The organism is Mesobacillus foraminis (assembly GCF_004340465.1).
In the GTDB taxonomy this organism is placed as follows: domain Bacteria; phylum Bacillota; class Bacilli; order Bacillales; family Cytobacillaceae; genus Mesobacillus_B; species Mesobacillus_B foraminis.
The window spans coordinates 395,010-495,042 of record NZ_SLVV01000003.1 but is presented as its reverse complement, the minus strand read 5'-3'; the positions used below and the strand labels follow the sequence as shown (position 1 = coordinate 495,042).

Annotated in this window: 95 protein-coding genes, 1 other RNA gene, 1 pseudogene and 2 riboswitches (1 of these 99 running past the window's edge); of the genes and pseudogenes, 23 read left to right on the top strand and 74 right to left on the bottom strand. The window is 44.9% G+C overall.

Features of this window, described 5'->3' with window-relative positions; genetic code table 11:
* Positions 1–99 precede the first annotated feature (99 nt).
* Both EV146_RS06855 and EV146_RS06850 read right to left on the bottom strand, forming a co-directional pair.
* Positions 100–864, bottom strand: coding sequence for a TIGR01457 family HAD-type hydrolase (locus tag EV146_RS06855; protein ID WP_132003692.1), 765 nt, complete (start codon positions 862–864; stop codon positions 100–102).
* Between the two features lie 92 nt (positions 865–956).
* The gene (locus EV146_RS06850; protein WP_121611159.1) at positions 957–1,394 is read right to left on the bottom strand and encodes a DUF86 domain-containing protein; all 438 of its coding nucleotides are present in this window, start codon (positions 1,392–1,394) and stop codon (positions 957–959) included.
* A 195-nt stretch (positions 1,395–1,589) separates the two neighbouring features.
* Here EV146_RS06850 and EV146_RS06845 point away from each other — a divergent pair, with 195 nt between their 5' ends.
* Both EV146_RS06845 and EV146_RS06840 read left to right on the top strand, forming a co-directional pair.
* On the top strand, positions 1,590–1,856 hold the full coding sequence (locus tag EV146_RS06845; protein ID WP_121611158.1) for a DUF3055 domain-containing protein: 267 nt from the start codon (positions 1,590–1,592) through the stop codon (positions 1,854–1,856).
* 107 nt (positions 1,857–1,963) lie between these two features.
* Entirely contained in the window at positions 1,964–2,251 is a 288-nt protein-coding gene (locus EV146_RS06840) for a cytosolic protein (protein ID WP_132003689.1), read from the top strand.
* 30 nt (positions 2,252–2,281) lie between these two features.
* On the opposite strand, the gene EV146_RS06835 is transcribed toward EV146_RS06840, so the two are convergent.
* Positions 2,282–2,557: a YutD family protein gene (locus EV146_RS06835; RefSeq protein WP_121611156.1), complete on the bottom strand. Its 276-nt coding sequence runs from the start codon at positions 2,555–2,557 to the stop codon at positions 2,282–2,284.
* A gap of 152 nt (positions 2,558–2,709) precedes the next feature.
* Between EV146_RS06835 and EV146_RS06830 the strand changes: the two genes are divergently transcribed.
* Positions 2,710–3,333, top strand: coding sequence for a YhcN/YlaJ family sporulation lipoprotein (locus tag EV146_RS06830; RefSeq protein WP_132003686.1), 624 nt, complete (start codon positions 2,710–2,712; stop codon positions 3,331–3,333).
* 51 nt (positions 3,334–3,384) lie between these two features.
* Here EV146_RS06830 and lipA read toward each other — a convergent pair whose 3' ends face one another.
* Positions 3,385–4,302 (bottom strand): lipoyl synthase, encoded by a 918-nt coding sequence (lipA, locus tag EV146_RS06825; RefSeq protein ID WP_121611154.1) that lies wholly within the window; start codon positions 4,300–4,302, stop codon positions 3,385–3,387.
* 204 nt (positions 4,303–4,506) lie between these two features.
* Between lipA and EV146_RS06820 the strand changes: the two genes are divergently transcribed.
* The gene (locus EV146_RS06820) at positions 4,507–5,478 is read left to right on the top strand and encodes a M23 family metallopeptidase (RefSeq protein WP_132003800.1); all 972 of its coding nucleotides are present in this window, start codon (positions 4,507–4,509) and stop codon (positions 5,476–5,478) included.
* Between the two features lie 41 nt (positions 5,479–5,519).
* On the opposite strand, the gene EV146_RS06815 is transcribed toward EV146_RS06820, so the two are convergent.
* The 25 genes from EV146_RS06815 to EV146_RS06700 form a co-directional block, all read right to left on the bottom strand.
* On the bottom strand, positions 5,520–5,621 hold the full coding sequence (locus EV146_RS06815; RefSeq protein ID WP_121611153.1) for a methionine/alanine import family NSS transporter small subunit: 102 nt from the start codon (positions 5,619–5,621) through the stop codon (positions 5,520–5,522).
* Positions 5,621–7,132 (bottom strand): sodium-dependent transporter, encoded by a 1,512-nt coding sequence (locus EV146_RS06810; RefSeq protein WP_132003683.1) that lies wholly within the window; start codon positions 7,130–7,132, stop codon positions 5,621–5,623. Before EV146_RS06810 ends, EV146_RS06815 begins: the two co-directional genes overlap by 1 nt.
* 274 nt (positions 7,133–7,406) lie before the next feature.
* Positions 7,407–8,174 carry a sporulation protein YunB gene (yunB, locus tag EV146_RS06805; RefSeq protein ID WP_121611151.1) on the bottom strand — a complete coding sequence of 256 codons (768 nt, stop codon included), beginning with the start codon at positions 8,172–8,174 and terminating at the stop codon, positions 7,407–7,409.
* 143 nt (positions 8,175–8,317) lie between these two features.
* Positions 8,318–8,620 (bottom strand): YunC family protein, encoded by a 303-nt coding sequence (locus EV146_RS06800; protein ID WP_132003680.1) that lies wholly within the window; start codon positions 8,618–8,620, stop codon positions 8,318–8,320.
* Positions 8,621–8,685: 65 nt separating this feature from the next.
* The gene (locus EV146_RS06795; RefSeq protein ID WP_132003677.1) at positions 8,686–10,071 is read right to left on the bottom strand and encodes a bifunctional metallophosphatase/5'-nucleotidase; all 1,386 of its coding nucleotides are present in this window, start codon (positions 10,069–10,071) and stop codon (positions 8,686–8,688) included.
* A gap of 7 nt (positions 10,072–10,078) precedes the next feature.
* The gene (locus tag EV146_RS06790) at positions 10,079–10,924 is read right to left on the bottom strand and encodes a DUF72 domain-containing protein (protein ID WP_132003674.1); all 846 of its coding nucleotides are present in this window, start codon (positions 10,922–10,924) and stop codon (positions 10,079–10,081) included.
* 740 nt (positions 10,925–11,664) lie between these two features.
* Positions 11,665–13,062 carry a Fe-S cluster assembly protein SufB gene (gene sufB / locus EV146_RS06785; RefSeq protein WP_121611147.1) on the bottom strand — a complete coding sequence of 466 codons (1,398 nt, stop codon included), beginning with the start codon at positions 13,060–13,062 and terminating at the stop codon, positions 11,665–11,667.
* Positions 13,063–13,148: 86 nt separating this feature from the next.
* The gene (sufU, locus tag EV146_RS06780) at positions 13,149–13,586 is read right to left on the bottom strand and encodes a Fe-S cluster assembly sulfur transfer protein SufU (protein ID WP_121611146.1); all 438 of its coding nucleotides are present in this window, start codon (positions 13,584–13,586) and stop codon (positions 13,149–13,151) included.
* Entirely contained in the window at positions 13,576–14,805 is a 1,230-nt protein-coding gene (locus EV146_RS06775; RefSeq protein WP_132003671.1) for a cysteine desulfurase, read from the bottom strand. The genes sufU and EV146_RS06775 overlap by 11 nt, the downstream gene beginning before the upstream one ends.
* Entirely contained in the window at positions 14,805–16,112 is a 1,308-nt protein-coding gene (sufD, locus tag EV146_RS06770) for a Fe-S cluster assembly protein SufD (RefSeq protein WP_132003668.1), read from the bottom strand. The genes EV146_RS06775 and sufD overlap by 1 nt, the downstream gene beginning before the upstream one ends.
* Positions 16,113–16,131: 19 nt before the next feature.
* On the bottom strand, positions 16,132–16,917 hold the full coding sequence (sufC, locus tag EV146_RS06765; RefSeq protein WP_121611143.1) for a Fe-S cluster assembly ATPase SufC: 786 nt from the start codon (positions 16,915–16,917) through the stop codon (positions 16,132–16,134).
* 318 nt (positions 16,918–17,235) lie between these two features.
* Complete coding sequence (locus EV146_RS27455) at positions 17,236–17,388, bottom strand: YuzK family famiily protein (RefSeq protein ID WP_162990203.1); 153 nt, start codon at positions 17,386–17,388, stop codon at positions 17,236–17,238.
* Between the two features lie 427 nt (positions 17,389–17,815).
* Positions 17,816–18,652 carry a MetQ/NlpA family ABC transporter substrate-binding protein gene (locus EV146_RS06760; protein WP_132003665.1) on the bottom strand — a complete coding sequence of 279 codons (837 nt, stop codon included), beginning with the start codon at positions 18,650–18,652 and terminating at the stop codon, positions 17,816–17,818.
* Between the two features lie 15 nt (positions 18,653–18,667).
* Positions 18,668–19,333 carry a methionine ABC transporter permease gene (locus tag EV146_RS06755; RefSeq protein WP_132003662.1) on the bottom strand — a complete coding sequence of 222 codons (666 nt, stop codon included), beginning with the start codon at positions 19,331–19,333 and terminating at the stop codon, positions 18,668–18,670.
* On the bottom strand, positions 19,326–20,351 hold the full coding sequence (locus tag EV146_RS06750; protein ID WP_132003797.1) for a methionine ABC transporter ATP-binding protein: 1,026 nt from the start codon (positions 20,349–20,351) through the stop codon (positions 19,326–19,328). The genes EV146_RS06755 and EV146_RS06750 overlap by 8 nt, the downstream gene beginning before the upstream one ends.
* Positions 20,352–20,505: 154 nt before the next feature.
* Positions 20,506–20,618, bottom strand: a riboswitch (SAM riboswitch).
* 126 nt (positions 20,619–20,744) lie between these two features.
* Positions 20,745–22,055, bottom strand: a complete 1,311-nt coding sequence (locus EV146_RS06745) for an O-acetylhomoserine aminocarboxypropyltransferase/cysteine synthase family protein (RefSeq protein ID WP_132003659.1) — start codon at positions 22,053–22,055, stop codon at positions 20,745–20,747.
* 218 nt (positions 22,056–22,273) lie between these two features.
* Positions 22,274–22,375: riboswitch (SAM riboswitch) on the bottom strand.
* A 279-nt stretch (positions 22,376–22,654) separates the two neighbouring features.
* On the bottom strand, positions 22,655–22,855 hold the full coding sequence (locus EV146_RS06740; protein WP_132003656.1) for a hypothetical protein: 201 nt from the start codon (positions 22,853–22,855) through the stop codon (positions 22,655–22,657).
* 162 nt (positions 22,856–23,017) lie between these two features.
* Positions 23,018–23,329, bottom strand: coding sequence for a thioredoxin family protein (locus EV146_RS06735; protein WP_121611139.1), 312 nt, complete (start codon positions 23,327–23,329; stop codon positions 23,018–23,020).
* Positions 23,330–23,338: 9 nt separating this feature from the next.
* Entirely contained in the window at positions 23,339–23,689 is a 351-nt protein-coding gene (locus EV146_RS06730; RefSeq protein WP_121611138.1) for a toprim domain-containing protein, read from the bottom strand.
* Positions 23,690–23,882: 193 nt separating this feature from the next.
* Complete coding sequence (locus tag EV146_RS06725) at positions 23,883–24,122, bottom strand: YusG family protein (protein WP_121611137.1); 240 nt, start codon at positions 24,120–24,122, stop codon at positions 23,883–23,885.
* 128 nt (positions 24,123–24,250) lie between these two features.
* Positions 24,251–24,631, bottom strand: a complete 381-nt coding sequence (gcvH, locus tag EV146_RS06720; protein ID WP_132003653.1) for a glycine cleavage system protein GcvH — start codon at positions 24,629–24,631, stop codon at positions 24,251–24,253.
* Between the two features lie 54 nt (positions 24,632–24,685).
* Positions 24,686–25,042, bottom strand: coding sequence for an arsenate reductase family protein (locus EV146_RS06715; protein ID WP_132003650.1), 357 nt, complete (start codon positions 25,040–25,042; stop codon positions 24,686–24,688).
* Positions 25,043–25,258: 216 nt separating this feature from the next.
* Positions 25,259–27,043, bottom strand: a complete 1,785-nt coding sequence (locus EV146_RS06710; RefSeq protein WP_132003647.1) for an acyl-CoA dehydrogenase family protein — start codon at positions 27,041–27,043, stop codon at positions 25,259–25,261.
* A gap of 32 nt (positions 27,044–27,075) precedes the next feature.
* Positions 27,076–28,251, bottom strand: a complete 1,176-nt coding sequence (locus EV146_RS06705; protein ID WP_132003644.1) for an acetyl-CoA C-acetyltransferase — start codon at positions 28,249–28,251, stop codon at positions 27,076–27,078.
* 106 nt (positions 28,252–28,357) lie between these two features.
* Complete coding sequence (locus EV146_RS06700) at positions 28,358–30,739, bottom strand: 3-hydroxyacyl-CoA dehydrogenase/enoyl-CoA hydratase family protein (RefSeq protein ID WP_132003641.1); 2,382 nt, start codon at positions 30,737–30,739, stop codon at positions 28,358–28,360.
* A gap of 211 nt (positions 30,740–30,950) precedes the next feature.
* On the opposite strand from EV146_RS06700, the gene EV146_RS06695 reads away from it, so the two are divergent.
* Positions 30,951–31,082: a YuzL family protein gene (locus EV146_RS06695; protein WP_132003638.1), complete on the top strand. Its 132-nt coding sequence runs from the start codon at positions 30,951–30,953 to the stop codon at positions 31,080–31,082.
* A 574-nt stretch (positions 31,083–31,656) separates the two neighbouring features.
* On the opposite strand, the gene EV146_RS06690 is transcribed toward EV146_RS06695, so the two are convergent.
* The 6 genes from EV146_RS06690 to EV146_RS06665 all read right to left on the bottom strand — a co-directional run bounded on the left by EV146_RS06690 (position 31,657) and on the right by EV146_RS06665 (position 36,711).
* Positions 31,657–32,574, bottom strand: a complete 918-nt coding sequence (locus EV146_RS06690; RefSeq protein ID WP_132003635.1) for a proline dehydrogenase family protein — start codon at positions 32,572–32,574, stop codon at positions 31,657–31,659.
* A gap of 222 nt (positions 32,575–32,796) precedes the next feature.
* The gene (locus EV146_RS06685) at positions 32,797–33,045 is read right to left on the bottom strand and encodes a DUF2573 family protein (RefSeq protein WP_132003632.1); all 249 of its coding nucleotides are present in this window, start codon (positions 33,043–33,045) and stop codon (positions 32,797–32,799) included.
* Positions 33,042–33,806, bottom strand: a complete 765-nt coding sequence (locus EV146_RS06680; RefSeq protein WP_132003629.1) for an IucA/IucC family C-terminal-domain containing protein — start codon at positions 33,804–33,806, stop codon at positions 33,042–33,044. The genes EV146_RS06685 and EV146_RS06680 overlap by 4 nt, the downstream gene beginning before the upstream one ends.
* Positions 33,796–34,620 (bottom strand): ABC transporter ATP-binding protein, encoded by an 825-nt coding sequence (locus EV146_RS06675; RefSeq protein ID WP_132003626.1) that lies wholly within the window; start codon positions 34,618–34,620, stop codon positions 33,796–33,798. Before EV146_RS06675 ends, EV146_RS06680 begins: the two co-directional genes overlap by 11 nt.
* Positions 34,621–34,654: 34 nt before the next feature.
* Positions 34,655–35,710 (bottom strand): FecCD family ABC transporter permease, encoded by a 1,056-nt coding sequence (locus EV146_RS06670; RefSeq protein ID WP_132003623.1) that lies wholly within the window; start codon positions 35,708–35,710, stop codon positions 34,655–34,657.
* Complete coding sequence (locus tag EV146_RS06665; RefSeq protein ID WP_132003620.1) at positions 35,707–36,711, bottom strand: FecCD family ABC transporter permease; 1,005 nt, start codon at positions 36,709–36,711, stop codon at positions 35,707–35,709. The genes EV146_RS06670 and EV146_RS06665 overlap by 4 nt, the downstream gene beginning before the upstream one ends.
* Before the next feature lie 244 nt (positions 36,712–36,955).
* Between EV146_RS06665 and EV146_RS06660 the strand changes: the two genes are divergently transcribed.
* The 4 genes from EV146_RS06660 to EV146_RS06645 all read left to right on the top strand — a co-directional run bounded on the left by EV146_RS06660 (position 36,956) and on the right by EV146_RS06645 (position 41,793).
* Positions 36,956–37,951, top strand: coding sequence for an ABC transporter substrate-binding protein (locus tag EV146_RS06660; protein WP_132003617.1), 996 nt, complete (start codon positions 36,956–36,958; stop codon positions 37,949–37,951).
* Between the two features lie 145 nt (positions 37,952–38,096).
* A complete protein-coding gene (locus EV146_RS06655; RefSeq protein ID WP_132003794.1) occupies positions 38,097–39,620 on the top strand; it encodes a spore germination protein in 1,524 nt (507 codons plus the stop codon).
* The gene (locus tag EV146_RS06650; RefSeq protein ID WP_219916248.1) at positions 39,617–40,732 is read left to right on the top strand and encodes a GerAB/ArcD/ProY family transporter; all 1,116 of its coding nucleotides are present in this window, start codon (positions 39,617–39,619) and stop codon (positions 40,730–40,732) included. Before EV146_RS06655 ends, EV146_RS06650 begins: the two co-directional genes overlap by 4 nt.
* Positions 40,729–41,793 carry a Ger(x)C family spore germination protein gene (locus EV146_RS06645; RefSeq protein WP_241993833.1) on the top strand — a complete coding sequence of 355 codons (1,065 nt, stop codon included), beginning with the start codon at positions 40,729–40,731 and terminating at the stop codon, positions 41,791–41,793. The genes EV146_RS06650 and EV146_RS06645 overlap by 4 nt, the downstream gene beginning before the upstream one ends.
* 30 nt (positions 41,794–41,823) lie before the next feature.
* Here the strand turns inward: EV146_RS06645 and rodA are convergent, their stop codons facing one another.
* A complete protein-coding gene (gene rodA / locus EV146_RS06640) occupies positions 41,824–42,996 on the bottom strand; it encodes a rod shape-determining protein RodA (RefSeq protein WP_132003786.1) in 1,173 nt (390 codons plus the stop codon).
* Positions 42,997–43,966: 970 nt separating this feature from the next.
* On the opposite strand from rodA, the gene EV146_RS06635 reads away from it, so the two are divergent.
* From EV146_RS06635 to EV146_RS06615, 5 genes are all read left to right on the top strand, one after another.
* Positions 43,967–44,890 (top strand): substrate-binding domain-containing protein, encoded by a 924-nt coding sequence (locus EV146_RS06635; protein WP_241993840.1) that lies wholly within the window; start codon positions 43,967–43,969, stop codon positions 44,888–44,890.
* A gap of 14 nt (positions 44,891–44,904) precedes the next feature.
* Entirely contained in the window at positions 44,905–45,774 is an 870-nt protein-coding gene (locus EV146_RS06630; RefSeq protein WP_132003611.1) for an ABC transporter substrate-binding protein, read from the top strand.
* Between the two features lie 48 nt (positions 45,775–45,822).
* The gene (locus EV146_RS06625; protein ID WP_309136088.1) at positions 45,823–46,524 is read left to right on the top strand and encodes an ABC transporter permease; all 702 of its coding nucleotides are present in this window, start codon (positions 45,823–45,825) and stop codon (positions 46,522–46,524) included.
* A complete protein-coding gene (locus EV146_RS06620) occupies positions 46,521–47,255 on the top strand; it encodes an ABC transporter ATP-binding protein (RefSeq protein WP_132003608.1) in 735 nt (244 codons plus the stop codon). The genes EV146_RS06625 and EV146_RS06620 overlap by 4 nt, the downstream gene beginning before the upstream one ends.
* A gap of 78 nt (positions 47,256–47,333) precedes the next feature.
* The gene (locus tag EV146_RS06615) at positions 47,334–48,089 is read left to right on the top strand and encodes a (S)-benzoin forming benzil reductase (protein WP_132003605.1); all 756 of its coding nucleotides are present in this window, start codon (positions 47,334–47,336) and stop codon (positions 48,087–48,089) included.
* A 117-nt stretch (positions 48,090–48,206) separates the two neighbouring features.
* Here EV146_RS06615 and EV146_RS06610 read toward each other — a convergent pair whose 3' ends face one another.
* Positions 48,207–48,404, bottom strand: a complete 198-nt coding sequence (locus EV146_RS06610) for a hypothetical protein (RefSeq protein ID WP_132003602.1) — start codon at positions 48,402–48,404, stop codon at positions 48,207–48,209.
* 186 nt (positions 48,405–48,590) lie between these two features.
* On the opposite strand from EV146_RS06610, the gene EV146_RS06605 reads away from it, so the two are divergent.
* The 3 genes from EV146_RS06605 to EV146_RS27450 all read left to right on the top strand — a co-directional run bounded on the left by EV146_RS06605 (position 48,591) and on the right by EV146_RS27450 (position 50,704).
* Complete coding sequence (locus EV146_RS06605) at positions 48,591–49,775, top strand: processed acidic surface protein (RefSeq protein ID WP_132003599.1); 1,185 nt, start codon at positions 48,591–48,593, stop codon at positions 49,773–49,775.
* Positions 49,772–50,401, top strand: coding sequence for a class D sortase (locus tag EV146_RS06600; protein WP_181215826.1), 630 nt, complete (start codon positions 49,772–49,774; stop codon positions 50,399–50,401). Before EV146_RS06605 ends, EV146_RS06600 begins: the two co-directional genes overlap by 4 nt.
* A 150-nt stretch (positions 50,402–50,551) precedes the next feature.
* A complete protein-coding gene (locus tag EV146_RS27450; RefSeq protein WP_162990202.1) occupies positions 50,552–50,704 on the top strand; it encodes a hypothetical protein in 153 nt (50 codons plus the stop codon).
* A gap of 30 nt (positions 50,705–50,734) precedes the next feature.
* Here EV146_RS27450 and EV146_RS06595 read toward each other — a convergent pair whose 3' ends face one another.
* Together EV146_RS06595 and EV146_RS06590 are read right to left on the bottom strand one after the other, a co-directional pair.
* Positions 50,735–50,956: a hypothetical protein gene (locus tag EV146_RS06595; protein WP_132003596.1), complete on the bottom strand. Its 222-nt coding sequence runs from the start codon at positions 50,954–50,956 to the stop codon at positions 50,735–50,737.
* 295 nt (positions 50,957–51,251) lie between these two features.
* A complete protein-coding gene (locus EV146_RS06590) occupies positions 51,252–52,280 on the bottom strand; it encodes a ThiF family adenylyltransferase (RefSeq protein WP_132003593.1) in 1,029 nt (342 codons plus the stop codon).
* Positions 52,281–52,427: 147 nt separating this feature from the next.
* Here EV146_RS06590 and EV146_RS06585 point away from each other — a divergent pair, with 147 nt between their 5' ends.
* Entirely contained in the window at positions 52,428–54,269 is a 1,842-nt protein-coding gene (locus tag EV146_RS06585) for an aldehyde ferredoxin oxidoreductase family protein (protein WP_132003590.1), read from the top strand.
* A gap of 68 nt (positions 54,270–54,337) precedes the next feature.
* Here the strand turns inward: EV146_RS06585 and EV146_RS06580 are convergent, their stop codons facing one another.
* Both EV146_RS06580 and EV146_RS06575 read right to left on the bottom strand, forming a co-directional pair.
* On the bottom strand, positions 54,338–54,619 hold the full coding sequence (locus tag EV146_RS06580) for a MoaD-like domain-containing protein (RefSeq protein WP_241993832.1): 282 nt from the start codon (positions 54,617–54,619) through the stop codon (positions 54,338–54,340).
* Positions 54,612–54,884 (bottom strand): ubiquitin-like small modifier protein 1, encoded by a 273-nt coding sequence (locus tag EV146_RS06575; protein WP_132003584.1) that lies wholly within the window; start codon positions 54,882–54,884, stop codon positions 54,612–54,614. The genes EV146_RS06580 and EV146_RS06575 overlap by 8 nt, the downstream gene beginning before the upstream one ends.
* A gap of 145 nt (positions 54,885–55,029) precedes the next feature.
* On the opposite strand from EV146_RS06575, the gene brnQ reads away from it, so the two are divergent.
* Positions 55,030–56,343, top strand: a complete 1,314-nt coding sequence (gene brnQ, locus EV146_RS06570) for a branched-chain amino acid transport system II carrier protein (RefSeq protein ID WP_132003581.1) — start codon at positions 55,030–55,032, stop codon at positions 56,341–56,343.
* Between the two features lie 63 nt (positions 56,344–56,406).
* On the opposite strand, the gene EV146_RS27445 is transcribed toward brnQ, so the two are convergent.
* Positions 56,407–56,577, bottom strand: coding sequence for a hypothetical protein (locus EV146_RS27445; protein ID WP_181215827.1), 171 nt, complete (start codon positions 56,575–56,577; stop codon positions 56,407–56,409).
* Positions 56,578–56,708: 131 nt separating this feature from the next.
* On the opposite strand from EV146_RS27445, the gene EV146_RS06565 reads away from it, so the two are divergent.
* Positions 56,709–57,851, top strand: a complete 1,143-nt coding sequence (locus EV146_RS06565; protein ID WP_132003578.1) for a zinc-dependent alcohol dehydrogenase — start codon at positions 56,709–56,711, stop codon at positions 57,849–57,851.
* Between the two features lie 42 nt (positions 57,852–57,893).
* On the opposite strand, the gene EV146_RS06560 is transcribed toward EV146_RS06565, so the two are convergent.
* From EV146_RS06560 to EV146_RS06515, 10 genes are all read right to left on the bottom strand, one after another.
* The gene (locus EV146_RS06560; protein WP_132003575.1) at positions 57,894–58,883 is read right to left on the bottom strand and encodes a Gfo/Idh/MocA family protein; all 990 of its coding nucleotides are present in this window, start codon (positions 58,881–58,883) and stop codon (positions 57,894–57,896) included.
* 11 nt (positions 58,884–58,894) lie between these two features.
* Positions 58,895–59,212, bottom strand: coding sequence for an iron-sulfur cluster biosynthesis family protein (locus EV146_RS06555; RefSeq protein WP_181215828.1), 318 nt, complete (start codon positions 59,210–59,212; stop codon positions 58,895–58,897).
* 109 nt (positions 59,213–59,321) lie between these two features.
* Entirely contained in the window at positions 59,322–59,747 is a 426-nt protein-coding gene (locus tag EV146_RS06550; protein WP_132003777.1) for an organic hydroperoxide resistance protein, read from the bottom strand.
* 125 nt (positions 59,748–59,872) lie between these two features.
* Entirely contained in the window at positions 59,873–60,427 is a 555-nt protein-coding gene (locus EV146_RS06545; RefSeq protein ID WP_132003569.1) for a PepSY domain-containing protein, read from the bottom strand.
* A gap of 109 nt (positions 60,428–60,536) precedes the next feature.
* On the bottom strand, positions 60,537–61,145 hold the full coding sequence (locus EV146_RS06540) for a PepSY domain-containing protein (RefSeq protein WP_219916250.1): 609 nt from the start codon (positions 61,143–61,145) through the stop codon (positions 60,537–60,539).
* Between the two features lie 291 nt (positions 61,146–61,436).
* The gene (locus EV146_RS06535) at positions 61,437–62,825 is read right to left on the bottom strand and encodes a sensor histidine kinase (RefSeq protein WP_132003566.1); all 1,389 of its coding nucleotides are present in this window, start codon (positions 62,823–62,825) and stop codon (positions 61,437–61,439) included.
* Entirely contained in the window at positions 62,822–63,550 is a 729-nt protein-coding gene (locus tag EV146_RS06530) for a response regulator transcription factor (RefSeq protein WP_132003563.1), read from the bottom strand. Before EV146_RS06530 ends, EV146_RS06535 begins: the two co-directional genes overlap by 4 nt.
* 1,037 nt (positions 63,551–64,587) lie before the next feature.
* Positions 64,588–65,346: a hypothetical protein gene (locus EV146_RS06525; protein WP_132003560.1), complete on the bottom strand. Its 759-nt coding sequence runs from the start codon at positions 65,344–65,346 to the stop codon at positions 64,588–64,590.
* An 81-nt stretch (positions 65,347–65,427) separates the two neighbouring features.
* Complete coding sequence (locus tag EV146_RS06520) at positions 65,428–66,822, bottom strand: alkaline phosphatase family protein (protein ID WP_132003557.1); 1,395 nt, start codon at positions 66,820–66,822, stop codon at positions 65,428–65,430.
* Positions 66,823–67,000: 178 nt separating this feature from the next.
* Entirely contained in the window at positions 67,001–68,242 is a 1,242-nt protein-coding gene (locus tag EV146_RS06515; RefSeq protein ID WP_132003771.1) for a YeeE/YedE family protein, read from the bottom strand.
* Between the two features lie 239 nt (positions 68,243–68,481).
* On the opposite strand from EV146_RS06515, the gene EV146_RS06510 reads away from it, so the two are divergent.
* The gene (locus EV146_RS06510) at positions 68,482–70,122 is read left to right on the top strand and encodes an alkaline phosphatase (protein WP_258235859.1); all 1,641 of its coding nucleotides are present in this window, start codon (positions 68,482–68,484) and stop codon (positions 70,120–70,122) included.
* Between the two features lie 47 nt (positions 70,123–70,169).
* Here EV146_RS06510 and EV146_RS06505 read toward each other — a convergent pair whose 3' ends face one another.
* From EV146_RS06505 to EV146_RS27440, 5 genes are all read right to left on the bottom strand, one after another.
* Positions 70,170–71,729, bottom strand: a complete 1,560-nt coding sequence (locus tag EV146_RS06505; protein ID WP_132003550.1) for an SLC13 family permease — start codon at positions 71,727–71,729, stop codon at positions 70,170–70,172.
* On the bottom strand, positions 71,639–72,817 hold the full coding sequence (locus EV146_RS06500) for a glycerate kinase family protein (protein ID WP_132003547.1): 1,179 nt from the start codon (positions 72,815–72,817) through the stop codon (positions 71,639–71,641). Before EV146_RS06500 ends, EV146_RS06505 begins: the two co-directional genes overlap by 91 nt.
* A gap of 328 nt (positions 72,818–73,145) precedes the next feature.
* Entirely contained in the window at positions 73,146–76,277 is a 3,132-nt protein-coding gene (locus tag EV146_RS06495; RefSeq protein WP_132003544.1) for an MMPL family transporter, read from the bottom strand.
* A 15-nt stretch (positions 76,278–76,292) separates the two neighbouring features.
* On the bottom strand, positions 76,293–76,745 hold the full coding sequence (locus EV146_RS06490) for a MarR family winged helix-turn-helix transcriptional regulator (RefSeq protein WP_132003541.1): 453 nt from the start codon (positions 76,743–76,745) through the stop codon (positions 76,293–76,295).
* A 158-nt stretch (positions 76,746–76,903) separates the two neighbouring features.
* Positions 76,904–77,047, bottom strand: a complete 144-nt coding sequence (locus EV146_RS27440; RefSeq protein WP_181215829.1) for a hypothetical protein — start codon at positions 77,045–77,047, stop codon at positions 76,904–76,906.
* A gap of 348 nt (positions 77,048–77,395) precedes the next feature.
* On the opposite strand from EV146_RS27440, the gene EV146_RS06485 reads away from it, so the two are divergent.
* Positions 77,396–77,806, top strand: a complete 411-nt coding sequence (locus EV146_RS06485; RefSeq protein WP_121611098.1) for a VOC family protein — start codon at positions 77,396–77,398, stop codon at positions 77,804–77,806.
* A 52-nt stretch (positions 77,807–77,858) separates the two neighbouring features.
* On the opposite strand, the gene EV146_RS06480 is transcribed toward EV146_RS06485, so the two are convergent.
* The gene (locus EV146_RS06480) at positions 77,859–78,857 is read right to left on the bottom strand and encodes a DUF418 domain-containing protein (protein ID WP_132003538.1); all 999 of its coding nucleotides are present in this window, start codon (positions 78,855–78,857) and stop codon (positions 77,859–77,861) included.
* A 90-nt stretch (positions 78,858–78,947) separates the two neighbouring features.
* On the opposite strand from EV146_RS06480, the gene EV146_RS06475 reads away from it, so the two are divergent.
* Positions 78,948–79,517 carry a hypothetical protein gene (locus EV146_RS06475; RefSeq protein WP_132003535.1) on the top strand — a complete coding sequence of 190 codons (570 nt, stop codon included), beginning with the start codon at positions 78,948–78,950 and terminating at the stop codon, positions 79,515–79,517.
* Between the two features lie 361 nt (positions 79,518–79,878).
* Here the strand turns inward: EV146_RS06475 and EV146_RS06470 are convergent, their stop codons facing one another.
* From EV146_RS06470 to gpmI, 16 genes and pseudogenes are all read right to left on the bottom strand, one after another.
* Positions 79,879–81,213, bottom strand: coding sequence for an allantoinase (locus EV146_RS06470; RefSeq protein WP_132003532.1), 1,335 nt, complete (start codon positions 81,211–81,213; stop codon positions 79,879–79,881).
* Positions 81,214–81,393: 180 nt separating this feature from the next.
* Complete coding sequence (locus tag EV146_RS06465; RefSeq protein ID WP_132003529.1) at positions 81,394–81,585, bottom strand: YbxH family protein; 192 nt, start codon at positions 81,583–81,585, stop codon at positions 81,394–81,396.
* A 107-nt stretch (positions 81,586–81,692) separates the two neighbouring features.
* Entirely contained in the window at positions 81,693–83,171 is a 1,479-nt protein-coding gene (gene xylB, locus EV146_RS06460; protein ID WP_132003526.1) for a xylulokinase, read from the bottom strand.
* A 155-nt stretch (positions 83,172–83,326) separates the two neighbouring features.
* Positions 83,327–85,891: a glycoside hydrolase family 32 protein gene (locus EV146_RS06455; RefSeq protein WP_373566054.1), complete on the bottom strand. Its 2,565-nt coding sequence runs from the start codon at positions 85,889–85,891 to the stop codon at positions 83,327–83,329.
* Positions 85,892–85,894: 3 nt separating this feature from the next.
* Positions 85,895–86,899: pseudogene (locus tag EV146_RS28360) on the bottom strand (glycoside hydrolase family 32 protein); the annotation flags it as partial.
* 102 nt (positions 86,900–87,001) lie between these two features.
* A complete protein-coding gene (locus EV146_RS06450; RefSeq protein WP_241993838.1) occupies positions 87,002–87,904 on the bottom strand; it encodes an ABC transporter permease in 903 nt (300 codons plus the stop codon).
* 89 nt (positions 87,905–87,993) lie between these two features.
* Positions 87,994–89,553: a sugar ABC transporter ATP-binding protein gene (locus EV146_RS06445; protein ID WP_132003523.1), complete on the bottom strand. Its 1,560-nt coding sequence runs from the start codon at positions 89,551–89,553 to the stop codon at positions 87,994–87,996.
* Positions 89,554–89,633: 80 nt separating this feature from the next.
* A complete protein-coding gene (locus EV146_RS06440; RefSeq protein ID WP_132003520.1) occupies positions 89,634–90,614 on the bottom strand; it encodes an ABC transporter substrate-binding protein in 981 nt (326 codons plus the stop codon).
* A 727-nt stretch (positions 90,615–91,341) separates the two neighbouring features.
* A complete protein-coding gene (locus EV146_RS06435; protein WP_132003517.1) occupies positions 91,342–92,112 on the bottom strand; it encodes a DeoR/GlpR family DNA-binding transcription regulator in 771 nt (256 codons plus the stop codon).
* A gap of 282 nt (positions 92,113–92,394) precedes the next feature.
* Positions 92,395–92,754, bottom strand: a transfer-messenger RNA (tmRNA) gene (gene ssrA / locus EV146_RS06430).
* A 137-nt stretch (positions 92,755–92,891) separates the two neighbouring features.
* Positions 92,892–93,359, bottom strand: coding sequence for an SsrA-binding protein SmpB (smpB, locus tag EV146_RS06425; protein ID WP_121611090.1), 468 nt, complete (start codon positions 93,357–93,359; stop codon positions 92,892–92,894).
* A 112-nt stretch (positions 93,360–93,471) separates the two neighbouring features.
* Positions 93,472–95,790 carry a ribonuclease R gene (gene rnr, locus EV146_RS06420; protein ID WP_373566055.1) on the bottom strand — a complete coding sequence of 773 codons (2,319 nt, stop codon included), beginning with the start codon at positions 95,788–95,790 and terminating at the stop codon, positions 93,472–93,474.
* A gap of 233 nt (positions 95,791–96,023) precedes the next feature.
* Positions 96,024–96,770, bottom strand: coding sequence for an alpha/beta hydrolase (locus tag EV146_RS06415; protein WP_132003511.1), 747 nt, complete (start codon positions 96,768–96,770; stop codon positions 96,024–96,026).
* A 486-nt stretch (positions 96,771–97,256) separates the two neighbouring features.
* A complete protein-coding gene (gene secG / locus EV146_RS06410; RefSeq protein ID WP_121611087.1) occupies positions 97,257–97,490 on the bottom strand; it encodes a preprotein translocase subunit SecG in 234 nt (77 codons plus the stop codon).
* Between the two features lie 130 nt (positions 97,491–97,620).
* Positions 97,621–98,919, bottom strand: coding sequence for a phosphopyruvate hydratase (gene eno / locus EV146_RS06405; RefSeq protein ID WP_121611086.1), 1,299 nt, complete (start codon positions 98,917–98,919; stop codon positions 97,621–97,623).
* Between the two features lie 12 nt (positions 98,920–98,931).
* A protein-coding gene (gpmI, locus tag EV146_RS06400; RefSeq protein ID WP_132003508.1) for a 2,3-bisphosphoglycerate-independent phosphoglycerate mutase crosses the window boundary here: on the bottom strand, positions 98,932–100,033 show its 3' portion. It continues 437 nt past the right edge of the window; 1,102 of the gene's 1,539 nt are visible here — the last part of the coding sequence; its start codon lies beyond the right edge, outside the window; it ends in the stop codon at positions 98,932–98,934.

The window sequence follows — 100,033 nt, the reverse complement described above, 5'->3', positions numbered from 1 at the left end:
TTTATTGTAAAAATAATCAAAGCCGGTGAAATTTACTCGTCGTAAATTTCACCGGCTTTTTCATTATCAGAGCAGGGTTTTGTCCCAGCCTCTTTTTTCTTATACTTCCCACTCATCAAGAGTATCTACTGAATAAGTAGGTTTTATATCATAACCTTCCAGAAGCTCCCTCGTCGTTACCCCTGTATGGACTAGAAGTGTATCCATGCCGGCATTGATGCCGGCCAGAATGTCGGTATCATAGTAGTCTCCCACCATTAAGGTCTCTTCTTTATTTGTTCCAAGAACCTTCAAAGCCTGATCCATAATTATGGACTCAGGTTTCCCAATGAAGATGGGCTTTGTCTGGGTTGAGACACTGACGACAGATGTCAGTGAACCATTGCCCGGCATAAGTCCCCGCTCTGTCGGGATGGCTATATCTCCATTTGTAGAAATAAAAGTCGCTCCATTACGGACCGCCAGGCAGGCGACGGACAATTTTTCATACGAAATGTCCCGGTCAATTCCCATGGCAACAAATTCCGCATTTTCCCCGGATTCTTTCAGACCTTTTTCCAAAATCGCAGACTTCAATCCTTCCTCTCCAATAACGTAAACGGTGGCATCCTGCTTTTTTTCAAAGATATAATTCGCGGTAGCCTGGCTAGTGGTAAAAACCTGCTCCTCCGCGGCCGGAATATCAAAGGCGCGCAATTTTGCGGCCACCTGGGAAGGTGTGCGGGAAGAATTATTTGTGACAAATAAATATGAAATCTGTTTATCCGCCAGCCTTTTTACGAAGTCGGAGGCCGCTTCAATCCTTTCGGTTCCCCGATACATGGTTCCATCCAGATCAATTAAATAGCCCTTATACTTCCTCATTTTATTCATTCCTCCTTCTTCTATGTAAACCGAAAACCTTTTTAATCAGCAGTAAAGAGACCTCACAATGAAGGTCTCTATTTGATTTCTAATCATTTTCTAAAAGCCGAAACTGCGCCCAGCTCATTGGTTAAATAATCCCGAATGTTGCCTGAATACTTCTGTAGTTGCGGGAGTTCCTTTTTAAATTCGTCATTAAGGCGTTCGTGGTCCACCTGGGTGTATTGCTGAACGGTCATTTTACGATATGGTATGATTCTCGCCAGGCTCTCCTGCATATCGCCGGCAATCACTTTTTCATCAGCCAGGATATCGATTATATCCTCATAGCTCCCGGGATCACGCATGATGAATCCGTCTATCATCATGTTTCCAACATCCAGGATTGCTTCAATCATTGTATGTGTCAGCCGCTCCAATGCAGATTTTTCTATTAACGTTTCCCAATGGCCATGATTTTTAAAAAGAGTTAATTGCCTGTCCAGAAAATCCAATGTTTCTTCAATCTTTTCCCTGTCAACAAAATACATTTCCATACCTCCATTGTACCAACTGGTTTCATTCCCCAGGGAGTTTCCTTCTCATTTACATTCTACCACAAAGCAGGAAATCAAAGTTTTTTTGATTTGCCTCCTTAGAGCGATACAGACAGCGAAGATTTTCTGATAAGATTGGAATTAGAAAACAGTTTTCACTGTGCTTTGAACTTAGGGGAGGAATTGTGAATGACGGACCGATTTTACTTATATGATGATCTAGTGCCAACGAAAACACGCTTTGTGAGCTTTATGGGGGAAAACCAGCGCTTCGATCTCGCTATCATTCAATCTGACCGTTATTATGGCAAACAGCTTGTCCTGGATATTCAGGGAAATCGCTTTGCCATTATTGGACATGATGATCTGGACGAAGAAGGCTACCTGGAATATGCCTTTAAATTATCCGAAGAGGATGCGGAAGAATTGAGAAGTTTTCTGAGAGAAGCAGTCTAAAATAAAATGGAATGAGCTGACCGGCTAATTTCCTTTCAATCCCTTTTTGGTATTACGGGGAATCACCCATACTAAGACAAACAGGGTAAAAGGAAGGATGAAAGAACATGCCAAATAAAGACTCCAAAATCTACTCTGATTTATCCAATGTTGAAAAAAGCCGGAACTACCTGACTGCCGAGGAGTTTCCTGACGGTCCCTATGGTTCACCAATCAGGGCCGACCAGCCTGTTGAAAATAAGAGTACTGAATGGAAAAAAGGACAGAGGTATTACAGCAATTTCAATTTTGAAAATAAATCCCTGCACCAGGATATTCCCAGGCAGATGGAAGGGGCCCATCCACCACATGATGATCCCAAAAAAGGCGTGCAGGAACCTTATATCCCCAGCTAAAAAGGCCGGAATCTTCCCGGCCTTTTTCTGTTATTTCTTCACTTTCCGGACAACAAAATAGGCACAGCCAAAATTACAGTACTCATATAAATACTCACTGACCGTACTAATTTTTGTATCGAATGTCGCCTTCTGGCTCTGATCCTCAAAGAAACCCTTCAGCCTCAGCTGTCCGTAGCCCCAATCCCCTACAATATAATCGTACTTGGTCAATATATCACTGTACCTGGCACGGAATGCTTCTTCATTAAAGCCCTCCCTATGCTCATCGACTACCTCATAGCACATATTATTAATGCAAATCATGCTTTCACCTCTTTTAGCTGCCGTTTCTGCTCGTCTAATGAACGGCCAAGATCATTAAGCTGCTTCCTTGTTTAAATTATAACTGATTCTCCATCTATTACTAAGAAAAAAAAGTAAAACTAAGGTCATTCTATGGATAGGAGGTGTTTTGGATGCAAAAGGGTTTTGCGATTTTAGGCATTTGCGGATTTGTCCTTGCAGGCTGTGCCGGAAATATGGCGGGCGAAAATGAAGGCAGAAGCAATCAGCTTCATGTGAATAACCATGAACCGGAGCTGTATAATTCTGAAGCGGGAAATGATGATAAACGCTTCGGATATGTACGCCATAAGCGGGCTGGAGTATTTGGGGCAGAGCAGCGGGAACAGAGAAATTATACGATCAACAGGGAACAGGTTGCCGATATGATTTCCAAGCTTTCCGCCCAGGTTCCAAATGTCGATGATGTCTCTACCTTGGTGACTGACGAAGAAGTACTGGTTATTTACCATACAGATTCTGATAACCGGGATGAAACGGCAGACCAGGTCAAGAAAACAGCTATTTCTGTAGTTCCCCGCTGGTTTCATGTTTATGTTTCGGATAACACCCAATTAAGACAGAACGTTGAAAATTTTTCCACTTTGAGCACACAAAGCAGGGATATTGACACGCTTGTTGACGACGTAATTGATGAAATGCGCAAATCGCCACAAGGCCGTTACACGTCCGAAGACGAAAATGAGAATGGCGAATCCGAAGGTGACATCATGGAACGAATGAACACGCAACAGTAAAAAAATCAGAGTCCAGCATCATTTGCTGAACTCTTTTTTTGGGCATTATTTTCAGGCTTGCTGTGCTTCCTGCTCACCCAGCAGCTGCTTATGCTTCGCTGCCTCGTTTACCTGCTCATCTGCATGATAGGAAGAACGGACAAGCGGACCGGCTTCACAGTGGCTAAAGCCTTTTTGCAGAGCGATTTCTTTAAGCTCGCTGAATTCATCAGGATGATAATACTTTACAACCTTCAAATGTTTCTTGGTCGGCTGCAGATATTGGCCGATTGTGAGGATATCTACCTGGTTTGCACGAAGATCGTCCATAGCCTCGATAATTTCTTCTTTCGTTTCCCCAAGCCCTATCATGATGCTTGACTTCGTAGGGACATCCGGCTGTACTTCCTTCGACCTGCGCAAAAACTCAAGGGAACGTTCATACGTTGCCCGGGCCCTGATCCGGGGGGTAAGACGCTTGACTGTTTCAATATTGTGGTTTAGGATATCCGGCTTTGCTTCCATTAGCGTCTGAAGATTTTCATAAACTCCTCCCATATCGGAAGGCAGAACTTCAATCGTCGTAAATGGATTCTTCCTGCGGATGGCCCTGACTGTTTCAGCAAAAACAGCAGCACCCCCATCTTTTAAATCATCGCGCGCTACCGCTGTGACAACCACATGCTTTAAATTCATTGTCACCACCGAATCGGCAACCCGTTCTGGCTCTTTCAGGTCAAGTTCTGTTGGCAGGCCTGTCTTGACTGCGCAGAAACGGCAAGCCCTGGTACAAACGTCTCCAAGTATCATGAAAGTGGCTGTTCGTCTGACAGCCCAGCATTCATGGATATTTGGACAGCGGGCTTCTTCACATACGGTATGAAGGTTTTGCTCTCTCATCATTTTTTTTAGGCCAGTATAGTTTTCATTCGTATTTAATTTTATTTTTAGCCAATCCGGCTTTCTAAGGACTTCATCTTTATTGCTCATACTGTCACTCCATTCGATTCCTTGCATGCCCAATATAAGGCGCAGATACCTTCTGTTGTCACTTTAACATAATGAAATTGGATGGACAAGCCGAAGATATTTCATTTTCCATTATTTGCTCATTATGATATTCTTCCTTTCCCATAAACTAACGGAGAACAAAAAGCGGAAGGGAGGATTCCTGTGAGGTATCTTCTGGCCATCATGATTTTTTCCCTTTTACTCCCTGTTTGCCTGGATAACAATGTCCATGCGGAGGAGCAGGAGGATGTGTACGGAAAGAGAATGATGCTCTATCAAAAAGTTGAAGCAGTGACCAATTTGCCCTGGTATTATTTAGCGGCTATTGACCAATATGAACGGAGTGTCCGTCTTGCAAGGAAGGATCTTCCTAAAGCTGAAGGTCTGTCAGGCATCTATTATAAGCCTGAGGAGTGGGCCGGTCTGCTGAATCCGAATATTCATGACACCAATCCTGTTTCGATTCAGTTTTTTAACGGAATGGGCTTTGATGGAAATGGGGACGGCAAAGCGAACATAACTGACGATGAAGATGTCCTGCATGCATTTGCCCAATATCTGTTATCATATGGGACTGACCACGATAATATTAAAATTGGGCTATGGAATTATTATAAAAGGGACAAAACGGTGGGAATCATCATTGGGAAAGCCACAATATATAAGCAATTTGGAAAACTGGACCTTGACCAGCACGCTTTTCCCGTCCCGTTAAGAAGCAACCACAGCTACAAGAACACATGGGGTGATGCACGCGGCTGGGGAGGAAGACGGATTCACGAGGGAACCGATATTTTTGCAAATTATGGGGTCCCTGTCCGTGCCACGGGCTACGGGATTGTGGAGATGAAGGGGTGGAATCGCTACGGCGGCTGGAGAGTCGGTGTCCGCGATATCAATAATACCTACCATTATTTTGCCCATTTAAGCGGGTTTGCAAAGGATTTAAAGGTTGGCCAGGTAGTGGAGCCAGGCCAAATCATTGGCGGTGTAGGAAGCTCCGGCTATGGTCCTCCGGGCACCTCCGGGAAATTCCCCCCGCATCTGCATTATGGCATGTACAAGGACAATGGCTACACGGAGTGGTCATTTGATCCATATCCACATTTAAGAATGTGGGCAAGGCAGGAGCGAGCAAGCTTAAAGAAAAAATAAGATAAAGGGCCGCCCTTTAAAAGAGCGGCCCTGCCTCATTTTTAGGATTTTGCCTTTTTCACCGCATGCAGCACACTCGCTGCCAGACCGCCCCAAATGACCACAATCCCTATAACCATCATCGTTAACGCACTAGCCTCCATTATTTAGATACCCCCTTGTCTTTTGGAGCTTCGTATAAGCCTGGGTCCCATTTCCTCACTTTTGCGAATAGGATGCCGACTACGATTGCGCCAATGGCCACCAGCCAGCCAAAATAGAAGTTAAAGCTTTCAGGATATCCGCCGTAGCTTGTAGTCAAGTCTGTGCGGATATTCATGAACATCATGACCCCCAGAACAACAGGAGTAATGTACTTCAGACAGATATTCCACCAGCTGCCAAGCTGAATATCGGAGATCGCATTTGCATGGTTTCGCAGATTGCCTAACTCTTTCGCAATCCAGGCAACAATTACGATTTCTACAAGACCTGCAACGGCCACTCCATAATTATTAATAAAGGCATCGACAGTATCAAGGAAGTTAAGTCCGCCCTGAGTGGCAAACAGGATGGAGATTAAGGCTGATACACCACCGCCGATTGCAACTGCTTTATTGCGGGAAACCTTGAATTTATCCTGAAAACCTGCGACATAGGTTTCAACGATTGACATTAATGAAGTCAAGCCCGCAAGTGTCAGGCAGACGAAGAACAGTACTCCAAATGCCCCATTGAAAGCAGGCAGTTCGTTAATAATTTGAGGGAAGACTGCAAATGCCAGGATAACCCCTTTACTTACCACTTCATCGATTGGCACTCCTTGCTGGTTCGCCATAAAGCCCAGTGCGGCAAAGACACCGATACCTGCCAGCAATTCAAATGAAGAGTTCGCAAAGCCTGTAATGAATGCATTATTGGTAATATCTGATTTCTTTGGCAGGTAGCTGGAATACGTGACCATGATTGCAAATGCAATTGAAAGGCTGAAGAAAATCTGGCCGTATGCCGCTACCCAGACCTTTCCATTTAAAATCTGGCTCCAATCAGGGTTAAAGAAAGCATTGATTCCCTCTGCAGCACCTTCTAGGGTTAAAGCACGAACAACAATCACTAAAAATAGAACGACAAGTGCAGGAATAAAAATTTTGTTCGCTGCTTCGATTCCTTTCTTGACCCCTTTGAACAAGATGCCCAGTGTGATGACCCAGACAATGATTAACGGAATGAATACACCTGGTACCAGGCTTCCCACCTGCCCGGCATCTGTAACTTTCAAATAATCGCCTACAAGGAAGTTAAGAGGATCCTTTCCCCACTTCTGGCTGAAAGAAAAATATGCGTAAGACATGGCCCATGCAATAATAACCGCGTAATAAGTGGAGATGACAAATGAAATGGCAAGCTGCCACCAGCCCAGCCATTCTGCGCCTTTCTTTAATCGGAAAAAGCTGAGCGGGGCGGAACCGCGATATTTATGTCCAATGGTAAATTCCATAATTAGAAGCGGAATACCTGCAGTTAATAGTGCAAATAGATAAGGCAGGAAAAAGGCTCCTCCTCCATTTTCATAGGCAACTCCCGGGAAGCGCCAAATATTTCCTAATCCGATTGCAGAGCCGACGGCAGCAAGGATAAACCCTGCCCTTGTGCCCCATTGCGGACGATTTTCCATAATCATATACCCCCTGTTTTTTCTGAGTCTGATTGAACAATTTAAACTTTTTATATTTTCAGACTTCTTTATCTGTGAATAGTATAGCTTGGTTTTTTTCTTTTGTCAAAATAATATTTCAACAATAGTGGATATTTTTTAAAAATTTTATAAAATCGTTAATAACAGCGGTAAGCATGCGTTTATGCATAGAAATTCTCATTATGGCTAAAGCTGTCCGGAAATTCGGACAGCCATTTTTTATTATTCTACATTGCTTTCTGCAGCTAGTATTTTATTGTCCTTTGGAGGCCGGTACTTCGATGGACGGAGCTGAACCTCCCCCATTATTGAAAAACTGCGGGACTTCCCCTTCATGCAGGAAGTTGCCGATTGGGATATCTTCCTGAATCGTAGCAATTTCCGTTGCAAACGGTATAACAATCTGGACATTCACAATAATTCTTATAGAAGCCTCAATCCAAGTATTATTGATTCCAAGTGGTTTTTGATCCCAGACTACATCTGAAACTACATCCCCAATTGCCGTAAATTTGACAGGAATCTTAGGCCCCAGGTTTCCAAGCAATGCATTGTTGGTCGCCTGCCCAAGCGGGACGTAATACACCATTCCATCCCCGCTTTCGGCCTGCTCGGTGTCAAATTCCACATCTGCCAATGACTCCAGCGCAGACAGGTTACCCTTTTCAGCTTCATTGATATTCATCTGTACAAGACTGACGGTTTCAGCTTTTATTTTATTTAGCACTTCAGTATTATATTGAATGACTGTCCTTGAACCACCACCTATTGGGACATGTTCAATCAGGTCCGTTGTATCCATGCCGCTGACAACTTTTTCATTGATTGCTTTGTTAATGACAAGCGTTGCGATTTTCCTCGTCTGCGACTCTGCGTAGCTCATCAAAGTCGGCTCTATTCCTTTGTCGATGATCCAAAGTCCGCCTGCAGTTGACAGAGAAAAGAAAAGTATTGTCAGCAAAAGCACATGCCTGAATGGCAGGGGCCCTTTTCGTCGTAATCTGAGGCCCGGTTTTGCCAAAATAAATCCCCCCTTTACAAGCTATTTGTATGCTCGTAAAAGGGGAAGTAGCCTAAAAAACATTTACTGCCTGTATTCTTTTTAAAAGGAAGCTTGTCTTTATTTGTTCAAAATGAAAGCAGCCCCTTATCGGACTGCTCCCGTTAAACCATTTTAAGCAATGCGTCCTTCCCGGACATTCCTGCCATTATTCCAAGATTTTCTGCCTCATGCGTGACAGACTCCAGCGGGGCATGGAGCAAATCGTCAATCGTTCGGACTCCAACTGCTCTTCCCGCTATCACCTTGCGATCCTTCAGCTTTTCATTCAGTAATGCGACATCAAGTGCTCCGCACATAATATATCCTTTATCGCTTGTCACGACAAGCAGGTTTGTTTTAGGGAGTTTGACCGTAATGCTTAAAAAGGTATGGCCGTTAAGTTCAAGCGGCAGCATTTCTATCATTTAGCAGCTCTCCTTTCCTTGTACTACATGTTATGTAGACAAACGGAAAAGGTGATATTTTGCCACTATTTGTAAAGCTGCATGAGCTTTTGTTTTAGCAGGTCGCGCAAAAATTCAGGCACAAAGAAACGTTTCGTTTCGGAACGGAAGATGGCAGGAAAGAACCTGCCAAACGTATACATATCCGGTATTCCCAATGTATAGGTTCTTTTCATGTCCAATGGTTCATTTCCAATATGAATCTCCGCACCGGATGATCCTAATGGGGAGAACCTTATTCCCTGGTAGGTAAAAATCCCCATCACTGTCCCTCTGAATCCGAGCCCTTTTATCTGCATGTGTGGCCACTTCTCATCCAAGGATTGAAGAAGAACTTCCTTTAGTTCCGCCCCATTCAATTCTACGGTACATGGATTAATGGGATGCGGACATATGGACAGCAGATCAAAGTCCGTTACTTCTCCTTTTTGCAGTCCATCAAGCAGCAAGCCGGCATTTAAAAAAGCGCAGTCTGCCCCTGTCCATTCCAATAACGTTTCACATAGCAGAGTGACAAGGGGAGAATCCTCAAAGTGTTTCGCTGCCAGGGGTTCTTTTAGATAAGCAACGGGGCGCTGGAGCAGCTCTTTGCCGGACCGATAGAGAGTTTCTGTTTCTACCTGCTCGTTTTCAGCTGGATCCCATTTGTTCATATCGTACAGCAGAGCCTTTTTTGAAATAATTTGCTTTGTAGAAGGATCCACTTCCAGGATGGCATGTCCTGTGTATAAGCCATGCTTGCCTGCTGCCCCCAGCAGGCAGTTATTCACAAGTTTTCCTTCGTGAAGGATATGATGTGTATGACCTCCCAGAATCAAGTCGATTTCAGGAAAGCTGGCTGCTATGCGTTCGTCCTCATTGATGCCCAAATGGGAAAGAAGGATGATGATATCTGTCTGGTCTTTTAACATTCTAAGGCAATGCTTTAATTCTTCAAACGGATCGGTTGCTTTCCAGCCAAGCAAATCATAAAAGTGGACATAATTGATCGTTAGTCCGATTACACCAATCCTTGTCCCGCTTTTGGTTATGTAGGTTTCATACGGTACTGCCCAATCTGGCCTAGAGCCGTCCTCCCGGTAGAGGTTGGCGACCAGCACCTTGAACTGCCTGCTGTCATACAGGCTGTCCAATTCGTCATAGGAAAGCGTAATTCCTTCATTGTTCCCGATGGTGACTGCATCATAGCCTGATTCATTTAAAAGCCTGCAGTTGCCTTTTCCCCTGGTTCCATCGGAAAAGGGGTGCCAGCGGTCCATATGATCGCCAATATCAAACAGGAAGAATTCATCTCCCTCCTGTTCATGCCACTTCCTTCGTTCGGTTACAAGCTGATGGATCCTTGGCCAGTGCTCGAAATGACTGTGAACGTCATTTGTATGGTAAATATGCAGAACTTCCACTCGTCTCATTCCTTTATTAAAACAGATCAAGCTGCCTCGGATTCAGGCCGCTGTATTCAATATCAAGCATTTTCATCATTTGCAATGCATTATCAGCTGCGTCCCCTCCGGAATTATTGTTGAACACAGCGATGACGTTATCTGTCTGTTTTTCTAGTTCTTTTAGATTATTTGCCCAGTCCGCCAGTTCCTTCTCATTATAACGGTACAGGTAGCGCACGTCCCGCCAGTTCTGTCCCGATTTATAATTCCAGCCATGCACATTCCTGCCATGAAAACGAACCAGTATCTTGTCAGGAGTCGTAGCTTCCAGGATGGTCGGAACCGAACCTTCTCCGGCTTGAGGTTCATCACAGACGCTATGGATCCAATTTTCATTTCTCATGAAATCCAGTGTCTTTGTCTTCATGTCATCCTTAAACCATGACTGATGGCGAAATTCCAGGGCACAAGGGATATCCCCCATTTTATCACGGCACCATCTCAACAGCTCTACGTTTTCCCTTTGACAATCAAACCACGGAGGAAACTGGAATAAAACCATTGATAGTTTGGAAGCTTCTTTGTATGGCTGCAGGGAATCCAGAAAGGCCTGAAACATTTCACTTTTGCTTGTAAAAGGAATTTCTCCCCGCTGATGCCCGGTCATTCCCTGATATGCCTTTACAATGAACTGAAACGTATCAGGAGTTTCCCGAACCCATCTCTCCGCATTTTTAGCAGGCTGAACAGCATAAAAGGATGCATCCACTTCCACAACAGGAAAATAAGCCGAATACTCTTTTAATTTGTCACGCGGGGCAACCTTTCCATTGTACAAGCTGTCATGATCCCCCCAGCCAGTCAATCCGATGGTAATCAATGAACGCACCTCCATCTATATGATAGCATACACCCTCCGGGAGCTGTTTCCAATACTCTTAGATACCCTTTTGCCTATGTTTAAAAACGATGCTGGTATCCTCTGCAGGACTGATGTTTATTTAGCTTCCCGGCTGCCTATAGGCATCTTTGACTCAGCCTTAAGGGAGTAGATTACTGTTTTTTATTGCTTTAATCATACCTTTTGCCAATCCGATTGGACTAAAAGCTATAAAATTTGTTGAAATCACTTTTATGTATAACATATTGATAAAAAAGGGCCAAATTACTTCAGATTCATCCTCCATAAATTTACCCTTTACCATTTTATTCATCAATTAAATCAAGTTATTGTTCATTCCTTGCCATTTATGCATTGATCGTTTGAGTTTATGCATCGATTATTTTCATTTATTGAAAAAGCGGTGTCCAATTAGTGACATTCCCCTAAAAAGACCAGCGCAAGAGGCCTTTTAGACACTTTCCAATTTTCAACAATCAACTCCGCCAGAAGAAATGCTGCGGCAATAAATTTAACATGTCCATTCCAGCGTCGTTCTCTTAATAGGAGGATTTTAGCTAAAATAAAAAAGCCGCTTACTTTTCAGCAAGCGGCTTTTTACTTATAAAACACAAGTTGCATAAAGGTGGCGCCAGCTTAAACGCCTAAGCGATCGAAACCCGTCACCCTCAGAACCGTCTTATATTCCTCAGCCTCTTCAAGGCGTTTCTGCTGCTTGATTAACCGATGGAACCTTCCATTTCGAACTTGATCAGGCGGTTCATCTCAACGGCATATTCCATTGGCAACTCTTTTGTGAATGGCTCAATGAAGCCCATAACAATCATTTCAGTCGCTTCTTCTTCAGAAATCCCGCGGCTCATAAGATAGAAGAGCTGCTCTTCTGAAACCTTAGATACCTTCGCTTCATGTTCAAGCGAGATGTTATCATTAAGGATTTCATTGTAAGGGATTGTATCGGATGTTGAGCTGTTATCCATAATCAGCGTATCACACTCAATATTGGCACGGGCACCATCTGCTTTGCGTCCAAAATGGACGATTCCGCGGTAGGTAACCTTTCCGCCTTGTTTGGAAATTGACTTGGATACGATCGTAGAAGAAGTATTTGGTGCAAGGTGAATCATTTTCGCCCCTGCATCCTGATGCTGACCTTTACCGGCTAGCGCAATGGATAATGTCATCCCTCTTGCACCTTCGCCTTTTAAAATGACGGCAGGATACTTCATTGTAAGCTTTGAGCCGATGTTTCCGTCAATCCACTCCATTGTAGCATTGGCTTCACAGACAGCACGCTTGGTTACAAGGTTATACACATTGTTTGCCCAGTTCTGGATAGTCGTATAACGGCAGTAAGCGTCCTTCTTAATGATGATTTCAACCACCGCACTGTGAAGGGAGTTGGTTGTATAAACAGGGGCTGTACAGCCTTCAACATAGTGTACATGCGCACCCTCATCCACAATGATCAGCGTACGTTCAAATTGTCCCATGTTTTCCGAATTGATACGGAAGTATGCCTGGAGAGGAGTCTCCACTTTTATACCCTTTGGCACATAGATGAAAGATCCGCCGGACCATACGGCCGAGTTAAGGGCAGCAAACTTATTGTCAGTTGGCGGAATGACCTTCGCCCAGTGTTCACGGAAAATATCTTCATTTTCCTTAAGGGCAGAATCAGTGTCCTTAAAGACAATTCCTAATTCTTCAAGATCTTCCTTCATATTGTGGTAAACCACTTCAGACTCGTATTGGGCAGAAACACCTGCAAGGTATTTTTGCTCCGCTTCCGGAATACCAAGCTTGTCAAACGTGCGCTTGATTTCTTCAGGGACTTCATCCCATGATTTCTCGGATTTTTCGGAAGGCTTGACATAATAAGTAATCTCATCAAAATTAAGGCTCATTAAGTCTCCGCCCCATTGAGGCATTGGCATATTGTAGAAATGCTCAAGTGATTTCAGGCGGAAGTCAAGCATCCATTGCGGTTCTTCCTTCATCCTGGAAATCTCTTCAACGATTTCACGTGTCAAGCCGCGTTTAGACCGGAAAATCGAAACGTCCTTATCGGAAAATCCATATTTATAATCACCGATCTCTGGCATCTTTTTAGCCATCGTCGAGTTCCTCCATTTCTATTGGAGAGACAGCACGCTGCCTCTCCATGTATTTACCGTGGATATTGCCGCGGCTTAAGTTTCAATCACTGGTTATTCTCGTTCAAGCCTTTTTCCATGGCTTTCCAGGCCAGTGTGGCGCACTTGATCCTGGCAGGGAATTGGGAAACTCCCTGGAGGGCTTCAATATCGCCTAAATCTATATTATCATCATATTCTTTGCCTAGCATCATGTCTGAGAAAATCTTGGACAATTTTAAGGCGTCATCAATATTCTTCCCTTTGATGGCCTGTGTCATCATGGAGGCAGAAGACATGGAAATCGAGCAGCCTTCTCCTTCAAACTTGGAATCGGTCACCTTGCCGTCTTCAACTTTCATTGTCAGCTGAATCCTGTCACCGCATGTCGGGTTGTTCATATTGATGGTCAGACTGCCGTCTTCAAGAATTCCCTTATTGCGAGGATTCTTATAATGATCCATAATGACCTGGCGGTAAAGGGTATCTAAGTTTTTAGAAGACATCGCTGAAATACTCCTTTGTTTTAACAAGCCCCTGAACAAGCTTGTCAATCTCGTCTTCGGTGTTGTACAGATAAAAGCTTGCCCGTGCTGTTGCCGATACCTTCAGCCATTTCATTAGCGGCTGGGCACAATGATGGCCCGCCCTGACTGCAATTCCTTCAGCATCAAGCACTGTAGCAACATCATGAGGATGGACGTCACTCAAATTGAAAGTAACTACTCCAGCCCGTTTTGCCGAATCCATTGGGCCGTAAATGGTCATACCCTCAATAGCAGACATCTTTTCCAGGGCATAAGCTGCCAGCTTATGTTCATGGGCTTCAATATTCTCAAGCCCGATTTCCTGTAAAAAGTCGATCGCTGCTCCAAGGCCGATTGCGCCTGCAATGATTGGTGTTCCGCCTTCAAATTTCCACGGAAGCTCCTTCCATGTAGACTCATACAAGCCGACAAAGTCAATCATTTCGCCGCCAAACTCAATTGGCTCCATGTTTTCAAGCAGCTGTTTCTTCCCATATAAAACACCGATCCCTGTCGGCCCGCACATTTTATGTCCCGAAAAAGCGAAGAAATCACAATCGAGATCCTGCACGTCAACTTTTACATGGGGAGCGCTCTGGGCGCCGTCGACTACCATGATTGCACCATGTTGGTGGGCAATCTGGGCAATCTCCTTAATAGGATTGATGACACCCAGCACGTTGGAAACCTGCATGATGGATACAATCTTCGTATTGGATGTTATCGTCTGTCTGGCATCTTCAATTGAGATGGTGCCATCTTCCTGAAGCGGCAAATACTTCAAGGTCGCACCGGTCGCTTTGGCGACCTGCTGCCATGGAATGATATTGCTGTGATGCTCCATATAGGAGATCACAATTTCATCCCCTTCACTTAAATTTGCCCGGCCATAGCTGGCCGCAACCGTATTTAGTGAAGTCGTAGTCCCTCTGGTGAAAATAACCTCTTCAATCGATTTGGCATTGATAAACTTCCTGACCTTTTCCCGAGCACCTTCATATCCATCCGTAGCCCTTGTCCCGAGGGTATGGACGCCGCGATGAACATTTGAATTGTATTCTCGGTAGTAGCGGTCCAATGCTTCGATTACCTGAACTGGTTTCTGTGAAGTTGCTGCGCTGTCCAGATAGACAAGCGGATTTCCGTTGACTTCCTGGTTCAAGATCGGGAACAACTCACGAATTTCCCGCGAATTCATTACTTGACTTTCCTTTCAATCACTTCAACCAGCTGCTTTTTCACGCCTTCAATTGGAAGCTCGTTTACAACCGGAGCAAGGAATCCATGGATAACCAGCCTTTCCGCTTCTGTCTGCGGAATTCCCCGGCTCATTAGATAGTAAAGCTGGATCGGATCTACACGGCCGACTGATGCAGCATGTCCGGCAGTTACATCATCTTCATCAATCAGGAGGATTGGATTGGCATCTCCGCGCGCCTTCTCGCTGAGCATAAGCACACGTGATTCCTGCTCCGCATTTGCTTTGGTCGCACCGTGTTCAATCTTGCCGATTCCGTTGAAAATGGAAGTTGCGCTATCTTTCACAACACCATGCTTTAAGATATACCCTTCGGAATTTTTCCCGAAATGGATTGTATTAGTTGTAAAGTTTTGAATCTGATCACCGCGTCCAACAACAACGGTCTTTGTATCGCCGTAGGAACCATCCCCAACCAGGTTGGTAACCGTTTCGGAAATTGTATTCCCGTCATTCATTAGGCCAAGTGCCCACTCAATTTTTGCATCCCTGTCAGCAACACCCCGGCGGTTTACGTAGGTCGTAACTCCCTTTGCAAGAGTATCCACTGCACCAAACTGGATGCGTGAGTTTGCATTTGCAACCACTTCAGTCACAATATTGAAAAGGCTGTTAGCGGACTCAACCGTAGAGATGTAGTTTTCAACATAAACCACACTGCTGTTGTCTTCAGCCACAACCAGTACATGATTGAAGACATTTGCATCGGCATTGTCATGAACAAAGATGGAATGGATTGGTTCGCTGATTTGGACATTCTTTGGTACATACAAAAATGCCCCGCCATTCATAAACGCTGCATGGAGTGCAGTCAGACGGTGTTCATCCGCTTTTACAGCACTCATGAAATATTTTTTAAGCAGGTCGCTGTATTCGCGTGCCGCTGTGAAGATATCCGTGAAAACCACGCCTTTTTCCTGAAGTCCTTTGGAGACCGACAGATAGGCAGGTTTATTGTTACGCTGAATATAAAGGTTCTTGTCCGAACCATCGACGTCTACCAGAGCTTTAACTTCTTCAGGAAGCTCATTCAAGCTTGCAAATGCATCACTTTTTACGAGCAGGTTTTCGAATTGTGAAAAATTCCATTTGTCGATTTTTGTTTTATCCGGTCTTGGCATTGGAAGCGAGTCAGCAGAAGCAAGTGCCTGGACACGATGTGCTGTCAGCCATTCCGGTTCATTCATTTCTTTTGAAAAGGAAGTAATATATTCCTGATCAAATGGCAGCTTTGTTTCCGTAGTCATATTGATCCTCCCCTAGTGCTTACGCTTCTTGCCCAACTGTTTCGTCTTCGATTCCCAATTCTTGCTTAATCCAGTCATACCCTTCTGCTTCCAGTCGCTGGGCTAGCTCAGGTCCGCCTGATTTAACAATCCGGCCTTGCATCATAACATGGACAAAGTCAGGAGTGATATAATTCAGCAGGCGCTGATAGTGGGTAATGATCAGGCAGCCAAATTCTGAACTGCGCATTTCATTGATGCCTTTAGAAACAACCTTCAGTGCATCAATATCAAGACCAGAATCTATTTCATCAAGGATGGCAATCTTAGGCTCGATCATCATCATTTGAAGGATTTCATTGCGCTTCTTTTCGCCGCCGGAGAAACCTTCATTTAAATAACGCTGTGCCATGTTAGGATCCATCTCAAGGAATTCCATTTTGGAATCCATTGTACGGATAAACTTCATTAAAGAGATTTCCTGGCCTTCTTCACGGCGTGCATTGATGGAAGAACGCAAAAAGTCTGCATTTGTTACACCGCTGATTTCACTTGGATACTGCATGGCAAGGAACAATCCTGCACGAGCTCGTTCATCCACTTCCATTTCAAGAACATCTTCATTATCCAATGTAACGCTTCCGCCTGTCACCTGATACTTGGGATGACCCATGATTGCTGATGATAAGGTTGACTTACCAGTACCGTTTGGACCCATGATGGCATGGATTTCGCCGCCCTTAATTTCAAGGTTTACACCTTTTAAGATTTCTTTGCCTTCGATTTCAACGTGAAGGTCTTTAATTGTTAATACAGATCCACCCATAATTGCTACCTCCGTTAATAAAAAAAGATTCATCCGATTAAGACGGATGCCCTTGTTATTCTCACTTTATTCTCATTACAATCTTATAACAAATTAAATCTATTCGCAACTGTTTAAGACTGCGGCTGCCCAAAGCGAATAAGGCATTTTATCTGTTTATTTTTATCCTAAGGTTACTATTTCATGTATGATAACACAACCGGAGCATACGGACGATGAATTTTCATTAAACGTGTATCCTACCCTTCTCTCCGCATCCCGCATAAGCAGAAGAAACCAGTGCTATTCACACTGGTCTCTGTCTAAGATCTATTCATGCTAGGAATGTGCTTTTCGTTCAATATCAGAAAGGATTCTCTGGCTTTTCAAGTAATCCTTCTCCCGCTCTCTTTCAACTGCCATTCTTACATCATGGTTGGAACAGTACTCCTCATAACAAACTCCGTGGGCTGCATGCATCGCCTTTTCCATTTCATTCGTATAGTTTAGCTGAAGAAAACTAATAACGAATCATCCCTTCGTTTTATACGCGTTTTGCGCGAATTTTTTTAACATCTTTATGCTAACACTTTTTTATTACCCTCCTCAAAGGCAGTAAAAACACGAATTTTGCGGTCAGCCATGGTTTCAGGCCTTCAGGGTCCCTCAGCCCTCCCATTCTTAAAATTCAGCCAAATTAAAGCCAGTATGTATATTTTATAAAGCAGTCTGTTTCCCTTTCTGATCATTTCCGGTCATGCGCCCGCTTTTCCAGACGGTCCATGAGCTTTTACCGTAGTAGCTATCCGCTGCCCCCCGATTTACTTGGCTGAAGCCCGCGCGTACGTTCCGCGATACATTCCAGATCAAAACTCTGCATAAAAAAAGCAGGCCCGAGAGCCTGCTTTTTTCTATGATATTACTCTGCCAAAAGAACGGCACCTTGATATTTGTCTTCGATAAATTGCTTGATTTCGTCAGATTTAAGAACTTCTACAAGAGTTTTGATTTCTTCTCGGTCTTTATCCTCGGAACGGACAACAATCAGGTTTGCCGGCACAACATCGCTGCCTTCAAAAGCAATTCCATCCTCTTTGATGTTCAGGTTGCCTTCAAGGGCATAGTTCGTATTAATGGCAACAGCATCTCCTTCTCCGCTTTCAAAAGAAGAAGCCAGTAGCTTTGCTTCAATTAACGTAGAGAAATCAAGATTTTTTGGATTTTCAACAATATCCTCAACGCGGGCGTTTGCCCCAACGCCTTCTTTAAGTTTAATGACCCCTTCTTTTTCAAAGATCGGCAAAATACGGCCGTGGTCGCTCAAAGAATCACTCATGATGATTTTAGCTCCCTCCGGAAGATCCTTCAGGCTGTCATATTTCTTTGAATAAATACCAATTGGCTCCTGGTGGATTTCACCAACACTTACAAAATCGAAATCCTTATTTTCCTCCATTTGAAGTTCAAGGTATCCCGGAGTCTGGAAATAGTTTGCGTCAAGCTCTTTATCTCTTAAAGCAACATTCGGCAGGATATAATCCTGGAAAACCTGCACTTTAAGGTCAATTCCCTTTTCTTTCATTAAAGGAACAGCTTCGTCCAGCACTTCAGCATGAGGAACAGCCGAGGCACCAACAACCAGTTCCTTATTTTTTTCTTTCCCTTCATTCTGTGCATTTTCGTTTTCCCCGCCTCCACATGCAGCAAGTGCAAGTGTTAAAATGGCGATAAAGACCAGGCTTAATACTTTTTTCAATGTGTTTCCCTCCTGTTAACGCTTGTCAGTTTTATTTGTAAAATAGTCTCCAATTAATTGGATAATAAATACCAGGATCAAAATGGCTACAGTTGCAACCAGGGTTACAAACGGCCGGTTTCTCTGAAAGCCTTCAAGATAAGCAAAATGCCCCAGGCCTCCTGCTCCAATAACGCCCGCCATCGCTGTAAAGCTGACCAATGAGATGGCGGTGACGGTTAGCCCTGAAATCAATGCCGGCAGGGACTCCGGAATCAATACTTTAAAGATAATTTGCCCGTGGCTGGCACCCATGGACTGGGCCGCCTCAATGACTCCCTTGTCAATTTCCCTTAGAGCGATTTCTACCATTCTCGCGTAAAAAGGCGCTGCCCCAATAATAAGGGCTGGCAATGCCGCATTGGCCCCAAGCATAGAACCTACCAACAGCTTGGTGAATGGAATCAATAATACAATCAGGATAATAAAGGGGATGGATCTGAAAATATTAACAAAGGCAGCGATTACTACATTAACTGCTTTGTTTTCCCATAGGCTCCCTTTTCCCGTCAAAAATAACAGCAAACCAAGGATGACACCAAGAATAAAGGTAACAAGAACAGAAATCGCAGTCATATAAAGGGTCTCCTGTGATGCTAGCCAGAGCTTGTCCCATTTAACTGTTTCCATTAATTCAGCCATTGCTGATCACCTCCACTCCAACTTCCTGGGAGGAAATGAACTGCACTGCCCTTTCAACTTCCGCTTCCTCCCCGTCAAGGTGGACGAACAAGGTCCCATATGAACCGTTTTGAGTCTGGGAAATCTTTCCTTGAAGAATGTTGACCGTTAATGAAAACTGCCGGATTAAGTCCGTAATTAAAGGCTGTTCTGCTCCTTCACCGACAAACGTCAGCTGAATGACTTTTCCGCGAGGATAGCGGGATAGAAGGTGCTCAATGGTTTCCTTTGTTTCTTCGGGCTCAGTTACCTGCTGGACGAATCTCCTCGTAATCTGCTCCTGAGGATTTTTAAAGACATGAAGGACCGGTCCAGTCTCTACTATCCTTCCGCTTTCCATGACCGCAACTCGGTGGCAAATTTTCCTGATTACGTGCATTTCATGCGTAATCAGGACGATCGTAAGACCGAGACGCTTATTGATATCGACCAAAAGCTCAAGAATTGAATCTGTGGTTTGCGGGTCCAATGCGGAGGTAGCCTCATCACACAAAAGTACCTTCGGATTATTTGCAAGAGCCCTTGCAATTCCGACCCTTTGTTTCTGTCCGCCGCTCAGCTGGGAAGGGTATGCATCTTCCCGGCCCGAAAGGCCTACGAGCGCAATCAGTTCTTTCACTCGTTTCTCCCGTTCCTGACGCGGCACTCCGGCAATTTCAAGGGGGAAGGCTATATTATCGACTACTGTCCTTGACCATAGCAGGTTGAAGTGCTGGAAGATCATTGAAATCTCCTGCCGGGCTTTGCGGAGTTCGCGTCCTTTTATCCTGGACACCTCTCTTCCTGCTACGACGATCGAGCCATTTGTCGGGATTTCAAGGCCATTAAGCATCCGGATCAGTGTGCTTTTTCCGGCTCCGCTATATCCGATGACACCGAAGATTTCTCCCTCTTTTATCTCAAGGTTAACATCGTTAACCGCATTTACTTCGCCTTTTCTCGAAGCATAGGTTTTTATGACATTCTTTACAGAGATCAATTGATTCTTCACCCTCTCCATTCCAACTCGCACTCTTAAAAATGAATGATTATTCTAGGTTTTCTTTACCCTGATAAAAAAATTCAAAAATGATATTTGAAAATAATAAAAGCCTTTCCGCACGAGCAGAAAGGCACATCAATCTATAACCTTTCTCTCATCTTCCAAAGCAGCCGCTTTGTGTGAATTGGCACCATTTCAATAAGCATGCTTACTGACGGTTGCCGGGCTTCATCGGGCACTTCCCTCCACCTCTCTTGATAAGAGCAACAGATATTCACTTGAAATCAAAGCATTTTTAAACTACGAGTGTGATTCTATCATGGAATAAAAAAGAGTGTCAATAAAAAAATCTTTCTCTATTTTAAGTATTTTTTTACAATATTTATCGTTTTAAACCCTTGCCCCTTCAGGGATTCCTGTCGCTTTTTGAATAGCCTGTTCCAGGTCTTCAAGGAGATCCTCGACATTCTCGATTCCCACGGACAGACGGATCAGGTCTTCCGGTACACCTGCGGCCTTAAGACCGTCTGCATCGAGCTGCTGGTGGGTTGTGCTGGCTGGGTGGATAATCAGGCTTTTTGCATCACCGACATTGGCAAGGTGCGACCAGAGCCGGATGGAATTGATCAGCTTCGCACCTGCTTCTCTTCCACCTTCAATCCCAAAGATTACGATGGATCCTGCCCCTTTTGGAAGGTACTTTTCTGCCAGCTTTTTATCTGGATGACGGTCATGTCCAGGATAGGAAACCCAGGTTACGGCTGGATGAGCCTCTAAATAGTCTACTACCTTCCTTGTGTTGGCAATATGCTCTTTCATACGAACATGGAGCGTTTCAAGGCCCAGCGTGAACTGGAAAGCATGCTGAGGGCTTAAAGCAGGGCCAATATCCCGAAGCAGCTGGACTCTAGCCTTAACGATGAAGGCCGCCGCTCCAATTGCCTCACTGTATACGAGGTCATGGTAGCTCGGGTCAGGTGTTGTAAATCCAGGGAACTTTGGTGAATTCCAGTCAAATTTCCCTCCATCAACAATAATGCCGCCCAGTGTTGTTCCATTGCCAAGCAGCCATTTGGTAGCCGAGTGGATCACAATGTCGGCTCCATGTTCAATCGGACGGCAAAGGTAAGGTGTGGCAAACGTATTGTCGATAATCAATGGAATTCCTGCTGCATGGGCAATTTCCGCTGTCTTTTCTATATCAAGGACTCTCAGACTTGGGTTTCCGATTGTCTCGGCGAATATTGCTTTTGTACGTTCATTAATGGCCTCCCGGAAATGATCAGGGTCGGTCGAATCCACAAATTTCACTTTAATCCCGTATTTAGGCAGCGTAACGGCAAATAGATTATAAGTCCCGCCATAAAGGTTTGAAGCAGCAACAATTTCATCCCCGGCATGGGCGATGTTCAGGATTGCCATCGTAATCGCGGCCATCCCGCTGGCTACTGCAAGTGCTCCCACCCCGCCCTCAAGAAGTGCAACCCTTTCCTCAAAGACCGTTACAGTAGGGTTATGTATGCGCGAATAGATGTACCCAGGTTCCTTTAAAGCAAATAAATCGGCTGCATGTTCCGTATTTTTAAACTGATAGGCGTTGCTGAAATAAATGGGCAATGCCCTGGCACCTGTTACCGGATCCGGTGATAATCCCCCATGGACACCTAAGGTTTCTAAACGGTAATTCTGTTTCTCTGCCACTGTTCATCTCTCCTTTTCCTTATCCAGTTTTTTTCGCTTTTCTGCTGGCTCTTCCCCAAAGGGACCGACTCCTGGAACCTCCCCCTGCCGCTAAGCCTTTTGCGTGTCCCTTAACCGCTCCCCCCTGAGGAATCTCACTCATTGTCAAAATAACAACATCCTGCTAAAAGAGTCTCTAACTAAAAAACCTCTCCAAAAGAAGAGGTTTTCCCCGACCCTTCTTATCTTTCAGAGCATACACCCTGCAGGACTTGGCACCGTGTTGATTAACCGGTTGCCGGGCTTCATCGGGCCATTCCCTCCGCCTCTCTTGATAAGATCTGCTATGAATTTATCCAAATAATAGCACGCAGCAACCAGGACCGTCAAACATTTGAAAGAAATTTCCGAATTCTCTTTATATGCATGAACGGGTGTAACCTTCTCCCCATTACATCTAAACTATTGTGAGGGTTGGTCCCTTCAAACTAGATAATGTGGCATTAAATCCAGCTAATCCCTGCTTGTTCTTTTATGGATAGACGATTGACTGGGAACCTTCGACAAGCAGGCCCTGTTACGTTACCCGCAGTCAACAATTATTGCTCGGGATGTTTCCGTCAGACAGCTGTTTTACGATGACTGTTTCCAGTTTCCAGGAGGCATTCAATTTCTGTCCGGTATGAGACTGGTGAAGGATTTTTATCGGGCGTTCCCAACCAATTCACTATCTGAAAGCTTCCTGCTGCCGCCTCACTGGATAGATCTGAATTGAAGATACTATGGAACGAAGAGTGATGTGTTTCCCCATGTTCAGCCATTTTGTTCTTCCATACCTGTTTCTGACTAAGATTGACCTTCTCCTATGTCTCATCATTCAATCTCAATTTTGGGACAAAAAAAGACAATACCAGCCAATCTTCGGTATTGTCTCTTTCATTTCCCGAGAAATATGTCAAAATCCATAAAACCTCCACATATTTTCACTGAAGTGTCTGTTTGATCGTTTCATGCAAATATGGCACGGAATGAAAGGCATAGAGCTTATCCTTAACTGTTCCATCCTTGACCAACAGGAGGCACGGGACACTCTCCACTTTAAATTCGTCTGCTGTCTCCGGCAAAAAATTCAGATTTACCTTCCCCATGCTTAAATCAGGGTGCAGCTGCTCGACTACGTTCAGCATCTTCCCGGCCATCTGGCAGGTTCCACAGAGAGGTGTATAAAAATAGACAAGCCCTGTCCCGCTTTCGTTAAAGAATTTCTCCATTTTTTCTCGCGGCCAATCAATCATTGCTTACATTCATCCTTTTTCTAGATATTCTGCGTGTACGTCAATATTTGCCCCTAAAAGTACGGTTGCAAGGTGCTTTTCAGGCGCTGTTGCAACCTCGCGATACATTTTATCAATGTACAGGTGACTTGCTTCCGGAAATTCCCGCTTAAATTGTTTTCTGAGCTTTTCTCCGGAATCATCTGCATCTACGAGAATATAAACGTCCTTATGAAATAAACTTTCAATTATTTCATCAAGACGGGACAAGCTGATGGTACCATTTGTACATATAATCTCAACCGGTTCATTCAGGATGCTTTGGACCTTTCGTTTATCTGATGAACCTTCCACAATAATTACTTTGCTAAACTCATCCATCCAATAACCACCGCCAGAATTGACATTACTTTACAGTATTATAATCGATGCAAAAAAGTTTGTGCTGTAACCCAGCTTGTATATCTATTGTTACTTTTTTATGCCGATTATGCAAAAATATTGCCTTTTTTTTCACTTGCCTTTCTATGGTGAGCCGTTGTATAAAAAAACAGCGGAACGGGTCCGCTGTTTTTTAGCACCAGCCGCCCTCATCACAATCTGTATACCTGGGTTCTTCGTCCCCAGGCACATAGACGTGCTGATAGATTTTTTGCTGGTCGCTTTCAAAATGATGTTCTAATTGGAACTGACTTCCCTCAGGCAAAGTGATCGTCCCAACTTGTTCTTTATCTAAAAACAGCTGTATCTGCCCATTATTAAGTTTTCCGACAATCCTGTCGGTCACATCCAGTTTTTTTGGCTCCAAAGTCATAAGCTCACCTCATCTCTAACGCTTTAAATGATATTCTTCCCGATTTGTTCTTTGTGACTAATGGTAATTACCGGAGTCTGTTCCTACAAAGCAAAACAGCACCCTGATCAGGATGCTGTCGGTAATATCTATTCATTAATCATTTCTTCATATTGATCAGCAGTCATCAGGCTGTCCATTTCACCAGCATCAGATGGCTCAATCACAATCATCCAGGCTTTTTCGTATGGAGATTCATTAACGAATTCGGGATTATCGTTTAATTCTTCATTTACCTCAACGACCTTGCCGCTCAATGGCGCATAAAGTTCTGAAACGGTTTTTACAGACTCAACGCTGCCAAACGGCTCGTCCGCTGTAACAGTATCGCCAACCTCGGGAAGTTCAACGAAAACAATATCACCAAGCTCGGACTGTGCAAAATGCGTAATTCCGACCCTAATTTTTTCTCCCTCTGTCTTTACCCATTCATGCTCTTCTGAATAACGCAATTCTTTTGGTATGCTCATTACAATCCCTCCATTTTATATGTATCGATTCTAAATCGATTATACCCTATAAAATTAAAGCCACATATTTTTATACTCGTCTTCTTTAAACCCGACGGTCACCTTATCCCCATCTGTCAGCAAAGGACGTTTAATGAGCATTCCATCGGATGCGAGCAGCTCCAGAAGTTCGTCTTCCCCTGCTGTTTTGATTTTATCCTTCAGACCAAGTTCCCTGTATTTCTGGCCGGAGGTATTAAAGAACTTTTTAAGCTCCAGGCGGCTTTTCTTATACAGGGATTCAAGCTCCTCCTTTGAGGGAGGATTTTCAACAATATGTATTTCCTTGTATTCAAGTCCGTTTGCATCCAGCCACTTTTTTGCATTGCGGCATGTCCCGCATTTCGGATACCAATAAAAAGTTAAAGCCATTTTTCCACCACCTTTTTTATCATATCCTCTTTAGAACCCTCTAAACGAGATATTAACATAACCCGGCATACAAATTCTAATAATGAGGGCACTCTTTTTCATATTTTGTTTTAATGCCCCAGTATGCCAGTCAAACCGGCATAGTAACAAGAAGGACCTTTCACTCCAGCCTAAATAAAAAAGCGGGCTCCCTGTGCTGGCGGGAGCCCAACATTTTTAGACGATAAAACGTTCTGCCTCAATCAGTTTATCAGCTGCTTCACGTTTCTTCGGAATCACATTGACTGGTGTATACCTGGTGACCTTTCGGAATGCTGACAGCAGCATGCGAAGGGTATCTCCCTCTTCGGCAGCTACAAGCGTTTCCTTTGCATCCTGCTCAACTTTAATAAATGCTTCCTGGCAGAAAATCTGGGTATACAGAAGCTTTTGCCTGCATTTATCCAGCCCCTGTTTTTGAATGGCCTTTTCTGTCCTTAATACTACCGATTCCATGGCGTAGGTATTTGAAATGATATCAGCGATATTCACCAGGACTTCCTGTTCTTTCTCAAGTCCCTTGCCGAATTTCTGTGCGGCCAGCCCCAGAGCTAAAAGACCGATTTTTTTCGCATTGCGAACCAAATGCTTTTCTTGTGCAAGCGGCTCGTCTCCTGGCTCTTCCGGCATCATCATCATAAGCTCTTCCTGAAGTGCCTGGGCTTTCTGGAATAATGGAAGCTCGCCTTTTAGGGCTTTCCGCATGTATGTTCCTGGAACCAGCAGCCGATTAATTTCATTTGTCCCTTCGAAAATCCGGTTGATGCGTGAATCACGGTAGGCTCTTTCAATTTCATATTCCTGCATGAATCCATATCCTCCGTGAATCTGAACCCCTTCATCCACAACATGGTCAAGTGTCTCGGAGGCAAATACCTTATTCAGTGAACATTCAATTGCGTACTCAGCGACGGCCTTTGCAACAGCCTTGCCATCGTTCAGCTCTTCTTCCGTCATCTTGCCCATGCTGTCCTCATACAGCCCCACAGTGCGGTAGACGGAGCTTTCTGTCGCATAGATTTCCGACGCAAGAGTTGCAAGTTTTTCTTTTGTAAGATTGAACTGGGAAATTGGCGTTTTAAACTGCTGGCGCTGATTTGCATACTTAACCGTCAGTTCAAAGGCTTTCTTGGAACCGCCGATACCGCCGACGCCTAATTTATAGCGGCCAATATTAAGAATATTAAAAGCAATCAAATGGCCTTTTCCTGGTTCAAACAGCAGATTTTCGACCGGCACTGGAACATCCTCTAGGATAAGGGTTCTGGTAGAAGAACTCTTGATTCCCATTTTCTTTTCCTCTGCGCCAGTGGAGACCCCGGGATATTCACGTTCGACAATGAATGCAGAGAAGTGCTCCCCATCGATTTTTGCATACACAACAAATACATCCGCAAAGCCTGCATTGGTAATCCACTGTTTTTCACCGTTAAGAATGTAATGCGTTCCTTCTGCATTAAGTTTGGCTGTCGCCCTTGCCCCAAGAGCATCAGATCCGGACCCGGGCTCCGTCAGTGCATAGGCAGCCAGTTTCTCCCCGGTTGCAAGTGCAGGCAAATACTTTTCCTTCTGGTCTTTATTGCCGAACAGGACAATCGGAAGGGATCCGATTCCAACATGGGCCCCATGTGACAGGGAAAACCCTCCTGCACCTGACATTTTCTCGGTAATTAAGGCCGAACTGATTTTATCAAGGTTTAGGCCGCCGTATTCTTCCGGGATGTCAGCTCCAAGCAGTCCGAGTTCGCCTGCTTCTTTTAAAAGCTTGACGGTACGGTCAAACTCATGGTTTTCTAAATGCTCGATTTGAGGACGAACCTCGTTATTTACAAAATCTTCCGTTGTCTTCGCAATCATAATTTGTTCATCCGTAAAGTCTTCTGGAGTGAAAATTTGTTCTGGGGCTGCATCCTCGATCAGAAAACTTCCACCTTTAAAGAGCTTATCTGTCTGATTGGCCATTCTTAATTCCTCCATTCTATACTTTCAGGCTTTTAAAGCAGTTCGAAAACGCCAGCTGCTCCCATGCCGCCGCCGATGCACATAGTGACTACACCAAATTGCTGATTGCGCCGCTTCATTTCATGAATAAGGGATAAAGTAAGTTTGGCCCCTGTGCATCCCAGCGGGTGCCCCAGCGCGATGGCACCTCCATTTACGTTTACAATATCTTCATTGAGCCCGAGTTCACGAATAACCTGGATCGATTGGGAAGCAAAGGCCTCGTTCAGTTCAAATAATCCAATATCAGAAAGCTCCAGCCCCGCTAATCTCAGTGCTTTAGGTATGGCAACGATTGGCCCGATTCCCATGACTTCCGGAGGCACCCCGCCTAACGCAAACGAGCGGAATTTTGCCATTGGTTTTAGGCCCTGTGCGTCGGCTTTCTCTTTATCCATCAGCATGACAGCAGCTGCCCCATCACTTGTTTGCGAGGAGTTCCCCGCAGTAACAGATCCGGTCACGGAAAAGGCGGGGCGCAGCTTTCCCAAAACCTCAAGTGATGTATCCGGCCGCACACCTTCATCCCTTTCAAACTGGTAGCTTCTTTCGGTAAGTTTGTGATCTTTGCCGACAGAACGGAGAGTTACATCAACAGGAACTGTTTCATCTGCAAACTTCCCTTCGGCCAAAGCCCTGGCAGCCCGCTGATGGCTTCTTACTGCAAATGCATCCTGCTCTTCCCGTGAAATCCCATATTTGTTTGCTACTGCCTCTGCTGTATGCCCCATTCCCATGTAATATTCCGGAGCGGACTCCGCAAGCTTTGCATTTGGCCTCATGACGTGTCCGGTCATTGGCACCATGCTCATTGACTCAGCCCCTCCGGCAATAATCGTATCCGCAGCCCCAAGCATGATTTTCTCTGCCCCATAGGCGATACTTTGCAGGCCGGAAGAACAAAACCGGTTGATCGTGATGGCCGGAACCTCATAGCTAAGTCCCGCCAGAGCGCCTATATTCCGGGCCATATTCAATCCCTGCTCGGCTTCCGGCATTGCACAGCCAATAATTAAATCATCAATATTCCCTTCATAATTGCCAGCCCGCTTTAAGGTTTCTTTTACTGCAATCGCCCCAAGATCGTCTGGACGGATATTTGCCAGCGAACCTTTCTTCGCTCTTCCGACGGGGGTTCTGGCTCCGGCAACAATTACCGCTTCTCTCATTCCATTCCCTCTCTTTCACAAAATGTCAGCTTCTGTACAGGCCATGGGCCAAGGAGATGAAGCTGGAACTCGAATCTATCAAACTGGTATTTATGAACAGATCATTCTAATTGCGGAGCGGTTTTCCTTTCACAAGCATATGCTGCATCCGCGCTTGCGTTTTCAGTTCAGCTACAAGGCTCAGGAATGCCTCCCGTTCAAGGTCCAGCAAGTATTGTTCATCAACTTTCGTTCCATACGGAACTTTGCCGCCCGATATTACATAGGCAATCTTTTTCGCTATTTTTAAATCGTGTTCGGAAATGTACCCCGATAAAAGCATGTTCTGGGCACCAAGGAGAAGTGTGGCATACCCTGGCTCTCCAACTACCGGCACTGGTTTACGGACAGGTGCTCTGTACCCTTTTTCAGATAATGCCAGTACAGTCTGCTTGGCATCATATAAGAGATGGTCACCGTTTACGCTTACGCCGTCGGAGAGATTGAGAAAATTATTTTCGCGCGCCTCGTCACCCGAAGTAGACACCTTAGCCATGGCAATCGTTTCAAATACTTTGTTGGCTACTTTTTGCAAATCAAAGTCTACTCCATTTGGCAGTCCTTCAAGGTGCCTGATATACAATTCCTTGTTTCCACCGCCCCCAGGAAGCAGGCCAACTCCAACTTCAACCAAACCCATATAGGTCTCCATTGATGCCTGGATATGCACCGCTGGGAGGCATACCTCTGCACCTCCGCCAAGGGTCATTCCAAATGGTGCTGCCACAACTGGTTTAGGACTGTATTTAATCTTCATCATTGCCTGCTGGAAGTGGCGGATTACGAGATCAAGCTCAAAGTAATTGTCATCCTGGGCCTCCATCAGCATCAAAGCCAGATTCGCCCCCACACAGAAGTTCTTTCCCTGGTTGCCGATCACAAGGCCTTTATAATTTCTCCCCACCTCATCAATGGAATAATTAATCATCTGGATGATGTCCATTCCAATCGCATTGTTCGGCGAATGGAATTCCAGTAAAGCTACACCGTCTCCAATATCAATAAGGCTGGCACCGGAATTCCTCTTTATAACTCCGTTTTGCTTTTTCAGCTGCTTAAGATTGATGATTTTAGGATTTGCCTTAAGAGGTTTGTATTCACCTTTAGCATAGAAGGATCTCTGTCCATCCTCATCCTTATAAAATGAGGTGAAGCCTTTTTCCAGCATTTCATTGATCCAGCCGGGGATATTTGTCCCGTCCTCTTGCATCCTCCTAACCGACTTTTCAAGACCAACAGCATCCCATGCTTCAAACGGCCCCATCTCCCAGCCAAATCCCCATTTCATTGCATTATCGATTGCGACAATATCATCTGCAATCGTACCTAATAGCTCAGCGGAATAAATGAAAACCGGGCTGAATATATTCCATAAAAGCGCACCGGCGCGGTCTTCTGCATAGATAAGCGCTTTCAATTTATTGGCACTTCCCTTTTCCTGCTTGCTCAGCTCGATTGAAGGAGTTTTCAGTTTTTTTCTGGGGCCATATTCAAGTGTGCTCGGATCAAGTTCAAGAATGTCCTTGCCTTGCTTCAGGAAGAATCCCTGCCCCGACTTGCTGCCGAGCCAGCCATTCTCACGCATTTTCACCATAAAGTCCGGAACTTTGAAGACATCCTTTTCGGTCTCTTCCACCTGATCATAAACGTTGTTGGCAACATGGATGAAGGTATCCAGGCCGACCACATCGAGTGTACGGAATGTTGCGCTTTTCGGCCTGCCGATGAGTGGACCGGTAATCGAATCAACTTCCCCGATACTGTAGCTGCCTTTTAGCATTTCGCGCACTGTGATCAAAAGCCCATACGTTCCAATTCTGTTCCCGATAAAGTTTGGGGTATCCTTTGCCTCTACAACCCCTTTGCCTAGGCGATTTTCGCCAAATTCCATCATGAAGGAGAGAACCTCTTGATCTGTGTCCTTTGTCGGGATAATCTCAAGCAGCTTCAGATAGCGTGGAGGATTAAAAAAGTGGGTGCCCAGGAAATGCTTGCGAAAGTCTTCCGATCTTCCTTCAGACATGGCTTCTACCGAAATCCCTGAGGTATTGGAGCTGACAATGCTTCCCTGCTTCCGGTGCTTGTCAACGCTTTCAAAAAGCTGTTTCTTGACAGCCAGATTTTCAACGACTACCTCAATGATCCAATCAGCTTCTTTTAAACGTGAAAGATCATCCTCTAGATTGCCCGGCTCTATAAGCGAGAGATTGTTTTTTGACGTAAGTGGTGCAGGCTTTTGTTTTAGAAGCTTCTGAAGAGCTTCCTCCGAGATCCGGTTACGGACTTTTTTGTCCTCCAGGGTTAATCCTTTGTCCTTTTCTTCCTGTATCAGCTCACGAGGAACAATATCGAGCAGCAATGTAGGTATCCCGATATTTGCCAGGTGTGCCGCAATTCCTGAACCCATGACACCAGAACCTAAAACGGCTGCTTTCTGAATCTGACGCATCAAACTTTTCCCCCTTTTGCCCTTTGAATGAATGCTCATTCATTTTTTCACCAAAAAAAATGGCTTGTGAATAAGCGTTGTTACGTTAACTATAAAAGAATTTGGAAATTTTCGCAATAACTATTGGTGGAAAAATTAAAATTTTTAGAAATTTACTTTTAAAGCGTTAAACACTGTCCACTGGAACAAGCTATTAACGGAGGTGAGCAAGATGTCAAGGATGAAGAAAAACCCATCAAAGCGTGGTGTAAGTGCCGCCAGCGTTAAAGGAAATGCAGGACCAACCGTCGAAAATGATGGCGGAGGAAAAGTGAACAGCCAAAACAATCAATATAAGAAATAAGTTACTTGATTCCTGTCTGTCGGCCCGGCCATTTTGCCGGGCGGCGATATACCTTCCTCATTTCTACTCATTCCCAGTCACGCAGGACCTCTCTACCTTACCTCTTTCCCCTTTTCCACCCAGGCCCGGTCACGTAGAACCCCTCTACGTACCCTCTTCCTCAGTTTCTACCCAGGTTTGGTCACGTAGAACTCCTCTACGTACCCTCTTTCTCAGTTTCCACCCTGGTCCGGTCACGTAGGACCTTTCTACCTTACCTCTTTCTCCTTTTACACCCAGGCCCGGTCACGTAGAACCCCTCTACGTACCCTCTTTCTCAGTTTCCACCCTGGTCCGGTCACGTAGGACCTTTCTACCTTACCTCTTTCTCCTTTTACACCCAGGCCCGGTCACGTAGAACCCCTCTACGTACCCTCTTTCCCCTTTTCCACCAATTACGGTCACTTTCCCCTGCCTTACACCGCTCCCTTGTCTCCAACAGGACTAGTGTACGCCGCCATCCTTTGATACTGGTATTCGCTTCACACAAGTCCGGGGATCCCTTTTAAAACTCCTTACTTAAGAACCATTGCTGCTACTTTTTAAAGATTCCTTTTAAAATAAAGGCTGCGTTAGCCGGGCGCTCGGCGATCCTTCGCATGAAATACCCATACCAGTCGGTACCGTATGGGACATAGACACGAATGGTGTAGCCTTCCTCAGCAAGCTCGATCTGGCGTTCCGGTCTTATCCCGTACAGCATTTGAAACTCAAATTGGCTGTTAGGGATATTGTTTTCTTTTACATACTTCTTTGTATGCTCAATGATGGCATCATCATGGGAGGCGATTGCTGTATAATTTCCATTTTGCAAATGCATTTCAATTATTTTTTTCAGATTTTTATCCACATCTGCCTTATTGGGGAAGGCGACCTCCGAGGATTCCTTGTAAGCCCCTTTTACCAGACGGAGGCTGGCTGAATAATTGTTCAGATCCAAGATATCCTGCTCGGACCGATAAAGGTAGGATTGGATGACGGTGCCTATGTTTTCCGATTCGATACGCAGCTTTTTAAAAATATCCAGGGTTTTTTGGCAGCGGGAATAGTTCTCCATATCAATCGTGACAAATACCTGGTTTTCTTCTGCTTCCTTGAGGATTCGACGCATGTTCTCCCTGACCAGATTCTCCGAGATGTCAAGGCCCATAGAGGTCAGTTTGAGGCTGAGCTGCGAATTAAGCTTTTCTCTGCCAATGGCGTTGATCGCTTCAATGGTTTGATCTGCCATTTCATTGGCTTCTTTTTCATTATCAACAAATTCACCAAGATAATCGATTGTCACAGCCAGGCCTTTCCCATTGAGTTCCTTGATCACCTTGACAGCATCGTCTATCGTCTCCCCTGCTACAAAGCGGGAGGCTCCGAAGCTGGAACCATACTTTTTTGCGAATCTGGTCATCATGCGATTCGTGGACAAAAACAGAAAGAAATCCCTCATGAGTTTCTCCATCTTATTTATCTCTCCTTATTCGAAAAGATCGATGCCGAACCAAATTTTAAAACGCTTGCCCGAACTTTGAAAAAATCCCTTCTCTTTATAGTATTGTAATGAAATCGTAATGGTCATTGTTCGTTCGATTAATACTTTTATATAACTATATTTAGTGCGACGATTCCCTGCGGCAAAAAAAATAAACCACTTTGCACAAAATGGTTTATCAGGCATCTTTCCTTATTTCTTTTTTAGACGGTTCTGTTCGTTTAATTCTTTAATTTCTTTAATGACCTGCAAGATATTTTCTTTTCCATCAGGATAACTGCTGTTCCAGTGTTTCGCAAGGGGAGGCATGGATTTTGCGATATGATTATAAATGACCCACGATTTTACTTTTTCTATATGTTCGTCGGTCGCCTCGCCGACCAGCAATTCTGTATATTTTTCGAGCAAACCTTCTATTTGTTCTGTTAAAGTATTTTTCAATGCTTGTTCCTCTTTCCCGTATTAAATTGCCTGCAATATAACGGGCAGTTTTTGCAGTATGTCCTCTTCTCCCCCAGCTGGTAGGTAAAGCAGCATGTTTTCCTGATTCGGACGGATTCATCCAATTCTTCCAAATAGGTTGGCTCTACATTATACCTTTCCAGGGGATTGCGATTATATGGACCAAAGACGGACCCAGGGGCGGCTTTTACAAGATAGTGAAAATCTTCCTGGTACTTTCCTTCGAGGATGTTTCCATAGAGCCAGTATATGTATACGGCGATATTTTCCCAAAGGATGAATTTTGTCAGCTTTCCCTCCGTGGCAAGTGCATCAAGTACAGGATAGACAATTTCCTTAAATAAATGCCGCAACGCCTCTTCTCTCCATTGTTCTCTGCTTCCGCCTGCAAACTCCTCCGCTGAAAGGTTTTCCATGGAGTAATCAGGCAGCCAGTTCCCATCCTTGCTGTTGCTTTGCAGGAGCAGGGAATCCAAAGTAAAACAAAGTCTCTTGTTCCACGCTGATAAAGCATACAAATAAATCACTGCGACAAATGCAAATCGTTTTGTAAAAACAGAAGCGGCCACCTTAAAGTCCGGAGCTTTGATTTCTTTTTTGACATCTTCCAAAAAGGCAGCCATTTTATCGGAACTTAGCAGGTCTCCAATTTTAATGGCCGAACCCTCTTCCTCAAGCTGTGAAGAGTACCTGAACCTTGAGAGCTCGGATGCCTCTCTGGGAGTTAGCTTAACGGGCATTGGCCATGTCGCCCTTCGTAAGGATACAGCGCCCTTTCCCGTAAGGAATGCAGAGCGGTGTTCCAAACAGGGGATCAATCGTTACTTCACAGTCCATCTCAAAAACATTTTTTACCAGGCCGCAATTGATGACATGTTCCGGCTTTCCTTGTGCATAAACCTTTTGATCTTTAATCGCGACAATATTATGGGCATACCGGCATGCAAGGTTCAGGTCATGAAGGACCATAAGAATCGTCCGACCTTCCTGCTCGTTTAATTCAAACAGAAGATCAAGAATTTCGATTTGATGAGTCATGTCCAGATAGGTTGTCGGTTCATCGAGAAGAATAATATCCGTATCCTGGGCCAGTGTCATGGCAATCCATGCCCGCTGGCGCTGTCCGCCTGAAAGGGAATCAACGGGTCGGTCCTTTAAATCTTCAATTCCGGTAGCTTTTAAAGCATTTTGGACTTTTGCTTCGTCCTCGGCCGACCACTGCTTCAGCCATGTCTGATAAGGGTAACGGCCCTGTTTGACAAGCTGAAGAACCGTCAGTCCTTCTGGTGCAGTTGGCGACTGAGGCAATATCGCCATTTTTTTAGCCACTTCTTTCGTTGAAAGGCTGGATATGGCTGATCCTTCAAGGAGAACTGCACCGGACTTTGGCTTAAGGAGCCTTGCAATCGAACGAAGGAGCGTCGACTTCCCGCACCCATTTCCCCCGATAAAAACAGTGATTTCTCCTTTTGGGATCTCAATGTCAAGTTCATTAATGATAATTGAATCTCCATAAGAAAGCGTCAGTTTCTTCGCTTCTACTGCCTGGCCCATTTTGACCGCCCCTTTTTTAAATGATTTCTATCTATTAAGCATTCCGTGTCTTAAATAGCAAATAGATAAAGTATGGTGCCCCAATACTGGCTGTAAAGACTCCTGCAGGTATTTCAAGTGGTGAAAATAAGGTTCGTCCGATCAAATCGGCTACCATTACCAATATCCCGCCGAGCAGTGCCGAAACAGGCAGCAAAGCACCGAAGTCCGAGCCGACCAGCCTTCTTGCCATATGCGGAGCCATCAGCCCGACAAACCCGATTCCACCGGCAAAGGCTACGGACCCTCCGATCAAGGCTGTACTGATCATCAATAAAATAAACCGCTGCCTCTGGACATATCCTCCAAGCCCTGTTGCAATTTCGTCCCCGAGCTCCTGGATATTTACCGCCCGGGAATAAATAAAGGCGATAACCAGAAACAGCATTATCCATGGAACGAGCACCTTTACATTGTTCCAGTTTGAACCGTAAACGGTCCCTGTAATCCAGATGTTTGCCTGGCTTGTTTGATAGATTGGACCAAGAACCATCATCATCGTGGTCAGGGCCTTCATCAATGTCATCAAGCCTATCCCAATCAGTACAAGCCTGATGGGGGAAACTCCATTTTTCCACGCGAGCAGGTAAACGAGGAGAGCGACAACAGCGGCCCCGATAAAAGCAGCTACGGGAAGCCACTGGATGCTGACGGTCAATGAATGGTTTTTATCGCTGAAAATGGCTAAAAACCCGACAACCGCTACCGCTGCCCCTCCTGTTATCCCCAGAATATCGGGTGAGGCCAAGGGATTCCGGATCATTCCCTGGAGGATTCCGCCTGCTACAGCCAGCCCCATCCCTACCATAAGTGCCACAATGATTCTCGGCAGTCGAAATGTATGAATTACAAGGCGGTCCATTTCAGTCCCGCCCCCGAAAAATACCTGTAAAACGGAAAATGGAGAGATGTTCATTTCTCCCAGCCCTGTACTTAACACAAACACCAGGACTGTGAGCAGCAGCAGCCCCAAAAACGTCAACAGTGCCTTGTAATCAATAAGAAAAGAGATTCTCTCTTGATTTAAACGTAAACTTTTGTATCTTTTCATCGCCCATTGAACCCCTTTCTGGCAATGTAAATGAAAAATGGGGTTCCAATGATGGCGGTCATGACTCCGACTGGAACCTCCTGAGGCATCAGGATATACCTGGAGGCAATATCTGCCGCAACCAGCAGGATCCCGCCCAGGACTCCAGCAAAAGGTATGACCCAGCGATGGTCAATGCCAACAATTGACCGGGTAAGATGCGGGATCACGATGCCAATAAACCCGATTGGCCCCGAAACTGCTACTGCCCCTCCGGATAATAAAATGACAATCAGGCCGATGCCTATTTTTAAGAGGCCAGTATTCAAGCCAAGCCCCTTCGCCACATCCTCCCCCATCGACAGAACATTTAGCTTAGCGGATATCAATAGAGCTCCAATCCAGCCGGCAGCCAGATAAGGAAAGACGACCGTCAGATTTTCAAGCTTTCTTCCGGCTACAGAACCAGCAAGCCAAAAGAGTGCCTGTTCAAGGGCTGCTTCATTTATCACTAATAGTCCCTGGGTGAAGGAAGCAAACATCGCAGTCATTGCAGCTCCAGCCAGGGTCAGCTTCATTGGTGTCAGTCCTTCGCGCCCCAGAGATCCCACTCCATATACACTAATGGCGGCTACCGCAGCGCCGGCGAACGAAAGCCATGTAAATAGCTCAAGATTCCCTGCACCGAAGATGGTCATGGCAATGACCACAGCCACCCCCGCCCCGGCATTCACTCCAAATATATCCGGAGAAGCCAGCGGATTTTTCGTCAGCGTTTGCATCAGAACTCCAGCGATGGCAAGGCTTCCGCCGACAGCGGCAGCAATCAGCGAGCGCGGGAGCCTCACCGATTCAATCACAATATGTTCATTAGAGCCATTAAAGCTCGTAAAAGCGTCAATGGCCATTTTCCAAGTCGTATCTGTATATCCGTAAACAATGCTTGCACACATTAAGAAAATTAACAGGAGAATGGCGATAAAAAGGCCCACCCACTTATGGACCGGATTTAACAGCTGCATAGGAATAACCTTTCCGAACAATCTATTATTGTCTATAACATTTACGTTTTTTCAAGTTTTAGTCTATTGGTCCAGTGGGATTATGTCAATGACTTTGAAAATCATTTTCATTTAGCTATTTATGGAATGTTTTAAATAATTGAAAATGATTTTCAATTAAGTGTTGACTGCCTGCCTGTTTCATTTTAAAATTAGTCTGTAATTGATAATCATTATCATTGATATTATGGGAGGTTACATATTTATGAAAGGCTTTAAATCTTTACTCACACTCCTTTCCCTTCTTTCCCTCCTGCTTCTGGCAGCCTGCGGGAATAACGAAAAGGACGAAGCCGCAAATGAAAAAGATGCCGGCGACAGCGGGGAAAAAACAGGTTATACAATTGAGCATGCAATGGGAACGGCCACACTGGAGAAAACTCCTGAAAAGGTGGTCATCCTTACAAATGAAGGAACAGAAGCCTTGCTGGCACTTGGAGTTAAACCTGTCGGTGCTGTCCAATCCTGGCTTGGCGACCCCTGGTATGACCATATCAAAGGAGATATGGAAGGTGTTGAAGTTGTAGGACTTGAAAGTGAAGTGAACCTGGAAAAAATCGCTTCTTTAAAACCAGATTTAATTATTGGAAACAAGCTTCGCCATGAAGCGGTCTACAGCCAGTTAAATGCCATTGCTCCTACTGTCTTCTCGGAGACGCTCAGGGGAGACTGGAAAGAAAACTTTAAGCTTTATGCAAAAGCGTTAAACCTTGAAGACAAAGGAAATGATGTCCTGAATGATTTCGACAGCCATGTTGCAGAAATAAAAGAAAAGCTTGGAGATAAGGTCAATCAGGAAGTATCAGTTGTTCGTTTTATGGCTGGAAAGTCCAGGATCTATTATACGGATTCGTTTTCCGGAGTCATTTTTGACCAATTAGGATTTAAGCGGGCAGAGCATCAGGCTGAACTGTTCACCGAAGAGAATCAGCTTGGGAACCTGGCAATCGAGGTCGGAAAAGAAGTCATTCCGAAAATGGATGGAGATATCCTTTTCTATTTCACTTATGCTCCCAATGGAGACAAAGAAGCTTTAAATACCGCTGAAGAATGGACAAATGATCCACTTTGGAAGAATCTGAGTGCAGTGAAAAACAATAATGCCCACGAGGTCAGCGATGCGATCTGGAATACTGCCGGAGGCGTTATGGCGGCCAATGCGATGCTTGATGACCTTGAAAAGATCATGGCTGAAAAATAATCCTCTTTAATAAACATCCGTAAAACCCGCATTTATTTGCGGGTTTTTTCTTTTTTTTCATAAACCTGCCTTTTTTGGCAAAAGCTAAACGCAAACTTCTGAAGTGGTGAGGCACATGGGACATTTTTTTAAGAGAAAGCGGCGGATGCAGAACGAACGTTCAAGCAGTCCTGAAAAGAATCAGCAACATACTCAGAATAAAAACGAAGAAAAAAAGAATTCAGAGGACTGGGAAAAAACATTCCTCAAATCCAAGGACTTTACAAAAACGAATTATATCAATCAAAAAACAGGCAAACCTTTCACCTTTGTTTTTATGTCCACCCTTGTGGATGAAAAGATACTGAGCAACAGTGTCCTCCCGGCTTTACTTGAAGAAGAGCTTTATCAGCTTTCGGATATCAAAAAGCTGCTCCCTATTCCTGATGTCCAGCTTTCCACGGAAAAATCAGAGATTGAGAAAAAGCTGTTCAATGGGTATGTCATGCTGTTTTTAGATAATGACAAAAGCCTATTTGCCTTCATTGCGGCACAAAAGGAAGTTAGCCGGTCGGTTTCAGCGCCTGAAATTGAGTTTAGCGTTGTGGGGCCGAAGGAAGCCTTTGTAGAATCCCTCCGGCAGAACATCAATATGGTCCGAAAGCGGATGCCGATCAAGGAACTGGTAAGTGAGGAGTTTACCCTCGGGAGTCTATCGAAAACAAAGATATCCATTTTACACGTTGAAGGGATCACCAACGATGAAATCATTCAGACAGTCCGCCAGCGGATTAAGAATATTGAATTTGATGAAATCGTCGACAGCTCCTATATTGTCCAGCTTATTTCTGACAACGAGAGCTCGCCTTTCCCTCAGCTGCTTGATACAGAACGTCCTGACCGGGTTGCGGCCATCCTGGCTGAGGGGAAAATTGCGATTTTGGTAGACGGTTCTCCTCATGCATTAATCGGGCCAACGACACTGATTGAGTTTTTCAGCTCATTTGAGGATTATTTTCTGAACTGGGTCCTGTCCTCTTTCTTTAGATTGATTCGTGTCTTTGGAGTAGCCTTTTCGATTTTGATTACACCCATATATGTTGCTGCTCTTACCTATCATTACGAGCTGATCCCTAAGGATCTCCTCGGGACATTGATCAATTCCCGCAGGGTTGTTCCCTTCCCGCCTATCCTGGAAGCTTTATTTCTGGAAATCACCATTGAACTCCTTAGGGAGGCAGGCGCTAGATTGCCTACCAAGGTCGGCCAGACGATTGGTATCGTGGGCGGTATCGTACTTGGGACTGCATCGGTTGAAGCCGGGCTGACTTCCAACGTCCTTTTGATTTTCATCGCACTCGCAGCTCTTGCTGCTTTTACCACACCGGTTTATAAAATGAGCAACACCATCAGGCTTTTGCGCTTTCCTTTTCTCCTGATGGCGGAATTATGGGGGCTCCTTGGAATCACCATTGCTTTTTGCTTTCTTATGACCCACCTAATCCGGCTGACCTCTCTTGGACATCCTTTCCTTGAGCCCTTGTATCCGCCACGGGTGCAGGATTTGAAAGATGCTTTTATCCGAGGTTCTTTTAAAGATTTAAACCGCCGTCCGAGCTATTTGCGGACGAAGGATCCGATTCGTTTCAGCGGTGAAAAAAGCCATAAGAAAAAGGATATTGATGAATGATCATTGGAAGGCAGGTAGGAATCATGCACAAACCCATTCAGGATAGGTTTAAAATATCGCCCTTCCTCCCTCTATATGTGATTATGGCAATGCAGATTGGAATAGGTGTTCTCGGCTTTCAGCGGGTTGTAGCCAAAGATGCAGGGAATGATGCCTGGATTTCAGTATTAGGGGCCGGTCTGATTATCCATGTCATAGTATGGGTGATGTACAAAATATGCGAAACGGTCCAAGGAGATGTCCTTACTGCCAATGTATACGTATTTGGGAAAATCGCAGGAAACGCTCTGAACAGTTTTTTTATTTTCTATTACATTTTAACCTGTGCGGGAGTTCTCGGCGGCCTGATTGAAATCATTAAAGTATGGATGTTTCCAGAATTAAACACCTTTGTGTTTGCTTCCGTTTATCTCTTATTGGCTGTATACATCATTAATGGCGGACTCAGGACGGTTGCCGGCATGGCTTTTTTCTCTCTCGTTCTTCCAGCCTATTTGCTGCTGGTTTTTGGCCTTGCAGTCAAGCATGCTGATTTCACGAATTTATTGCCTGTTTTCGACCATACATTAATCGATATGATAAAAAGCGGGTACAGGATGTCACTCACTTACCTGGGGTATGATGTGCTTCTGTTTATTTACCCATTCATCAAAGAACCGCAGAAATCAAAAAAATGGGCGCATCTTGGGGTTTTTTTTACAACGATTCTTTACACGGTTTTAGCGATCCTCACCTTTGCCTATTTTTCAGGCGGCCTGCTGGAAAAATCCATCTGGCCGACACTGGAAATGTGGAAAATCGTTCAGCTTCCTTTTATTGAACGGTTTGAGTATATCGGGATCGCTAACTGGGCCATCATTATTATCCCGAACGTGGCGATATCACTATGGGTGGCAAGCCGGGTCACAAAGCAGGTATTTCATCTAAAGCAGCGTAAAGGGGTAATAGTCGCAGCATTGCTATGCCTTGGAATATTGATGTTTCTAAACAGTCGCGAGAGGATCAATATGGTTCTGGATCTGACGGCCTTACTGAGCTTTGCCGTTTCCTATTTGTTTATTCCTTTCCTCTATTTGTCCGTTTTAATTGCAAAGAAGGTGAAAAAGAAGTGAGGGGTCAAAAACTTTTCTTATTGTTGCTAAGCTTGATGCTTCTTTCAGGCTGTGTTCAAAAGGAAGTCGTGGATGATGTCAATATTGCGGTAGGCATCGGCCTTGATAAAAAAGATGACCAGATTCTCGGAAGCGTGATGATCCCTGTCTATAAGACGGACCGGTCCATTGAAAATTTTACCTTTACTTCAAAGGGAACCGTTACCAGGGATATCATTTTCCAGATGTCCCATAAATCCTCCCAGCCCATCGTAACTGGAAGCCTAGAGGTTGGACTGTTTGGGGAAGAGGTTGCAAGAGAGGGAATTATTGAATTTCTCGATGCCTTTCAGCGTGACCCCAGCGTTGGTGCAAGGGTATACCTGGCAGTCGTTGATGGAACAGCAAGCGAAATTTTCAAAGGAAATTATGGAGACCGGGGCAATGCCATTTATCTTTCCGGTTTGATCCAGCAGAATACGGAGCGGGGCAATATGCCCCTCACGAATGTTCACCAATTTTTATTTGATTTCTATCAGAAAGGGAAAGACCCTTTTCTTCCCCTGCTAAAGAAGACTCAGCCTGATCTGGTAAATATAGCAGGCGTAGCACTTTTTAAAGATGAAAAAGTCATTGATTCCATCCCCACATCCAAGATGTTTTACTTTAAGCTGCTGGTTGATGAATATAGCGAGGGGACGATAAAGATAAAAGCGGACAATAAAGAATCAGTGATTAAAAGCCTTAAGTCAAAATATAAATTTCGGCTAAAAAAGAGGAGCCCTTATGAATTTGACATCCATATCAATATCGATGCGCTCGTTAGCGAGTATACCGGCCGAACGGTATCGAAAAAGGTTGTTAAAAAAATTGAAAAGCAGCTAGAAAGACAAGTTGCTTCAGAATGCACCAAATTAATCAAGAAATTTCAGGAAAAGAATATCGATCCCATTGGTTTGGGCCATTTTGCAAAAACACAGACAAGGGGGTTTGATTTTACCAAATGGACTGAAGAATACCCAAATGCCGAGGTTAAAGTAAGTGTTGATGTGTCAATCGCTGAAGTAGGAGTGGTTGAATGAAGAAGAGCAAAGGCTCCGGCCTTTGCTCTTTTATGCACTCGTGGAAAACATATATTTTTTATAATGATAACGAATCGAAAAAATCAGGGAGATGGCGAGCATATTGCCCATCAGTGAGCTCCCCCCATAGCTGACAAAGGGAAGGGGAATTCCGGTTATGGGCAGCAAACCAATCGTCATGCCGATATTCTGGAACACGTGGAAGGTGATCATGCTAATCACACCGACACATAAATAGGTGTAAAAGTCATTTTTCGTTTCCATGCCAATCTTGGTGATTTGATAGACCAGAAGGAAGAATAAACTGATCAGGACACTTGCCCCCACAAAGCCAAATTCCTCACCGACAATACTGAAGATAAAATCGGTATGGCTCTCCGGCAAATAGACCTCGCGTGTTCCGTACCCTTTGCCTGTTGTTTCACCAGATCCAATTGCCAGAAGCGATCTTGTCAGCTGAAAGCCTGTCGTGCTCTGATAGTTATATGGATCAAGCCACGAATAGATCCGTCCAAACTGATACTCCTTAACACCTAAATACTTTTCAAGAATCTGAGGTTTCCAGATGACAAAATAAAAGATCACGGAAATCAGCGTAATACCTGTCCCAAATATAGGGACAAGGATTTTCCATGAGATACCGGAGATAAAGATCATCCCCAGCATAATCGCCAGAAAGACGAGCGATGTCCCAAGGTCAGGCTGCTGCATGACGAGCATCAAGGGAACAAAAGTAACCAGGCCGATTTTAATCAGCAGCCATATATCGGAGGAAATAGTCTTTATTGTATTTTTTTGATGATGATCGTGAATGACCCGGGCCAGCGCCAGGATAATGAATACTTTGACGAACTCCGAGGGCTGGAGTGAGCTTAACCCCGGTACTCTGTACCAGCTCTTTGCCCCATTGATGGTTGGAGCAATGCTGCTGGGGGCAACAATCAGCCCTGCCAGCAATATAATCCCGAAGCCATAGGCAAACCAGGTCAGCTTTCGCAGCTGCTCGGAATCCAGTGTAATGACACCGGCAATAATGCCGATCCCTACTGCATACCAGATTACTTGTTTTAATAGAAAATTCTCTCCGTATTGCCCGGTTGTCTGGGCACTGTAAATGGAAATGCAGCTTGCTAAAAACAATAAAAACAATATCATGACCAGCCCATAATCAAGCCGGGTGTTATTTTTTTGATTGGAAGTCATCATTTTTTCCCCTTTAGTGAAGAACTGTACAATAGTTTATTATATTTTTTTCGACAGGAAATAACAACTTCTCACTTAACATTGGGTATTTTTACAAAGGAAATAGTTCTATTTTCTTAGCTACACACTTAAAAAATGCACACCACAGTCCTGGCATGCATTTCCTTTATGAACAGCTGCCCCCGCCAAGAACGACTAGCCCATCATTCCACTCGTCATACTCCAGAACAATGTCTTCCGCTGCCTCCTGAAGCCTGGGATCAAGCGCTACAACAATTTCATTCTCAATTATAACTCCATCTTTTTCTTCCGGCTCATCCAGAGCCAGTCCTATCTCAGGCCCGCCTCAGCCATAGCCGGCAAAATACAGCCTGATTCCTTCAGCATTGCGTTCCTCAAGAACCTCTTTAAGGAAATCCCTTGCTTTATCAGAAATTCGCATTTTCACGTTCCTTTCCATGGTCAAATCACCACTGTACAGAAGTTTACCATGGGAAGCCGGGGAAAATACAGCATCATGCTTGTGGCATTGTGCAATGGCCGAGTAACAAGTTTTCGCAGAGAGATGCTGAAGCAGCCGCTTTTAAATAGCAGTGGCCATCGCTCTGTATCTGTATGGAGGAATCCCTCTATACTTCAGTATGTCCTCTCTATACTGAAGTATGTCTCTATACGCGAGTATGGCCTCTATGAAGGAGTAAGCTGCTCTTATGCGAGAGTCAGGAAACTGCTCTTAAACCTGAGTACTCATTCTTTTATAAAGAAAACCATTCTAGCCGGTGTTAACCTGCCCTGCCTCCTTCTATTAGGCTATCATCTTTGCCCTCTGTTATAAGCGGCAAAAATTTGTCTAAATTGTGAACAGAATTTTACAAAACTCAACAAAACTTAACGATTTTATCCATTTTTAACGTTTTTTGAAGGAATTTTGTTTGTTTTAGAGTAATTACAATAAGGAGGTGAGCAGTTGGTGAACCATACATATACTCCGGATGAAATTGCATCCATGTTCAAGATTTCTAAATATACAGTTTATGAACTGATTAAGAGAGGCGAATTAACCGCGTTTAAGGTTGGCAATAAAATGCGGATCGAGCATAAGGAGGTGGAGCGGTTTAAAGGGAACAGGACACCCGCTCCCAACTCCCTGCCCAGAGGCCCCGGGAACGCTCCCTTCTCAACCGGTCGTGCATTACATCTTGCCGGGAGCCATGATTTCCTTGTTGAACACCTTGTAAAATATACAGGGGCTGAATCTGCGGGAATAAGTATACAGCCTTCCTTTATAGGCAGCCTTGAAGGTCTGATGATGCTTCACCGCGGCAGTGCTGATATTGCAGCCATGCACCTGCTCGATCCTGTGTCCCATGAATACAATCTTCCTTTTATCCGGCAGCTGTTTGTCCATGAGCATATAACCGTTGTACGGCTGGCCTCCCGCAAGCAAGGTTTCATTGTTGCCAAAGGAAACCCAAAAAAGATCACTGGCTTTCAGGATTTGGCACGCCCGGATGTAACAATGGTGAATCGCCAGAAAGGTGCTGGCACCCGATTTCTGCTCGACTCCTCCCTCGCAGATCAATCAATAAGTCCTGCCACCATCAATGGATATCAGACAGAAGAATGGACTCATCTTGGGGCTGCCGCGCATATCAGCCGGGGATCTGCCGATGTCGCTTTTGGGATTCAATACGCTGCCTGTCAGCTTGGGCTGGACTTCATTCCTGTAACCGTGGAGAACTTTGATCTGGTTTTCCGCTGGACTCCAGAAAACAGGACAGCCCTTCAGCATCTGCTCGATCTAATCCATTTCACCACTTTCAGGGACAGTGTTCAGGAGCTGGATGGCTATGATGCTGCCGAGCTTGGAAGCATCATTTATGAACAACATTAATCGGAGGGTTTTTCATGAAAAAAAGGAGCTTTATCACCATCATCCTCATCTTGGTTCTCGCATTGATGACGGCCTGTTCCAATTCAAAAACAAGTAACGCAAAGGAAGAAGATTCAGCCAATTCAATCGGCAGCGGGAAAAAGGCCGATTTGATTCTGGCCACTACAACCAGCACCCAGGACAGCGGATTGCTGGATGTCCTGATTCCTGTATTTGAAAAAGAAACGGACTATAATGTTAAAACCGTTGCTGTAGGAACCGGACAGGCTCTTGAAATGGGGTCACGGGGAGAGGCAGATGTCCTGCTAGTCCATGCACCGGAAGCTGAAGAGAAAATAGTTGAGAGCGGCGATGCCATAAACCGTCAAAAGGTCATGTTTAATGATTTTATCATTGCCGGACCGGCCGAGGACCCTGCCGGCATCAAAGGAAGCACAGCAGGTGAGGCGCTCACTAGCATACTGGATTCGGGGGCTGTATTTGTTTCACGAGGCGATAACTCCGGCACTCATAAGAAAGAACTTGAGCTTTGGAAAGGCGAGAACCTTGATCCCAAGCAACACAAAGCCTATATTGAAACAGGCCAGGGGATGGGCAGTAGCCTCCAAATCGCTGCCGAGAAAAAAGGCTATATCCTGACAGACCGTGCTACCTACCTTGCCCAACGAGATTCTCTTGCTGGCTATGAAATTTTAGTGGAAGACGATGAAAGCCTTCTCAATATTTATCATGTGATGCAGGTCAATCCCGGGAAGCATGAAAGAGTTAATAAAGAAGGCGCGAAGGCGTTTGTTGACTTTATGTTGAAGAAAGAAACGAAGGAAACAATCTCACAATTCGGCAAAGACGAATATGGGGAACCGCTTTTCTTCTTGTTCGAATAGATGCCCTGTGCTGCTAGGCCCTAATTAAAAGAGAAAGTCTGCTGATAGATGATGGAATTATTATTTGAAGGGTTAATCAAGGCGTTTGAAATGATTATCTCCGGCGACCCGGAAATTGTTGAAATCACATTAAGGACATTAAGGGTGTCAATGACGGCCATCCTCGTCAGCACCCTTTTGGGCCTTCCCGCCGGCATGCTGCTAGGCCTGGCGAGATTCCCCGGCCGAAAGCTGATTCTTGTCCTTATTAATATTGGAATGGGTCTTCCCCCCGTTGTTGCGGGCTTATGGATTACAATTTTTTTATGGCGCTCAGGTCCTCTTGGCGATCTTTCTCTCCTGTACACACCGGCTGCCATCGTTATCGCCCAGACACTGGTGTCACTGCCGATTGTTACCGGCTTGACCGCTACAGCCTTCCAGCAGATCGATGAAAAAATGATTCTGCAGATTAAAGCACTTGGCGCCACACGCTGGCAGCTGGTGTGGATTTTAATGAAGGAGGCCCGTCTTGCCATTCTTGCAGCTATTATTGCCGGGTTTGGCCGTGTGGTTGCGGAGGTCGGCGCGGCCATGATGGTAGGCGGCAATATCAGCGGGGAAACAAGAATCCTGACAACCTCGATTGTCATGGAGGTTTCGAAAGGGAACTTTGATATTGCCCTGGCCTTATCCTTCATTATTATGGCCATCGCCTTTTTGATTACGTTCTGCCTTACTTTTTTACAGCAAAGGAAGCGACCTGAATGAAAGAGCCTTTAATTGTTTTGGAGAATATTAATATCAGGACACGGGACAGAAGCATATTATCCATCCCCCGTTTTGAGCTGTTTCCTGGAGAGGCTCTTGGTGTCATGGGACCTAATGGCGCTGGTAAAAGCACATTGCTTAAGACCATGGCCTTGCTGGATCTCCCGGGGGAAGGGACCGTTTTCTATCGCGGAAAAAAGGTTACAGACCATTCCGTGCTTGATGTGCGGCGAAGATTTGCAGTGGCTCTTCAACAATCGCTCCTCCTGGACATGACGGTGCACCAAAACATCGCGATTGGCCTAAAGCTGCGCCATCGAAGCCGTCGGGAAATTAATATGAAGGTGGAGCATTGGATGGAGGTGTTTAAAATAAGTCATCTTGCAAGAAAACAGGCTCTCCATCTTTCTGGAGGAGAAGCGCAGCGTGTCAATCTGGCAAGGGCAATGATTCTGGAGCCCGAAGTACTGTTTCTGGACGAACCGTTTTCCGCTCTGGACTTTCCCACGAAGGTTCAGCTCCTGAAGGACATCAAACAGGTTGTCAGCAAGACAAACACAACCACCGTTTTCATTTCCCATGACTTAACGGAAATAAAATACTTTACTCAGCGAATGGCCATTATAATGGGCGGCGAAATCAAACAGGCCGGAAGCACAGCGGAAGTGCTTTCAGAACCGAATGCCTACGCTGCTTCCTTCATAGGCGAGTGGAGCCGCCTCCTGACTTAGTCCGACTTTATCATCTTAAAATTTTTTTTAATATTGGCTTGTTGTTTAATAGAGGAAACCATATCGGAGGGATGCTGAATGAAGTACGCAATTATTACAGGCGCCTCAAAAGGGCTTGGTGAGGGGATTGCCCACAAAATGCTGGAAGAAAATATCAACGTGATTGCCATATCGAGGACAGAAAACGAGGAGCTTAGAACAGCTGCTTCAAATGGAACTGCTGAATACAGCTATTACCCTTGTGACCTCACCTCCGCTAATGAAATAAGGGATGTATTTTCAAAGGTTTCCGAGGCGGTTTTCCATGATCAGTCGCAAGCTGTCTATTTGATTAATAATGCAGGAGTCGTTGATCCGATTGAAACAGTCGGAGAGCTGGAAGAAGCGGCTGTTTTGCGCAATATACAGGTGAATTTAACAGCCCCTATTCTCATCACCAACTTATTTGTAAAAGCCGCAGAAGAGAGAGGAAAACGCCTGGTGATCGCGAATGTCACTTCCGGTGCAGCTGAGCGTCCAAGCCATGGCTGGAGCATTTATTGCAGCACCAAAGCGGCGATTAATATGTTTACAGAAACCGCTGCTCTTGAATTCACCAATAAACTAAGCCAGACGGTCATTTTTGGCTACAGTCCCGGAATCATGGACACAGGTATGCAGGAGACAATCCGTTCCTCCTCCAAGGAAGCCTTCTCCGAAATTGAACGTTTTAAGGAATTCAAGGAGAAAGGCATGCTGCGGCCGCCTTCTGTTGTCGCCAATGCGCTGGTTAAGCTGATACTGGAGAAGTCCATTGAAATCGGCAAAGTCTATCATGTAAACGATCTGCTCTAAAAGAAAAGGCCGGGATCCAAAATTGCAAATAAGTACATTGAAGCCTTTTACCTATGAGTCCTTCACCTCAGACGTGAAGGACTCAGACTGCAGACAAACTCAATGAAAACTTCGAGTTTACCTCCAGCTTTTTAGTTTGGTTGGTGGACGAAGTAGGCTGTTGATTTCCGTTCCAGTCGCTTCGCTTTCCGCAGAGCTGGCGCTGAGCCTCCCTGTAGCAAGCTCCTGCAGGATCTCACCTGACCAGCTGATCCCCAGGAGTCTGCACGCCTTCCACCCAAAAACAGGCTTTAAAATGCTGGTTATAACATGCATAGACCCCTATAAAAGAACGGCTCATCGCCACTCCGTTAAAACTCGAATCTTTTCCCTTTTATTTACAGTAATTAAAAAAACAGGAACTATTCTACAGGATTTTTTTTCACAATTCAATTCTATCTTTCTATCAGATTTTGTCATATATTAGGATTTGATGGAAAATACTATTATTGGGGGAAAACAATGAACAAAATCCTTTCGGCTACACTGGCAGCAGTATTGGTCCTTGGACTGTTCCCTTTGTCATCTTTTGCACTTGCACCGAATGAAGCTGCTCCAGTTTTAAATGAGACAGGCTGGACCGCAGATGAACTGGATGAGTATCTGGATTACTATTTCTATATTCCGCTGGAGGAAGTAGAATCAATTGAAGACCTAAAAGAAATGCTCGGCGTTCCGCTGACAGAAGAAAACCTGCAGCAAATTGCAGCAGAATACGAGTTTGCAGACAAGGAAGAGTTAACAGACTTTCTTGTGGAATATGGAGAACTTGAAGAAGGACAGGATATTATTGAAACCTTCTTTTATACGAATGCCCTTCGTACATTGATCGAAGACTACCAGGATATGGAGGAACCAACACCTCTCACCGAAGAAAGTCTTGCAGAATTTCTTGCCGATCTTGAGATCACCCGCGAAGAACTGAACGAGGTACTGGCCGCTCAAGGACGGAAGGTAGAGGATTTTGAAACCATTGAGGAGCTTGAAGAGGCTTACTTTGAAGCAATTGTGGGCGAAGATCTCCTTGATGGGATGGATGAGGTATTGGCCCAGTTCGGCATTACTGAAACGGAAGTTGAGGCACTGTTTAACCACTTTGACAGCATCAACATCAGTGATCCAAAAAATGAAGCTCCATTAATGGCAATCTTGGAACGAACTGAAGCGATTGGGGATTTTGAGAGTGCAGACGACCTGACGGATGCCGAGCTGCAGGAATTGGCCAGTATTATGAGGGACATGCTGACCATCCTTCAGCTGGATGCAAAATTCTACCTGACTAAGGATGGAAATAAGACTCCCCTTTCTGACAGGGAACTGATTGAGCTTGAAAGCACTGATGGCGCTGACCTGCTGATTGAGCTGTATAATCTGCAAGGTGTGTTCCTCGCCGACATGATTATTACAGCGGAGATGTTTGGTTCGGAAATCATTGAGGAAGTGAAGGACGAAGCCGAAAAAGTGATATCGCAGCCTGTTCTTCCTAAAAAGCCGGCCAAACCTGTTCATCAAAAAACACCAAAGACGGTAAAAGGCGCCAAGATGCCGAATACAGCAGGGAACTTTGCTGAAGGCGCTCTGCTTGGATTAGGATTCATTCTTGGCGGACTTATTCTGGTCAGACGACGGTATGTGAAGCATTCATGATAAAAAAGCATCGACTTGTTGTTTTCGCAGGAATGGTCCTCCTTGCTGCCGGGGTTTATCTGCTGGCAGCGAACCTGCTTCCCCTGATGAAAGGAAATACAGCAGAAAGAACAACGTCTGCCCAGGCCGAGAAGCAGGAAGAACCAAAGGAAGCTGAGGTACCGGTTAAAACAGCGGCAACCACCGAGAAAGCACTCTATTCTGAACGCCCCGAAAAAGGGGAAGAATTCGGAACACTTTCCATTCCTAAGATTTCTGCTTCCCTTCCTATCTTTCATGGTGCCGACGAAGAAGAACTGGAGAAAGGGGTCGGCCATTTTGCCGGCAGTGTCTTGCCTGGAGAAGACGACAACTCCGTGCTATCCGGACATCGGGACACAGTGTTCAGGCAGCTTGGCCAGGTAGGAAAAGGCGACCTGCTTATTGTATCGACACCAGCCGGGGAATTTACGTATAAAGTAAAAAAGGTGCGGATCGTTGATGCAGACAACCGGACGGTCATCGTGCCCAGACCCCGGGCTACACTGACAGTAACCACCTGCTATCCTTTTAACTACATTGGGGATGCCCCCGAAAGGTACGTTCTGGTGGCAGACCTTTATGAAACAAAGCTCGCTGACAGCTAATCATACAGGGAGATCAGAAAGTGCCGGCTGTGATAACAGCTGGCACTTTTTGCATTCTCCATAAGCCGGCAGTGCCGCCTCCCTCTTTACCGGATAATTTTACTCCTCCTAGGAAAACTAAAGGTGAAATTCTTGCAGGGAGGGCTTAACATGACAAAGAAGTTTAACAAAGGAAGCAAAAACCAGAACTCGCCAAAAATGGGGAACCAGCTGGCTGAGTTCTCTGGGGAACTCTCAACCGGTGACAACAGTAAAGGTAATAAAAGAAACAAAGATCAAAACGATAAAACAGATAAACATTAGTAAAAATAGAACCGGCTGGATTAGCCGGTTCTATCTTTTTGGATTAATATTAATCGCTGGAGTGCCGCTTTGACCGTTATAAGTTGGTACTATGCCATCCCGTTTGCTGCTGTCGCCATAAAATGTATCCTGCAGTTCTAGGTTCGCTTCCGTTGTTCCTTCTTCCTCGCTTGCAATTCGTTCTTCCAGCCCCTTATCAGCAGTTTGGCGCCTTGCCTGAATATGGACATTTGCCTTATCTTTTTCCGCCATTTTGATTCCTCCTTCTTGAGTTTAATATCATCACTTTCCTTTTTTTAAATACTATTTTCCCTGTTTTCTTTTATAAAAAACAGCCCGATCAAAAGACAGGGCCTCGGTGCGTTAAACATTTATCTTGTGAATTGTGTGAATAATATGTTAATAACTCGAATAACCTCTGTTCATAACCACAGATATTTGTGAATAAGTCATCTGAAATTGTTGAAAAGTCCGAAATTTATGCCGAATCGTACATTTTTTTTGCAGTGATTCCGTTATTGCCCTGTGTATAAGTCCCCGGGACCGGTCAACTGCCCACATACCGAGAATAATACATCCTGGCTTTGGTTATATCGTCCACCCCATGAACCAGGACACGCCCATCCTTGAAAAATACCATTGAAACATGTTTGTCAGGAGAAAACCTCAGGAGGAACGGGTTTACGATTACTTTTCCGCTTCCCTTTAATTTCCCAGCCAGCTCCTCCAGCGAATACGCGTTAATCTTTCTTGGATTAATTTGGACTGTGTCCCTCCCGCAAAGAACAGCATAGGATATTTGCTGCTCAGAAGACCGGTCAAGAAATTCAAACTGGCGGTGCACGCAGGCCGGGCACTCAGGATTCTGTCCGCCCGATATATCCAATTGGAGGAAAGACTGATGCCAGATGTCAATCTGTTCAAGGTTTGGGCTGTGCTGTGCTCCCACCAGCAGCTTTAACACCTCCACAGCCTCAAAGGATCCGATGATATCGGTAATTGGCGATAAAACGCCAATGGTGTCGCACGTCTCCCCTAATCCTGTTTGCACCTTTGGAAACAGGCAGCGATAGCAGGGGGTCTTCCCCGGGACAATCACAGCGAACATTCCCCTTGAAGAAACCGCACCGCCATATACCCATGGAATCCCAAATTTGACTGAAATATCATTAATCAAATAGCGGGCTGCAAAATTATCTGTCCCATCAACAATGACATCAAAACCGGACAGGAGCTCGTCGGCATTATCCAAATTCAGATCTGCGATAACGGGATCTACCTTTACGGTGGAGTTAATTTTCCTCAGCTTTTTCTCGGCGGCCACCACTTTTGGAAGATGATTGGACGCATCCTCTTCATCGTATAGTGACTGGCGCTGAAGATTGGACAGCTCCACCAGATCCCTGTCGATTATCCTCACATGGCCGACACCTGACCGAACAAGATGATTGGCAATCACGGTTCCAAGCGCCCCCATCCCTACAATCGCGGCCGAGCTTTCCAAAAGCTTCCGCTGTCCCTTTTCCCCTATCGGTTTAAACAGTATCTGGCGCGAATATCGATCTAAGTTATTCATCCTATCCCCTCTTTTCTATCTTCCATTATAAAAAAAGAAAAAAATTATTTCGAGCATTGAAAAATTAAAAGGAATTTTCGGCCTAAATAGCTAATTTAATAGGAATGAAGGCGTTTTTATTTTATAAGAAAGAGGTGGCGAAAAAGGATGAATCTTGGCGGTTTTAAGAACAAGGAAATCCTGGTGGATTTGACTGAAAGATCGGTAGGCTACAGAGAGATCAATGAAGAGGACGCCAAAAAGTACATTGGCGGACGCGGTCTCGGTGTCAAGTATGTATTGGATAACGGCCCCGAAGTGGAACCTTTATCCGAGGACAATCTGTTATGCTTCATGACTGGTCCTGTCACAGGATCACGGTCTTCCATGAGCGGCCGGCTTGCAGTTGTCACAAAATCTCCTCTGACTGGAACGGTAACAGATTCCCATATTGGCGGCTGGACAGCGGCCCGATTAAAATGGGCAGGCGTGGACAACGTGATTTTTAAAGGTAAGAGTGATAAACCTGTCTACCTGTTTATTGAGGACGGAAAGGCCGAGCTCCGTGATGCCTCTGCACTTTGGGGCAAAAGCACCCGTCAGACCGTCAAGGCCATGAAGGATGAGCATGGCGAAGAAAACCTGAGTGTCATGACCATCGGACAGGCTGGAGAAAACCAGGTGCGGTTCTCTGCTTTTATTAATGAACATGACCGTGCTGCAGGACGCGGAGGGACAGCAGCGGTAGCTGGATACAAGAAACTGAAAGCAATTGTGATAAAAGCTGCACAGAAAGGAAATATGCCTGAGCCTAAGCAGAAGGACGACTACGCAAAGGCCAACCGCAAGGCGGTGAAAGCCATCCTGGAAGGGGGCCTGACAGCTCCCAATAAAGGCGGGTTATCCGTTTATGGAACAAATGTCCTTACCAATCTGATCAATGAGGTTGGCGCGCTTCCGACAAAGAACTCCCAGTATACTCATTGGGAGCATGCAGAAAAGCACAGCGGCGAATATGTAAACAAAAACCTGCTTGTGGCGAACAATACATGCCATGCCTGTCCGGTGGGCTGTAAAATCGAAGTGGAAGTGAAAGACGGCAAATACAAGACTAGAGTGGAGAGCATCGAGTTTGAATCCGCCTGGTCCCTTGGTTCCAACTGCCTGTTAAGTGATGCGGAAGCCATTTCCTTTATGATCGACCAGTGCAATGAATACGGGATTGACACAATTGAGCTTGGCCATGCGTTTTCCGTTACCATGGAAGCCAGTGAAAAAGGGCTGATCAATGAAACCCTTAAATGGGGCGATGCCGATGGAATGATTGACCTGACAAGGAAGATTGCCCATCGTGAAGGACTTGGAGGAATTCTTGCGGAAGGCCCGGCGCGTGCGGCGGCAGAGTGGGGAGCTCCCGAGCTGTCCATGTCTGTAAAAGGGCAGTCCATCCCGGCATACGATCCCCGTGGAATCCAGGGAATCGGCCTTGGCTATGCAACGAGCAACCGCGGCGCCTGCCATTTACGCGGCTACACAGTTGCCAGTGAAATTGCCGGAATACCCGAACCAACCGACCGCTTGAAGGCTGAAGGAAAAGGCGAATTGCTGAAGGTATTCCAGGATCTTCTGGCCTTCTCCGACTCTATGAATATCTGTAAATTCTCTTCCTTCTCTGAAAACGCCGAGCATTATGCCGAGCAGTACAGCACAATGACCGGAATACCGATGACAGCTGAAGATGTCATGGTTGCAGGTGAACGGATTTACAATCTAGAACGCTATTATAATAATCTTGCAGGCTTTGACAAGCGTGAGGATGATTTCCTTCCAAAACGGTTCACAGAAGAGCCGGCTTCCGGCAACAGCGCGGGTTCTGTCAGCAGAATGGACATCATGCTGGAGGAATACTACCAGGTTCGCGGGTGGAGAGATGGAGTGGTTCCTGCCGAAAAGCTGCGCGAACTTGGAATACTTTCTGAAGAAAGCTCTGCTCCAACTCAGCAGCTTTAACGCTTGCCTCCTGTTAAACAAACAACGGCCGGGCGCCTGCCTGGCCGTTGTTCTGTGCATATGACTTCTCATCCGCCAATCCGTGTCGTCTTATAGCGGTACCTTTTGATCAGCTCATCCAGGTCTGTTCCATCCTGCGCTGTAAAACGGACCAAAACAGCATTTACTTTAAATACTGAAGTAAAGGAAATTTCCTCTTCACCAAGTATTTCCCCGCTCCAGTTTTCTCCCTGATATACGATTGGAAACCCCTCGGTAATCTGCTTTCCTCCGAGCTCCTCAAAGTACATGCCCAGGTGGCCGACGGAGATCCCGCGGAACTCGAGCTGTTCGCTTGCCACCTTAACCACCTGCCACCGGCGGGAAAAGAGCGAACTGGTCATTTTCCGCCACCCTCGTCTCAAGCTCCTCCAGGTGAACGATATTTTTCCCGTTTATATATACGTGTACAAAAGGTTTCAGCTCTTTTTGGGGAGTTAAAATTTCTTCTTCCATTTCTGGAAACTTTTCAATCATTTTATCCAAAATATCAATAACCCGGTTTCCTTCTGGAATCACCTCGACCTGGACACCGCCGCAAATATCGCGGAGATTTGCGAATACTTTCACCTGCATCCTTGATTTCCCCTTCCCTTTTATTTTTATCTTAAAAGGAAAATCAAGGTTTGTCACGGCTGTCTTTGTTTTATTTAGAAAAATCAAAATGAAGGTTGACATAACCTTATCCTTGCCCTAAAGTCTTCATGGGAGGATTTACTGCATGATTAATTTTAGTAGAAAAGATTTATATATGATTGGACTAATGCTTTTTGCATTGTTCTTTGGGGCTGGAAATTTAATTTTCCCGCCGTTTTTAGGTTTTCAGGCGGGGGAAAGCTTTTGGCCGGCCATTCTTGGTTTTGTTGTAACCGGTGTTGGCCTTCCGCTTGTAACGGTACTGGCCATCGCAATGACCAGGGACGGAGTGGCCGAGATGGGCAAGCGGGTGAGTCCCTTGTTTTCCATAGTATTTTCCGTTACCGCCTATCTGTCAATTGGACCGTTTTTTGGCATTCCGCGAGGGGCAAATGTCGCCTATGAAATGTCCATCAAGCCCTTTTTAGGGAATTCGCCTGCAAACTCATGGATTCTATTCTTGTTTAGTGTCGTATTCTTTTCTCTCGTATACTGGGTCTGTTTAAACCCTTCAAAGTTAGTGGAGCGGATCGGAAGCATTCTTACACCGCTTTTGCTCGCAGCCATCGCTCTTTTAGTCCTGGGGAGCCTTTACAACCTGGACGGGAAATCTGCAGGGACAACCGGAAAGTTCACTTCGGCCCCATTTGCGGCCGGATTCCTTGAGGGATATCTGACAATGGATACGATCGCAGCCCTTGCTTTTGGCATCATAGTGATCAACAGCATCCGGGAAAAGGGAGTTACCGACAAGGCCACAATTGCCAGGCTGACCCTAAAGGCAGGACTGATTGCGGGCGGCGGTCTTGCCCTTGTCTATATGGGACTTGGGCTCCTTGGCACAAAGATGCCTGGAGCGAATTCATATGAAAATGGCGTCGAAATCCTTACAGAATCAGCAAATCTAATGTTTGGACCCTTTGGCATGGTACTGCTGGGCCTGATCGTTACTCTAGCCTGCTTCACCACCTGCGTTGGCCTTGTTGCCGCCTGTGGGCAGTTTTTTTCCAGGCAGTTTCCGAAGGTAAGTTATCTAAAATTTGCCACAGTCATAACAATTGTCAGCTTTTGTATCGCTAATCTTGGACTGAACCAAATCATTACTATTTCCGTTCCTGTCCTGACCGTCATTTATCCTATAACGATTGTACTTGTGCTCCTGTCCCTGACGGATAAATATTTCGGGGGCAAAAAAGGTGTTTATATAGGTGCTGTTTCTGCAGCCCTTATCATCAGTGTACTTGATGTGGCCATGTCCTTTGGAATGAATCTGCCGTGGCTCCATGCGTTTCTCCATTCTCTTCCCTTATACTCCGAGGGACTTGGATGGCTTGTTCCAACAATCATTGGAGGAACCGGCGGATATTTGTTAAACAAATTGACTAAAACAAACATGTAATTGCTAAAAGAGAACGCACAAGCAGATTTAACTGTTAGTTACAGTATGTTTCACATTGAACTATCAAACCCCTGTTGATTGGAGTGGAAGGCGCGCAGACTCCTGCGGGATCAGCTGGACAGGTAAACCCCCGCAGGAGCTTGCGACAAGGAGGCTCAGCGCCAGCCCGCGGAAAGCGAAGCGCCTGGAACGGAAATCAACAGCCCCATGTGTACTCCAACCAAAAAAAGACAAGCAGATTTAACCGCTTGTCTTTTTTCATGAACATAAAATCAAATGACAGAGTAATTTTCCCATTCCGTCACAACATAAATAAGAGAATTCAGGGTATAGATTTTATATTCAGTATATTAAGGAGGGTTTACATGAAGGCTGTTACTTTTCAAGGCGCGAAAGATATTCAAGTAAAACAGGTTGAGGATCCGAAGATTCAAAAGAATGATGACATTATTGTCCGGATTACTTCCACGGCCATTTGCGGGTCGGACCTCCATATTTATCTTGGAGCCATGCCCACAAGGCCCGGTTATGTGATTGGTCATGAACCGATGGGAATTGTTGAGGAAGTAGGCCCTGAAGTAACAAAAGTAAAAAAGGGCGACCGAGTCGTCCTTCCATTCAACATATCGTGCGGCCACTGTTTCTATTGCCAGCATGATATGGAAAGTCAATGTGACAACTCCAATCCCAATAAGGAATTGGCTGATACTGGGGGATATTTTGGATTCACCGAACGATATGGCAACTATCCAGGGGGACAGGCTGAATTATTAAGAGTTCCATATGGCAATTTCATGCCCTTTGTCATACCTGAATCATGCGAACTTGAGGATGAAGCATTATTATTTATGTCCGATGTTCTTCCGACAGCCTACTGGAGTGTGGAAAACTCGGGTTTAAAGCCAGGCGACACCGCAGTGGTACTTGGCTGCGGACCGGTTGGCCTAATGGCGCAAAAATTTGCCAGGATGAAGGGGGCCAAGCGTGTAATCGCAGTCGATAATCTCCCATACCGCCTGAATCATGCAAAAAGAATGAACGACTCCGAAGTATATAACTTCGATGAATATGAAGACATGGGAAAATATATAAAAGAAATAACCAGCGGAGGGGCCGATGTTGTCATTGATTGTGTCGGCATGGATGGGAAAAAGTCAGTAATCGAAAAAGTGGAGCAAAAGCTGAAATTGCAGGGCGGAACTCTAAGCGCCATCCAAATCGCCATTGATGCGGTTAAGAAATTTGGCACCATCCAACTGACTGGTGTGTATGGCTCGGTGTACAATATGTTCCCGCTCGGCAATATTTTCGAACGCAATATTACCCTTAAAACAGGACAGGCACCTGTTATTCATTATATGCCCAAGCTATTTGAAATGATTTCTCAGCGGGATTTTGATCCGACTGAAATTATTACACACAAAGTCCCGATGGAACAGGCAAGCGGTGCTTACAAAATGTTTCACGAACATGAAGACGAAGTGATAAAAGTTATTTTAAAACCGTAAAAAGAACTCCCCTCTGTAACCGGAGGGGAGTTTCTTTGAATCTTATTCGTTCTTATCGGCAGGAAAAACGACACCCATTTGCCGGCGGTATTCCTCCATGATTTCCATGACAGTCAACGAGGTTTTAAGCGAATTGATGCTAGATTCAGTTTTTCCATTGTTGATTAATTCAATAAACTCCGCCGCTTCATAATACATCGGCTTTCTGGACTGTTCCTGGCTGAGATCCTCTTTCTCGCCATTGCGGTAAAGGATTTCCACCTTCTCAGGCACATTGATTTTATCGAGGACGATTCTCCCGTCTTCACCCTGAATTTCTGAAGGAAGGGATGAATCTGTAATTTTCGAAAACATTACAACCGCATCCATATCCTTGTACTTCAATACCATACTGCCTTCCCCGTCCACGCCGGTCTCGAGCATAACACCAGAGGCTTTGACTTCCTCAGGCTTCCCAAACAAGGCAACAAGAGGGTAGAGACAATAGATCCCGATATCCATCATCGCCCCATTAGAGAATTCGGGCTTGAAGGCATTCAGGACATTTCCATCTTTATAGGCATCATATCGGGACGAGTACTGGCAGTAGCTTGCAAAATAGCGGCGTACTGGACCGATTTTATGAAGATTTTCACTGATGATCCTGAAATTCGGGACAAGGGTAGTCTTGAGGGCTTCCATGAGAAGAACTTCTTTCTCCCTGGCCATTTCAATCAGTCCCTTTACCTCTCCGGCATTGGAAGCAATCGCCTTTTCACAAAGAACATGCTTTCCATTTTCCAGAAAAATCAGTGCCTGGCTGGCATGAAGCGAATTCGGGCTTGCGATATAGACAGCGTCAATTTCATTGCTTTCCGCCATGTTTTGCAGGTCAGTAAAAATGGTTTCCACCCCAAATTGACCTGCAAACTCCCGGGCCTTTTCCCCGGTCCGGGAATAGACGGCTGACAGCTTAAACTCGGGGTGTTCAGCAGCAGCCTCGATAAATTCTTTTGTTATCCAGTTGGTTCCAATTATTCCAAAGCGAATCAAAATCTTTCCTCCTAATACGAACTTTTTTCAAGCGTTAAATTATATCGATAAACCTCTTCAGCTGAAGAGAGCTTGTACCCCATATTAGGATTAAAATCCAGCGTGACTTTCTCATGAAGATTCTTCTGGCTTTCTTTCGAAACGATGACCGGAATTCCTTCAATCTCGAATAAATCATCCAACGAGTACTTTTTGTCAATTTTAAGACTGTGTTCATCTGCTATTGTACAGCTGCCGACAAATACGGCTTCAATCCGGATTCCTTCATCTTCCTTAAAAGAAATCTTTTTCAATTCATCAACTGCAGCTGGTGTGAGATTGATTTGCATCCTGTTCCCCCCTCTCCTCAGATATGTCCACTTTATCCATTTTTGCCAAAATTGACAACTGATTCTGTTTAAAAAAGGTGCCCCCGCTGTGAAGGCACCCATTTCATTCTTATTCTACTACTTCCAGTTCAACCTCTATATTGCCTCTTGTTGCCTTTGAATATGGACAAAATTCATGTGCTTTATGAACCAGTTCTTCCAATTTGTCTTTTTCAATGCCTGTCCCTTTTACCTGCAAAAGCACTCCAAGCTTGAAGCCGTCATCTGTTTCATCTTTTAACAGGCTCACATTGGCCGTTACTTCTGATTCAAACTTGACCCGTTCTTTTCTTGCCATTAACTGCAAGGCGCCATCAAAGCAGGCAGAATAGCCTGCGGCAAATAGCTGTTCAGGATTGGTCGCTTCCGGCTTTTCCTTTGCCCGGGGCGTGTTTGGCATCGCAAGCTCCATATTGATTACTCCATTGGAGGATTCCACTCGTCCTTCCCTTCCTCCAACAGCTGTAACAGAGGCTGTAAATACTTTTTCACTCATGTCTAATGCTCCTCTCTCAAATTGATTCATCATTTACTTATTCCCTCCTGCTGCCTACATATTCCAAAATCTATAAAAAAACACAGCCTCTCTTCTTTAGGCTGTGCCAAAAAATCCTGATTTCCTTAATCTTGGTCGTCATCCGTATCCTTTTCGAGGATTTTCCCGGTATTGGCGTCAATTTCGTAATCTACTTCACTTTTATCTGTTTTCACTTCCAATTCGTAGACAAGATCATCCCTATCGAATTCAAACTCTACTACTTTTCCTGGTGTTTCTTTTACAGCGATGGCGATCACATCGTCTTTAGACAGCTTAATCTCTGTATTTTGAACATTGCTTTTATTATCGTCATTGTCATCGTCGTCATCCCTGTCAATTGAAATCACTTCACCAGTCACAGCGTCGATTTTGACATCCGTATCATCATTTCCGTCTTCACTGCGCAATTCGACTTCATAATTTTCACGGCTATCGTCTTTATCATATTCCACTTTCTCGACAGTGCCTCCGGCTTCCTTGACCGCTATTTCTTCAGCCTTTTCCATTGAAATCGTGTTTTCCGTTTTCTTGGCAGCTGGAGCCGTATTTTCCGCACGATCATCGAAAGCACCTGCTCCTACAGCTCCCCCTAATAACACAATTCCTGCAACTCCAGCAATCAAAATATTTCGTTTCATTTTATTGGCCTCCTTATTTGGTGATATCTATACTATAGACAACCAAGATGAGGAAACTCAGAAAGAAAAATGAGAAATTGATGAGAAATTGATGAGCTTTTATCCGTTTTTAATCATCATAAAATACTCCCGTCACTTCTCCCGTAATTGCGTTAATCCGGACGGTTCCATCCTCGGCCTCTTCCCTTTCCACATCCACCAGATAATACGTGACTCCCCCTAACTCTTCCGTTTCAATATCTTCCATATCATCTACTTCGCCATTAATCGTTTTGATGGCAATTTGGGCCGCTTCTTCTTTCGTAATGAATGTTACAGTTTGGGCCGGGGTTTCTTCCTGAGGCTTGGGTTCCTGTTTGGCTGGTTTCTTTCCTGGACTATCTTTTGTATTCTCAGAGGGCTGTTGAGGGGTCTCTTGTTCTTCCTCCTTGGCTGCTTTCTCCTTTATCCTGGATACTCTCCCGATTTCACCGGTATCCCGATCCATTTCAACAATATATGTCCCTGACTCCAGTTCCATCGTAACCTCATATGCCCGGGACTTATTTTTCACGTTGACCACCTTGCCTTTATACAGCTCCTCCGCTTTGCTGGTGGCTTCAGCTTCAGACAAGGGTTCTGCAGATGTGAATGTTTTCGTCAGCTGCCAGGCTCCGATTACGAGAATAACAATGATTGCAGCTCCAAATACAAATTTCTTTATCCTGGTCCGTCCCATTTTTCTCACCTCGTTGTTTTTCTGTTAGACTCTGTAAAACCTTAATGTGTCATCTTCCGCTACAAAAGTTCGGCTTTTCGTTGGCGGTTCGGGAGCCTACCCTTGGATTGACGACCAAATGGTTGCCATTTTACCGCCTCTTTTCTGAAAAGACCCTTTGCTTCTGCAGCTAAAAACAATATCGATCTTAACAGAGCCTGCTTTGATATAAGGATACTGCACAAAAATGAGAAACAAATGAGAACGGCGAACTCTGCCGGAAAATGGGCAGATCGATGCAGCCAATTATGTTTATGTTGCCTTGGAGCTAATCCCTTCTCTATCCTTCTGATTACTCAAAGGCAGCAGAATCTTCGCTTTTGTCCCATATCCTTCTATGCTTTCCATCTGGATTTTGGCAGCCATTGCATCTGCAATCTCTTTCGCCAGTGAAAGACCCAGTCCAAAACCGCCTGTTTTTCTCGTTCTCGCTTTGTCCACCCTGTAAAAGCGGTCAAAAATCTTATCGAGGTCGGCAGCGGGTATTCCAATTCCCCGGTCAAGCACCTCCACTACACCGTATTGAGGTGTTTTCGTTACTTTCACTTCAATTGTATCCTCACTGTATTTCCGTGCATTATCCATTAAGATGTAAAATAGCTGCCGGAATTTTTGCGCATCGGTCCTGATCCTGACTTCTTCCTCAGTCTCCAAGTTAATGTCACGATGGTAAGCTTTCCTAAAAGAGCGGACCAGTTCATCCACAACACCGGCCAGGTTCAGCTCCTCCCATTCAACCTTCCATTGCTCGTCATGCCTGGCAAGCAGGAGCAGCTGTTCCGTCAGTTCCTTCATCCGAATGGCTTCGGAATGAATGGCCTGCACGCTTTCCTCAAACAGCTCTGGCTGCTCCCTGCCCCTCCTTTTTAAAAGGGAGGCATAGGATTCAATGACGGTAAGCGGTGTTTTTAGCTCATGGGAAGCATTGGAGATAAATTGTCCTTGTTTTTCGTAGTTGATCTCCAGCAATTCCATCATTTTGTTAAAGGTATCCCCCATCTGGTAAAGCTCATCCTTGGATTCCCTGGGGAGCGGAATCCTCTTGAAATGTCCGCTTCCCTGAATGTCCCGCATCGTTGCAATCATGGACGTAATCGGCCTCGTAATGAGATTTCCCAGAAGCCTGGAGGAAATAACGACAGGAATCATGGCAATCACTGTGACTGCTACCAGGACCGCCCGCAGGGTTCTGAGGACTTTCTCCGTCTGCTCCAGACTTTCCGTCACCTGAAGCGAGGCAACCTCTCCATCGTTCAATACCACGGGAATGGAAACAAAGGCGTGGGGAACGCCATTATACTCAACGATCCTTTGCTGTTCATTCTGGTAGAACTCAGCCTGAAGATCATAGAGACCTTGCTGCCCCGGGGCAACTGCTGCAGGCCCCTTGCTCCCGTCTGCCTTGACTATTAGAAGCATACCGTTGACCGGGACATAGGCTTTAAGCAACTCCTTGGAGGGGCCTGAAGCACCTGAATCATTAATGCCCGAAATGGCCTGCCTTGCCTCCGCAGCCGTCCTTTCCAGCTCGCTGTCCAGCATCATCCTGCTGAACGAGAGATAAATGGCTGAGGTAATAAGAATCAGGAGGCAAATGAACATCACAGTTGTATAGAGGTTGATTTTATTTCGCAGCTTCATTTTGAATCCTTTATGACATAGCCAACTCCGCGGACAGTATGAATCAGTGCTGCCCCGTAAGGCTTGTCGATTTTATTCCGTAAATAGCGTATGTATACATCTACCACATTTGTATCGCCATAGTAATCATAGCCCCATACCCCGTTAAGCAGCTGCTCCCGATTTAAAACCTGCCGCGGGTGTTTCATCAGATAGGCGAGCAAGTCAAACTCACGGGGAGTCAGTTCGATTTCATCTTCCCCTCTCTTGACCTCGCGCGTCATCTCATTAAGTGTCAGCTCCCCAACGGCCAGCCAATCCTCGTTTTCCGGAAACTGAGCATGAGCATTGGCCTGGTTTTGAAGCTGAAGCTGAAGCTGGCTCATCCTCAGGCTCGCACGGATGCGTGCAAGCAGCTCTTCAATTTGAAAAGGCTTAGTGATATAATCGTTGGCGCCTAGATCAAGGCCGGATACCTTGTCCTCGACAGAATCCTTTGCTGTCAGCATAATCACAGCCACCCCGGTATTAACAGTCCGTATTCTCCTCAGCAGCTCAATTCCGCTGATGCCGGGAAGCATGACATCCAGAAGAATCAGGTCCCAGGTTTTTTCCTGAAACAGCCTGAATCCTTCCAGGCCATCATGCGCCTTTCCTGTCTCATAGCCTTCATACGTAAGCTCCAGCTCCAGAACGCGAGCTATTTTTTCTTCATCTTCAACGATTAAGATCTTTGGCTTATCCATTTTTTCTCCTCTATGTTTATCAGAATTTACTGCCTCTTTATCTTACTATTATAACCTTACGCTTTAAAATTACGTTAGAAAACACGTTTTGGGAGTAGCCGCGTTTCCTGCCTATGAACCCTCTTAGGATAATCTTCATCGGCGGCCTGAAGTCCTTTCTTCTATGAATCTTCGCCTGGTTTGGTCATCATCGGCGAAATGACGTCCTTTCTTCAACGAATCTTCGCACGGTTTGGTCTTCATTCACGGCATGAAGTCCTTTCTTCTATGAATCTTCCCACTGTTCGTTCTTCATCCGCGGCATGAAGTCCTTTCTTCTACAAATCTTCGCCTGGTTTGGTCTTCATCAGCGGCATGAAGCCCTTTCTTCTATGAATTTTCGCACGGTTCGGTCTTCATCGGCGAAATGAAGTCCTTTCTTCTATGAATCTTCGCACGGTTTGGCCTTCATCGGCGAAATGACGTCCTTTCTTCTACGAATCTTCGCAGGGTTTGGTCTTCATCCGCGGCATGAAGCCCTTTTTTCTATGAATTTTCGCCCGGTTCGGTCTTCATCGGCTGGATGAAGTCCTTTCTTCTATGAATCTTCGCACGGTTTGGCCTTCATCGGCTGGATGAAGTCCTTTCTTCTATGAATCTTCGCACGGTTTGATCTTCATCCGCGGCATGAAGTCCTTTCTTCTATGAATCTTCGCACGGTTTGGTCTTCATCGGCGGCATGAAGTCCTTTCTTCTACGAATCTTCGCAGGGCTTGGTCTTCATCCGAGGCATGAAGCCCTTTCTTCTATGTATCTTCGCACGGCTCGGTCTTCATCCGCGGCATGAAGTCCCTTTCTTCTATGAATCTTCGCACGGTTTGGTCTTCATTCGCTGCATGAAGTCCTTTCTTCTACGAATCTTCGCACGGTTTGGTTTTCTTCTGCGAAATAAAGCCCTTTCTTCTATGAACCTTCCCCCGTTTCGGTCTTCATCACCGGGCTGGAAGGCCATCAACTAAAAAAAAGAAATCTCCCGGCATCCTGCAGGAGATTCTTCGTTAAAACTCAATTTTTATTTTTTGGGACTCGGCTATTTTTTTCTCATTCTTGTCAAATACATCGCTTGTGGTGATCTCAATCCACTTAATATCTTTTTCGCCGTCCTCATGATACTTCTCCTGCACCACAGCTCCTTCGTGGTCATGCCCGCCAGCTGCATTCACAATGAAACCCAGATTCCCTGCTTTTGTTTCTTTGCCGGCAATCTGCCCATTCAAGTCTTCAAGGTAAATATCTTTTTCCCAGTCAAAGGTTTCGCCAGTGTTTGTTTTTAAAAGTGCAACAGGGGCAAAACTCACTTGCTCTGAAGAAGTATTTTTTATCTCCACGGCCAGCTTAACAAAATCAAATTCCTCTTCATGCGTCAAAACATGAAAATAATCAATCATGCCGTAGCTCGGTCTCAGATGAATCTCTTTCATTTCCTTTACAGTTAATTCGATTGGCCCAGCCTTGTAGGTTTGATTGACGTCTTTAATCGCTTTTAAAGTGGCCTTCCCCTTATCATCTTCGTGCGTCTGGCCCACTTTTATCAAAGACCTGTCGTCGGTCACCTGCGGGTTGGGCTGATATTCGCCAGGGGTGATTCCGGATTGCGGATCCTGATTTTGCTCTTTCTGAGCCGTTTCTCTTTGATTGTCAGCTGCTTTCGCCTCATTCCCAGTTTCCGCCTTTTTTTCGTCTGCTGCAGGAGCGGCAGTGGCAGAACAGCCGGTGAGAAATAGCATCAAGGATAGCATGGACAACAATTGTTTCATGATGAACTCCTCCAGTAGATGACCAATTTTCTAAAAAAGTTCCCGCTGCTCCTGCATGAAGCAACGGGACCGGTTCAGTTTTTATTTATCATTGATCCGAATTTTATAATTTATAGCATCAAAAACATTCTTTGCAATATCCGTATTGTCGATTTTACCGGCAAATTCAGAGCTTGATGGTCCGAAGGCATAAACATTAACATCTTCGCCTGTATGTCCTCCAGTGGTCCATCCAGTGTTGGAACGCTTGTTAAAAATATTTTCAATGGCATTGTCAATCTCCAGGGTTTCCTTTGTCTTTGCCGCTGTCTCAACAGATTGAATTTCTTCTGGAGTCAGAGCCAGGATGTTCTGGTCGATATACTTTTTAAGGGTTTCCTCCACTCCTGCCCCTGCAGCAATTTGTTCCGCCATAAAATCCGGTGTGCGTTTCGCTGCCTTGATTGGCTCACCAAACCAATTGTAAATTCCATTCGCTCCAATGGAATATCCGCCAGTAGAATGGTCGGCAGTGGCGACAACAAGGGTATGCTTGTCCTTTTTCGCAAAGTCGATCGCCGCTTCAAAAGCATTCTCGAAATCTTCCATTTCACTCATGGCACCGACGATGTCATTGTCATGTCCAGCCCAGTCGACCTGGCTTCCTTCTACCATCAGGAAGAAGCCGTCCTTATCCTTGCTTAATTTCTCAAGTGCAACTTCAGTCATATCCTGAAGAGATGGCGTTGCTTCATCACGGTCAATCATCTTTGGCAAACCGCCTTCAGCAAATAAACCAAGAAGCTGGTCATCTTTGGTACTTAACAAGTCTTCTTTGTTTTCAACATAGGAATAACCGGCCTTTTTGAACTCTTCAGCGACATTGCGGTCATTGCGAACGAAGTTGCTTTTTCCGCCGCCAAGCATGACATCAATTTTATGTTTGCCATTTACAAGCTCATCATAGTAATCATCAGCAATGGCATTCATATTTTTGCGGCTTTCATCATGGGATCCAAAAGAAGCTGGTGTTGCGTGAGTTATTTCGGATGTCGCAACAAGCCCTGTGGCTTTCCCTTTTTCTTTCGCCGCTTCAAGGACGGTCTTCACTTCGGATCCGTCATTATCGACCGCGATGGCATTGTTGTATGTCTTAATTCCTGCCGACATTGCAGTTGCAGCAGAGGCAGAATCCGTTACATTTTGGGATGGATCCTCCGGATAAGTAGATTGCTGGCCAACAAGGTATTTGTCCAAAGTTGTTGGTTCCACGTTTTTTGTGGACGGGTCATCCTTCAGATAACGATGGGCGGAAGTGTAGGAGACTCCCATTCCATCACCAATCAGGACAATAACATTCTTGATTTCTTGATTCTTGTCCTTATCTTTTGAATGCTTGGCTTCGACAGGAGAAAAACCTCCCATCAGGCCTCCAAAAGCAACTGTTGAAAGCACAGCCACTGGCAGTATTTTTTTTGACCATTTCTGTTTAAACATTCATGACGCCCCCAGTTGATAGATTATTTAGCTACACTAAGGATTATATGGAGAAATTATTAATCTACTTTTAAGCAAATGTAAAGTTAATCAATAGATTCGTTAACAAATATTACAGGCAGTTACTTCTATGTAAATAGAAAAGGCCCCGCAGGCAAGCGGGACCTCTGGATTTCATTTAACAGATTGAATCGTTGGCCTTCGGATTTTTCAGACCGAACAGCGGCCGGATAAACAAGGCTAGATAGGTGCCAAGCATCGCCATGACAGCCCATACCCAGCCGTGGAGACTAAAGGAAGCAATCCCCCCGAAGTAGGCTCCAATATTGCAGCCAAATGCCAGCCGGGCACCATAGCCCATCAACAGTCCGCCAATGATCGCTGCACCGGCAACACCTGGCTTCATTCTTTTAGGCTTGAAAGTACCCTGCAGTGCTGCAGATATGAAGGCCCCCAGCATGATGCCAAAGTTCATGACACTTGTGGAATCCGCAAGCACTGTATTTGTTAATGCTGCTCCATTTGTCCCTGAGAAGTAACCCCAGGCGGAAACGTCGACACCCGCAGCCATTAATGCTTTTCCGCCCCACAGAGCGAAAGCTGAAGTGATTCCCCATGGATTCCCACGGATCGTCAAAGTCAGAGCATTCAGGAGGGCAAGAACAATGGCGGCAGCAAATAGCGGCCACGCTCCGCGGAACAGCTTCTTCCACCCTGATATCGTAGGGAGGGGCTTCATCATCGGCGGGTTTTTCCTTTTGGCAACTTTGACGGTAATCCAGTAAATGAGGCCAAAAAGAACGAGCTGTACGGCCCATGCCCCAAAGTAGCCCAATCCCGTTGATTCGGCAAGAGAGATTGGCGGAAGTGCTGGAGTATCCTCCATCCAGAACGTAAAATGGTAGGCACCAAGCACTGAGCCGGCAATAAAGGAAAGCAACGTAAGAATCATGGATGAAGATCCGCCGCCCAGGGAGTATAGAGTCCCTGATGCACATCCGTTGCCAAGCTGCATCCCGATTCCAAAAAGGAATGCACCAAAAATGACACTTACTCCAACAGGAGAAACGTATCCCTCGGGCTCCACCCCAGTAAAACTAAAATCATTTGACAAAATAACAGCAAATAAAGTGGAGGCGACTGCGAGCATCAGCATGTGGGCCTGAAGTCCCTGAACATTTCCGACGGATACAAGCCGCCTGAATGCAGATGTAAAGCCGAAGCGTGCATGCAGCAAAGTCATTCCCAGCCCTATGCCAATCAGAAACAATGTGCCTTGAGTCCAATTGGTCTTAACAACAATTGCGATATATAAAATGATGGCAGCAAGTGCTCCCAACACAACTAGAGGTTTTTGGACAGGATTTAATTCTGTTACCACTGTGGTTGATTTTCGATCCCAGCTATTCTGGGCAGCCATTGCAGGTTGAGCCAATCTATTCACCTTCTATTCATATAATATTAGTAGGAATTGAACGTTACTATACTACCTTACTCCCAACCCTTTGTAAACGAATGTGCACATGGCAATATATCCCTTGCCCTTTTACAAAATATTTATACATTTTTATACTCCCTTAATAAAACAACATTATTAAATTAATAATCTTTATTTAAGATGGACATGTTAATACATATTCTTACATGGGGGAGAACAAATTGAATACAGTGAGTAAAAGAATAGCAGGAATAACGCTGGCCGGCGCGGTAGCGATCTCTTCGCTAGGTTTTGCGGCGAATGGCGAAAAAGCGGAGGCAAAGAGGAAAAAAGAAGAACCGACGAATGTCATCATGATGGTCATGGATGGAACAAGTGCGGGCGCTACAACTCTTTCAAGATGGTATAAAGGCGACAATCTTGCTCTTGATGAAATGGTAGCCGGCGGTGTCAAAACCCATTCTGCAGAATCAGCCATCACGGATTCCGCCCCTGCAGCGACTGCCCTTGCTACTGGAAATAAATCGAATGACAAATTTGTAGGCATTTTGCCGGCTGTTGTTAATACGCCAGGTTTAAAATCTGTTTCTGCTAAAGATGCCCTGCGTCCCGTTGCGAATGTGCTCGAAGGGGCGAAGCAAAAGGGCAAGGCGACAGGAATTATTTCCACATCTGAAATCCAGCATGCCACACCGGCCGGTTTCTCGGCTCATGCTACACACCGGAGCAATTACGGCGATATCGCCGAGCAGCAGGTCTATCAAAATATGGATGTTGTCTTAGGCGGCGGCAAGGAATCACTGTCCCCAGGGACTTCAAAAAATGCCAGGAAAGATGGAGAAAACTTGATTGAGGTTCTGGAAGACAATCGTTATGACATTGTCGAGAGCCGCAATGAACTTCTACGGACAAAATCCAATAAAATCTGGGGATCATTTGCACCAAGCGCATTGGCTTATGATTTCGACAGGAAGGCAACCAAGCCAGAGCAGCCTACGCTGGCCGAAATGACGAAAAAGGCAATAACTACTTTGAATAAGGATAAGGATGGATTCTTCCTGTTCGTAGAAGGAAGCAAAGTGGACTGGGCTGCCCATGCCAATGACCCTGTCGGAATGATCAGCGATGTATTGAGTTTTGATGATGCCGTCAAGGAAGCCCTTGATTTTGCCAAGAAGGATGGAAACACCATGGTGATTGCCGTAAGTGACCATGGAAACAGCGGGATTACAATGGGGAATCTGAACACGAACTCCAACTACCCTGAAATTCCGGTTTCCACTTATATCGATCCACTGAAAAAAGCCCAGCTGACCATTGAAGGAGCGCTTAGCCACCTGAAGGCGGACAGATCGAATCTTGATGAGGTGGCCAAGCTTTATGGTCTGGATGATCTGACAGCAGAAGAGCGCCAAAAGCTTCTTGCTTCCAGGAATGTTGGCTCCGATATGTCCAAGATGCTGGCTGAGCGTGCCAATCTCGGCTTCACAACAGGCGGCCATACGGGTGAAGATGTGTTCCTTTATTCGTACGGGCCACAAAGACCTACAGGCCTGGTAGAAAATACAGACCTTGCTAAAAAAATGGCCCAATTCATGGACTTTGATTTAAACAGGCTCACAAAAGAGCTGTATACGAACGGCCAGCAGGCATTGAAGAATAAAGGCTACAAAGCCACTATCGACTTAAGCGATGCCCAAAACCCAGTACTTGTTGCAGAAAAAGGCAACAGGACAATCGAATTCCCGGTAAACAAAAATATTGTCATTCAAAACGGCAAGGAAAAGAAAGTCAATACCATTCACGTTTACAATGGGAAAGACTTCTATATCTCCGAGGATGCTTTAAGGCTTGCAAAATAAACGTTCAAAGAAGGTGCCCCGTTAAAGGGCACCTTCTTCCTTTAATCTTAAACCCAAAGCCCCATTCCAGTCCATCGCCAATACGTAAAATAAAACAGGATCATGACAAACAGGTAAATGGGCATTAAAATCAAGCTTAGCCTCAATAAATCGCCGGCTTGATAATTGATTTCCTCTTCTTCAAAATAAACCAGCAAAGCTTTCGAGCTGACAGGAAAAGTCATACAATAGTTCATCCCCACCAGGCTTAAAAATACAACTGTGCCGGCATCCATTCCAAGTGTTTCACTCAAGAGCAATAAACTTGGGATCATGACCACCGCCCTCGTTGTATGTGAGGTGATGTACAGATGGGAGGTAACTCCCACCAGCAAGATGACCATCAGGACCAGCCATTCCGGAAAATTCCCAATCAGTTCCAATGACTGAAACAGTTTCCCGCTTCCCCAGTCGACTGCCCCGGTTCTTACCAGATTGGTTCCAAGGGCACTCGCGGCGGCGACAAACAAAATTAAACTCCAGGAAACGGATTTCACCCCATCTTTCCAGCTTACTATTTCCACTCCAGGAGCCATTAAAGCAGCTGCTCCCAGGATGGTTATGAAGGCAATGTCAAAACCATGGATACTTTCACTCATCCAAAGGATGACTAAACCGCCTATAATGTACAGGGCTTTTTTTTCATTCTTCGAATAGGGAGCGGGGGAATCGGCCTGTACGCTTGCCGGTTCTTTAAAAGCCTTCCAGCTTTGTGATTTTCCTTTTGTAAAATATCCCTTTATCACTGCGAACGCAATCATGCTCATGGCCAGCGCAAAGGGTGCCCCCCATAAAACCCACTTCAAGTAGGATATTCCCTCTCCTGTAGCTTCCTTTAATAGCTGAAGGCCAATTAAATGAGAGCCCGCCCCGATAAGCGACGCTGAAGTCGTCATTAATATCACTGAAGGGACAAGGACGGCAAGAGCCTGTTTCTGATTTTTCTCTTTCAGTCTCACCGACAGATTTTTTACAATCGGAAGCGTAAGCGCGGCCCTCCCGGAAGTCGACGGAATGAAGAAGGCAAGTGGCTGCAGCGCAAGCATGGTCCAGAAAAAAAGTTTATCTGGATTCTGTGCCCGGCGCAAAACCCCGGCAGACATTCTCCCAGCCAATCCAGACTGTTTCACACCTTCTCCCAGAACATAGGAACCGATCATCAGCCAAACCACTTCAGCTGATAGTGATTGATATAAAAGTTCCGGTTCCGCCCCCTTTAAAAGAATGGTGGCTGCCAGTGCACATATTGCCACATACCCTGCCGGCAATGTTGTCCCGATCCACATCGCCATCGAAAGAAGGAAAACAAGAAGAGCGATTTTCCCCTCATAAGCGAGACCCTCCGGAAGGAAAAAGATGGCACATGCGGCTAACGCACATCCAGCAGCAAAAAGCTGACGGCGGGAAACAGTCATTGTATGCTCCTGTTTTTTAGTCTGGACCTGCGAGTGGTACCGATCAACACGGCTGTATGGCATCATGCCAATTCCCTCTTGTAGATCCGCTCCGCGATTTGATAGCCGATCTTCATTTGCCGCAATGTTGTTTCCGCACAATCCGCTATCCATACTGCCGCCTTTTCCATTGCCACTTCCAGGGTTGCCGGTTTTTGAATGATGCTCATATACGCATCAATTCCGTTGGTATAATTAATATCTGCCCCTTTTCCAATCGTACCTGTCATAGCCACCACCGGGACACCCGACAGCTTTGCAATCCTGGCAACCTCAGCAGGGATTTTGCCATACGGGGTCTGATAGTCGAGACAGCCTTCTGCAGTCAGAACTACATCCGCATTCCGGATATGTTCTTCGATATTGATATATTTCATGATGATGTCATAGCGGGGATTCAGATGCGCTCCCGCAAATGCCGCCAACCCGGCGCCCAATCCGCCCGAGGCTCCGCTTCCCGGCATATCCCTCACATCCATGCCCGCTGCTTCCTGTATGAGATGCGCATATCGTTCGAAACTTGTTGCCAGCAGTTCCACATCCTCAGGACACGCGCCTTTTTGAGGACCGAATATATAGGCCGCCCCTTTAGTCCCGCACAAGGGTGTATGCCAGTTGCAGGCGGCATCAATCCTTACATGCTGGAGCCGCTGATCAAGGCGGGATAAATCCACCGAAGCAACTCGGCATAAATCTCCTCCTCCATTTACTTCAAGGGTTTGATGGTTTTGATCAAGAAACCGGACACCAAGTGCCTGAGCCATTCCCGCCCCGCCGTCGGATGTACCCGAATCGCCGCAGCCGATCAGGATTCGGTCTACATTCAAGTCCAATGCCGCTTTTATTAATTCGCCAATCCCATACGTTGTCGTCACAAGCGGGTTTCTGAGGTGGCGGGGAACCAGTTTCAAGCCTGCCACGGCAGCCATTTCAATTACAGCGGTTACAATTCCGTCCTCCTCATAGACACCAAAATGACTCATAATCTTCTTCCCGACTGGACCTGTAGCTATTGTTTGGACAAGCCTGCCCTTTTTTATCTCTACAATCGTTTTAGCAAACCCCTCTCCACCGTCAATCATTGGAATGATGACAGTATCTGCATTCGGGTCAACCCGCCTGATGCCTTTATCCATTGCCAGGGCTACATCCTCCGCACCAAGACATTCTTTAAAACCTGATGGAATCAACACAATCTTCATTATTTTTCCTCCTTTGGAATTTTGGTTTTTTACTAAGTTAATAGGATCATACCGCCCGAAAAAGAAAATCTTCTTATAGCCAAATGATAAATTGATGAGAAAAGGGAGAGAGTTTAAGGTGGGGGGGCAATCAGGAGGTGACAGGTGGAACTGAGGTACTTGAAAAGAGAAAGGTTAAGCCGTAGAGGTCTGCGCTCCTGGCCGAAAAAAAGAAGTGGTCATATATAAAGGGGCTGCGTGACAATACACGGCTAAACCTTACCTCTAGCGAAGGAAAACATAAAAATAGCTGCCGGGATTCCCGGCAGCCTCATAGATTCATAGTTTATTAGTTTTCTGCCCTTTTAAAAGGCCACCAGTTAGCCTGGCCAAAGTTTTTCACCATGACCGGCACAAACAATGGAAGCATGATCATCGCGTACAAAAACAGTCCGACAAGAACAATTGAAGCGATTTGCAGCAGTGACAGCATTCCGGAAGGCATCATGGCAGCAAACGTTCCTCCAAGGATAACGGCTGCAGAGATGATGACTGTACCCATTTTTTTCATTGCCAGCAGCATGGCATCGCTGACTGATAGATTTTTATATTCATTGAAACGGTCCATCAGGAATATGCTGTAGTCGACGCCGAGGGCGACAAGAATGACAAATGCAAAGAATGGGACCGCCCAGCTGATGCCGGTATAGCCGAGAATATTCACGAACAATGCCTCATTTATCGCCATTGAAGTATAGTAGGTTAAAATCAGGGATCCAATGAGGTAGACAGGCATGATGATGGACCGGAATAAAAACACCAGGATAATCGAGATACCTGCAAGCATCAGCACGACCGTACGTGAATAATCATTGGATGACATCGTATTTAAGTCCGCATTGGTGCTAGTAATCCCGCCAATGGCAACATCGGCGTTTTCAAGCTTTGTTCCTTTGACAGCCCTGTCGACGGCAGCCTCGATTTCATCCACTTGAGCCATGGCTTCATTTGAGTATGGATTGGCTTCAAGGATGATGTCCAGGGTCATCACTTTGCGGTCTTCGGACATATAAGCATCAAGCGCCTGCTCGAAATCCTTGCTTTCCAGTACTTCCTGCGGAAGATAGAAGCTATCGTCTGCGGCAGACTCTGACAAACCAGACAGATATTCCTGCGCTGAACCAAGACCTTCTGAAACCTGGTCCAGCCCATCTGCACTTTCCGTTAGTCCGTCGGTCAATTGTGTCAGCTGGCCGCCGAGCTGGCCGAAGCCGTCAAGAAGCTGCTGCTGGCCGCTGCTGATTCCGCTTAGCCCGTCTGTAAGCTTCGGCAGATTGCTGATAATTTGTCCCTGACCATCAGCCAGCTGGTTCAATCCTTTTTGCTGCTCTTCAATTCCATCAATCAACTGCTGCAATCCTGAAGCCAGATCTCCCTGGCCTCCAACAGCTTTCTCGAAACCTGTATTGGCCGTGGCCATTCCGCCGTTAATTTGCGAAAGACCTGCATTTAACTCATTTAACGCTGCTGAAACCTTAGGAAGCTCCTGCTGCAGCGTTTGAACGCCGCCCTTAATTCCCTGATAGGCTTCTTCCTCTGCCAGACCAGCATACTTGCCTTCTAAATAGAGGAAGTGTTCATTCTGGATTTGGGCGATGCCAGCGGACATCTGCTCAAGGCCCGCGCCAGTCTGCTGATAGCCTGTATTGAGCTGTGACAGAGTGCCCTGCATGGTTTTATAGCCGGCAAGAAGTTCCTTATGCCCCGCCAGCAATTCCTCAGCACCAGCTTTTGATTGTGCCAGACCTGCTTTGATTTGATCCGAGCCCGCAGAGCCCTGGCGAATTCCTGATTCTATTTTAGCAAGGTTGGTTTGAATTTCGGACAAACCAGATTTGATTCCGTCTGTTCCGGTAATCAATTCATTGATTCCATCTACTGCCCCGTTCAATTCAGGCTCTGATTTGGCCAGCTCGCTGCCAGCCTCATGTAGCCCGTCACTGATTTGATTGAGTCCGTCCTTCCCTTCACCAAGACCTGATTCAAGCGTCTCTGCCTGTTTGGAGACGTAAAGATCCTCCACTGGCTCGCCTGTTGGCCTTGTGACAGATCTGACTTTGTCAACCAGATCAACCTTTTCAAGTTCCTGGCTGATTTTTTCCGCCAGACTGATGTATTCCGCGGTATCCATTTTATCATCGTTCTTGAGGACGACCTGCGTTGGCATGGATTCACCAGGGCCAAAGCTGCCGGCAATGGCATTGAAGGCCTTGATGGAGGAGACATCCCCCGAAATTTCTTCCAGAGAATTATACGACAGCTCCCCGTCGTAGGTGACCAAAAACGGGACACACACAGCGGCCACAATCAGCAGGGAAAGGAGCGGGCGTGCAAGGGAAAATCTCCCCACAGCCCCCCACAGCTTGCTTTCCCCATGTTCTGCAGTGCTTTTGGATGGCCAGAACAACTTTGGCCCCAACACAGCCATGAAGAAAGGCACAAGGGTAAACAAAGCGATAATCAGCAAGGCAACCCCAATGGCTACAGCCGCTGCCGACTGATAGAGAATGAATTGGGAGAAACCAATTGCAGCAAAGCCGATCATTACGGCCAAACCGCTGAAAAATACAGTGCGTCCTGCATTCTTGTACGTTGAGACAATCGCTTCAGGCACACTTTCTGTATGTGCCAGTTCCTCTTTAAAACGGCTTAACAGAAGGATACAGTAGTCTGTTCCAATCCCGAATAACACCGCAACGAGGAAGATTTGCGTGTAATTGGAAAGCGGGAAATCAAACTTGTCGACGAGCATGGCGACAATGGACTGTGAAACCAGATAGCTGAATCCAACTGTTACCAATGGGATGATTGGTGCAATGACAGACCGGAAAACCAGCAGGAGTACACCCAGGATGAAAACAACCGTGATTCCTTCTGTTTTCTTTAGCCCTTCCTCGGAGCTCTTCATCAAATCGTCATTGATCATCCAGTTGCTTGTATAGTAGTGGTCTACTTTGGCATCATCAATGGTTTTATATAATGCATCGCTCAGTTCCTCTGCTTCCTGGCCTTCCTTCCAATTGATCGAAATAGAAGCTAGAATGGCCTTTCCGTCTTCAGATACCAGCTGATCTTTAAGATTCTCCTCATTAAAATGAGTCAGAATTTCAGTGATTCCCAGTTCATCTTTATTTTTCTCCAGAGAACGGATCGCTTTTTCCGCTTCTTTTATCTCTGTTTGGGTGAGCTTTTTTTCATTATGGAAAACAAGTGCGACCGAGGTTCCATCTCCACCGCCTTCCTGATTCTGCACCTCTTCCATGATTTTAGAAGCCATCGTTGAGGAGTATTCATCCGGAACGGAAACCTGACCTTTTTCACGAACAAGGTCAGCCATGTTTGGAGCAGCAAAGAACAGCCCTGCTGCGACCACAATCCAGGCAACGAGCACAAACCATTTACTTTTAATTATTCCTTGCAAAGTTTATTCCCCCTGTTAATTTTTGCTCTTTATGAGAATCTCGTTTAGTTTTTCGTAGGTCTTGATAAATTGTTCGATTTCTTCCTGATCAAAGCTCGTGATAAACGACTTCACAAGCCTGGTGATCCGTTCTTCTGTTTTTAAATAGAGCTCCTTGCCCTTGTCTGTCAGCGTCAGATAAACGACACGGCGGTCATTCTCGTCGCGGGTGCGCTGAATGAGACCCTTTTCCCACATTCGATTAATGATGGCTGTAATGGCGCTTTTTTTCACCTCGAATACCTCGGCAAGTTCGGAAGAGGTACAGGAGCCGGCACGGTGCATGTACCTTAATGTATAGTGCTGGTCATTGGTCAGATCCCCATCATTGCCAATTTGTTCTTTTATCAATGCCTCCGCTTTCTTCGTCACTGAGAAGGACACACTGATATAACGGTCCACCAATTCAGCAATATGTTTTTCACGCATATGTAAAATCACCTCACTTACGATGGTTTTATTTATAAACTGTTCAACTGTTTAACTATTAACGAATATAACTATAGTCCCCTTCATCTCTGTTGTCAAGAATCGTTTTATATATAAAAAATGGACTCACCTTTAAAGGCAAGTCCTTTGTCATTCCACTAAAAGAAGGTCTTGATAACATCACTTTGCTCGTTGCACTCTGTACATAAAAACTCTATTTCCAGTGCATCTTCCCTTACAACATGAAGGGTTTCTTTATTGCAATGCTCACAAAACTTCATTTCCTCCACTTTCTTTGCCATATGACCACTCCTAATGCTGTTTATGTTTGGTTTAACCAACATCCGCTGAATTAAAACATCATCGAGGAGGAATCAAGCAATAAGCAATAATTGGAACTTGCCTTTTCACCTGCAAGCATGGTATATTTATTGAGCGATGAGCTGAATTGGATAAGTCGACCGACACTCCTTTTGGAAATGCACGATGTGGCGTGCAGTCAGTCGCCCCAATACGCAAGGACGCCTTTCGGGGCGTCCTTTTTATTTTACCGCGATACATAGAGATTTCATCATTCAAGGTATGAATCAGGGGGTTTCTGTTCAAGCTTCTAAGGTGCACGACAGGGACATATAAAAGGAGTGTTATCGATGAAGCATCAGGCAACACCTTATCTTACCTTCGATGGACAGGCAAAAGAAGCGCTGGACTATTATAAAAATGTGTTTGGAGCAGAAATTGTCAATGTCCAGACCTACGGCGAGGCGGATTACCCAACTCCTCCCGGTGCGGATGAGCTTGTTATGTATGCTCAATTCAAAAAAGGGGATTTTACCGTCATGCTCTCTGATGGATTTCCTGGCCAGCCAGTGACCATTGGAAGCAATATTTCCCTGGCGCTGGAATTGGAAAACGATGATGAAATTGACAGTTTATACAAAAAGCTGACCGAAAAAGGCACACCGGTCATGGAGCTTCAGGATACCTTCTGGGGAGCCAGATTTGCAAAGGTCAAGGATCCTTACGGAGTAATCTGGGATCTTAATTATCAAAAAGATTAACATTCACCCTGCAGGTTATTGCCTGCAGTTTTTTTAGGGAGAAGACGCCTGTTTATTTGGCGTCTTTTCTTGTCTCTTTTTTTACAAGAGGCGGCATCTCTAAATAGGTCAGCCCCCGCCAGATCCATTCGAACGGCCCAAACTGAAAATAACGCAGCCATAGGGAACTGAACGCGAGCTGAATACCATAAATGACTGCACATACATAGAGGGTCTCCATATAAGTAATCTGTCCAAATACATCAAGCATTGCCCCAATGATCAAAATCAGTGCCGTCTGCAGCAGATAATTCGTCAAGGCCATTCTCCCATAGGCTTTTAAAGGAGTTAAAATCCTTTGAATAACCGGGATATTTAAAAGTAGAATCAGCATCCCAACATAAAAAGCCGAAACTGCGGGGCCAATCATGATTCCAATATGATAAAAAGTGTAATTCTCAAAAGAAGCCTGCTGATATTGATAGACAAGTCCAATGACCGACAAAACACCCATCATTCCGGTAAAAAAAGCAACCTGCTTCTTTTTACTGGCTAAATCTTCAAACAGCTGATACTGCCCTGCTGTCAAACCCAGTAAAATCAAGGGAATCGGCAGCAGCGGTTTGATCGCAAGGACACTTAGCCCTATTAACAAGGTTAAGCCGACCATCAGGTTCGTTTCTTTTTTCACCTTGTAAAAAGGAAGTACCAGCAAACCGCAAACCGCATAGACTGTCAGCGCCTCTCCAGGCTGAAAGCTGAAATGAATGAGACCCATAAGAAACATGACAAGAATTCTTCGTAAAAATAACACGGTGCTATTTTTTCTCCGTGAATTTGCTCTTGTGATAAAAAGATAAAAGCTTACTCCAAACAAAAAAGAAAAGATTGTATAAAAGCGCCCCTCTACAAATAGATAAAGAAATTTCCAGTAAGAGGCATCTGCGGTCAGCGAGACGGTAATCTGAACTGAAAGCAGAGGAAGGATGTTCACCAGGAGGATCCCAAGGAGGGCAAATCCCCTCAAATAGTCCAGTGTATGTATCCTGTTGGCGGTCTTAATGGAGTTCAACGGAATCCCCCCCTGTTATATGAATAAAATGATGGACATTTACGGAAAATAGAACAAAATGGCTAACTTGAATGGTTAGGGGGCAAAATCATGAGTGAAAAGCAGCTGTACGGCGAAATCTATCATTATAAAGAGCAATTGTCCGAGGCGACCACTCGTTTTTGGAATCAGTATTCCGGACCTGATACATGGTATTTTTGGTTTAACCTTGCTGCCATCCTGCTGCCGCTCCTGTACCTGTACTTTAAAGTCGATAAACGCAGGCTGTTCGAGATCTCCTTTTATGGCTACACAGCCCATGTTTTATGGTCCAATGCCGACTATATTCTATCTTCCTGTAATTTCCTTGCCCACCCGCACAGCCTCCTGCAGGCTGTTCCAGGCGGGATTTCCGTGACAGCGGTGATTTTCCCGGTCACCTTTATGCTGCTTTATCAGTATTGTACCAATAAAAGCAAGAATTTCTATCTTTATGGAATTGGCGCCTCCATTATCTTTGCCTACGGATTCGGCTATGTCTCAAAGGAGCTGGGACTGTTAAAAATGCATAATGGCATGAATCTCACTTTTTTATTCCTGATTGATATTGCAGTTGCCTTTATTTCATTGTGGGCGACCAGGCTGTTTCTTAAAATCAAATCAAAAAAGCAGGGAGAATAAAAGGAACCCGGTATATGTACTGCAGGTGGCGTTTTAACGGCCAGCGAGAGGTTAATGCGAAAATATCCGCATGCTGACCATCTAGCATCTTAAATTTGGGTACTTCTTTATAAAAGCGACGCTTAGACGCCTTTTTCATTAACCATAAATCGGTCCCTCCGCTTTAACATCGATCATCCGACTTTATCGATCGATTATTGAAATTTATCGATACATTTTTCCGCTTTATGCATCGATTATATGGGTTTATTGAAAAGTCGGTGTCCAATCGGTGACAAACACCTACTCCATTCCTTAAACAACAGTATTAGCAAAGAAAAAAAACACATTGCACTCATGACGAGTAATGTGTTTTAAATTATTATGAAAGTGCCTCATTCGCTGCTTTCTTTTCACCGAAAACAATGTTTCCATTGCTTATGGTAAGCAGCACCTTTCCACGGAATGTCCTGCCCACATACGGGCTATATTTATGCCTGTATCGGAGGTCGCTTTCCTTTAAGGTAAAGGACTGCTTTAAGTCAATGATTGCAAGATCAGCATCTTTTCCGATGGATATGCTCCCTTTTGTTTTGTCGAGGCCAAATCTCTTCGCAGGATTCACACAGGCTGTCTTTATAATTTTCTCAAGGGGTACGCCTCTTTTCCAGTAGCCTTCCTCAAGAAGCACATTTAAAGTTGACTGTGCCCCTGAAATTCCTCCCCAGGCTTCAAAGATGCCTTTTCCTTTTTTAAAATGGAGCGGCGATGGGGAATGGTCGGAGCCGATAATATCAACCTCTCCTAATTTCACCAAATTCCAGAGGGATTCTACATGCTCCTGATCCCTTAGGGGCGGGGCACATTTTGCAATCGGACCCAATTCTTCAAAGTCGCTCACCGTAAGGGAAAGGTAATGCGGACAGGTCTCTACAGTCACATCAATGCCCCGCTTCTTTGCATCGGAAATCAAGGAGACAACCTCGCAGGAGCTCGCGTGAACGATATGCAGCCTGCACTTTGCTGCATCGGCATAGGCAAGGATTCTGCTGACTGCTTCCATTTCAGATAGAACTGGCCTTGAATCGCAGTAGTCCCGGACATTAAGCCGGCCATTCTGTTTCATGTGGTCGGACAGCTGCTGGGTAATCAAATTACTTTCAGCATGGACCGCTAAAATGGATCCCATCCGGGCTATTTGCTGCATGCCCTGAAAAAGCGTCACATCTTCTGAATAACCAAAATCCTCAATCCCGCTGTTAGACATAAAAGCTTTAAAACCAATTACCCCTCTTTTATGCAACTCTTCAAGTTCATCCAGATTTTCCGGCACCATGCCTCCCCAAAGCCTGTAATCAATGATCGACTTCCTGTCAGCGGCATTTTTTTTCAGATCAAAGGCAGCAGGCGTCGTGGTCGGCGGCGTACTGTTTAAAGGCATGTCAAAAAAAGTCGTAACCCCGCCCGCTGCCAGGCTTTGGCTGCCGGTTTCAAGACCTTCCCATTCCCCTCTTCCCGGCTCATTAAAATGAACGTGCGTATCAATTAATCCGGGCAGGATGTGGAGCCCCTCGGCGTTGATTTCTTCAGCTGCAGTTCCTACAATCCCATCGGCAATTTCAGCAATCGTTCTATCTCTTATGCCGATATCACTCTTTCTAATTCCATCTTCACTTACAATCAAGCCATTCCTTATGATCTTATCGTAACCGCTCATACTCCCCACCCTTTAAATGATTTATGTACATAGCCTTAAGATTAGAATTATTCTAATTTCAGAATAACACTAAGGTGTGGAGATAATCAACAGTACTATCTTAATTTTCTGAATAAAACTAACAACAAAAAAGCATTGCTCACCGTTTAAAAGTAGGCAATGCTTGATTAGTATGAATGCTCATATCCCCTGCTGTTCACAATACTCATCCACAAGCCGCTCAATTTGATCCAGCTCAGGGAATTTTCCAGAGAAAGAAAAGGTTATTTCTTCAATAAAATCTCCATTCTTATAAACATGAATGGCACCATTTTGGTTAATGACACTGTATTCAGGCTCAAACCGGAACCCATTCCTTTCGACAGCACCCACAAGATCACTCCCACGAAAAATTTAACCACTGAATTATTATCTCTCAATTACCCCTCAAATATTTGCCATCGGATATAGTAATGCTTTTCATGCAGGAAGAGCAAGTTCTAGTTCCTAAAAAGCTCCTTGTTTTTAATATACAGAGATTTAAATAGTTCATATCGCTCCTTGTAGATTTTTCCGTTATTTTCATTAGGCTCTATTTCCCTGTCACTAGGCTTTACCATTACCTTTACTGCCTCTTCTATAGATTTAAAAGCATTTGTACCGACTGCTGCCATAATGGCCGCTCCCATACAGGCATGTTCTTTCGTCAAAGTAGTTGAAATCCTTTTTTGAAAAACGTCTGCTACAATTTGCATCCATAAATCACTCTGGATAAAACCGCCAGAAGCGATGACCCGTTCGACAGGTACATTTAAATGGTTAAAAATCTCCAACGAATCACGCAGTGAGAAAGCAACACCTTCCATCACGGCTCTTACCATGTGGTAGCGGTTATGTTTCAATTGAAGGCCAAAAAACATCCCTTTAGCGTCAGGGTCCAAATGGGGTGTTCGATCTCCATTTAAATATGGCAGGTACACTAGCCTGTCACTCCCCACCGGAATTTTTCCGGCCTCTGCGTTTAGCTCTGCCATATTTTCTTCAAATAAGATATTTTCCATCAGCCATTTTAGAGAAAGGCCTGCACTTAAATTTGCTCCAAGGATATACCAGTTATTAACATGGCAAAAGGTGTTTGTACGAAATAGCCTGTCATATACAGGTTCATTGACAGGGGTAAAGAGCTGCCCGCCGGTACCAATCGTACAGGAAATGGTCCCCGGGGAAAGGATGCCATTCCCGATTGCCTGCATGGGCTGGTCTCCTCCGCCGTACACGACAGGAACCCCAGGAGTTAATCCAGTTTCATCAGCTGCAGATTGTGTTACGTATCCCGCGACCTCATATGGCTCATGACATTCGGGAAAAATAGCTGTATCAATGCCTAATCTCTTTGATAATTCCTCAGCCCATTTCTTTTTTTCGGTGTCAAATACTAATGTTGCGCAAGCATCTGTGGAGTCTGTACCAATCACACCCGTTAATCTGTATCGTATATAGTCTTTAGGCAGAACCACTTTATCTATTTTTTCATAATGAAAAGGTTCATTTACTTTTATCCACATTAATGATGGAAGCAAAAAACCGGGAGAGAGGGTATTGAGTGTTTGCCTGCCCAGTTCATCCTTATGGACTATATTATATATGGAAGAAATTTGCTCCTGGCTTCTTTGGTCACACCAAATAATGGCTGGTCTTATTACTTGATGATCTTTATCTAGTGCCACTAAGCCATGCATTTGGCCGGAGAATCCAATACCAGTGATTTCTCCCCTACTTCCTTCTAGTTTTTGAAGGCAATACCGGATGGTCTTTTTGGCGGCTAACCACCATTCTTCGGGATTTTGTTCTGCCATATTTTTCGCTGGACTGTTTATTCTATATGGTTCACTCCTTGAAGCCCACACCGTTCCAGCTTGGTCAATCAGGCATGTTTTTACGCTAGAAGTTCCTAAATCTATTCCAAGCAAATAATTCAATAGAGTGCATCCTTTCCGGATTTAAATTTCTCAACATATTTCCTTCTTTTTAAAAGAAAAAGGAGGCTGCCGGCCATCCGGCAGCTCCATCTTAACATTCTGTGTTTCATGCTATAATCTCCTGCATGAGAGAAAAAGAATTCTCCATTCATCCCTTACTTTTTTGCTTTTATTTCCTTATACTTTACATGATTCATGACTGCTGTGGAGTCCCAGACATTCAAGCCCATAAACCCTTGTGTAAATGATGGGTCCCTTGCATCGATAACCAGCCTGCCATCCAAATAGGCTCTGATGCTTTCACCTGCTGCTGTGACTTTGAGGTGATAGCTTGTGTTCGGTATCAGGTTCAAATTCCCCTCATTATTATAGGACTTTACAACATACCCCTTCCCATCCACAAATTTGATGAGCTTAACAACGTCATTTTTTACATCAATATTTACAGCATAGGCATTCTTAGCAGAAGCATCTGAGCGGAAAACCAAGGCACCTGCACCAATTGGATTCTGTACGGTATCCCGCTCAGGATCGTTTGGATGTGAATCACTGTCCAAGACTTTAATATCAGCTTCATACTTAAAATCTTTCCCGATCTGATTGGTCAGGATGAAGGCATCCCCATCACTTTGCCCCTGTTTTCCATTGATCGTATTTGCCCATTTGCCATTAATAGGAGTCCAGTTGGATAAATTTGATTTAAAGGGGCTTTTATCCCTCCATATGCTCTTCAAAGGGTATATTTCCAGCGACTTTAGTGTAACTTCCCCACCCTTGCTGTAAATGTTTAATCCATTACTTGAAGGATCGGGGAAGATTTGATCGGTAATAACAGTTTCACCGTTGTTTCCAAAAACCTCTACCGCAGAGCGGTCTACGAAAATATGCATTTTCACGGTTCCATTTGAACTATTTAATGGCCCCTGGTGTTTATCTATTACATTGCTTCCATAATCAAAACTGTCGGAATGGCTCCGGTCGACAAACAATTTCTTATTGCCTACATCATAACCGATGGTTGTAGATTCTCTGTCCCCTTTGCGCACCTCAAAGCCAAACTCAGTTGCTTTTGTGCCATTGGCATCAAACTCGGCGATCATTTCAAATGTATCACCTGACAGTTGAGAAAGAAGGGAGCTGTCTCCGGATATGATTTCATTTGTGTATGACGTTTTTTTATTCATCTCCCGGATGCTATTTAAAGGTACAGGAGTTTGTTTTAACCTCAAGCCTTCATCGGTCTGTGTCAGCTCCATCTTCCTTGGCAGAGTATTAGAGCTTCTCCAGGTTGACGTCGGAGTATGATTGGCATATTGCCAATTGCTCATCCAGCCAAGCCAGTATTTTTCTCCGTTTTCTCCTTCAATACCATTCCAATCAACTGCAGCATAAAAATCAGCTCCATAGTCTGTCCATAATACTTGATCTGAAGGGTTATCGTTCTTAAACGTTTTTCCGTCAAAGTTCCCTACAAAATACTGCATCCCGGACCCGCCGGCAGGAGCTCCATCATTGATGCTTACCTGGAGCACCCATTTGGTTTTGGAAGGGTTGCCGTCAATGGGCAATTCAACTAGAGCGGGGCATTCCCAGATTCCGCCGATGCTGCCATTCGTAGAAGGGATCCACTCCCCGGAAACAGCATTCCAGTCTGTCAGGATGCCGTTTTGTTTTGCTTCACCTTTATCAGGCTCTTTTGCGACCTGGTCCACCTCGCTTGGCATTGGCCCTTGATTATAAACATTCACATCGTCAATATTTATATGGCCCCATCCGCCTGCAGCCTGATCCACAACTTTGATATATAACACTTCTCCAATAAATTCAGAAGCGTCCCAAACATATTTTTTATATTTTTCATCTGCAAATTTAGTGTTGGTTTGGCGGATCAATTCCTGGTCATCAGATGCTCTCACTAAAGAGACGTAGCGATTGCTCCCATTGCCGCCTCCAATCAGAAGGTTTATTTCCCCATTGCCATCAAGCTTAAAATAGGAGGAGCGCAGTTCACCTGTTGCATCGTCTCCCTGGTGGAGATCCGAAAACCCCCATAAATGCCGGCTTCCTTGATGTTCAAACGAACCACCCCAATATGAGGCTGTGTCTGTTACATGATCATCTGTAAAAGCATTCCCCTGAATGACTTTCCATCCAGTTAAATCGCCTGCTTCGAAGTCGTGGTTGATGATTTCTTTGTCGTCCGTGATGATGACATTTTTAGATTGTACGTTTTGAAAAGTTGTGGAGGAGTTCCAAACATTCAATCCTAATTGGCCTTTGCTATAGCTGCCATCAACAATGTCATGTATTAGCTGATCATTAAGATACACTTTTATATTTTCGTCAATCGCACTTACTTTTAGGTTGTAAGCCTGTTCCGCCTCTATATTCATTTCCTTTTCGGCTAAAACAGAGATTTTTCCATTTTCCAGCTTCATCATTTTCATTGTGTTGTTTAAAGCATCTATATTCGCCATATAACCGTTTGCAGCCATGGGATCGGCTCGAAATACAAGGGCACCTGCACCGTTGCCACCTTTTGTTCCAGACACCTTAATACTTGCTTCATATATAAAATTATCTTTTATTTGCCCGCTGATGATAAACGCATCCTCTAAAGAAGACCCTGATTTTCCTTCCATACTGTCCGTCCAGGAACCGCTTACAACTTTCCATTTAGATAAATTGGTTTGGAAGCTGGTTGTATTCTGAAATTTCACATTCCGAAAGGCAGCGGTTGAATTCCAAGCAGTTAATCCATAAAAACCAGAATCGAATTCTGAATCTAGTTTTTCGATGATGGACTGGCCATTAACAAATACTTGAATATGTTCTCCTTTCGTTTCCACCTTTACATGATAGGCAGCTGAAGTATGAAGGGGGAAAGATTTCCTCGCCAACTCCTCATTTGTTCCATCTACATTTTTGCTTAACATAATCCTGTCATTTTTTGCATCCAGGCTTACAACATATCCATTTTTTGCGCTCTTGTCTGCCCGGAATACTAGGCCTCCCGAACCTTCACGTCCGTTCTTTTCATTAAGAGTGATTTCACCCTCATAGCTAAAGGAGCCTCCCGACTGCGAAGAAATGGCATAAGATGTCTGATCAAGACTGTTTGCCTGTATTCCTCCATCCTGGCCAAACTCACTTGCAAACTTCCATTCTTTTAAATTTGGCGAAGTGTAGAACATAATTTTATCCTTTGCCGCCAGGGACATGACCCACTGATTTGAATCTTCATGCCAAAAGACTTTAGGATCACGCCAGTCTGGGATAGGTGGATCAGGCATCACTGGGTTTCCCTTATATGTTTCCCATGTTCTCCCTTTATCAAGACTATACGCAATACTTTGAACCTGGTCTTTCTCTCCCGCATGGGTAAAGATGGCAATCATTGCTTCTTTTCCGAAACCAGCTGTATTGTCCCAGTCAATGACCGCACTTCCTGAAAAAATCTGGCCATTTTCATCAGGTGACAGCGCAATCGGCAAGTGTTCCCAGTGTATAAGATCTTCACTTACTGCATGGCCCCAGTGCATCGGTCCCCATGTTGTCCCATATGGGTGATACTGATAAAACAAATGGTATTCACCCTGATAGTAAACCATACCATTTGGATCGTTCATCCAATTAGCCTCTGGGGAGAAGTGGAACTGGTTGCGAAATGGCTCATTATAATAATCTTCGTTTGAAGCAAGAATCCCCTTTGACGGCAGCATAGCCATTAGAAAACAGATGACCAAAAAGCCCAGCTTTCGTTTTCGTTGCACAAACTCCACACCTTTCAATAAATTGTTTTTATCTTGGTGTGCTTGTCTTAGATGAAATTAAGCTGCACTATTTCCACGTAAGCGGTCCAATAAAACAGCTGCAACTATTACCGCGCCTTTAACGACCAGCTGCCAGTAAAAGTTCACGTCCATTAACGTTAGACCATTGCCAATAACTCCCATAATTAAAACCCCGATAATGGTTCCCTGTATTTTCCCTTTTCCGCCCGTTAAACTCGTTCCGCCCAGGATAACAGCAGCAATGGCATCCAGCTCATACATTTGTCCTGCAGTTGGCTGTCCGGAATACAGTCTTCCTGCTAAAACAACACCACCTAAGCCTGCCAATAATCCGCTGATCGAATACACATTGATCAGTGACCTTTCCACTTTAATCCCTGTTAAACGAGCCGCTTCTTCATTTCCTCCAATTGCATAAATGTGCCGGCCAAACATCGTATATTTCAGGATAAAAAACATAACAACATACACGAAAAGCATGATATAAATAGGTGTTGGTATTCCAAAAATCGCTCCGCCGCCGACAAATTTAAACGTTTCATTTTGAAGAACGATCGGATAGCCTCCGCTAATGACATAAGCAAGGCCGCGGACATAGGTGAAGCTGCCAAGCGTAACAATAAACGCAGGAAGTTTTGTCTTAGCAGTGAAAAAACCATTAATCAGTCCGACGGCATACCCGACAGCCACACCGGATAACATGGCAACAAATGGATTCACGCCTGCCGAAGAGGCCATGACGGAAATAACGCCCGATAATGCTACGGTGGACCCTACTGATAAATCAATTCCGCCAGTTAAAATAACAATCGTCATTCCAGCTGCAAGTACAGCAATAATGGAAACCTGTTTTAAAACATTTAACATATTCGCCGTGTCTAAAAAATTGGGTGCTGTAAAAGACAGGACAACACATAATAGAATAAGAATCATGATCATCCCTAAACGATTCCATAATCCGTTAAGAGCATTCCCTATATGAAAGCCTGGCTTTTGCGAGATGGTTTGCGTATTTCCCCTCATCTTGTTTACTCCCCTCTTGTGGCTAAGTACATAATCTTTTCCTGTGTGGCTTCTTCTCTCGAAAGTTCCCCTGTTATCCTGCCTTCACTCATGACAAGAATTCGGTCACTTACTCCCAAAATTTCCGGGAGTTCGGATGAAATCATCAAAACCGCCATTCCTTTTTCGGCAAGGCCCGAAACAATTTTGTGTATTTCTGTTTTTGCTCCAATATCAACGCCTCTGGTCGGTTCATCGAGCAGCAATACTTTAGGTGCAATGGACAGCCATCTTGCAATTACAACCTTTTGCTGATTACCGCCGCTCAGGTTTGATACCTGCTGTTCCGGAGAGGCGATTTTAATGTTAAGCTCCTTGATATAACTGTCAGCGGCAGCGTTGACTTCTTTCCAGCTGACAATTCCTGACTTTGAATGCTTTTTCAGTTCAGCCATTAAAATATTCTCTTTTACTGACATGGATAAAAATAATCCCTGCTCTTTCCTGCTTTCAGGCACATGCGCAATTCCATTCGCGATGGCATCGATTGGAGATTGGATTTTAACAGATGCTCCACCTACCAATATTTCTCCGCTTTTCAAGTTTGATACACCGAATAAAGCCCTGACTAACTCTGTTCTTCCTGCACCCACAAGTCCTGCTAAACCCACAATCTCACCTGGGAACAGTTTTAAGGAAACATTCTTGACGATCGTGTTGTCCGAGATATTTCTCAGTTCCAAAACAGGGGCAGCCTTTTGGCCATTAGCTTGAGGATGAGACGGCTTCTCTCGGTTAAACAGGTCTTTCAAATCCCTGCCTACCATTAGCTTTACGAGGTGATCCGGGTTTGTCTCCTCAATAGGGCCGCTTGCAATCCACTCACCGTCACGCAAGACCGTAAACCTATTCGAAATCTTAAATATTTCTTCCATTCTGTGAGATATATAGACAATGGAAACACCCTGTTTCTTTAAGTCTCCAATAATGTCAAAAAGCTTCTTGATCTCCTTATCTGTTAAAGAGGCGGTCGGTTCATCCATTATGAGAACCTCGGCTTTAAAGGATAACGCCCGTGCAATCTCCACCATTTGCTGCTGGGCAACACTCAGGGTCGATACCAGCTGGCGAGGGTTAAGATTAGACCCCATTTGATCGAGTACCTTTTGTGCCAGATTATGGACCTCCTCCCACTTCACCAATCCAAGCCGATTTTTCGGGAAGACCGACCCCATTAAAATATTTTCACTAATCGTCAGGTTAGGAGATAGATTTAACTCCTGATGGATCACGCTGATCCCTTTATTCCTTGCTTCCACCGGATCCTTCCATAAAATCGGTTTGCCTTTCAAATAAATTTGCCCGCCATTATCATCTGGCGTATGGATACCGGCCAATATTTTCATGAAAGTTGACTTTCCTGCACCGTTCTCTCCCATTAAGGCATGTACTTCACCAGGGTAAAGCTCAATCTTCACATTGTTTAATACGGTTACACTGGAGAACGTTTTGCTTATCCCTTCCATATGCAGCACCGGATCTTTTAGCTCATGGAGAACATTCCGCAGCATTTCTTTGACAGCCATGCTTTTTCCTCACCCCTTTTTTAATTGAAAAGAGGCTGAGTATGGGTTTTATCCCCTTATCAGCCTTATGGTCGAAGGAGTTACCACCCTTTGTAGGAATCTAATTCTTCCTGAGTAACAAGTGTAACTGGAACCTTTATTAGTTCTTCAACCTTTTCGCCATTTTTCACTTTCATGCCGATCTCTACAGCCTTTTTGACCATTTCCGCCGGTGATTGAGCGGAGGTTGCTTTAATTGAACTCCCTTCTTTTGCCATTGCCTCAGCAGCTTCAGGAGCGCCATCTACACCTACAATAAAAAACTCGTCTTTTCGGCCAGCTTGCTCCTGGGCAATTTCAACCCCGATGGCTTCCGGATCATTAATGGCAAACACCGCGTCGATTGTTCCTGACGGGTTTGCTTGCAAAATACTTTCCATAACTGTGAGTGCCTTTTCACGGTTGCCTTCCCCGTTTTGCTTTGCTATGACCTTAATATCAGAATCCTTAATGGCATCTTCAAACCCCTTGATTCGGTCTGTCACCGCAGATACTGGAGGTCCATCAATAATGGCAATATTTCCTTTTCCTCCTAATTGTTCAATGACATATTCCCCGGCCAGCTTACCAGCCTGATAGTTGTCAGAAGTGACCGTGGCGTCCACTCCTCCTTCAGCATTTGTATCGACCGCAATCACGGGGATCCCTGCGTCTTTAGCCATTTGTACGGCTGCCGCAATGCCTTTCGTATCAACAGCATTTAATAAAATAACATCCACTTTTTTCGTAATGAAGTTTTCAATTTGGGAGGTTTGTTTAGCAAGATCATATTCAGCACTTTCTACTAAAACATCTGCTCCTAATTCTTTGCCTGCCTCTTCAACACCTTTTCCCATCGCAACAAAGAAAGGATTTGCAAGAGTACCCACACTTAAACCAATCGTTAATTTTCCATCATCTTTTTCTCCATTGCTCTCATTAGCAGATTCACTTGAGGACTTGGGAGCTGCTGTACACGCAGTCATAATACCCATTGCAAGCATCAAAGCAAGTACCAGGAATGTTTTTACATTTTTTCTCATTTTAATCCCCCTGTTAGTTCGCGATTTAAATGTTCCATTTGAATTCCATCTGTTTGTTAGCGTTTACATTTCTTGACTTCATCACCTCCTTAAAAGGTTGCTGGGTGCCCACCAAACTTGTTCCTGCCTTTTTTTATATAATTTTGCCTTGGCTTAAGAGGCGGTGCTTTCAAAAACACTGACCATTTATCCAAAAAGTTCTTTAGCTGTTTAGATGATTGCGTGTTTTTGGTTTTTTATGACCGTTTTCGATTAATTCAGATTATAGTATGATTGTTTTTAGTTGTCAATAATTTCATAATCTTCAAAATACTATATCCAAATAACTGAGAACCTTATTTCTTAGATTGCATTCTAGACGATCTTTATTGGCAGTCGTTGGTTTCTAAAATAAATCCCTAATTTAAAACCGACAAATTATTATAGAGAAAAAAAGTTGTTAAAATACTCTCGAAAGAAAATTTGAGTTTTTATTTAAATTACTTCCTTATTCGGTTCTGCTGGCTAGATTGTTCATTTTCGCTCCGGCAGGGCTCCTCAAAGCCTGACGCGCCTTTGGTGTTCCTCCTTCTCCCGCATAATTTTCGAACCTTCTGCTCAATCAACAGAGTTTCTAAATTAAACAGTGAACTTTAAAAGGGTAAACTATTAAGTATGTGGACAACAAAAAAAGCTGGTAGTCCGGTCTAAAATAGACAGGATTCCAGCTTTGGTTGTTTTATTGAGGTTAATAAGGAGCTTTTGCCAGAGATTTTATGCTGATAATCTCCGTTTTCTCCATATATTTCTCCATATTTATGGATTCATCTGCATTGGTAATAATTTTTACCTGCTCTAATTTTGCGAATTTGGAGAAAGAAACCTCACCAAATTTTGTATGGTCTGCCAAAATAAAAGCTTCCCGTGACAAGCTAATGGCTTTTTCTTTAATTTGTGCTTCTTCCGGGTCTGGAGTCGTTAATTCCAAGTCATAATGAATAGCATTTGTCCCCATAAAACATTTGTCAAACCTGTAATTCTTAATCCCTTCGATTGCATTGCGGCCGACTGTTGCTTTTGTCGTCTTTTTTACAAACCCGCCTATAACATATGTGCAAACATCATTTTCAAGCAGCGCTTCTAAATGATCAATTCCATTCGTCACAACGAGAATTTCTTTCCCTTTTAGATGCTTAATCATTTGAAAAGTGGTTGTCCCGGCGTCGATATAAATGCAGTCGCCATCCTGGACGAGACCTGCCGCATGTCTGGCTATACCAGCCTTTTCTTCATGATTTTGAGTGACTTTTTCACCAACACTTGGTTCTTCCCGTTTTCTGTGCAATAGGGAGGCTCCGCCATGAACCCGTTTCAGATAATTCTGCTTCTCTAGCTGATCTAAATCACGACGAAGAGTGGATTCAGAGGAATTAGTCAATTCTACTAACTCCTGCACCGTCACATTTTCTTTTTCTTTTAATAGATTTAAAATTAATTGATGCCGTTCAGATATAAGCAAAACTCTTCCTCCTCAATCTATAAAGCGCTGTCATTTTCAGGTTAATAAAGTACCCTGGAATTTGTAAGACTTACCGTTTCGTCTCAGGATTCTCCTGTGCACTTAGTTAATTTAATCTATACACGATTTAATAACTATAAATTAATTATTACAGATTCTCTATTCGCTTTTCAATTTTAAATTATGAACCTGGAAGACATAAAAATAGACCAAGAGCTGACTGCTCTTGGTCTAAGGATTTATATGTGATTAATAAAAATAAAAAACCACCAAATATGTATTTGGTGGAGACGGAGGGAGTCGAACCCTCGTCCAGAAATATCGTCACTTAAGCTTCTACGAGTGTAGTCGACATATTCGCGCTTCACTGATCCTTTTGCCTGCCGACAGGCGGCCGGTCAGCTAGCCTGGTTGTTCTCTTCCTTCATCCTCAGGCGGTGGAATCCGGCGTAGCCCACTAAGAGTGAGTCCCTTACCCTACCACATGGGCGATGGAGGGAGGAACCGCTAAAGGCCTATTAGGCTGCTAAAGCGAGGTTGTTGTTAGTTTTGCCAGTTATAGGCTTTGACGTTTTTACGAGGCCGATCCCCTCGACTCGCAACCTAAGCTCGAACTACCCCTGTCGAATCCGTAGCGTCCCCATATAGAATATAAACAGACGTTAGGAAACTCGGCTACCCGAGCAAAAGCTGTTTGCCACCAATCGTGGTGACAAGACTTATTATAGCATATTGATCAAAGTTTTCAACTGGAAACTATTATCCAGTTTTGGCAGTGGCTACATCTTCTGGCGTTCGCGGAATGCCCGCTCGATTTCGCGGCTTGCCTCTTTCTTCTTCAGGTCTTCCCGCTTATCGTATTTCTTTTTACCCTTTGCAAGTCCAAGCAAAACCTTTGCATAGCCATTTTTCAGATAAACCTTCAACGGTACAAGGGCGTAGCCTGTTTCTTTTGTCTCCCCGATCAGCTTGTTGATTTCACGGCGATGAAGCAGCAGCTTTCTCGGACGGAGCGGATCATGGTTGTAGCGGTTCCCCTGTTCATAGGGGCTGACATGCATGCTGTAGAGAAAAACTTCCCCATTCTGAACACGCGCATACGAATCTTTAAGATTGACTTTTCCCGCCCTGATGGATTTGATTTCCGTTCCCTGGAGAACAATCCCGGTTTCAAATGTCTCTTCGATAAAATAATCATGATAGGCCTTTTTATTCTGTGCGACCGTCTTGCCAATCCCTTTAGGCATAATGTTTCCCCCTTTATCTCTCTCCCAATTTTACCACATTCGCTGGTGCCTGACCCCCTTTAGCATAGCAAAGGGGGTCAGGCACGGTTTAGCGATGTATCAGGTTAATGCGTCAGCGCTTTTTAGGCTTTCGCTTGGCCTTTGGTGCGTTTTCGAAAAACTTTTTGTTTCGTCGCTTCTTTCTGGAGCCGGCATCCTTTCCACCTTCGCCACTTCCCCGGCGGTTGCCTTCCTCGGCCTTCCCTCTGCGGGGCTTCCGTTCACTGCTCCCGGTTTTAAATACCTTTGGAACTTCGCTTCGTTCACGGCGGGTTCCTTTCATGCCAACGATCTCAAAATCAATGGAGCGTTCATCCTTATTGACTTTGACAACCCGTACAGTAATTTCATCCCCGATTCGGAAGACATTTCCAGTGCGTTCCCCGATCATTGCAAAATGACGCTCATCGAAGCGGTAATAGTCGTCTGTCATGTAGCTGACATGAACTAACCCTTCAATCGTGTTTGGCAGCTCGACGAACATCCCGAAATTGGTGACAGAGGAAATGATGCCATCATACTCCACGCCAATTTTATCTTCCATATACTCTGCTTTCTTCAATTCATCCGTTTCACGTTCTGCCTCTACTGCACGGCGCTCCATATCAGAAGAGTGCTTGGCGATTTCCGGAAGCTGCGCATTCCATTTTTCTCGTGTGGCATCATCCAGCTTTCCTTCAATCAAGTACGTCCGAATCAGCCTGTGAACGATTGTATCCGGATAGCGGCGGATAGGCGATGTGAAATGAGTATAAAATTCTGTTGAAAGCCCATAGTGTCCAAGACTCTCTTCAAAATACTTTGCCTTCTGCATCGAACGGAGCATGACCGTTGATACGACCATTTCCTCAGGCTTGCCCTGCACCTCTTCGATAATTTCCTGGAGGGCCCTTGGATGGACTGAATTGGCTGTTCCTTTTACGATATAGCCAAAATTGGTAATGAACTCAAAGAACCTTCTCAGCTTGTCTTCTTTTGGATCTTCATGGATCCGGTAAATGAACGGTACGTCCAGCCAATGGAAGTGCTCAGCAACGGTTTCATTCGCAGCCAGCATGAATTCCTCGATCAGCCGTTCCGCAACAGAGCGCTCGCGAAGAACAACATCTGACGGATGGCCATTTTCATCGACAAGGACTTTTGATTCTTTAAAATCAAAATCAATGGCCCCGCGGTCCATCCTCTTTTTACGAAGGACTGCTGCAAGTTCTTCCATCAGTTCAAACATCGGGACAAGTGGTTCGTATCTTTTGCGAACATCCTCATCTTTATCTACGAGAATCAGATTGACATCATGATAAGTCATCCGTTCGGTGGTTTTGATCACACTCTGGAAAATCTCATGGTCTACGACTTCGCCATCAGGAGAGATTTCCATTGTACAGCTTAACGTAAGGCGGTTGACCTTTGGATTCAAAGAACAAATCCCATTGGACAAACGGTGGGGAATCATCGGTATGACACGGTCCACCAGATAAACAGAAGTAGCCCGTTCTTCAGCTTCACGATCGATTGGCGAACCTTCTTTTACATAATAGCTTACATCAGCAATATGGACGCCCAGTTTATAGTTCCCATTTTCAAGCATGGTAACGGTGACGGCATCGTCCAGGTCTTTCGCATCTGCTCCGTCAATCGTGACAATGACTTCATCTCTTAAATCACGGCGGTTGGCCATTTCGCTTTCATCAATTTCATCGGGAGTCTCATTTGCTTGTTGCAGGACCTCCGGTGGAAATTCCATTGGAAGGCCGTGCTTATGGATGACCGATAAAATATCGACTCCAGGATCGTTTTTATGACCGAGGATCTGAATGACCTCCCCCTCGGCTGCTTTCCGGCCTTCGGGATAGCTTGTCAGCTTAACAACCACTTTATGCCCTTCGACCGCACCCCTGGTAGCTTCCTTAGGGATAAATATATCACTGGCAAATTTTTTGTCGTCCGGTATCACAAATCCAAAGTGCTTGCTTTCCGTAAAGGTACCCACAATCTGCTGGGTCCCCCGTTCCACAATCCGGACAATGGTTCCTTCCCGGCGTTGTCCCGAGGTGGCAGTGGATACACGGGCAAGGACGATATCCCCATGCATCGCATTATTCGTCTCATTTGGCGGAATAAAAATGTCATCCATTCCAGGCTCCTCAGGAATCACAAAGGCAAATCCTTTGGCATGGCCTGTCAGCTTGCCGCGAACCAGGTTCATTTTTTCGGGAAGCCCATAGCGATTGCTGCGTGTTCTTACCACAAGCCCCCGCTCTTCCATTACGACAAGAGCTTTGACAAAGTCCTTGAATGCCGCGGAGTCCTCAATTCCAAAAGCCTGCTCCAGCTCCTGGACCGTGAGAGGCTTATAGGCTTCATCCTTCATATAGTGAAGAAGCCGATCCATATGGTTCTGTATATTATCCTCCAAAATAATCCCTCCTTTTAAATAATACTTGATTTCACATTGTCTAGCTCGATCGCCCACCGGTCGGGGTCATAAGCCATCACTCCGGTATACGGATTTAAACCATGATTTGCTTTCGTCTTCCGGACTCATACAGAGGTATTGGGGTCGGCATTGCCACAAGAAGTAGCGAAACTAGCCGACAATTAAACAAAGCGATTAGCTTTTCCTTTTTATTCTTTCCAATTTAGCTTCTCAAGAAACGCATAAACATCTTCATGCAGCTGATCCCGTTCCTTATCAAAAGTAATGACATGTCCGGATTCTTCATACCATTTGATTTCTTTCTCGGGGGACTCCACTTCGTTATAAATGATGTTGGCGCTGTCCGTATTAATCATATGGTCGTGGCGGGCCTGCACAACAAAGGTAGGCGCATAAATCATGTCCACATTCTTACGGACATCAGCTATCAGCTCCTGGATCGCTCTCAGGGTGTTCATCGGAGTTTTCTGAAACTCTATCATTTCTGATTCGATTTCTTCCTCTGCTTTTCCTTCCAGCCTTTTGTATTCCCGGGCATATTCAAGCACTCCCTGATACATGACTTCTTCACTTTTTATGTACATAGGTGCACACATGGGTACGATACCCTTAACTGGTACAGTATAACCGAGCTTCAGCGAAAATACTCCGCCAATTGATAGTCCGACTGCAGCTATTTCTTCATACCCTTCACTACGCAGGAATTCATACGCATTGGTAACATCCTTCCACCAGTCCTCTGGGCCTGTGTGAACCAGCTCTTCCGGCGGGACACCATGTCCTTTGTAAATTGGAGCATGGCACGTATAACCTCTGTCCTGAAGGAAGCGGCCCATCATCCGGACATCGGCAGAATTTCCGGTAAAGCCATGCAGCATCAAAACAGCCCGTTTTCCTCCTTTAAATGTAAATGGCTTTGGAACTAATTTTCTCATATATTTAACTCCCTCTGCTTACTGCTCAATGGTTTGATTCATTTTTCCTTTCTTAGTTTTAACAAACCTTCCTCTAACATTCCAGAGAAACGCTTTTTATTCAAGTTCTCGCAATATATGCTGTTACAAGCGTATGGAAACAGATCAGTATTGCATGAATTTTTTCCATCCAGTACAAAGTAGGCGTGGTTTTTCGCAGATTGCGACTGGGTTGGTTTTACGCCCAGTCTGCTTCTCATAAGAAAAATGTTCTACGCGAAATAGGGTCACCATAAGGATCTCTGCCATACTGGTTTGTATTGATGACTGCTTATGTCGTTCGCGTTCCAGGATTTAACCTGCCTTTGCCCATGACCCGTTTCCCCCGCCGGAGCAGCCTTAAGCGTCCAATAGGGGCTATAATAACCACTACGTCTTTTAATCGATCAAAGTATGTAAAAAAACCCAGCTTCTGAAGCTGGGTTTTGTTCGTGGCTCATTTTATTTTTACAGTTTAAAATACGTAACTGCAATTGTCAGGATAAAAAATAAGACGGACAATACAATCGTGATCCGGTGAAGCACCAGATCAATTCCTCTTGCCTTCTGCTTTCCGAACAATGTTTCGGCACCACCGGAAATCGCACCAGAAAGTCCGGCACTTTTACTGGATTGAAGCAGGACAACAGCTATTAGACTAATACAATCGATGATCAATAAAACGACTAAAAACGTGTGCAAAGAGACACCCCCCGAAAGCTGCATGTAACAGTATTTTAAATTTATCATATTTTCAGCCTTGAAACAATACTTGTCTTAAGCTGGAAAAGAAAAAAACGCCAGCAAGCTTGCCGGCGTTTCATTAAACAGATTACTTTTTAAGGTTGTAGAAAGATTTGATTCCATTGTACTGGGCAGTTTCAGCAAGCTGGTCTTCAATGCGAAGAAGCTGGTTGTATTTAGCCACACGGTCAGTACGGGATGGAGCACCAGTTTTGATCTGGCCAGCGTTTGTTGCAACAGCGATGTCAGCGATTGTTGAATCTTCTGTTTCACCAGAGCGGTGGGAGATAACAGCTGTGTAGCCTGCACGCTTCGCCATTTCAATTGCATCAAAAGTTTCAGTTAGTGTACCGATTTGGTTCACTTTGATCAGGATGGAGTTGCCAACACCCTGCTCGATTCCTTGAGCCAATTTCTTAGTGTTTGTAACGAACAGGTCATCACCAACAAGCTGTACTTTTCCGCCAAGGCGTTCAGTCAAAAGCTTATGGCCTTCCCAGTCGTTCTCATCAAGACCATCTTCGATTGAGATGATTGGATATTTTGAAGACATTTCTTCGTACCAGTCAACCATTTCAGCAGAAGTTTTAACAACGCCTTCTCCTGCAAGATGGTATTTGCCGTCTTCTTTGTTGTAGAACTCGGAAGATGCAGCATCCATTGCCAGCATAACTTGCTCGCCTGGTTTGTAGCCTGCTTTTTCAATCGCAGTTACGATTGTTTGAAGAGCCTCTTCGTTTGAACCTAGGTTTGGAGCGAAGCCGCCTTCGTCACCAACTGCTGTGTTCAAGCCTTTTTCTTTTAATACAGACTTCAGGCTATGGAAGATTTCTGCACCCATGCGAAGTGCTTCACGGAAATTCTCGGCACCTACAGGCATAACCATGAATTCTTGAATATCAACGTTGTTGTCGGCATGCTCGCCGCCGTTAACGATATTCATCATTGGAACTGGAAGCTGTTTGGAGTTGAATCCGCCAAGGTATTGGTAAAGCGGAAGATCAAGGTAATCAGCAGCTGCACGAGCGCAAGCCATAGATACTCCAAGGATCGCATTCGCACCCAATTTCCCTTTGTTTTCAGTGCCATCAAGTTCGATCAACGCCTGGTCGATAGCTACTTGATCAAGAACATTGAATTCTTCGCCCACTAAAGCTGGAGCAATGATTTCATTTACGTTTTCAACTGCTTTTAGAACACCTTTTCCTAGGTAGCGGCTCTTGTCGCCGTCACGAAGTTCAACTGCTTCGTATTCACCAGTAGAAGCTCCACTTGGAACTAAAGCGCGTCCAAACGCACCAGATTCAGTATAAACTTCAACCTCAACAGTAGGATTTCCGCGGGAATCAAGTACTTCACGTGCATATACATCAGTAATAAATGGCATCAGAATCTCTCCTTATTTTTTAATAATGGATTTACCAGTCATTTCAGCTGGCTGTTCAAGGTTTAACAGTTCAAGCATTGTTGGTGCAAGGTCGCCAAGAATTCCGTCTTCACGAAGTTCAACGCCTTCCTTTGTAACAATGACCGGAACCGGGTTTGTTGTATGTGCTGTCATTGGGTTTCCTTCAAGTGTCACAACTTCATCAGCATTGCCATGGTCGGCAGTAATGATCGCTGTTCCGCCTTTGGAAACTATGAGGTCAACAATTTTGCCAAGACATTCATCGACTGTTTCAATCGCTTTGATTGTTGGTTCAAGCATTCCGGAATGCCCTACCATATCAGGATTTGCAAAGTTGAGAAGGATGGCATCGAAATTGTCTGCTTCAATTTCTTTTAAAAGTGCATCCGTTACTTCGTAGGCACTCATTTCAGGCTGAAGGTCATAAGTAGCTACCTTCGGTGAATTGATCAGAATTCTCTTTTCACCAGGAAACTCATCTTCGCGCCCGCCGCTCATAAAGAAGGTCACGTGCGGATACTTCTCCGTCTCGGCAATGCGAAGCTGCGTCATGCCATTTTGTGATATTACTTCACCGATTGTATTATCAAGGTTCATTGGCTTGAAGGCTACATAGCCGTCGACCGTTTCACTGAAGTGAGTCAGGCAGACGAAATGCAGGTTCTCAGGGTGCTTAGGCCCGCGGTCGAATGAGCGGAAATCCTTGTTCGTAAACGTGTTCGAAATCTGGATGGCCCGGTCAGGACGGAAGTTATAGAAAATAACGGCATCGTCATCCTGAACTGTAGCAACAGGGGATCCATCAGGCCTTGTCAGCACAGACGGAATGACGAACTCATCAAAGATCCCGTTGTTATAGTTGTCCTCGATAAGCTCCATTGGATTGGAGTAGGTTGGGCCTTCCCCGTACACCATGGAACGGTAGGATTTCTCCACACGTTCCCAGCGCTTGTCGCGGTCCATTGAATAGTATCGCCCAGAAATTGTTGCAAATTCACCGACTCCGATTTCCTGCATTTTCTCAAGTGTCTGCTTAATATATCCCGGAGCCGATTTAGGAGCAACATCGCGTCCGTCCAGGAAAGCATGGATA

What these genes read in the sequence shown, in the direction of transcription:
- EV146_RS06855 (WP_132003692.1), bottom strand. Translation starts at nt 864, where the DNA reads ATGAGGAAGTATAAGGGCTATTTAATTGATCTGGATGGAACCATGTAT.
- EV146_RS06850 (WP_121611159.1), bottom strand. Translation starts at nt 1,394, where the DNA reads ATGTATTTTGTTGACAGGGAAAAGATTGAAGAAACATTGGATTTTCTG.
- EV146_RS06845 (WP_121611158.1), top strand. Translation starts at nt 1,590, where the DNA reads ATGACGGACCGATTTTACTTATATGATGATCTAGTGCCAACGAAAACA.
- EV146_RS06840 (WP_132003689.1), top strand. Translation starts at nt 1,964, where the DNA reads ATGCCAAATAAAGACTCCAAAATCTACTCTGATTTATCCAATGTTGAA.
- EV146_RS06835 (WP_121611156.1), bottom strand. Translation starts at nt 2,557, where the DNA reads ATGATTTGCATTAATAATATGTGCTATGAGGTAGTCGATGAGCATAGG.
- EV146_RS06830 (WP_132003686.1), top strand. Translation starts at nt 2,710, where the DNA reads ATGCAAAAGGGTTTTGCGATTTTAGGCATTTGCGGATTTGTCCTTGCA.
- lipA (WP_121611154.1), bottom strand. Translation starts at nt 4,302, where the DNA reads ATGAGCAATAAAGATGAAGTCCTTAGAAAGCCGGATTGGCTAAAAATA.
- EV146_RS06820 (WP_132003800.1), top strand. Translation starts at nt 4,507, where the DNA reads ATGATTTTTTCCCTTTTACTCCCTGTTTGCCTGGATAACAATGTCCAT.
- EV146_RS06815 (WP_121611153.1), bottom strand. Translation starts at nt 5,621, where the DNA reads ATGGAGGCTAGTGCGTTAACGATGATGGTTATAGGGATTGTGGTCATT.
- EV146_RS06810 (WP_132003683.1), bottom strand. Translation starts at nt 7,132, where the DNA reads ATGGAAAATCGTCCGCAATGGGGCACAAGGGCAGGGTTTATCCTTGCT.
- EV146_RS06800 (WP_132003680.1), bottom strand. Translation starts at nt 8,620, where the DNA reads ATGATAGAAATGCTGCCGCTTGAACTTAACGGCCATACCTTTTTAAGC.
- EV146_RS06795 (WP_132003677.1), bottom strand. Translation starts at nt 10,071, where the DNA reads ATGAGACGAGTGGAAGTTCTGCATATTTACCATACAAATGACGTTCAC.
- sufB (WP_121611147.1), bottom strand. Translation starts at nt 13,062, where the DNA reads ATGGCTAAAAAGATGCCAGAGATCGGTGATTATAAATATGGATTTTCC.
- sufU (WP_121611146.1), bottom strand. Translation starts at nt 13,586, where the DNA reads ATGTCTTCTAAAAACTTAGATACCCTTTACCGCCAGGTCATTATGGAT.
- EV146_RS06775 (WP_132003671.1), bottom strand. Translation starts at nt 14,805, where the DNA reads ATGAATTCGCGGGAAATTCGTGAGTTGTTCCCGATCTTGAACCAGGAA.
- sufD (WP_132003668.1), bottom strand. Translation starts at nt 16,112, where the DNA reads ATGACTACGGAAACAAAGCTGCCATTTGATCAGGAATATATTACTTCC.
- sufC (WP_121611143.1), bottom strand. Translation starts at nt 16,917, where the DNA reads ATGGGTGGATCTGTATTAACAATTAAAGACCTTCACGTTGAAATCGAA.
- EV146_RS27455 (WP_162990203.1), bottom strand. Translation starts at nt 17,388, where the DNA reads ATGGAAAAGGCGATGCATGCAGCCCACGGAGTTTGTTATGAGGAGTAC.
- EV146_RS06755 (WP_132003662.1), bottom strand. Translation starts at nt 19,333, where the DNA reads ATGGCTGAATTAATGGAAACAGTTAAATGGGACAAGCTCTGGCTAGCA.
- EV146_RS06740 (WP_132003656.1), bottom strand. Translation starts at nt 22,855, where the DNA reads ATGGCTGAACATGGGGAAACACATCACTCTTCGTTCCATAGTATCTTC.
- EV146_RS06735 (WP_121611139.1), bottom strand. Translation starts at nt 23,329, where the DNA reads ATGATTGATTGGCCGCGAGAAAAAATGGAGAAATTCTTTAACGAAAGC.
- EV146_RS06730 (WP_121611138.1), bottom strand. Translation starts at nt 23,689, where the DNA reads ATGGATGAGTTTAGCAAAGTAATTATTGTGGAAGGTTCATCAGATAAA.
- EV146_RS06725 (WP_121611137.1), bottom strand. Translation starts at nt 24,122, where the DNA reads ATGACTTTGGAGCCAAAAAAACTGGATGTGACCGACAGGATTGTCGGA.
- gcvH (WP_132003653.1), bottom strand. Translation starts at nt 24,631, where the DNA reads ATGAGCATACCAAAAGAATTGCGTTATTCAGAAGAGCATGAATGGGTA.
- EV146_RS06715 (WP_132003650.1), bottom strand. Translation starts at nt 25,042, where the DNA reads ATGGCTTTAACTTTTTATTGGTATCCGAAATGCGGGACATGCCGCAAT.
- EV146_RS06710 (WP_132003647.1), bottom strand. Translation starts at nt 27,043, where the DNA reads ATGGCCAATCAGACAGATAAGCTCTTTAAAGGTGGAAGTTTTCTGATC.
- EV146_RS06705 (WP_132003644.1), bottom strand. Translation starts at nt 28,251, where the DNA reads ATGAGAGAAGCGGTAATTGTTGCCGGAGCCAGAACCCCCGTCGGAAGA.
- EV146_RS06700 (WP_132003641.1), bottom strand. Translation starts at nt 30,739, where the DNA reads ATGCGTCAGATTCAGAAAGCAGCCGTTTTAGGTTCTGGTGTCATGGGT.
- EV146_RS06695 (WP_132003638.1), top strand. Translation starts at nt 30,951, where the DNA reads ATGTCAAGGATGAAGAAAAACCCATCAAAGCGTGGTGTAAGTGCCGCC.
- EV146_RS06690 (WP_132003635.1), bottom strand. Translation starts at nt 32,574, where the DNA reads ATGGAGAAACTCATGAGGGATTTCTTTCTGTTTTTGTCCACGAATCGC.
- EV146_RS06680 (WP_132003629.1), bottom strand. Translation starts at nt 33,806, where the DNA reads ATGCCCGTTAAGCTAACTCCCAGAGAGGCATCCGAGCTCTCAAGGTTC.
- EV146_RS06675 (WP_132003626.1), bottom strand. Translation starts at nt 34,620, where the DNA reads ATGGGCCAGGCAGTAGAAGCGAAGAAACTGACGCTTTCTTATGGAGAT.
- EV146_RS06670 (WP_132003623.1), bottom strand. Translation starts at nt 35,710, where the DNA reads ATGAAAAGATACAAAAGTTTACGTTTAAATCAAGAGAGAATCTCTTTT.
- EV146_RS06665 (WP_132003620.1), bottom strand. Translation starts at nt 36,711, where the DNA reads ATGCAGCTGTTAAATCCGGTCCATAAGTGGGTGGGCCTTTTTATCGCC.
- EV146_RS06660 (WP_132003617.1), top strand. Translation starts at nt 36,956, where the DNA reads ATGAAAGGCTTTAAATCTTTACTCACACTCCTTTCCCTTCTTTCCCTC.
- EV146_RS06655 (WP_132003794.1), top strand. Translation starts at nt 38,097, where the DNA reads ATGCAGAACGAACGTTCAAGCAGTCCTGAAAAGAATCAGCAACATACT.
- EV146_RS06650 (WP_219916248.1), top strand. Translation starts at nt 39,617, where the DNA reads ATGATCATTGGAAGGCAGGTAGGAATCATGCACAAACCCATTCAGGAT.
- rodA (WP_132003786.1), bottom strand. Translation starts at nt 42,996, where the DNA reads ATGACTTCCAATCAAAAAAATAACACCCGGCTTGATTATGGGCTGGTC.
- EV146_RS06630 (WP_132003611.1), top strand. Translation starts at nt 44,905, where the DNA reads ATGAAAAAAAGGAGCTTTATCACCATCATCCTCATCTTGGTTCTCGCA.
- EV146_RS06625 (WP_309136088.1), top strand. Translation starts at nt 45,823, where the DNA reads ATGATGGAATTATTATTTGAAGGGTTAATCAAGGCGTTTGAAATGATT.
- EV146_RS06620 (WP_132003608.1), top strand. Translation starts at nt 46,521, where the DNA reads ATGAAAGAGCCTTTAATTGTTTTGGAGAATATTAATATCAGGACACGG.
- EV146_RS06615 (WP_132003605.1), top strand. Translation starts at nt 47,334, where the DNA reads ATGAAGTACGCAATTATTACAGGCGCCTCAAAAGGGCTTGGTGAGGGG.
- EV146_RS06610 (WP_132003602.1), bottom strand. Translation starts at nt 48,404, where the DNA reads ATGCATGTTATAACCAGCATTTTAAAGCCTGTTTTTGGGTGGAAGGCG.
- EV146_RS06605 (WP_132003599.1), top strand. Translation starts at nt 48,591, where the DNA reads ATGAACAAAATCCTTTCGGCTACACTGGCAGCAGTATTGGTCCTTGGA.
- EV146_RS06600 (WP_181215826.1), top strand. Translation starts at nt 49,772, where the DNA reads ATGATAAAAAAGCATCGACTTGTTGTTTTCGCAGGAATGGTCCTCCTT.
- EV146_RS27450 (WP_162990202.1), top strand. Translation starts at nt 50,552, where the DNA reads ATGACAAAGAAGTTTAACAAAGGAAGCAAAAACCAGAACTCGCCAAAA.
- EV146_RS06595 (WP_132003596.1), bottom strand. Translation starts at nt 50,956, where the DNA reads ATGGCGGAAAAAGATAAGGCAAATGTCCATATTCAGGCAAGGCGCCAA.
- EV146_RS06590 (WP_132003593.1), bottom strand. Translation starts at nt 52,280, where the DNA reads ATGAATAACTTAGATCGATATTCGCGCCAGATACTGTTTAAACCGATA.
- EV146_RS06585 (WP_132003590.1), top strand. Translation starts at nt 52,428, where the DNA reads ATGAATCTTGGCGGTTTTAAGAACAAGGAAATCCTGGTGGATTTGACT.
- EV146_RS06575 (WP_132003584.1), bottom strand. Translation starts at nt 54,884, where the DNA reads ATGCAGGTGAAAGTATTCGCAAATCTCCGCGATATTTGCGGCGGTGTC.
- brnQ (WP_132003581.1), top strand. Translation starts at nt 55,030, where the DNA reads ATGATTAATTTTAGTAGAAAAGATTTATATATGATTGGACTAATGCTT.
- EV146_RS06565 (WP_132003578.1), top strand. Translation starts at nt 56,709, where the DNA reads ATGAAGGCTGTTACTTTTCAAGGCGCGAAAGATATTCAAGTAAAACAG.
- EV146_RS06555 (WP_181215828.1), bottom strand. Translation starts at nt 59,212, where the DNA reads ATGCAAATCAATCTCACACCAGCTGCAGTTGATGAATTGAAAAAGATT.
- EV146_RS06550 (WP_132003777.1), bottom strand. Translation starts at nt 59,747, where the DNA reads ATGAGTGAAAAAGTATTTACAGCCTCTGTTACAGCTGTTGGAGGAAGG.
- EV146_RS06545 (WP_132003569.1), bottom strand. Translation starts at nt 60,427, where the DNA reads ATGAAACGAAATATTTTGATTGCTGGAGTTGCAGGAATTGTGTTATTA.
- EV146_RS06540 (WP_219916250.1), bottom strand. Translation starts at nt 61,145, where the DNA reads ATGGGACGGACCAGGATAAAGAAATTTGTATTTGGAGCTGCAATCATT.
- EV146_RS06535 (WP_132003566.1), bottom strand. Translation starts at nt 62,825, where the DNA reads ATGAAGCTGCGAAATAAAATCAACCTCTATACAACTGTGATGTTCATT.
- EV146_RS06530 (WP_132003563.1), bottom strand. Translation starts at nt 63,550, where the DNA reads ATGGATAAGCCAAAGATCTTAATCGTTGAAGATGAAGAAAAAATAGCT.
- EV146_RS06525 (WP_132003560.1), bottom strand. Translation starts at nt 65,346, where the DNA reads ATGAAACAATTGTTGTCCATGCTATCCTTGATGCTATTTCTCACCGGC.
- EV146_RS06520 (WP_132003557.1), bottom strand. Translation starts at nt 66,822, where the DNA reads ATGTTTAAACAGAAATGGTCAAAAAAAATACTGCCAGTGGCTGTGCTT.
- EV146_RS06515 (WP_132003771.1), bottom strand. Translation starts at nt 68,242, where the DNA reads ATGGCTGCCCAGAATAGCTGGGATCGAAAATCAACCACAGTGGTAACA.
- EV146_RS06505 (WP_132003550.1), bottom strand. Translation starts at nt 71,729, where the DNA reads ATGGATAGCGGATTGTGCGGAAACAACATTGCGGCAAATGAAGATCGG.
- EV146_RS06500 (WP_132003547.1), bottom strand. Translation starts at nt 72,817, where the DNA reads ATGAAGATTGTGTTGATTCCATCAGGTTTTAAAGAATGTCTTGGTGCG.
- EV146_RS06490 (WP_132003541.1), bottom strand. Translation starts at nt 76,745, where the DNA reads ATGCGTGAAAAACATATTGCTGAATTGGTGGACCGTTATATCAGTGTG.
- EV146_RS27440 (WP_181215829.1), bottom strand. Translation starts at nt 77,047, where the DNA reads ATGGCAAAGAAAGTGGAGGAAATGAAGTTTTGTGAGCATTGCAATAAA.
- EV146_RS06485 (WP_121611098.1), top strand. Translation starts at nt 77,396, where the DNA reads ATGAAGCATCAGGCAACACCTTATCTTACCTTCGATGGACAGGCAAAA.
- EV146_RS06475 (WP_132003535.1), top strand. Translation starts at nt 78,948, where the DNA reads ATGAGTGAAAAGCAGCTGTACGGCGAAATCTATCATTATAAAGAGCAA.
- EV146_RS06470 (WP_132003532.1), bottom strand. Translation starts at nt 81,213, where the DNA reads ATGAGCGGTTACGATAAGATCATAAGGAATGGCTTGATTGTAAGTGAA.
- EV146_RS06450 (WP_241993838.1), bottom strand. Translation starts at nt 87,904, where the DNA reads ATGATCATGATTCTTATTCTATTATGTGTTGTCCTGTCTTTTACAGCA.
- EV146_RS06445 (WP_132003523.1), bottom strand. Translation starts at nt 89,553, where the DNA reads ATGGCTGTCAAAGAAATGCTGCGGAATGTTCTCCATGAGCTAAAAGAT.
- EV146_RS06440 (WP_132003520.1), bottom strand. Translation starts at nt 90,614, where the DNA reads ATGAGAAAAAATGTAAAAACATTCCTGGTACTTGCTTTGATGCTTGCA.
- smpB (WP_121611090.1), bottom strand. Translation starts at nt 93,359, where the DNA reads ATGCCTAAAGGGATTGGCAAGACGGTCGCACAGAATAAAAAGGCCTAT.
- rnr (WP_373566055.1), bottom strand. Translation starts at nt 95,790, where the DNA reads ATGGATCGGCTTCTTCACTATATGAAGGATGAAGCCTATAAGCCTCTC.
- EV146_RS06415 (WP_132003511.1), bottom strand. Translation starts at nt 96,770, where the DNA reads ATGAGAAAATTAGTTCCAAAGCCATTTACATTTAAAGGAGGAAAACGG.
- eno (WP_121611086.1), bottom strand. Translation starts at nt 98,919, where the DNA reads ATGCCATTTATTACTGATGTATATGCACGTGAAGTACTTGATTCCCGC.